The organism is Cupriavidus pauculus, assembly GCF_003854935.1.
Taxonomy (GTDB): domain Bacteria; phylum Pseudomonadota; class Gammaproteobacteria; order Burkholderiales; family Burkholderiaceae; genus Cupriavidus; species Cupriavidus pauculus_C.
Genome location: NZ_CP033970.1, coordinates 571,170 through 685,196, shown reverse-complemented (window position 1 = coordinate 685,196; position 114,027 = coordinate 571,170). Strand labels below are relative to the sequence as shown.

The 114,027-nt window shown below is 69.1% G+C and carries 95 protein-coding genes and 1 tRNA gene (2 of these 96 running past the window's edge); 41 read left to right on the top strand and 55 right to left on the bottom strand.

The genetic code is table 11. The features are described from left to right. From EHF44_RS21140 to EHF44_RS21120, 5 genes are all read right to left on the bottom strand, one after another. Positions 1-533, bottom strand: the 5' portion of a protein-coding gene (locus tag EHF44_RS21140; RefSeq protein WP_124685665.1) for a hypothetical protein. Its footprint begins 193 nt before the window's first position; only the first 533 of its 726 coding nucleotides appear in the window; its start codon is at positions 531-533; its stop codon lies off the left edge, out of view. A gap of 212 nt (positions 534-745) precedes the next feature. Next, a complete protein-coding gene (locus EHF44_RS21135; protein WP_124685664.1) occupies positions 746-2,425 on the bottom strand; it encodes an amidohydrolase in 1,680 nt (559 codons plus the stop codon). An 82-nt stretch (positions 2,426-2,507) separates the two neighbouring features. Next, positions 2,508-4,037, bottom strand: coding sequence for an amino acid permease (locus tag EHF44_RS21130; protein ID WP_124685663.1), 1,530 nt, complete (start codon positions 4,035-4,037; stop codon positions 2,508-2,510). A 140-nt stretch (positions 4,038-4,177) separates the two neighbouring features. Beyond that, on the bottom strand, positions 4,178-5,227 hold the full coding sequence (locus EHF44_RS21125; RefSeq protein ID WP_124685662.1) for a phytoene/squalene synthase family protein: 1,050 nt from the start codon (positions 5,225-5,227) through the stop codon (positions 4,178-4,180). Between the two features lie 194 nt (positions 5,228-5,421). Continuing rightward, positions 5,422-6,126 (bottom strand): DUF899 family protein, encoded by a 705-nt coding sequence (locus tag EHF44_RS21120; RefSeq protein ID WP_124685661.1) that lies wholly within the window; start codon positions 6,124-6,126, stop codon positions 5,422-5,424. Between the two features lie 208 nt (positions 6,127-6,334). On the opposite strand from EHF44_RS21120, the gene EHF44_RS21115 reads away from it, so the two are divergent. From EHF44_RS21115 to EHF44_RS21100, 4 genes are all read left to right on the top strand, one after another. Then, complete coding sequence (locus tag EHF44_RS21115) at positions 6,335-6,568, top strand: CDP-diacylglycerol pyrophosphatase (RefSeq protein ID WP_124685660.1); 234 nt, start codon at positions 6,335-6,337, stop codon at positions 6,566-6,568. 22 nt (positions 6,569-6,590) lie between these two features. Then, complete coding sequence (locus EHF44_RS21110) at positions 6,591-7,373, top strand: CDP-diacylglycerol diphosphatase (protein ID WP_124685659.1); 783 nt, start codon at positions 6,591-6,593, stop codon at positions 7,371-7,373. A 150-nt stretch (positions 7,374-7,523) separates the two neighbouring features. After that, positions 7,524-8,795 carry an MFS transporter gene (locus EHF44_RS21105; RefSeq protein WP_124685658.1) on the top strand — a complete coding sequence of 424 codons (1,272 nt, stop codon included), beginning with the start codon at positions 7,524-7,526 and terminating at the stop codon, positions 8,793-8,795. A 212-nt stretch (positions 8,796-9,007) separates the two neighbouring features. Further along, a complete protein-coding gene (locus EHF44_RS21100; RefSeq protein ID WP_124685657.1) occupies positions 9,008-10,549 on the top strand; it encodes a methyl-accepting chemotaxis protein in 1,542 nt (513 codons plus the stop codon). 9 nt (positions 10,550-10,558) lie between these two features. On the opposite strand, the gene cyoD is transcribed toward EHF44_RS21100, so the two are convergent. From cyoD to cyoA, 4 genes are all read right to left on the bottom strand, one after another. Continuing rightward, entirely contained in the window at positions 10,559-10,993 is a 435-nt protein-coding gene (gene cyoD / locus EHF44_RS21095; protein WP_124685656.1) for a cytochrome o ubiquinol oxidase subunit IV, read from the bottom strand. Further along, positions 10,990-11,646: a cytochrome o ubiquinol oxidase subunit III gene (gene cyoC, locus EHF44_RS21090; protein WP_124685655.1), complete on the bottom strand. Its 657-nt coding sequence runs from the start codon at positions 11,644-11,646 to the stop codon at positions 10,990-10,992. Before cyoC ends, cyoD begins: the two co-directional genes overlap by 4 nt. After that, positions 11,639-13,642 (bottom strand): cytochrome o ubiquinol oxidase subunit I, encoded by a 2,004-nt coding sequence (gene cyoB / locus EHF44_RS21085; protein WP_124685654.1) that lies wholly within the window; start codon positions 13,640-13,642, stop codon positions 11,639-11,641. Before cyoB ends, cyoC begins: the two co-directional genes overlap by 8 nt. Positions 13,643-13,754: 112 nt before the next feature. Further along, on the bottom strand, positions 13,755-14,813 hold the full coding sequence (cyoA, locus tag EHF44_RS21080; protein WP_124685653.1) for a ubiquinol oxidase subunit II: 1,059 nt from the start codon (positions 14,811-14,813) through the stop codon (positions 13,755-13,757). Positions 14,814-14,960: 147 nt separating this feature from the next. Here cyoA and EHF44_RS21075 point away from each other — a divergent pair, with 147 nt between their 5' ends. The 3 genes from EHF44_RS21075 (at position 14,961) to EHF44_RS21065 (ending at position 18,153) form a co-directional block, all read left to right on the top strand. Next, positions 14,961-16,283 (top strand): MFS transporter, encoded by a 1,323-nt coding sequence (locus EHF44_RS21075; protein WP_124685652.1) that lies wholly within the window; start codon positions 14,961-14,963, stop codon positions 16,281-16,283. Positions 16,284-16,418: 135 nt separating this feature from the next. Continuing rightward, positions 16,419-17,066, top strand: a complete 648-nt coding sequence (locus tag EHF44_RS21070; protein ID WP_124685651.1) for a carbonic anhydrase — start codon at positions 16,419-16,421, stop codon at positions 17,064-17,066. A gap of 115 nt (positions 17,067-17,181) precedes the next feature. Further along, a complete protein-coding gene (locus tag EHF44_RS21065; RefSeq protein WP_124685650.1) occupies positions 17,182-18,153 on the top strand; it encodes a GGDEF domain-containing protein in 972 nt (323 codons plus the stop codon). A gap of 9 nt (positions 18,154-18,162) precedes the next feature. On the opposite strand, the gene EHF44_RS21060 is transcribed toward EHF44_RS21065, so the two are convergent. From EHF44_RS21060 to EHF44_RS21050, 3 genes are all read right to left on the bottom strand, one after another. Further along, positions 18,163-19,596, bottom strand: a complete 1,434-nt coding sequence (locus EHF44_RS21060) for an HDOD domain-containing protein (protein ID WP_124685649.1) — start codon at positions 19,594-19,596, stop codon at positions 18,163-18,165. Further along, positions 19,596-21,368 carry a putative bifunctional diguanylate cyclase/phosphodiesterase gene (locus EHF44_RS21055; protein ID WP_124685648.1) on the bottom strand — a complete coding sequence of 591 codons (1,773 nt, stop codon included), beginning with the start codon at positions 21,366-21,368 and terminating at the stop codon, positions 19,596-19,598. The genes EHF44_RS21060 and EHF44_RS21055 overlap by 1 nt, the downstream gene beginning before the upstream one ends. Before the next feature lie 511 nt (positions 21,369-21,879). Continuing rightward, positions 21,880-23,355 (bottom strand): MFS transporter, encoded by a 1,476-nt coding sequence (locus EHF44_RS21050; protein WP_124685647.1) that lies wholly within the window; start codon positions 23,353-23,355, stop codon positions 21,880-21,882. A 239-nt stretch (positions 23,356-23,594) separates the two neighbouring features. On the opposite strand from EHF44_RS21050, the gene EHF44_RS21045 reads away from it, so the two are divergent. Further along, positions 23,595-24,353: an SDR family oxidoreductase gene (locus EHF44_RS21045; protein WP_124685646.1), complete on the top strand. Its 759-nt coding sequence runs from the start codon at positions 23,595-23,597 to the stop codon at positions 24,351-24,353. An 83-nt stretch (positions 24,354-24,436) separates the two neighbouring features. Here EHF44_RS21045 and EHF44_RS21040 read toward each other — a convergent pair whose 3' ends face one another. The 3 genes from EHF44_RS21040 to EHF44_RS21030 form a co-directional block, all read right to left on the bottom strand. After that, positions 24,437-24,922, bottom strand: coding sequence for an ankyrin repeat domain-containing protein (locus tag EHF44_RS21040; RefSeq protein WP_124686715.1), 486 nt, complete (start codon positions 24,920-24,922; stop codon positions 24,437-24,439). A gap of 93 nt (positions 24,923-25,015) precedes the next feature. Next, positions 25,016-26,461 (bottom strand): catalase, encoded by a 1,446-nt coding sequence (locus EHF44_RS21035; protein ID WP_124685645.1) that lies wholly within the window; start codon positions 26,459-26,461, stop codon positions 25,016-25,018. Positions 26,462-26,694: 233 nt separating this feature from the next. After that, positions 26,695-27,867: a GGDEF domain-containing protein gene (locus EHF44_RS21030; protein ID WP_253700310.1), complete on the bottom strand. Its 1,173-nt coding sequence runs from the start codon at positions 27,865-27,867 to the stop codon at positions 26,695-26,697. A gap of 307 nt (positions 27,868-28,174) precedes the next feature. Between EHF44_RS21030 and EHF44_RS21025 the strand changes: the two genes are divergently transcribed. From EHF44_RS21025 to EHF44_RS21015, 3 genes are all read left to right on the top strand, one after another. Continuing rightward, positions 28,175-31,930 carry an autotransporter outer membrane beta-barrel domain-containing protein gene (locus tag EHF44_RS21025; protein WP_124685644.1) on the top strand — a complete coding sequence of 1,252 codons (3,756 nt, stop codon included), beginning with the start codon at positions 28,175-28,177 and terminating at the stop codon, positions 31,928-31,930. Between the two features lie 122 nt (positions 31,931-32,052). Continuing rightward, positions 32,053-32,364 carry a hypothetical protein gene (locus EHF44_RS21020; RefSeq protein ID WP_124685643.1) on the top strand — a complete coding sequence of 104 codons (312 nt, stop codon included), beginning with the start codon at positions 32,053-32,055 and terminating at the stop codon, positions 32,362-32,364. A 127-nt stretch (positions 32,365-32,491) separates the two neighbouring features. Next, the gene (locus EHF44_RS21015) at positions 32,492-33,157 is read left to right on the top strand and encodes an alpha/beta hydrolase (protein WP_124685642.1); all 666 of its coding nucleotides are present in this window, start codon (positions 32,492-32,494) and stop codon (positions 33,155-33,157) included. Positions 33,158-33,180: 23 nt separating this feature from the next. Here EHF44_RS21015 and EHF44_RS21010 read toward each other — a convergent pair whose 3' ends face one another. Continuing rightward, positions 33,181-34,053, bottom strand: coding sequence for a MipA/OmpV family protein (locus EHF44_RS21010; RefSeq protein ID WP_124686713.1), 873 nt, complete (start codon positions 34,051-34,053; stop codon positions 33,181-33,183). Between the two features lie 256 nt (positions 34,054-34,309). Further along, positions 34,310-34,768 carry an ion channel gene (locus tag EHF44_RS21005; protein ID WP_124685641.1) on the bottom strand — a complete coding sequence of 153 codons (459 nt, stop codon included), beginning with the start codon at positions 34,766-34,768 and terminating at the stop codon, positions 34,310-34,312. A gap of 165 nt (positions 34,769-34,933) precedes the next feature. Here EHF44_RS21005 and EHF44_RS21000 point away from each other — a divergent pair, with 165 nt between their 5' ends. Beyond that, complete coding sequence (locus EHF44_RS21000; RefSeq protein ID WP_253700308.1) at positions 34,934-39,262, top strand: response regulator; 4,329 nt, start codon at positions 34,934-34,936, stop codon at positions 39,260-39,262. A gap of 247 nt (positions 39,263-39,509) precedes the next feature. Here the strand turns inward: EHF44_RS21000 and EHF44_RS20995 are convergent, their stop codons facing one another. After that, positions 39,510-39,929, bottom strand: coding sequence for a copper resistance protein CopQ (locus EHF44_RS20995; RefSeq protein WP_124685640.1), 420 nt, complete (start codon positions 39,927-39,929; stop codon positions 39,510-39,512). 402 nt (positions 39,930-40,331) lie between these two features. Further along, positions 40,332-41,048, bottom strand: a complete 717-nt coding sequence (locus EHF44_RS20990; RefSeq protein WP_124685639.1) for a CerR family C-terminal domain-containing protein — start codon at positions 41,046-41,048, stop codon at positions 40,332-40,334. Positions 41,049-41,150: 102 nt separating this feature from the next. On the opposite strand from EHF44_RS20990, the gene EHF44_RS20985 reads away from it, so the two are divergent. The 4 genes from EHF44_RS20985 (at position 41,151) to EHF44_RS20970 (ending at position 47,273) form a co-directional block, all read left to right on the top strand. Beyond that, a complete protein-coding gene (locus tag EHF44_RS20985) occupies positions 41,151-42,293 on the top strand; it encodes an HlyD family secretion protein (protein WP_124685638.1) in 1,143 nt (380 codons plus the stop codon). Continuing rightward, positions 42,286-43,881, top strand: coding sequence for an MDR family MFS transporter (locus EHF44_RS20980; protein WP_124685637.1), 1,596 nt, complete (start codon positions 42,286-42,288; stop codon positions 43,879-43,881). The genes EHF44_RS20985 and EHF44_RS20980 overlap by 8 nt, the downstream gene beginning before the upstream one ends. Before the next feature lie 2 nt (positions 43,882-43,883). Continuing rightward, on the top strand, positions 43,884-45,350 hold the full coding sequence (locus EHF44_RS20975; RefSeq protein WP_124686711.1) for an efflux transporter outer membrane subunit: 1,467 nt from the start codon (positions 43,884-43,886) through the stop codon (positions 45,348-45,350). 279 nt (positions 45,351-45,629) lie between these two features. Further along, positions 45,630-47,273, top strand: coding sequence for a phospholipase D family protein (locus EHF44_RS20970; RefSeq protein WP_124685636.1), 1,644 nt, complete (start codon positions 45,630-45,632; stop codon positions 47,271-47,273). An 8-nt stretch (positions 47,274-47,281) separates the two neighbouring features. Here EHF44_RS20970 and EHF44_RS20965 read toward each other — a convergent pair whose 3' ends face one another. Continuing rightward, on the bottom strand, positions 47,282-47,680 hold the full coding sequence (locus EHF44_RS20965) for a hypothetical protein (protein ID WP_124685635.1): 399 nt from the start codon (positions 47,678-47,680) through the stop codon (positions 47,282-47,284). A 180-nt stretch (positions 47,681-47,860) separates the two neighbouring features. Here EHF44_RS20965 and EHF44_RS20960 point away from each other — a divergent pair, with 180 nt between their 5' ends. After that, positions 47,861-48,145 carry a DUF2917 domain-containing protein gene (locus EHF44_RS20960; protein WP_124685634.1) on the top strand — a complete coding sequence of 95 codons (285 nt, stop codon included), beginning with the start codon at positions 47,861-47,863 and terminating at the stop codon, positions 48,143-48,145. Here the strand turns inward: EHF44_RS20960 and EHF44_RS20955 are convergent. After that, on the bottom strand, positions 48,102-49,043 hold the full coding sequence (locus EHF44_RS20955) for a LysR substrate-binding domain-containing protein (protein ID WP_124685633.1): 942 nt from the start codon (positions 49,041-49,043) through the stop codon (positions 48,102-48,104). The two genes, EHF44_RS20960 and EHF44_RS20955, sit on opposite strands and share 44 nt — an antisense overlap. A gap of 165 nt (positions 49,044-49,208) precedes the next feature. On the opposite strand from EHF44_RS20955, the gene EHF44_RS20950 reads away from it, so the two are divergent. The 4 genes from EHF44_RS20950 to EHF44_RS20935 all read left to right on the top strand — a co-directional run bounded on the left by EHF44_RS20950 (position 49,209) and on the right by EHF44_RS20935 (position 52,913). After that, complete coding sequence (locus EHF44_RS20950; RefSeq protein WP_124685632.1) at positions 49,209-50,471, top strand: MFS transporter; 1,263 nt, start codon at positions 49,209-49,211, stop codon at positions 50,469-50,471. An 85-nt stretch (positions 50,472-50,556) separates the two neighbouring features. Next, on the top strand, positions 50,557-51,072 hold the full coding sequence (locus EHF44_RS20945) for a hypothetical protein (RefSeq protein WP_124685631.1): 516 nt from the start codon (positions 50,557-50,559) through the stop codon (positions 51,070-51,072). A gap of 86 nt (positions 51,073-51,158) precedes the next feature. Beyond that, positions 51,159-52,736 (top strand): diguanylate cyclase domain-containing protein, encoded by a 1,578-nt coding sequence (locus EHF44_RS20940; RefSeq protein ID WP_124685630.1) that lies wholly within the window; start codon positions 51,159-51,161, stop codon positions 52,734-52,736. Between the two features lie 90 nt (positions 52,737-52,826). Further along, positions 52,827-52,913 (top strand) — tRNA-Leu (locus tag EHF44_RS20935). 419 nt (positions 52,914-53,332) lie between these two features. Here EHF44_RS20935 and EHF44_RS20930 read toward each other — a convergent pair. Together EHF44_RS20930 and EHF44_RS20925 are read right to left on the bottom strand one after the other, a co-directional pair. After that, positions 53,333-53,884 (bottom strand): cytochrome b/b6 domain-containing protein, encoded by a 552-nt coding sequence (locus EHF44_RS20930; protein ID WP_124685629.1) that lies wholly within the window; start codon positions 53,882-53,884, stop codon positions 53,333-53,335. Between the two features lie 2 nt (positions 53,885-53,886). Further along, positions 53,887-54,156, bottom strand: a complete 270-nt coding sequence (locus tag EHF44_RS20925) for a PepSY domain-containing protein (RefSeq protein ID WP_124685628.1) — start codon at positions 54,154-54,156, stop codon at positions 53,887-53,889. A 260-nt stretch (positions 54,157-54,416) separates the two neighbouring features. Between EHF44_RS20925 and EHF44_RS20920 the strand changes: the two genes are divergently transcribed. Then, positions 54,417-55,436 carry a LysR family transcriptional regulator gene (locus EHF44_RS20920; protein WP_253700306.1) on the top strand — a complete coding sequence of 340 codons (1,020 nt, stop codon included), beginning with the start codon at positions 54,417-54,419 and terminating at the stop codon, positions 55,434-55,436. Between the two features lie 24 nt (positions 55,437-55,460). On the opposite strand, the gene EHF44_RS20915 is transcribed toward EHF44_RS20920, so the two are convergent. Together EHF44_RS20915 and EHF44_RS20910 are read right to left on the bottom strand one after the other, a co-directional pair. Then, complete coding sequence (locus tag EHF44_RS20915) at positions 55,461-55,967, bottom strand: DUF6630 family protein (RefSeq protein ID WP_124685627.1); 507 nt, start codon at positions 55,965-55,967, stop codon at positions 55,461-55,463. 31 nt (positions 55,968-55,998) lie between these two features. Then, the gene (locus EHF44_RS20910) at positions 55,999-56,688 is read right to left on the bottom strand and encodes an ArsR/SmtB family transcription factor (RefSeq protein WP_124685626.1); all 690 of its coding nucleotides are present in this window, start codon (positions 56,686-56,688) and stop codon (positions 55,999-56,001) included. A 406-nt stretch (positions 56,689-57,094) separates the two neighbouring features. Between EHF44_RS20910 and EHF44_RS28890 the strand changes: the two genes are divergently transcribed. Together EHF44_RS28890 and EHF44_RS20895 are read left to right on the top strand one after the other, a co-directional pair. Continuing rightward, the gene (locus EHF44_RS28890) at positions 57,095-60,976 is read left to right on the top strand and encodes an autotransporter domain-containing protein (RefSeq protein WP_172966148.1); all 3,882 of its coding nucleotides are present in this window, start codon (positions 57,095-57,097) and stop codon (positions 60,974-60,976) included. Between the two features lie 158 nt (positions 60,977-61,134). Then, positions 61,135-64,038, top strand: coding sequence for an autotransporter family protein (locus tag EHF44_RS20895; protein ID WP_124685624.1), 2,904 nt, complete (start codon positions 61,135-61,137; stop codon positions 64,036-64,038). A 78-nt stretch (positions 64,039-64,116) separates the two neighbouring features. Here the strand turns inward: EHF44_RS20895 and EHF44_RS20890 are convergent, their stop codons facing one another. The 3 genes from EHF44_RS20890 to EHF44_RS20880 form a co-directional block, all read right to left on the bottom strand. Further along, the gene (locus EHF44_RS20890; RefSeq protein ID WP_253700304.1) at positions 64,117-64,473 is read right to left on the bottom strand and encodes a hypothetical protein; all 357 of its coding nucleotides are present in this window, start codon (positions 64,471-64,473) and stop codon (positions 64,117-64,119) included. A 135-nt stretch (positions 64,474-64,608) separates the two neighbouring features. After that, positions 64,609-65,232, bottom strand: a complete 624-nt coding sequence (locus EHF44_RS20885; protein WP_253700302.1) for a hypothetical protein — start codon at positions 65,230-65,232, stop codon at positions 64,609-64,611. Positions 65,233-65,251: 19 nt separating this feature from the next. Continuing rightward, positions 65,252-65,929, bottom strand: coding sequence for a VIT1/CCC1 transporter family protein (locus tag EHF44_RS20880; protein WP_124685622.1), 678 nt, complete (start codon positions 65,927-65,929; stop codon positions 65,252-65,254). 200 nt (positions 65,930-66,129) lie between these two features. Between EHF44_RS20880 and EHF44_RS20875 the strand changes: the two genes are divergently transcribed. From EHF44_RS20875 to EHF44_RS20865, 3 genes are read left to right on the top strand one after another with little or no spacing between them, the layout of a single operon-like run. Continuing rightward, entirely contained in the window at positions 66,130-67,113 is a 984-nt protein-coding gene (locus tag EHF44_RS20875) for a Bug family tripartite tricarboxylate transporter substrate binding protein (protein ID WP_437340355.1), read from the top strand. Positions 67,114-67,120: 7 nt separating this feature from the next. Further along, positions 67,121-67,966 (top strand): PhzF family phenazine biosynthesis protein, encoded by an 846-nt coding sequence (locus EHF44_RS20870; protein WP_124686709.1) that lies wholly within the window; start codon positions 67,121-67,123, stop codon positions 67,964-67,966. Positions 67,967-68,016: 50 nt separating this feature from the next. Then, positions 68,017-68,469 (top strand): RidA family protein, encoded by a 453-nt coding sequence (locus tag EHF44_RS20865; protein ID WP_253700299.1) that lies wholly within the window; start codon positions 68,017-68,019, stop codon positions 68,467-68,469. A gap of 18 nt (positions 68,470-68,487) precedes the next feature. Here EHF44_RS20865 and EHF44_RS20860 read toward each other — a convergent pair whose 3' ends face one another. Beyond that, positions 68,488-69,258 carry an AraC family transcriptional regulator gene (locus EHF44_RS20860; protein ID WP_124685620.1) on the bottom strand — a complete coding sequence of 257 codons (771 nt, stop codon included), beginning with the start codon at positions 69,256-69,258 and terminating at the stop codon, positions 68,488-68,490. A 200-nt stretch (positions 69,259-69,458) separates the two neighbouring features. Between EHF44_RS20860 and EHF44_RS20855 the strand changes: the two genes are divergently transcribed. Continuing rightward, a complete protein-coding gene (locus EHF44_RS20855) occupies positions 69,459-71,003 on the top strand; it encodes a serine hydrolase (protein WP_124686708.1) in 1,545 nt (514 codons plus the stop codon). A 58-nt stretch (positions 71,004-71,061) separates the two neighbouring features. Here EHF44_RS20855 and EHF44_RS20850 read toward each other — a convergent pair whose 3' ends face one another. Further along, positions 71,062-71,985: a LysR family transcriptional regulator gene (locus EHF44_RS20850; RefSeq protein ID WP_124685619.1), complete on the bottom strand. Its 924-nt coding sequence runs from the start codon at positions 71,983-71,985 to the stop codon at positions 71,062-71,064. A 101-nt stretch (positions 71,986-72,086) separates the two neighbouring features. Here EHF44_RS20850 and EHF44_RS20845 point away from each other — a divergent pair, with 101 nt between their 5' ends. Genes EHF44_RS20845 through leuD form a run of 3 tightly spaced genes read left to right on the top strand, consistent with a single transcriptional unit; the run spans position 72,087 to position 75,123 of the window. Then, entirely contained in the window at positions 72,087-73,049 is a 963-nt protein-coding gene (locus EHF44_RS20845; protein ID WP_253700297.1) for a tripartite tricarboxylate transporter substrate binding protein, read from the top strand. A gap of 18 nt (positions 73,050-73,067) precedes the next feature. Continuing rightward, a complete protein-coding gene (gene leuC / locus EHF44_RS20840; protein ID WP_124685617.1) occupies positions 73,068-74,486 on the top strand; it encodes a 3-isopropylmalate dehydratase large subunit in 1,419 nt (472 codons plus the stop codon). Beyond that, complete coding sequence (leuD, locus tag EHF44_RS20835; RefSeq protein WP_124685616.1) at positions 74,479-75,123, top strand: 3-isopropylmalate dehydratase small subunit; 645 nt, start codon at positions 74,479-74,481, stop codon at positions 75,121-75,123. Before leuC ends, leuD begins: the two co-directional genes overlap by 8 nt. A 54-nt stretch (positions 75,124-75,177) precedes the next feature. Here the strand turns inward: leuD and EHF44_RS20830 are convergent, their stop codons facing one another. The 8 genes from EHF44_RS20830 to EHF44_RS20795 all read right to left on the bottom strand — a co-directional run bounded on the left by EHF44_RS20830 (position 75,178) and on the right by EHF44_RS20795 (position 86,336). Beyond that, positions 75,178-77,349, bottom strand: coding sequence for an alpha/beta hydrolase domain-containing protein (locus tag EHF44_RS20830; protein WP_124685615.1), 2,172 nt, complete (start codon positions 77,347-77,349; stop codon positions 75,178-75,180). 175 nt (positions 77,350-77,524) lie between these two features. After that, entirely contained in the window at positions 77,525-79,741 is a 2,217-nt protein-coding gene (locus EHF44_RS20825) for a DUF6351 family protein (RefSeq protein ID WP_124685614.1), read from the bottom strand. A 317-nt stretch (positions 79,742-80,058) separates the two neighbouring features. Continuing rightward, positions 80,059-80,376, bottom strand: coding sequence for an NIPSNAP family protein (locus EHF44_RS20820; protein WP_124685613.1), 318 nt, complete (start codon positions 80,374-80,376; stop codon positions 80,059-80,061). Positions 80,377-80,413: 37 nt separating this feature from the next. Next, complete coding sequence (locus EHF44_RS20815; protein WP_124685612.1) at positions 80,414-81,388, bottom strand: Bug family tripartite tricarboxylate transporter substrate binding protein; 975 nt, start codon at positions 81,386-81,388, stop codon at positions 80,414-80,416. 98 nt (positions 81,389-81,486) lie between these two features. Continuing rightward, positions 81,487-82,386, bottom strand: a complete 900-nt coding sequence (locus EHF44_RS20810; RefSeq protein WP_253700296.1) for a helix-turn-helix domain-containing protein — start codon at positions 82,384-82,386, stop codon at positions 81,487-81,489. 166 nt (positions 82,387-82,552) lie between these two features. After that, positions 82,553-83,542, bottom strand: coding sequence for a tripartite tricarboxylate transporter substrate-binding protein (locus EHF44_RS20805; protein ID WP_124685611.1), 990 nt, complete (start codon positions 83,540-83,542; stop codon positions 82,553-82,555). 58 nt (positions 83,543-83,600) lie between these two features. Continuing rightward, on the bottom strand, positions 83,601-84,773 hold the full coding sequence (locus tag EHF44_RS20800) for an acyl-CoA dehydrogenase family protein (protein ID WP_124685610.1): 1,173 nt from the start codon (positions 84,771-84,773) through the stop codon (positions 83,601-83,603). A gap of 9 nt (positions 84,774-84,782) precedes the next feature. Beyond that, complete coding sequence (locus tag EHF44_RS20795) at positions 84,783-86,336, bottom strand: AMP-binding protein (protein ID WP_124685609.1); 1,554 nt, start codon at positions 86,334-86,336, stop codon at positions 84,783-84,785. A 105-nt stretch (positions 86,337-86,441) separates the two neighbouring features. On the opposite strand from EHF44_RS20795, the gene EHF44_RS20790 reads away from it, so the two are divergent. Further along, the gene (locus EHF44_RS20790; protein ID WP_124685608.1) at positions 86,442-87,332 is read left to right on the top strand and encodes a LysR family transcriptional regulator; all 891 of its coding nucleotides are present in this window, start codon (positions 86,442-86,444) and stop codon (positions 87,330-87,332) included. Between the two features lie 22 nt (positions 87,333-87,354). On the opposite strand, the gene EHF44_RS20785 is transcribed toward EHF44_RS20790, so the two are convergent. After that, positions 87,355-88,836, bottom strand: coding sequence for a PQQ-dependent sugar dehydrogenase (locus EHF44_RS20785; RefSeq protein WP_124685607.1), 1,482 nt, complete (start codon positions 88,834-88,836; stop codon positions 87,355-87,357). Between the two features lie 170 nt (positions 88,837-89,006). Then, on the bottom strand, positions 89,007-89,231 hold the full coding sequence (locus EHF44_RS20780) for a hypothetical protein (protein ID WP_124685606.1): 225 nt from the start codon (positions 89,229-89,231) through the stop codon (positions 89,007-89,009). 216 nt (positions 89,232-89,447) lie between these two features. Between EHF44_RS20780 and EHF44_RS20775 the strand changes: the two genes are divergently transcribed. Then, a complete protein-coding gene (locus EHF44_RS20775; protein WP_172966147.1) occupies positions 89,448-90,005 on the top strand; it encodes a cupin domain-containing protein in 558 nt (185 codons plus the stop codon). A 9-nt stretch (positions 90,006-90,014) separates the two neighbouring features. On the opposite strand, the gene EHF44_RS20770 is transcribed toward EHF44_RS20775, so the two are convergent. Beyond that, positions 90,015-90,737, bottom strand: coding sequence for a type II secretion system protein N (locus tag EHF44_RS20770; protein WP_253700295.1), 723 nt, complete (start codon positions 90,735-90,737; stop codon positions 90,015-90,017). 254 nt (positions 90,738-90,991) lie between these two features. Here EHF44_RS20770 and EHF44_RS20765 point away from each other — a divergent pair, with 254 nt between their 5' ends. Next, entirely contained in the window at positions 90,992-93,004 is a 2,013-nt protein-coding gene (locus EHF44_RS20765; RefSeq protein ID WP_124685604.1) for an alkaline phosphatase D family protein, read from the top strand. A 57-nt stretch (positions 93,005-93,061) separates the two neighbouring features. Here the strand turns inward: EHF44_RS20765 and EHF44_RS20760 are convergent, their stop codons facing one another. Beyond that, positions 93,062-93,208, bottom strand: a complete 147-nt coding sequence (locus tag EHF44_RS20760) for a MarR family transcriptional regulator (protein WP_253700294.1) — start codon at positions 93,206-93,208, stop codon at positions 93,062-93,064. A gap of 9 nt (positions 93,209-93,217) precedes the next feature. Beyond that, positions 93,218-94,270, bottom strand: coding sequence for an alpha/beta fold hydrolase (locus EHF44_RS20755; protein ID WP_124685603.1), 1,053 nt, complete (start codon positions 94,268-94,270; stop codon positions 93,218-93,220). A 497-nt stretch (positions 94,271-94,767) separates the two neighbouring features. On the opposite strand from EHF44_RS20755, the gene EHF44_RS20750 reads away from it, so the two are divergent. Next, positions 94,768-95,007 (top strand): hypothetical protein, encoded by a 240-nt coding sequence (locus EHF44_RS20750; RefSeq protein WP_124685602.1) that lies wholly within the window; start codon positions 94,768-94,770, stop codon positions 95,005-95,007. Positions 95,008-95,208: 201 nt separating this feature from the next. Next, complete coding sequence (locus EHF44_RS20745; RefSeq protein ID WP_124685601.1) at positions 95,209-95,901, top strand: response regulator transcription factor; 693 nt, start codon at positions 95,209-95,211, stop codon at positions 95,899-95,901. Between the two features lie 15 nt (positions 95,902-95,916). Here EHF44_RS20745 and poxB read toward each other — a convergent pair whose 3' ends face one another. The 8 genes from poxB to EHF44_RS20705 form a co-directional block, all read right to left on the bottom strand. Continuing rightward, on the bottom strand, positions 95,917-97,647 hold the full coding sequence (gene poxB / locus EHF44_RS20740; protein ID WP_124685600.1) for a ubiquinone-dependent pyruvate dehydrogenase: 1,731 nt from the start codon (positions 97,645-97,647) through the stop codon (positions 95,917-95,919). A gap of 129 nt (positions 97,648-97,776) precedes the next feature. Next, entirely contained in the window at positions 97,777-98,151 is a 375-nt protein-coding gene (locus EHF44_RS20735; protein WP_124685599.1) for a response regulator transcription factor, read from the bottom strand. 160 nt (positions 98,152-98,311) lie between these two features. Then, positions 98,312-99,433 carry a porin gene (locus EHF44_RS20730; RefSeq protein ID WP_124685598.1) on the bottom strand — a complete coding sequence of 374 codons (1,122 nt, stop codon included), beginning with the start codon at positions 99,431-99,433 and terminating at the stop codon, positions 98,312-98,314. Further along, complete coding sequence (locus EHF44_RS20725) at positions 99,417-99,695, bottom strand: XapX domain-containing protein (RefSeq protein WP_124685597.1); 279 nt, start codon at positions 99,693-99,695, stop codon at positions 99,417-99,419. The genes EHF44_RS20730 and EHF44_RS20725 overlap by 17 nt, the downstream gene beginning before the upstream one ends. A 28-nt stretch (positions 99,696-99,723) precedes the next feature. Beyond that, positions 99,724-101,334: an MFS transporter gene (locus EHF44_RS20720; RefSeq protein WP_124685596.1), complete on the bottom strand. Its 1,611-nt coding sequence runs from the start codon at positions 101,332-101,334 to the stop codon at positions 99,724-99,726. Continuing rightward, the gene (locus EHF44_RS20715) at positions 101,331-101,747 is read right to left on the bottom strand and encodes a DoxX family protein (RefSeq protein ID WP_124685595.1); all 417 of its coding nucleotides are present in this window, start codon (positions 101,745-101,747) and stop codon (positions 101,331-101,333) included. Before EHF44_RS20715 ends, EHF44_RS20720 begins: the two co-directional genes overlap by 4 nt. 1,019 nt (positions 101,748-102,766) lie before the next feature. Continuing rightward, positions 102,767-104,638, bottom strand: coding sequence for an amidohydrolase (locus tag EHF44_RS20710; RefSeq protein ID WP_216644005.1), 1,872 nt, complete (start codon positions 104,636-104,638; stop codon positions 102,767-102,769). A gap of 86 nt (positions 104,639-104,724) precedes the next feature. Continuing rightward, positions 104,725-105,714 carry an alpha/beta fold hydrolase gene (locus EHF44_RS20705; RefSeq protein ID WP_124685593.1) on the bottom strand — a complete coding sequence of 330 codons (990 nt, stop codon included), beginning with the start codon at positions 105,712-105,714 and terminating at the stop codon, positions 104,725-104,727. Here EHF44_RS20705 and EHF44_RS20700 point away from each other — a divergent pair. The 3 genes from EHF44_RS20700 (at position 105,713) to EHF44_RS20690 (ending at position 107,456) form a co-directional block, all read left to right on the top strand. Continuing rightward, positions 105,713-105,940, top strand: coding sequence for a hypothetical protein (locus tag EHF44_RS20700; protein ID WP_124685592.1), 228 nt, complete (start codon positions 105,713-105,715; stop codon positions 105,938-105,940). The two genes, EHF44_RS20705 and EHF44_RS20700, sit on opposite strands and share 2 nt — an antisense overlap. Before the next feature lie 392 nt (positions 105,941-106,332). Beyond that, positions 106,333-106,914: a response regulator transcription factor gene (locus tag EHF44_RS20695; protein ID WP_437340354.1), complete on the top strand. Its 582-nt coding sequence runs from the start codon at positions 106,333-106,335 to the stop codon at positions 106,912-106,914. A 140-nt stretch (positions 106,915-107,054) separates the two neighbouring features. Continuing rightward, the gene (locus tag EHF44_RS20690; protein ID WP_124685590.1) at positions 107,055-107,456 is read left to right on the top strand and encodes a cupin domain-containing protein; all 402 of its coding nucleotides are present in this window, start codon (positions 107,055-107,057) and stop codon (positions 107,454-107,456) included. 21 nt (positions 107,457-107,477) lie between these two features. Here the strand turns inward: EHF44_RS20690 and EHF44_RS20685 are convergent, their stop codons facing one another. Beyond that, positions 107,478-108,731 carry an Hsp70 family protein gene (locus tag EHF44_RS20685; protein WP_124686705.1) on the bottom strand — a complete coding sequence of 418 codons (1,254 nt, stop codon included), beginning with the start codon at positions 108,729-108,731 and terminating at the stop codon, positions 107,478-107,480. Between the two features lie 244 nt (positions 108,732-108,975). Here EHF44_RS20685 and EHF44_RS28885 point away from each other — a divergent pair, with 244 nt between their 5' ends. Continuing rightward, a complete protein-coding gene (locus EHF44_RS28885; protein ID WP_301337493.1) occupies positions 108,976-109,104 on the top strand; it encodes a hypothetical protein in 129 nt (42 codons plus the stop codon). Between the two features lie 63 nt (positions 109,105-109,167). Here the strand turns inward: EHF44_RS28885 and EHF44_RS20680 are convergent, their stop codons facing one another. From EHF44_RS20680 to EHF44_RS20670, 3 genes are all read right to left on the bottom strand, one after another. Beyond that, on the bottom strand, positions 109,168-111,222 hold the full coding sequence (locus tag EHF44_RS20680; RefSeq protein WP_253700292.1) for a putative bifunctional diguanylate cyclase/phosphodiesterase: 2,055 nt from the start codon (positions 111,220-111,222) through the stop codon (positions 109,168-109,170). Positions 111,223-111,532: 310 nt separating this feature from the next. Beyond that, the gene (locus EHF44_RS20675) at positions 111,533-113,110 is read right to left on the bottom strand and encodes an EAL domain-containing protein (protein WP_124685589.1); all 1,578 of its coding nucleotides are present in this window, start codon (positions 113,108-113,110) and stop codon (positions 111,533-111,535) included. Positions 113,111-113,213: 103 nt separating this feature from the next. Beyond that, positions 113,214-113,777 (bottom strand): redoxin domain-containing protein, encoded by a 564-nt coding sequence (locus EHF44_RS20670; protein WP_124685588.1) that lies wholly within the window; start codon positions 113,775-113,777, stop codon positions 113,214-113,216. Positions 113,778-113,972: 195 nt separating this feature from the next. Between EHF44_RS20670 and EHF44_RS20665 the strand changes: the two genes are divergently transcribed. Next, positions 113,973-114,027: the beginning of a cytochrome P450 gene (locus EHF44_RS20665; protein ID WP_124685587.1), read on the top strand. 1,094 nt of this gene lie beyond the right edge of the window; only the first 55 of its 1,149 coding nucleotides appear in the window; its start codon is at positions 113,973-113,975; its stop codon lies off the right edge, out of view.

Here is a 114,027-nt window from a genome sequence, read left to right as displayed (position 1 = left end):
ATATAGACGGCGAGGTCATAGGGGTCGAGGCAGTATTTCTTCGGTGAGATTTCCAGGCGGATGTAGACGTAGTCGCCAAGCGCAGAACTTGGCCGGTACCGGTTTGCCTGACCTGAAAACGACGCCCCCGATGCCTGGTAGTTGGCTAGCCAGCCTGAGATGCCGTAGGGTGTGGCGCCGATGTGAGAGGTCAGTTTCGTATCGCCGTGCAATTTCACATCGAGCAGTTTCTCTATGGCGGCATTGTCGAAGGTGTGGATCCGCTGGCCCCTGGCCGCATCCAGGAACATGACGACCCGCTCGATGCCCTCGCGCACTTCGACGGGCCAGTGTCTGCCGGCTGCGGTGGTCTGCGCCGGGAGCGGATCTCCGGGATTCCCGGGCCGCAGGACAAAGTCAGTCGCCGAAGGAGCCGCACCTAGCGTTTGATCCGAGGTGCTGGCGCAGCCCGACTGCAGTGCCGCGCAGAGTGCCGCAATCAAGGCGACTACACCTCGCGGCGCGGATCGGGAGGATCCGATCGTCAAAATCATGGTTGTCTGCCGTCCAAAGTTGGGAGCCACTTGCCCCGTCCCAACCGGCGACAGTATTGCGATCGGTCAGTTTGTGGAATCGCAGTACCCTTGAATTGAGGAAGACTTCGCAAGCGGTGTCGGCAGGCACGAAAAAAGCCCCGTTGAACCTTGGTTCAACGGGGCTTTCTGCTTTGGTACCGCTATCGTCGCCGGGCGACCTCAAGCAAGCATCAACGCTTGGCCGACTGATCCCCCCGTGCGAACACGCGCTCGCCGGCCACCCAGGTTTCCAGCACCTGGATCTTCCAGATGTCGGCTGCGGGCACCTTGAACAGGTCGCGGTCCACCACGATGAAGTCGGCCCACTTGCCGGCTTCCAGCGATCCCAGCGTCTTTTCCTGGTGCTCGGCGTAGGCGGCGTCCAGCGTGAACGCGCGGAATGCCTGGGGCAGCGTCATCGCTTCCTCGGGATGCCAGCCCTTGATCGGGCGGCCTTCGTGGTCGGTGCGGGTCACGGCGGCGTGCAGGCCGTAGAACGGGTTGGCCGATTCCACCGGGAAGTCGGACCCGCCGGCAATGACGGTGCCCTGCTTCAGGAACGTCTGCCAGGCATAGGCGCCCTTGATGCGGTCCTTGCCGATGCGGTCCTCGGCCATGTTCATGTCGCTGGTGGCGTGCGTGGGCTGCATCGACGCGATCAGGTCCAGCTTCTTGAAGCGCGGGATGTCCGGCATCGACACCACCTGGGCGTGCTCGATGCGGTTGCGCAGCTGGCGGCCGCCCACGTCCTTGTAGGCCGCTTCCATGGCGTCCAGCACCTGGTGGTTGGTCTTGTCGCCGATGGCGTGGACGTTGACCTGGTAGCCGGCCTTGATGGCCGTCTTCACGGCCGCCTGCATGGCGGCGTCGCTCATGAACAGCAGGCCGCTGTGCGCGTGGTCGTCGGTGTACGGCTCCATCAGGGCCGCGCCCCGGCTGCCCAGCGCGCCGTCGCCATAGAGCTTCACCGCGCGCAGGTAGTAGCGGTCGTTGCCGTAGCCGATGACCGGGCCCTTGGCGGACAGCGCCTTGAAGTCGTCGCCGGTGTCGCGGATCATCGCGTAGATGCGCGTGGTCAGCTTGCCCTGGTCGGCGAACTCGCGGTAGATGCGGTCGTCGGTCACGGTCACGCCGGCGTCGCCCACGGCGGTCAGGCCCAGCGCGTTCATGTGCGCCAGCGCGGCCGCCAGTGCGGCGCGGCGGTCGTCGTCGGTGTACGGCGGGATGACGTCGTTGACCAGCGCCATCGCCTTGTCCACCAGCACGCCGGTCGGGTTGCCGTTGGCGTCGCGCTCGATGCGGCCGCCGGCCGGGTCCTTGGTATCGCGCGTGATGCCGGCCGCCTGCAGCGCCTTGGTGTTCAGCCACGCGGCGTGGCCGTCCACGCGCACCAGGCGGGCCGGACGGTCGGACACGGCGGCGTCCAGCTCGGCGGCGGTGGGAAAGCGGCCCAGCTTCCAGTTCACCTGGTTCCAGCCATAGCCCAGCAGCCACTGGCGCTGCGGGTTCTTCTGGCCGTAGGCGCGGATGATGCCCTGCGCCTCCTGCAGGTCATGGGTGCCCGAGAGCGAAATCTCCGTGGTCTTGAAGCCCAGGCGGAACACGTGGCCGTGGGCGTCGATCAGGCCCGGCAGCAGCGTCTTGCCCTGCCCGTCGATGCGCCGGGCATCGGGATACTTTGCGCGCAGCGCGGCGGCGTCGCCGGTGGCCAGCACCTTACCCTGGTCGAACACCAGGCCGCTGAAGCTGGCGATCTTGTCGTTCTGCAGCGTGTAGCCCTGGACGGACTCCACCAGCGTGGGTGCCGCGTGGGCCTGCACCGCCGCCATGGCGGCCAGCGCCAGCAGGCGCGTGCGAATGGACTTCTTCACGGATGACTCCTTGTCGTTGTGCTTGTTGTGCTTGTTATGGGTGTTGCCAGGGCGCGCCCGGGAATGGCGCGCCGCTTTGCTGCTATTCACCGGCTGCCGGGGCCAGGCCGCGCCCGGAGGCGTCGGCGCTGGCCGGGGGCAGCGCGGGGAATTCCATCTCGGCATACCGCACGAAGCGCGACTTGCGCGCGATGCGATAGCCCATCCAGATCGCCAGGAAGATCGGAATGCCGACGTACGTGGCGGCCACGGCCACCCAGTCGATGTTGCCCGACGTGAACGCCTGGTAGTTCTGGCCCAGCGTCACGATCATGCAGAGCGCGAACGCGAAGATCGGCCCGTACGGGAAGAACGGCGAGCGGTACGGCAGCCGGTTCAGGTCCAGGCCCTGGGCCACGAAGCCCTTGCGAAAGCGGTAGTGGCTCACGGCGATGCCGAGCCACGCGATGAAGCCGGTCATGCCCGACAGGTTCAGCAGCCACAGGTACACCGACTTGCTTTCGAACAGCGACGTCAGGAAGCACAGCGCGCCCACGGCCGTGGTGGCCAGCAGCGCCATCAGCGGCACGCCATTGCGCGTGAGCCGGGCGAAGATGCGCGGCGCGCGGCCCTCGGTGGCCAGGTTGTAGAGCATGCGCGTGGACGCATACATGCCCGAGTTGCCCGCCGACAGCACGGCGGTCAGGATCACCGCGTTCATCACGCCGGCCGCAAAGGCCAGGCCCGCGTGCCGGAACACCAGCGTGAACGGGCTGACGCCCACGGTTTCCACATCGGTCTTGAGCAGGCTCGGATCGGTGTACGGGATCAGGATGCCGATGATCAGGATGGCCAGCACGTAGAACAGCAGGATGCGCCAGAACACCTGCCGCACCGCGCGCGGGATGTTCCTGGCCGGGTCCGCCGATTCCCCGGCGGCCACGCCGATCAGCTCGGTGCCCTGGAACGAGAAGCCCGCGATCATCGCCACGCCGATCAGCGCGGGCAGGCCGCCCACGAACGGCGCGTCGCCGGTGGTCAGGTTGGCTAGGCCGTTCACGTGCGCAAAGTCGCCGCGCATGATGCCGAAGATCATCAGCGTGCCGATGCCGATGAACGCGATGACCGTGACGACCTTGATCAGCGCGCACCAGTACTCGGCCTCGCCGAAGCCGCGCACCGAGATGGCGTTGAGCGCGAACATCAGGCCCAGGAACAATGCGCTCCAGAGCACGCCGGGCGTGTCCGGGAACCAGTACTGCATCACAAGCTGCGCGGCGGCCAGTTCCACGGCGATGGTCACCGCCCAGTTGTACCAGTAGTTCCAGCCCAGCGCGAAGCCAAAGCCTTCGTCCACGTAGCGCGCGCCGTACGTGGCGAACGAGCCGGAGACCGGCATGTAGGCCGCCAGTTCGCCCAGGCTCGTCATCAGGAAGTACACCATCGCGCCGATCAGGATGTAGGCGGCCAGCGCGCCGCCCGGGCCGGCCTGGGCGATGGTGGCGCCCGAGGCCACGAACAGGCCGGTACCGATGGAGCCGCCGATGGCGATCATGGTGAGATGGCGCGCGCGCAGCGTGCGGCGCAGCCCGGGCGCGTGCGCGCCTTCTGTTGTATGCGATTGAGTGGACATATGAGACATGCGTCCGGCCCTTGTGAGGCCGGGCGGGGTTTACCGGCCCGCGGTCTCCTCTCCGCCGGCCGGCATGGTGGGCGGCATCATAAGAGAAAACAGCGGGCCCGCAAAGGCGGGAAATGCCGGACGCTAATGCCTTAGCGCAACCTTGTGTCGATGCGCGCGACGAAGCCGTCCATCCAGTTGCGCAGGGCAGAATCGGACATGACCAGCGCCGTGCTGCGCCAGAGCACGCGATAGACGTGCCGGCGATCGACCTTGCTGATGCGCGCCGGGTCGAGCCATGCATCGTTTTCCACCAGCAGGGCCAGCGTCTCCAGCCCGATCAGGATCGGCCACAGGCAGGCCAGCCGCAGGCGCACGGCCGTGCGCGGCAGCGCGAACGTGTACGCCATCGCGTCGCGGAAATGATCGAGCGCAACCCGCACCAGCGCGTGCAGCACCGGCCGGGCCTGGGCCGAGCTTTGCGGATCGAGCAGATCCTGCACGGTCAGGCCATGCCGGGCCAGCATCTCCGTGGGCAGGTAGCAGCGGCCGATGCGCAGGTCCTTGCCGCAGTCGCGCAGCACGTTCACCAGTTGCAGTGCCTTGCCGAAGCGCACGCCGCGCGCCAGCATCGTGCCCACCGGCGCGCGGAACGTGCCGGGCAGGTGGGCGTCGGTCATCGTCGTCCAGAACTCGCCGACGCAGCCGGCCACGAGGTAGGTGTAGCGATCCAGTTCCGCCAGCGTGCCGAGCGCGGCCACCTGGCCCGAGCGCTCGTCGGGGAAGGTGCGCAGGTCCAACTCCATGCCTTCGGTCAGCGTGGTGACGATGCCCTGCACGGCGGCGCGATCGGCCGCGGAAAGCTGCGCCAGCACCGCCAGCGCGGGACCGACAGACTCCAGCAGCAGCTTCTCGTTCGAATCGGTCTGCTGGCCGGCAACTTCCACGGCAAGGCGCTGCGCCAGCGCGCCACCATCGTCATCGCCATGGATGCGCGCGCGCAGGGCCAGCAGCAGGTCCAGCCGCTGCGCGGGCGGGATCAGCGACGTATCGGCGATGGTGTCCGCCGCACGCGCCAGCAGATAGGCCAGCCCCACGGGGTCGCGCATGCCGGCGGGCAGGATGCGCAGGGTCAGGTAGAACGAACGGGAAACGCCCTTCAGCAACGGGCCGAGCAGGAAGGCCCGGTTGGGGTTTGGCATGACGCAGGTGGCAGACGGATGGGACGCGGCATTGTACCTATTGCGTCATCCTGCACCGCCGTTGGGGCTTAGGGTGAGGGCCGGCAGATCAAGGACGATTGCCGCAGTTTGAACCGCTTGCCCTCACCCCCGGCCGCTCTCCCGCATGGCGGGAAAGGGAAGCCACCCAGGTTATTGGTCAGCCATCCCCCCACCTACCCCCGCCCGTACTCCAGCTTCGGGTACCAGTTGCCGCGGCCCTCGGGTGTCGTGTCCAGCAGGGTCCAGAGCGGGTCGGGGTCGGGCGCGCTGCGGGGGTCCTCGCCGGGGTCGGCCATCTCGCTGCTCATTTCCACGCTGTAGAAATGCCGCAGCTTGCCGTCGCGCCGGGTGAAGACCGTGTAGGCCGGCATGTCGGCGTCCTCGGCGCTGACGTAGTCGCGCGTGAAATCGCCGTCGGTGTCGGCGTAGACCTTCAGTTGCGTCCAGCCACGCGCGGCCTTGGCGGCCTTCAGGCGGTCGATGGGCGAGCGCGCCACCATCGCCAGCGCCACGCGCTGCTCGATGTCGGGCACCTTGCCTTCCCACGACGCCATCAGCGACGTGCACATCGGGCACGGTTTCTCGCGCTGCGGCCCGAACATGTAGCTGTAGACCACCAGCGTGTCCTTGTCGCCGAACAGGTCGGCCAGCGTGACGGGGCCGTTCTCGCCCGTGAAACGATAGGTCTTCGTCACTTCTCCGCCGGGCGGCAGCGCGCGGCGCATGGCGGCCACGCGCTCGATGTGGCGGCGCAGCTCGATTTCCTCGGCCAGCAGCGCGTTGCGCGCCTGCCGGTACGCATCGCTCTCGTTCGGAAAATGCACGCGGTTGGTGTCGGCCAGGGCACGGGCCGGGGTCAATGTGGACGATTGCGTCATCGTCTTGCCTCCTCAACCAGGGTTTTCGTGGCGTGCGCGCCACGATAGGGAACACCCGCATCCGCCCGGAAAGCCCGGGCCGGCGCGGCCGTCTGACCAGCATAGGCAAGGAACTGTCCACATACGCACCCCGGGCCGCGCGCGGTCATTCCCATGTCATCCCGGGATATGCATAATCTGTAGCATCTGGGCTTCAAGACATGATCTGATGCGCGTGACGATTCGAACCACGACGATTCCCGGATCCCTTGACCGGGGCCCACTGCATCGTGCGGCGGTCTACCTCAATACCGAGGAAGATGCTTCGCCGCTGATGGTCAGTGCATGGAGTCAGCGTGAACCCGACGCCTTTCTGGCGGCCCAGCGCTGGGCCCGCAACCACCACTACATGGTGTCGAATCCCCGCAACGGCACGTACTACGGCGGACGCACCGCCCGCTGAGCTACCCCACCCGCCTGCTTCCATGAAACGATGGCTGCTGTACGCCCTCGCGCTTGCCGCGTCGGGGCCCGCCTTTGCCGATGCCGGCCTGCTCGAACGCCTGGTCGGCGGCTTTTCGCGCGATTCGCTGTGGAAGAACGTGCAGCAGCGCTGCCTGGTGCCGCCCAGCCCGGCCCATGCCGACTGCGTGATCGTGGACCGCGCGCAGGGCTTTGTGCTCTACAAGGACATGATCGGCGCGTCGCACTACCTGGTGATTCCCGACCACGCAATGGCCGGCGTGGATGACCCGCGCGTCTGGCAGGACGGCCCGCGCAACGCGTGGTCGTTCGGCTGGCAGGCGCGCGACATCGTCGGCAAGGCGGTGGGGCGACCGCTGCCGGACACGCTGCTGGGGCTGGCGATCAACGCGCGCACGTCGCGCAGCCAGGACCAGCTCCATATCCACCTGGACTGCATCAGCGACCGCGCGCGCGAATTCCTGCTCAACGGCAATATCGGCACGCAGTGGCAGGACCTGAGCTTCAACGGCAAGCCGATGCGCGCGATGCTGGTGCCGGCCGAGCCGGCGGCGCTGCCGGTCAACCCGTTCTCGCTGGTGCGGCAGGACGTGCTGGGCAAGGCCGCCGACGGCACCATTGCCGACCGGGGCGTGTTCGTGGCCTATGTGAAGCCCGCGGCCGGGCCGGCCGGGTTTGTGGTGGTCGACGAGCCCGTGGACAAGGCGCGCGGCAGCAACGGCCATGCGAGCGACTTCCTGGACCGGGGCTGCAAGCTGGGCCGGGCGGACCCGACCGACCGCTAGCCCTGGGTTTCGCCAGGCGGAACCCGGCGCCGGCTGCGCGGTGATCGACCGGTTTAATTGCCGCCACGCGCGCGCAGGCACGGCACGGGCGCGCGGCCCGCGTAGAATCGACGCGAAACACGGGCGGCAAGCCCTCCACGACGCGCATCGATGAATACCCCGGCAGCAGAACCGGCAGCAGACCGGCGCCCCCATCCTTCCCCCGCCATTGACGACAGCACGGCCGCGCGCGGCATTGCGCTGCTGACGTTCGCCTTTATCCTGAGCCAGTTCTACCGGAGCTGCCTGGCCGTGATCGCGCCCGAGCTGCAGCACGATTTCGGGCTGTCGCCGGCCGGGTTTGGCGCGCTGTCGTCGTGCTTCTTCCTGGCGTTCGCGGTGGCGCAGATCCCGGTGGGCATCGCGTTCGACCGCTACGGCGTGGGCCGGCCCACGGCGTGGCTGCTCGGCGTGGGCGCGGCATCGGCCATCGGCTTCGTGCTGGCTCCCAGCGGGGCGCTGGCGATGGTGGCGCAGATGGGGCTCGGGCTGGCCTGCGCGCCGGTTTTCATGGGGCTGCTGCACTACGCTTCGGAGCAATTGTCCGAGCGCCAGTACATGCGCGTGGTGAGCCGGTCGAACGCCATGGGCATGATTGGCGCGCTCTGCGCCACGGCGCCGCTGGGCTGGTTCTCGCAGCATTTCGGCTGGCGGCCCGCGCTGGCGATCTCGGCGCTGTGCATGGTGGGCGCGTGCTGGGGCGTGTGGCGCCATGTGCGCGATGGCGGGCATGCGCAGGCGCGCCAGGCGCCGATGGGCGCGATGCTGGCCGAGAGCGCGCGGCTGCTCGGCATGTGGCCGCTCTGGACGCTGATTCCGCTGTGCGTGGCGATGGCCGCCGGCACGGGCTTTCGCAACGCGTGGAGCGGGCCGTACCTGGCCGACGTGTTCGGCCTGCAGGCGGGCCCGCGCGGCGTGGCGCTGACGCTGCTGAGCCTGGCCGGCTTTGCCACGGCGTTCCTGCTGCCGGTGCTGGTCCGGCGCAGCACGATCAAGGCGACCATCGGCGGCTGGGCCGGCCTGTCGATGGCGGGCGGCATCGTGCTGGCGGCGTGGCCCGATGCCGGCGTGGTGCAGGGCGTGGGCATGATGGCGCTGCTGTCGACCATCGGCATGCTGCATCCGCTGGTCATGGCGCAGGGCCGCGCGCTGATTCCGCCGGCCAAGCGCGGGCGCGGCCTGGGGCTGCTGAACACGTTCGTGTTCCTGGGCTCGGCGCTGACGTCATGGGGCTTCGGGCTGATCGCCAACGCCGGGCACCTGCGCGACTGGCCCGTCGCCCATACCTATTCGGCGATCTTCCTGTCCGCCGTGGCCGTGGTGGCGCTGTCGCTGCTGCCGTACTGGTTCAGCCCCACGCGGGCCGGCCAGGCGTCGCGCTAGCCGCCAACTTTACAAAAAGCTTTCAGCGCGGCGCTGCCGCCGCAATTCGCGTTTTCCCTGAGTTTTCGCTCAAGTTCCGCTCCGCTCGTCCGTTAGGTCTTCCAATGTCTGTTCTTGCGTACATGGAGATGTGCGGGGACGCAGGCGGAGCGGCCGGACGCGCAGCGCGCGGTCTTCCGGCGGCCACGAACCCAATCGATCAGGTAGAAGACATGAAGAATCTTGGTATTGGTGTGCGCCTTGGCATTGGCTTTGGCGTGGTGCTGGTGTTGTCGCTGCTCATGACCGTCGTGGGCGTGCTGCGCCTGCAGGAGGTTGCGGGCCGCACGCACGCGATGATGCAGGAGCCGCTGGCCAAGGAACGCGTGGTCAGCGACTGGTACCGGCTGATGTATGCCAGCGTGCGCCGTACCACGGCCGTGGCCCGCAGCAGCGACCCCACGCTGGGCGCCTTCTTTGCCAAGGAGACGAAGTATTCGACCGATGCCATCGCGGCGCTGCGCGACAAGATGCAGCCGATGCTGACGTCCGATGCCGAAAAGGCCGCGTTCCAGCGCATCCTGGTGGTGCGCAACCCGTACAACGAATCGCGCGACAAGATCACCAAGCTCAAGGCCGAGGGCCTGACCGACGAGGCCAACAAGGTGCTGGATACCGAGTTCGTGCCCGCCGGCGACGCCTACCTGGGCGAAATCCAGAAGCTGCTGGACATCCAGCGCGCGGCCATCGACGCCACCGCGCTGGAGATCAACGGCATCTACGAAAGCGCGCGCAACGGCCTGATCGCCCTGGGCGTGATCGCGCTGGCCATCGGCGTGGCGTTTGCGTGGTGGCTGACCATCGGCATCACGCGCCCGCTGCACCGCGCCGTGGGCTTTGCCCGCACCGTGGCCGCCGGCGACCTGAGCAGCCGCATCGAGGTGGACAGCACCGACGAGACCGGCCAGTTGCTGGAAGCGCTGCGCGAGATGAACGACAACATCCTGGGCATCGTGCGTGAGGTGCGCAATGGCACCGAGGCCATCGCCACGGGCACCAGCCAGATCGCGGCCGGCAATACCGACCTGTCGCAGCGCACCGAGGAACAGGCGTCGTCGCTGCAGGAAACGGCGTCGAGCATGGAGGAACTGACCAGCATCGTCCGCCAGAACGCCGACAGCGCCAAGCAGGCCAGCGCGCTGGCCGTGAACGCGTCCGAGGTGGCCACCCAGGGCGGCGAGGTGGTGGGGCAGGTCGTCAACACGATGGACGAGATCAACACGTCGTCGCGCAAGGTCGTCGACATCATCTCGGTGATCGAGGGCATCGCGTTCCAGACCAACATCCTGGCGCTGAACGCGGCGGTGGAAGCGGCCCGGGCCGGCGAGCAGGGCCGCGGCTTCGCGGTGGTGGCGGGCGAGGTGCGCAGCCTGGCGCAGCGCAGCGCCACGGCGGCCAAGGAAATCAAGTCGCTGATCGGGGATTCGGCGGATCGCGTCGAGCGCGGCTCGCAACTCGTGGCGCAGGCCGGCCAGACCATGGAGGAAATCGTCAGCGCGGTGAAGCGCGTGACCGACATCATGGGCGAGATCAGCGCGGCGTCGGCCGAGCAGAGCGCCGGCATCGAGCAGGTGAACCAGGCGGTGACGCAGATGGACACCGTGACGCAGCAGAACGCCGCGCTGGTGGAACAGGCCGCGGCGGCCGCGGGTTCGCTGGAAGAGCAGGCCCAGCGGCTCAAGGAGGCCGTGGCGACGTTCCGCCTGGCCGCCTGAGCGCCGCTGCTACTGGGTCTTGGGCGGCACGATCTTGCCGCCCGTCTCGCCGGCCGGTGCCTTGTGCTGCATCGACGGCATCATGTTGCTGTTCAGGTGGAACATCACCCAGAGCGACCCCGTGAGGGTGATGACCACCAGCGTGAGCGTGAACATCAGCGACAGCATGTTCCAGCCGCCTTCCGACTTCGCGTTCATATGCAGGAAGAAGATCATATGGACGACGATCTGCACCGCGCCGATCAGCAGGATCACGATCGCCGTGGTCGACGACTTCTCGAACACCTCGCCCATCACGAGCCAGAACGGTATGGCTGTCAGGAACACCGACAGCACGAAGCCGGTCAGGTAGCCGCCCAGCGTGGCGTGCGGCCCGATGTCCTCGTCATGATGGCCGTGGCCGTCGTGGCCGTGCCCGTCCAGGGCATGGTCTTGTGCGCTCATGGCAGGGTCCCCATCAGGTAGACGAACGTAAAGACGCCGATCCAGACGACGTCCAGGAAGTGCCAGAACATCGACAGGCACATCAGCCGCCGCTTGTTGGCCGTGATCAGGCCGTGCCGGCCCACCTGCACCATCAGCACGATCAGCCACACCATGCCGAACGTCACGTGCAGCCCGTGCGTGCCGACCAGCGCGAAGAACGACGTCAGGAACGCGCTGCGCGTGGGGCCGGCGCCCTCGTGGATCAGGTGCGCGAATTCATAAAGCTCCACGGCCAGGAAGGCCGCGCCGAACACGCCGGTGATGGCCAGCCAGATCTGCGTGCCGGCCACGCGGTTCTGCTGGAGCTGGAGCATCGCAAAGCCGTACGTGATCGACGACAGCAACAGGAACGACGTGTTCAGCGCCACCAGCGGCAGCTCGAACAGCTCCGCGCCGGTGGGGCCGCCCGCGTACTCGCGGCCCAGCACGCCGTAGGCGGCGAACAGGCACGCGAAGATCAGGCAGTCGCTCATCAGGTAGAGCCAGAACCCCAGCAGCGTGCCGTTCTGGGGGTGATGCTCCTCGGTCAGGTAGAACTGGTAGCCGCCGGGCGGCACGTCGTCTGCCGCGGCGGTGTCGTTCACATGGAGGGGGAGGGTGGTATCAGCCATGGCCTGCCATCAGTTGGGTGCGCGCCGCCTCCGTCCGGACCACGTCCTCGGTCGGGATGTAGTAGTCGCGCTTGTAGTTGAAGGTATGGATGATTGCCGCGATGACCGTGGCCGCGAACGACGCGATCACCAGCCACCAGATGTGCCAGATCAGCGCGAAGCCCATCAGCGTGGACAGCCCCGCCAGCACGATGCCGGCCGCCGTGTTCTTGGGCATGTGGATCGGGATGAAGCCCTCCAGCGGCCGCACATAGCCGTGCTGCTTCATCTGCCACCAGGCGTCGGTGTCGTGCACCACCGGCGTGAACGCGAAGTTGTACTGCGGCGGCGGCGACGACGTGGACCATTCCAGCGTGCGGCCGTTCCAGGGGTCGCCCGTGGTGTCGCGCAGTTCCTCGCGGCGCCGGAAGCTGACTACCAGCTGGATGATGAAGCAGGCAATGCCGCACGCGATCAGGAACGCGCCGAACGCGGCGGTGACAAACCAGGGCTGCAGCGTCGGGTCGTCGAAATGGTTCACGCGGCGCGTGACGCCGAGCATGCCCAGCCAGTACAGCGGCATGAACGCAAAGTAGAAGCCGACCAGCCAGAACCAGAACGACGCCTTGCCCCACGACGCCACCAGCCGGTAGCCGAACGCCTTGGGGAACCAGTAGTAGATGCCGGCCATTAGCCCGAACAGCACGCCGCCGATGATCACGTTGTGGAAGTGGGCGATCAGGAACAGGCTGTTGTGCAGCACGAAGTCCGCCGGCGGCACCGCCAGCAGCACCCCGGTCATGCCGCCGATCACGAAGGTGACCATGAAGCCCACCGTCCACAGCATCGGCGCCTCGAACTTGATCTTGCCGTGGTACATCGTGAACAGCCAGTTGAAGATCTTGGCCCCGGTCGGGATCGAGATGATCATCGTCGTGATCCCGAAGAACGAGTTCACGCTGGCGCCGGATCCCATGGTGAAGAAGTGGTGCAGCCACACCAGGTACGACAGCACGGTAATCACCACCGTGGCGTAGACCATCGACGCGTAGCCGAACAGGCGCTTGCGGCAGAACGTGGCGGTGACCTCCGAGAAGATGCCGAACACGGGCAGCACCAGGATGTAGACCTCGGGGTGGCCCCAGATCCAGATCAGGTTCACGTACAGCATGGCGCTGCCGCCCTGGTCGGCCGTGAAGAAGTTGGTGCCGACGTAGCGGTCCAGCGACAGCAGCGCCAGCGCGGCCGTCAGCACCGGGAACGCGGCGATGATCAGCACGTTGGTGCACAGCGACGTCCACGTGAAGATCGGCATGCGCATCAGCGTCATGCCCGGCGCGCGCATCTTGACGATCGTCACCAGCAGGTTGATCCCCGATAGCAACGTCCCCACGCCCGCCACCTGCAGCGCCCATATGTAGTAGTCGACGCCCACGTCCGGACTGTGCAGGATGCCCGACAGCGGTGGATAGGCCAGCCAGCCCGTGCGCGCAAATTCACCGACGAACAGCGACATCATCACCAGGATGGCGCCGCCCGTGGTCATCCAGAAGCTGAAGTTGTTGAGGAACGGGAACGCCACGTCGCGCGCGCCAATCTGCAGCGGCACCACGAAGTTCATCAGCCCCGTGACCAGCGGCATCGCCACGAAGAAGATCATGATCACGCCGTGCGCCGTGAAGATCTGGTCGTAGTGGTGCGGCGGCAGGTAGCCCAGGTTGTCGCCAAAGGCGATGGCTTGCTGGATCCGCATCATGATCGCGTCGGCAAAGCCGCGCAGCAGCATGACGATGCCCAGCACCATGTACATGATGCCGATCTTCTTGTGGTCGATGCTGGTGAACCACTCGCGCCACAGGTACCCCCAGACGCGGTAGTAGGTCAGCAGCGCCACCAGGGCCAGGCCGCCCAGCACCACGACGGCGAAGGTGCCGATCAGGATCGGCTCGTGCAGCGGGATGGCCTCCCAGGTCAGGCGGCCAAAGATCGTATTGGCGAGTTCGGAACGCTCGGGCATGGTTGTCACCTGGGCCGGTACCGGCCCGCGAGGGCCGATGGAGACGGCGAATGTTGAAACGGGGTTGTCCTGCCGGCAGTACGGGCGGGGGCGGCAATGCGGGCGCCGCGCATCAGCGCAACAGCCGGTTGCCCTCGCCGGACGACGCGGTATCTGGCGCGAACGCCGGCGCGGCGGCCGGGGTGTTGCTCGCGGTGCAGATGGCCGATGACGGATCGAACCTCAGCCGGCCGGGATTCCGGTTCTGGGCCATGGTGTCCGCCAGGCAGGCGCCGCCGTCTACACAGCGGTTCAGGATCAGGTGATAAAGGTCGGGCGCCACGCTGGCGTAGCGCTGCACGGGCTCGCGCTCGCTGGGCTGGGCCAGCTTCAGGTAGGCGTCCTTCGACAACTGCGTGCCAGACGCCTTGGCCTGCGCCACCCAGCGGTCGAAATCGGCGTCGGCCAGGCCGTGGAACTTGAACGTCATGTGCGAGAAGCCGGCCCCGCTGTAGTTGGCGGACAGCCCCTCGTAGACGCCGGCCTTATTGATCACGGCGTGGAGCTTGGTCTCCATGCCGGGCATCGCGTAGACCATGCCGGCCAGCGACGGCACGAAGAACGTGTTCATGACCGACGTGGCGGTGATCTTGAAGGCAATCGGGCGATCCACCGGCGCGGCCAGTTCGTTGACGGTCGCGATCCCCTGTTCGGGGTAGAGGAACAGCCATTTCCAGTCCATCGCCACCACTTCCACGGTCAGCGGCTTGACGTCGGCCGGCACGGGGCGTCCTTCGTCGATGCGGGTCAGCGGGCGGTAGGGGTCGAGCTGGTGGGTGCTGACCCAGGTGACCGCGCCCAGCGCGATGATGATCAGCAGCGGGGCGGCCCAGATGGCCAGTTCCAGCACCGTGGAGTGGTCCCACTCGGGGTTGTACGGCGCGTCGCCCTTCTCGCGGTAACGCCACGCAAAGAGCAGCGTGAGGCATATGACCGGCACGATGATCAGCAGCATCAGGCAGGTGGCGATGATGATCAGGTCGCGCTGCCGGACGGCCATGTCGCCCTGGGGCGACAGCAGGACCGCGTTGCTGCATCCCGCAAGCGCCAGCAGTAGGGCGATTGCGGCACTTCTCGCAAGTAATTTTCCCGTCACACTTAACTTCGGCACTACAGCTTCGGAGCGTGGCATGGTCTTGGAAGTGGCGTTTGATTCACGTCGATCTCGGACTGCCGTAGCAATCTTCTGATTTCCAATGGCAGTTTAGGCGCTATTCTTGTGACTGCGGGACTTTAAGTGCAGTACGACATTCCTTCCGCACTCGATGGAGACTTTCAGATGGCAAGTCTGACTCACCAGCATCGCGCGTCGCCGACTGCACCTCCGGCGCCCGGCCACCATGAGGTGGCACCTGCCGAAATCGCCACTGGCGTGGTGATTGGCCGCGCTTCCGAGTACTTCGATTTCTTCGTCTACGGCATCGCGTCGGTGCTGGTCTTTCCGTCGGTCTACTTCCCGTTCGCAAGCGAATTGGCGGGATTGCTATTCAGCTTCGCGATCTTCTCGTTCGCGTTTATCGGACGCCCGTTTGGAACGGCCCTGTTCATGCGCGTGCAGCGCCGCTGGGGGCGCGGCACCAAGCTCACGGCGTCGCTGTTCCTGCTGGGCACGGCCACGGTGGGCATCGCGTTCCTGCCGTCCTACGCCTCCATCGGCAGCGCGGCCATCTACCTGCTGTCGCTGTTCCGCTTCCTGCAGGGCATTGCGTTCGGCGGGTCGTGGGACGGGCTGCCGTCGCTGCTGGCCCTGAACGCGCCGGAGAACAAGCGCGGCTGGTACGCGATGGTGGGCCAGCTGGGCGCCCCGACCGGCTTCATCGTCGCCGGCGCGCTGTTCCTGTTTCTGAGCGTGAGCCTGACGCCGGCCGAGTTCATCGACTGGGGCTGGCGCTATCCGTTCTTCGTGGCGTTCGCGATCAACGTGGTGGCGCTGTTCGCGCGGCTGCGGCTGGTGGTGACGCACGAATACACGCGGCTGCTGGAAGAGGACGAACTGGAGCCGATCAGCACGCTGCAGATGGTGAACGCGCAGGGCTTCAACATCTTCCTGGGCGCGTTTGCGTCGCTGGCCAGCTATGCGCTGTTCCACCTCGTGACCGTGTTTCCGCTGTCGTGGGTGAGCCTGCACAAGACGCAGGCGATCAGCGACGTGCTGGCCGTGCAGATCGTCGGCGCCGGCATCGCGTTCATCGGCACGCTGATCTCCGGCTGGCTGGCCGACCGTATCGGCCGCCGCACCACGCTGGCGACGATGGCGGTGCTGATCGGCCTGTTCAGCCTGGCCGCGCCGTGGCTGCTCGATGGCGGGGCGACCGGGCAGGACATCTTCATCCTGGTGGGATTCGGGCTGCTCGGCCTGTCCTACGGGCAGGCGGCCGGCGTGGTGACGTCGAACTTCGACACCAAGTTCCGGTACACGGGTGCCGCGCTGACCACGGACTTCGGCTGGCTGTTCGGCGCCGCGTTCGCGCCGCTGGTGGCGCTGGGGCTGTCGTCGCTGTTCGGGCTGGCCGCGGTGAGCCTGTACCTGCTCTCCGGCGTGGTGGCCACGCTGATCGCGCTGCGGATCAACCGCGCACTGGGCACGCCCGACAACGACTGAACCGGCCACCGTTCGGACCCTGGCCAGGCGCGTGCCGCAGCAATGCGGCGCGCGCCTTTGCATTGGGGCGCCCGGCCGCCCCTTTGACTATTGGCGCGGGCTTCGACATGCTCACGGTTCGAATTGGGAGATACCGTGAAAGACCTGATCCAGGGCATTCTGAAGTTCCAGCGCGAGGAATTCCCCAAGCGGTCCGCGCTGTTCCAGGAACTGGCCACGCAGCAAAGCCCCACCACGCTGTTCATCGCGTGCTCGGACAGCCGCGTTGAGCCGGCGCTGTTGACGCAGAGCGAGCCCGGCAAGCTGTTCGTGATCCGCAACGCCGGCAACATCGTGCCGGCCTACGCGGTGCAGCCCGGCGGCGTGTCGGCCAGCGTCGAATATGCGGTGGCCGGGCTCAAGGTGCGCGACATCGTGATCTGCGGCCACTCCAACTGCGGCGCGATGACGGCGGTGGCCATGTGCCAGTGCCTGGACCACATGCCGTCGGTGGCGCAGTGGCTGGAACATGCCGCCGGCGCCCGGCGCGTGAGCCTGGCGCGGCCGCATGCGTCGGACCGCGAGCGCGTGGACGACATGGTCCGCCAGAACGTGATCGAGCAGCTTGCACACCTGCGCACCCACCCGTGCGTGGCCCAGGCGCTGGCCGCGCGCCAGATCGAACTGCACGGCTGGTTCTACGACATCGGCACCGGCGCCATCGACGCGCTGGACGGCAAGACCGGCCAGTTCGTGCCGCTGGCCGATTTTCCGGCGGTCACCGCCACGGACATGGCCCCCTGAGCGCGCCGCGCGGCAGGTCCGGCGGAAAGTGAAACAAACCGTACATGGTGCACCATCGGCCGGATTTGCCGTTATTGTTGTCATTCAACGAGGACAAAAAACGGCCAATCCGCCCATGCAGTTGCCCCCGATTCCTTCCAACGAAGCCGCGCGCCTGGCCACGCTCCGCTCGCTGAGCGTGCTCGACACCCCGCCCGAGGAGCGGTTCGACCGCCTGACCCGTCTGGCCAAACGCCTGTTTGGCGTGCCCATCGCCGTCGTCAGCCTGATCGATGCCAACCGGCAGTGGTTCAAGTCCTGCCAGGGGCTGGACGTCACCGAAACCTCGCGCGGCACGTCGTTCTGCGGCCACGCCATCTGCGGCGACGACATCCTGCTGATTCCCGATGCCACGCAGGACGCCCGCTTCCATGACAACCCGCTGGTCACCGGCGAGCCCCATATCCGCTTCTACGCCGGCCGGCCGCTTTCCGCGCCCAACGGCGCCAAGCTGGGCACGCTCTGCCTGATCGACCGCAAGCCGCGGTCGTTCGACGACGAGGACCGCGCGCTGCTGCACGACCTGGCGCGCATGGCCGAGCAGGAGCTGGCGGCCGTGCATCTGGCGACGATGGACGAGCTGACGTCGCTGTCCAACCGGCGCGGCTTTGCCGTGCTCGGCCAGCACGCCATCGAGCTGTGCCGTCGCCTGAACCGCCCGGCGACGCTGGTCTTCTTCGACATGGATGGCTTCAAGCCGATCAACGACCGCTTTGGCCACGCCGAGGGCGACCGCGCGCTGATGGCGTTCGGCGCGGAGCTGCGCGCCGCGTTCCGGGAATCCGATGTGGTGGGCCGCCTGGGCGGCGATGAATTTGCGGCGCTGCTGACCAATACCGACGCCACCGGCTGCCAGGACGCGCTGGCGCGCCTGCACCTGCAGGTCGATGCCTGGAACACGCGCAACCCGGCCGGCTACGCGCTGCGCTTCAGCGCGGGGGTCATCGCCTTCGACCCCCAGCGGCACGGCAACGTGCACGACCTGCTGGCCGAGGCGGACGCGGCGATGTACCGCAACAAGGCCGCGCGCAAGGCCGGCCGGCACTAGCCGCGCGGGCTAGCGGCCGGCGGGGGCGGCGCGCATGACGCCGGCGGCAATCTCGCTGGTCAGCGCGTCCACCGCTTCCAGCTCGGCCTCGCCGATCATCACCGGCGCGCGGGCGGCGCCCCAATCGCCGTAGATCATGGCGATGCAGCGGTTGCGGATCTTGACCGGCGCCAGCAGCACCGTGCGGGCGTCCGGAATCGCGTCCCGATACCAGCGCGGCATGCGGTGGGCCACTTCGGCGTCGAACGTATCCTCGATCAGCAGCGGGCGGGCCGCCAGGCCGGCAAAGTGGAATACGTCGGGCACGAAGCCTTCCTCGAACGACAGCGCGGGCAGTACCTCGCGCATGCCGTCCCCGAAGCCCAGCCGCGCGTGAAAGCGGCGCGTGGTCGGGTTCAGCATCATCAGGAAGCAGCGCGAGAAATCCAGCGCCCGCATGGTGGTTTCCAGCACCATCGGCGCCAGTTGCGAGACGGTCAGGTTGGCCCCCTCGCGCTGGACTTCGTCCAGCCCCTGGCGCAGGCGCTCCAGCACGTTGACGGGCACCGGGCCGTGCGGCGCGGCGCCATCCGCCGGGGCGGCGGCTTCCGAGGCCGAGATCGACGTGTTCAGCACCTCGGCCTGCCGCACCGCCACGCTGACATCGCTCGGATTGAGCCCCAGCACCTTGGCATGGGTGCTCAGCAGCGCCTCCACGGACGCCTCGGTGCCTTCGCGGACCATCGTCACGGCGGCCTCGGCCGACACATGGGCGATGGCGGACAGCCAGTCGGCATGGGTTTCCAGCACGGTCTCGTTGGACAGCGTGCGCGGCTTCATCGCATGGGCGATCAGCCCCGGCAGCCGCCACTTGCGCGCGGCGGCCTCGGCAATCTCTTCCAGCGAGACGCCCAGCACTTCCTTGGCCGCCTCGTCCTCGGTCATCGGGTGCGCGGCGCACATGGCCTCCACGCGCTCCCATTCCTCGGGGAAGTAGAACACCAGCAGCAGGCGGCTCATGTGGTGCATCAGCGTGCAGACCACCGCCTCCTCGCCCTCGTTGATGCCGCGCGCCTGGGTCAGCGCGCGCGTGATCTCGCCCGCCACCAGCGCGCGCTGCAGCGCCTTGAGCGCCTGCGGCCGCTTGGGCGCCACGCCGTGGAAGTAGTCCAGCAACTGGATGCCGAGCGTGAGGTGGCTGATCGCCTCCACCCCCAGCACCAGGATGGCCCGCGACACGGTGGTGACCTCGCCGCCGAAGGACCGGTACATCGCCGAATTGGCCAGCCGGATCACCTTCTGCGACAGGCTGAAGTCGGACAGCACGCTCGTGGCCATCTCGCCCACGGTCAGGTCGGCGTTAAGCGTCTTGAAGATGTTGTCGACGCAGTACTGCAGCGTCGGAAAGTCGCCTTGCTGGGCCATGCGGGCCCACAAGGTCTCGAAGAATTCGGACTTGGACATCAGGCGCCCACCCGCTGCGTGAACACTTCGTCGTCGCCCATGATGAGCCTGCCGTCGAGCACCGCGTTCTCGAAGTCCGCCGGACTCAGCGCCCGCGCGTAGCGCCAACCCTGCACGAGGTCGCAGCCCTGCGCGGCCAGCAGCGCGCCCTGCGCGTCGGTCTCCACGCCCTCGGCGATGGCCACCAGCCCCAGCTCGCGGGCCAGCGACAGCACGGCGGACACGATGGTGCGCGCGTGCGGGGAATCGATCATGTCGGCCACGAAGCTGCGGTCCACCTTCAGCGCCGACAGCGGGAAGCGCCGCAGGTACGACAGGCTCGAATAGCCGGTGCCGAAGTCGTCCACGGCAAAGCGGATGCCCAGCGCGCGCAGCGACAGCAGCAGCCGCTCGGCGGCCTTCGGGTCGGTCATCAGCACGCTTTCGGTGATTTCCAGCACCAGGCGGTCCGCGGCGATGCCGGCGTCCTGGATGGCGCTGCGCACGCTGTCGTAGAAGTTGGGATGCAGGAACTGCACCGCCGACACGTTGACCGACATATGGCCCACGTGGATGCCCTGGGCATCCCACGCGGCCAGCTGCGCGCAGGCGCAGCGCAGCGCCCACGAGCCCAGATGCTTGATCAGCCCGTTTTTCTCGGCCACCGGGATGAAGATGTCCGGGCGGATGTCCTCGCCGGCGTGTTCCCAGCGCATCAGCGCCTCGACGGCGCAGATCTCGCCCGTGCCGGGCCAGACGATCGGCTGGTAGTGCAGCAGGAATTCGCCGCTCTGCACCGCCTCGAACATGCTCTGCTCGATGCGGAACTGCTCGTCCAGCCGGCGTTCCAGCTCGGGCGAATAGATGCAGTAGCGGTTCTTGCCCAGCGCCTTGGCCTCGTACATCGCCAGGTCCGCGCGGCGCAGCCATTGCGATTCGGATTGCGCGGCACCGGTGGAAAACGACAGCCCGATGCTGGTGGTGATCCGCACGTGGCAGCCGCCCAGCAGGAACGGCTGGCGGCAGACGTGGATCACGCGCTCCAGCAGGCGGTGCGCGTCGGCCTCGGTTTCCAGCCCGTCCAGCAGCAGCACGAACTCGTCGCCGCCCAGCCGCGCCACGCTGTGGTGGCTGCGCACGGTGTCCTGCAGCCGGGCGCCCACTTCCTTGAGCAGCGCGTCGCCGTATTCGTGGCCCAGCGAGTCGTTGATGTTCTTGAACCCGTCCAGGTCCATCAGCGCCAGCGCGAACGGCTGGCTGGCCAGCGGGCCGGATGTGTATTCCTCGATCCGCTTGCGGATATAGGCGCGGTTGCCCACGCCGGTCAGCGGATCCAGGAAGGCACGCTCGGTCAACTGGCGCTCGGATTCGATCCAGTCGGAAATGTCGTGGCCGAACAGCAGCAGGCTGGCGCCGCCGCCGGCGCCACGGTGATGGCTCACGCGCAGGTCGATCCAGCCGGGGCCGCCGCTGCCGCCGGCCACCCGCACGCGCTCGCGCCGGGGGGCATGGTCGTGGGCGCAGCCCTGGAGCATGCGCGCCACGCGCTCGCGCGATTCCAGCGCGATCAGGTCCAGCACGGACGTATGGAGCAGGTAGTCGAGCGGATAGACCAGCAGGTCGGCCGTGGTCTCGGTGGCTTCGAGGATGCGGCCCTGGACGTCGACCCGCATGGCCAGCGCGCCGGAAGCTTCCAGCAACGCCCAGGCCTCGCCCCCGGCAGGGGTGGCACCGGCCAGCCGGCGGTCGGCAGGCTCGGGTGCCAGGGCTACATCGAATGCAAGCGCGGTCATGTATCGGTTATGCCCGAAGTCCTGTGGACGCAGGACGGATATCGGATGGAATTCTATGAATCTGAAGCGCCGTGACCCCGGGAGATGACACCAGTCCGCGGCAAACCTTGGCACGGAACATGACCACTGGCATTGGCGGGGCGGTTTGACGCGACAGCGGCGATTCTAATACGACCTGGCGTCCGCCTGAACACCGCATGGACAAACGGATTGCGGGAATCGGCGCGCCCGCAACACGCGCCCCCGGCCGCCGGGGGGCGCGGCGCGGGCGGGATTGACTCCCCCGGCGAAATCCGTGACACTCGCCGGCATGACCTGCCTGGGCGGCCAATGGCCGCGGACAGTCATCGACAACCCGCCCATCGAGGCGGGTTTTTTTGTGGCCGTCGTCCGGGAGGGGGGCTGGGGAAAGAGGGAAAACCCTGAGCGGGCTGGCGAAGCGATGGCCGGCGCGTCGGCCGGCCAGCTTCCCGCTCCCATGTGGCGGGAGCGGCGGGAGCGGTGGAGTGCGTCAGGCCTTCTCGGGCCCGAAATCCTCGGCGTCCACGTCGTAGTTCGCCGGTTCCCAGCGGATTGCCAGCAGCGCCAGCAGGCCGGCCAGCGGGGCCAGCGCGATGACCCAGAACACCTTGGTCGACAGCGCGGCGGCCAGCACCGGGAACAGGAACAGCGACGCCGTGGAACTGGCGCGCATCAGCGTCTGGTTGAAGCCGACGCCCACGCCGCGCAGCGACGTCGGGTAGCTCAGCGACGCGTAGGTCATGGTATGCGCGCCCGGGCCAAAGCCCTGGCCCAGCAGGAACAGCGCCAGGAAGGCAATGGCGGTGGCCACCTGCGCGCCGCCGTCGGGCTTGCCGACCAGCGCCAGGCCCACCAGCGCGGCAAGCTGGCAGGCGTAGCCGGTGACGGTCAGCTTCCAGGCGCCCGTTTTGGGCACCAGATGCACGCCAATCAGCCCGCCGACGAACGCGAACAGCAGGTTCAGCGCCAGCGACACCAGGATGGTCGTCAGCATGGTCTGGGCCAGGAAGCTGGCGATGATGACCGGCAGGCCGAACGCCACGGCGTTGTAGGCGAACGACGACGCAATCGACATGATCGTGGCCAGCGTGGTGCGGCGCGCGTAGACCCCCTTGAGCAGCAGGCCGTAGTTGCGCCACGACGCCGGGCGCTTGGGCGGCTCGGCCACGGCGTCGGGCGCCACCACGGCGTCGATGCCGTACGACGTGCGCAGGATCTTGGCCGCGCCTTCCAGGTCGCCCTGGTTGGCGGCCCACACCGGCGATTCGCTCATGTAGCGGCTGCGCACGGCGATGATGATCAGCGCCGGCACCGCGCCAAAGCCCAGGATGATGCGCCAGAGCAGCCCGCTGTGCGATTCGGGCAGGATCGCGTAGCATCCCAGCACCAGCAGGTACGACACGCAGATGGCCGCGTACCACGTGGGGCACCACATCGCCACGCGCGCGGCCTTGTTGCCGTGCCCCTTCAGTTTCGAGAATTCGGCCAGGAACGCCATGGCCACGGGCAGGTCGATGCCGACGCCCAGGCCCATCACGAACCGGGCGCCGGCCAGCACGTACTCGTTCGGGGCCAGCGCGCAGGCAATGGCGGCGATCACGAAGCAGAGCATGTCGGCCATGAACACGCGGTAGCGGCCGATGCGGTCGGTGAAATAGCCACCCAGGAAGGCGCCGACGATGGCGCCGAACGTGATGGCCGACGCCACCATGCCGGTACCGGCCGGCGTCAGGCCGAATTCCTTCGAAACGTCCTTGAGGCCGAAGGCGAGCGCGCCAAGGTCATAGGCATCGAGGAAAATGCCGCCCAGCGCAATGGCCACGACGATCCGGGCATTGCTGACGGCGGCACCGCCTTCGTTGACGAGCCGCGCCACGTCGGCGGCGGAACGGATGACGGCGCGCGCGGGCGGCGCCTGGGTGGCAGCCTGTGCGCCAGCGGGCGACAGGGCGAGATCGACTGACATTTGTAGTTTTCGAGGGCGCTTGAAAAGGAAGGCGGACGCCTCCCAGCACCCGCCCGTCAGCGGTGGATCGTACGACAACCGGCCCGGCGCGGCCAAATGCATTGTTGTTATATCTTTAGAACCGCACCTTGGCGGGGCCTTGCCGGGCCTGGCATTGCAAGCTGGCTGAAAGGCAGCCGGCCGGACCCTGATGTACGATGACTGCCGTTGACCACAGCAAGTACCAACGGAGACAAGGGATGACAGGACAGAGCAAGGTGGCGCTGGTCACCGGCGCGGCGCGGGGCATCGGCAAGGCCGTGGCCCAGGCCATGCTGGCGGACGGCTATCGGGTCGTGCTGGCGGGCCGGACCGCCGAGACGCTGGAAGCGCTGGCCGCGCAGGCCCGCGCCGCGGGACAGACCGCGCTGGCCGTGCAATGCGACGTCAGCCGCCCGGAATCGGTCGATGCGCTGTACGCGACCGTGCGCGAGCACTTCGGCCGGCTCGACGTGCTGTTCAACAACGCCGGCATCAACGCGCCGGCCGTGCCCATCGACGAACTGTCGGTCGAACAGTGGAAGGCCGTGGTCGATACCAACCTGACCGGCGCCTTCCTGTGCGCGCGCGGCGCGTTTGCGCTGATGAAGTCGCAGGACCCGCGCGGCGGCCGGATCATCAACAACGGCTCGATCTCGGCCCACGCGCCGCGCCCGAACACCGTGCCCTACACGGCCACCAAGCACGCCATCACCGGCCTGACCAAGAGCCTGTCGCTCGATGGCCGTGCCCACGACATCGCCTGCGGCCAGATCGACATCGGCAACGCCGGCACCGACATGGCCAACCGCATGGCGCGCGGCGTGCCGCAGGCCAACGGCGACATCCGCCCCGAACCGCTGATGGACGTCGCCCATATCGCCAGCTCGGTGCTGCATATGGCCAACCTGCCGCTGGACGCCAACGTCCAGTTCATGACGGTGATGGCGACGAAGATGCCGTTCGTGGGACGGGGGTAAGGAGAGCGTCTGGGGACGGGGGAGAGGGCAAGCGGCTTAAAGCGATTCAGATTGCGACGATCGCCGGCCCTTGAGGCTGCAAGCTACCGCCCGCCCTGCCGCCCCGCCATGAACGCCGCGGCGTCGGCCGCCGTCATGCCGCGCTCGTCGCGGGCTTCGGGGTCGGCGCCGTGGGCTTTCAGCAGTTCCACGATGTCGGTGCGCTGGAACATGGCGGCCGTCATCAGCGCCGTGCGGCCGTCGGGCGATGCGCCTTCGACGTCCGCGCCGTGTTCCAGCAGGATTTCGATGATGGCCTGGTAGCCCTTGTAGGCCGCGCCGGCAATCGGCGTCTGGCCCATGGCGTTGCGCGTGTCTGGCGATGCGCCGGCCTGCAGCAGCGTGCGCAGGGCGTCGGCGTGGCCGTGGTAGGCGGCCAGCATCACCAGCGTGTCGCCTTTTTCGTTGCGCAGGTTTGGCGGCATGCCGCGTTCGATCAAGGCGGCCAGTGCCGCAGCGTCGCCATTGCGCGCGAGATCGAAGACCTGGCCAAGCGCGGCGATCATGCGGGCTTCTTCGTCCGCGGTCATGGTGGGGGCCCGGTTTTCGTCCATTGCCGATTCCTTTCTCATTCGCCCTCTCCCGGGCAGGGCGGGAGAGGGCGTACTGCCTGAACTACGTGATTACCTGGCCTCGATCTTCTCGATCGCGGCCGCCACGCCGGCGCCGTAGGCCGGGTCGGCCTTGGTGCAGTGCTCGATGTGGCGTTGCTGGATGGGCTTGGACACCCCCTTGATGGCGCGCGCCGTATTGTCGAACAGCGCCTGCTGCTGCGCCGGAGACATCAGGCGGAACAGCGCGCCCGGCTGCGAGAAGTAGTCGTCGTCCACACGGTGGTTCCAGTGGTCGGCGCTGCCTTCCAGCGTCAGCGGCGGCTCGCGGAAGTCCGGCTGCTCGGCCCACTCGCCCTTGGTGTTCGGCTCGTAGGCGATGGTGCCGCCCTGGTTGCCGTCGGTCCGGCCGCGGCCGTCGCGGTGGTAGCTGTTGACGTAGCGCGCGGCCTTGGGCGAGTTCACCGGGATCAGGTGATGGTTCACGCCCAGGCGGTAGCGCTCGGCGTCGCCGTACGAGAACAGGCGGCCTTGCAGCATCTTGTCGGGCGAGAAGCCGACGCCCGGCACGATCGTCGACGGCGCGAAAGCGGACTGCTCCACCTCGGCGAAATGGTTCTCGGGGTTGCGGTTCAGCTCCAGCGTGCCCACTTCGATCAGCGGGTAGTCCTTGTGCGGCCAGACCTTGGTCAGGTCGAACGGGTTGTACGGCACCTTGCTGGCGTCGGCCTCGGGCATGATCTGCACGCAGAACTTCCAGCGCGGGAAGTCGCCGCGCTCGATGGCTTCATACAGGTCGCGCTGGTGGTATTCGCGGTCCTGGCCCGTCACCTCGGCGGCCTCGGCGTCGGTCAGGTTCTGGATGCCCTGCTGGGTGACGAAGTGGAACTTGACCCAGTAGCGCTCCATGTCCTTGTTGATGAAGCTGTAGGTGTGGCTGCCGAAGCCGTGCATGTTGCGCCAGCTGCGCGGGATGCCGCGGTCGCTCATCACGATGGTGACCTGGTGGAACGCCTCGGGCAGGCTGGTCCAGAAGTCCCAGTTGTTCTCGGCGCTGCGCATGCCGGTGCGCGGGTCGCGCTTCACGGCGTGGTTCAGGTCGGGGAACTTGAGCGGGTCGCGCAGGAAGAAGACCGGGGTGTTGTTGCCCACGAGGTCCCAGTTGCCTTCCTCGGTATAGAACTTGATGGCGAAGCCGCGGATGTCGCGCTCGGCGTCGGCCGCGCCGCGCTCGCCGGCCACCGACGAGAAGCGCATGAACAGCTCGGTCTTCTTGCCGACCTGCGAGAACAGGTCGGCGCGGGTGTACTTGGTGATGTCGTTCGTGACGGTGAACGTGCCGTAGGCGCCCGAGCCCTTGGCGTGCATGCGGCGCTCGGGGATGACCTCGCGGTCGAAGTGGGCCAGCTTTTCCAGGAACCAGACATCCTGCAGCAGTGCCGGGCCGCGCGGGCCCGCGGTCTGGATATTGTTGTTGTCGACGACAGGCGCGCCGAAAGCGGTCGTGAGCTTTTTCATGGGACTGGACTCCTTGGTGCATGGCGCGCGACGGGCGGGTCATGCGTGGACGTTTGTGGGTCTGCTTCCAGGCTGCCACCGGCGCTGCGGTGCGACCGGCGGGAGACAGGTGGAACTATCGCAGATGGAATGCGACAAGTCATATCGTATTGATCAATGCCTCTGATAGGCATCAGACTTTTGTGTTACAGAATTAAATCTTTTACTAGGTTGGCAGTATCGGGGCCGCCAGGTCAGTCGTCGGAGGTGGCGAACTGGAACTGGCCCTTGCCGCGCGCCTTGGCGCGGTACAGCGCCCGGTCGGCCAGGTGCAGGATGTCGTCGGCGGTCAGACCCTCGGGCCGCACATGGGCGATGCCGATGCTGACGCCGAGCCGGGCCTGGTGGCCGGAGGAGAGCAGATAGGGGGCGCTTACCTCGCGCAGCAGGTCCTGCGCCAGCGCCTGCACGCTCTGGGTGCTTTCGTTGCGCAGCACGATCACGAATTCGTCGCCGCCGATGCGGTAGACCAGCCCGCGCCCCGGCACGGCGCCGCGCAGCCGCTCGCCCACGCGCACCAGCAACTCGTCGCCGCTGCCATGGCCGAACGAGTCGTTGACGGGCTTGAAGCCGTCCAGATCCATATAGAGCAGCGTCAGGTAGCGGCCGGCGGCCATGCGCAGCGCGCTGGCCTCGCGGATTTCCGCCAGCAGGCTCGACCGGTTCAGCAGCCCGGTCAGCGAGTCGTGCCGGGCGCGGTAGGCGTTTTCCCGCTCGGAACGCATCGTCGCCACCACCATCGCGTTCATCCGGAACGACGCGCTGGTCATGCTGAAGACATACACGGGCAGTTGCAGCAGCGTGAGCAGGAACAGCGGCTCGTGGGCCTGCAGCGCGCCCGCGCAGATCGGGCCCAGGCTCAGCAGAATCATCAGCGCCGTCAGGCGCGGCGCGCCGTAATTGCGAAAACAGATACCGCCGCACATGGCCGCGGCCGACAGGCACGCCATGGCCGCGCTGAGCCAGTCGCCGCTGATGACGCTCAGGTAGGCGCCCAGCCCGACGCTGGCCGCCCAGGCCAGGGTCAGCAGGATATGGAGGTCGGTGGGCGTGGCGCGGCCCTGCCGGGCGGCGGCGCGGGCGCGGAACAGAACGACCACGCGCGCCAGGCAGATGACCGCTTCCAGCCCCAGCCAGACCAGGAATTCGGGCCGGCGCAGATGCAGCGTGATGACGGTGGCCACCATCAGCGTGTTCAGGATGCCGCCAAAGAAGATCGACAGCGTGCCGAACAGGCTGCCCACCAGCGCCTCGCGGATTTCGGCCGGCACGTCCCGGCCAGGTTCGGCAACCCAGCGCGTGAAGGGCCAGCGCGGGGCACTGTAGACCTGGCCCGACAGGAACATGGGGGAGTAGCGTTGGGTCATCGCCCATGCATTCTGCCAGAGGCACGTTACGCCGCGTGCACCGATTCGGTGGGGTGGACGCGCCGGCGGCGCGTCTGCAACACCGCCGCATCACGCCGTGGCCGGGCGGCGATTTTCCACATTTTCCGGTGACCCATTTGATTGATACGGATGGTTGATATAAAAATGATCCGATAAATGCATCCGGATTATCGGCGGCATTTCCATTCAAAGTCAGTCTTTGCGATATGAATAATCGCGGATGGATTATCTTGATAATCCATTGCGGTGGCGTGGAATATCGCTTTTCCGGAGATGGGTGCGGCCTATGAGAAAACGGATCCATGGCAGGCGCGGTGTCTGTGCGACGGTACTGGTCGGCGTGGCCACGTCCGCGCAGTCGGCAACGGTGGTGGGGCCCAGCACCACGGGCGTGACGCTATCCACCGACACCGCCTACCAGCTCGACGCGGGCACCACCGTATCCGCCCAGCATGGCGATGCGGTGGCGGTGGCCGGCATCGCCCCGGTCACGTTCACCAGCGCAGGCACCATCCAGTCGTCGCTGGACGGCAGGGCGTCGGCGGTGCGGTTCAACGTGCCGGGCACCTTCGTCAACCAGGCCAGCGGGCTTGTGCACGGCAATACCTTTGGCGTGCTGATGACCGGCGGGGGCGTGGGCAGCAATGTCGTCAACTATGGCGATATCAGCGTGCAGGCCAGCCATGCGATTTATTACGATACCGATACCAGCGGCACCATCGACAATTACGGCACGATCAATGCCGGCACCTCCGGCGCCGTCCGCTCCACCGCCGACGGCATTTATATCGATTCCACCGGCACGGTCGCCATCAATAATCACGCCGGCGCGTCGATCCGCAGCGGCGTCGGCAACCGCGATTATGCGTACGGCATCATCGTCGAGCGCGGCACCGTGGACATCCGCAACGAAGGCAGCATCGAAGGCTATATCGGGGGCATCCGCAGCACGACGCCCAATGCGGTGCGGATCGTGAACACCGCGGGCGGGTCGATCGTGGCCAACGTGGGGACGGCCGTGCAGCTGGGCCAGGGCGGCACGCTGACCAACAACGGCGTGATTGCCGGCGGGGGCGGGCCGGCCATCTTGCTGACCGGGGCGAACAACCGCGTGGAACTGGGCACCGGGTCGGTGCTGCAAGGCACCGGCAACGTCGTGGTGGCCAGCCAGGGCACCGGCAACGCCATCGCGCTGTCCGGCACCGGCACCGAGGCCGGCGACTTCACGGCCACCGAAGGCAACGGGTTTGCCTCGCTGGCGGCCGGCGCGGGCGCCGACTGGACGCTCACCGGCAATGTCAGCATGCAGGGCAGCGGTGCGGCGACGGTATCGGTCGACGGCAACCTGGCGCTCGGCGGCACGGTCGCCATCGCGGGCACGGGCGGCACGACGATTGGCAGCACCGGCCGGCTGACGCTGGGAACGGGCGGCGCGGGCGGCTTCGTCAATGGCAATTTCTCCAACGATGGCGAGCTGGTCTTGCGGCGCAGCGACAACTTCCAGATCGCCGGCGTGCTGGGCGGCGCCGGCACGCTGATCCAGGCCGGCTCCGGCATCACGGCGCTGACCGGCGCGGGATCGACGCAGGGCGCGGTGTCGGTGCGCAGCGGCGCGCTGCTGCTGGGCCAGGACGGCACGTTCACGACCACGGGCGATTTCACGACCGAAGCCGGCGCAACCACGGCCATCGCGGGCCGCTCGTCGCTGACCGTCGGCAACAGTTTCACAATGAACGGCACGCTCGACGTGGCCGTGGGCCGCAACAAGCGCGACATCACGGCCAGCACCGCCACCATCGGCCCGGGCGCCACGTTCAACCTGGTCGGCTATTCGGCCGACGACGCCGCCAGCGTGTCCGAACTGGCGTCGAGCGCGTTCACCGTGATCCACGCCAATACGCCGAACGGGCTCACCGGCACGTTCGACGCGGTGCGGCTGGGCGGCAAGTCGAGCGCGGCCGATTACCTGACGCTGACCTCCAGCTACGGCCCGCAGAGCTTTGTCGTCGGCCTGGGCCTGACCTGGTACGCGGCCCACAGCACGAGGCCCGACCTTGCCGCCGGCACGTTCACGCTGGCCGATCCCGACGACAAGTTCGAGCTCGACGCGCGGCTGATCGACCAGGCGCCCAACCCGGCCACGGGCTGGGACGGCCGCACGCTGACCAAGCTCGGGCCCGGCACGCTGCAACTGTCGAAGGCCAACCGCTATACCGGCCCGACCCGGGTGGAAGCCGGCACGCTGCTGGCCGGCGCGGCGAACGTAGTGGCCGCCAGCGAGCGTGTCAGCCTGGGCCCGACCGCGACGTTCGATCTGGGCGGCTTCGACCAGACGGTCAACAACCTGTCCGGCAGCGGCGCGGTGGCGCTCGGGACGGCAACGCTGACGCTCAATCAGGCGGCGGACGGCGCGTTCGATGGCGTCGTGAGCGGCCCCGGCGGGCTTGGCAAGACCGGCGCCGGCGCGCTGACGCTGACGCGCGACCAGACCTACGGCGGCAATACCACCGTCGATGCCGGCGCGCTGATCCTGGACAACGGCGCGCGGCTGGCCGGCACCGGGCAGGTCACCGTGGCGCCCGGCGCGCTGCTGGGCGGCTATGGCGGCGTGGGCGGTTCGGTGGTCAACCACGGCGTGCTGGCCGTGGCCGATGCCGCGCCGGGGTTCGACGGCCGGCCGGCCGGGGTGTTCGCCATCGCCGGCTCGCTGGTCAACCAGGGCGAAATCCGCATGGGCAGCCCGGTGCCGGCCAGCACGCTGACCGTCGGCGGCGACTACACCGGCAACGGCGGCCGGCTGACGCTCTACACCGCGCTTGGCGACGACAATTCGGCCACCGACCGGCTGGTCATCAACGGCAACACGTCGGGCCAGACGCTGGTGGGCATCCGCAATGCCGGCGGCGCGGGCGCGCGGACCGTCAACGGCATCCGCATCGTCCAGGTCGACGGGCGCTCGGACGGCGTGTTCACGCTCGATGGCCGGGTCGTGGCCGGCGCCTACGAATACGCGCTGCAGCAGGGAGGCGTGGCATCGCCCGACGATGGTGACTGGTACCTGCGCTCGCTGTCGGCGGCGCCCACGCCGGTACCGCGGCCGGAGACCGGCGCCTACCTGGCCAACCAGATGGTGGCGCAGGCGATGTTCCAGCACACGTACCACGACCGCGCCGGGCTGCCCGATTCGGACGGGCCGGGCCAGGGGCGGCCGGCACGGTCGACGGGCTGGGCCAGGCTGGCGGGCGGCCATGCCGACGGCAACGCGGACGGCGGCCGCCTTGCCGCGTCGGCCGATACCTTCGTGATGCAGGCCGGCATCGACGTGCTGCACCGCGTGACCGCCAGTGGGCGCTGGCAGGCAGGGGTGATTGCCGGCTACGGCACGTCCACCACGCACGCCAGCGCGCGCGACAACCCGGCCATCGCGCGCGGCACCGTGAACGGCGTGGCCGCCGGGATCTACGGCACGTGGCACCGCGACGCCGAGGGCCCCGCCGGCCCCTATGTCGACAGCTGGGTCCAGTACGGCAACTTCCGGCACACGGTCAAGGGCGGCGGGCTGGCCGGCGAGGACTACACAAGCCAGCTCTGGTCAGGGTCGGTGGAGGCGGGCTGGGCGCTGCCGGTGGGGCACACGGGCGCCGGCGTGGTGCACGTCGAGCCGCAGGTGCAACTGGTCTACACGGACTACCACGCCGGCAGCCATACCGAGCGCACCGGCACGGTGGTCCGCAGCGACCGCAGCGGCGGCGTGGCCACGCGCGTTGGCACGCGGCTGTTCCACGCGCCGGCTGGCGAGGGCGTGCCGACGTGGATGCCGTACCTGGAGCTGAACTGGTGGCACAACAGCCATGGCAACGCGATGGCGTTCGACGGCGTGGTGGTGACGCAGGACGGCCCGCGCAACCGCGTGGAGACGAAGGTCGGCGCGCAGGCGCGCATCGGCCAGCGCTGGCGGCTCTGGGGCAACCTTGGCTACCAGTACGGCAACGGCGGATACGAAAGCATCACAGGGCTGCTGGGCGTGCGCTACGCGTGGTGAGCCGGCCGCGCCGGCCGCCGGGTGATGCCGCCGCCGGTTCGGCCGGGCGGGCCGAGGTTTACCGTGCCTTTTCGGACGGCGCCTATATCCTTACAAGGTAAAACAACGCGCAGGAGACAACGATGCAAGCGAGGTTTGCGCGCGGCATTGCGCAGACGCCACTGACGGTGGCGGCCCGGGAATATCCGCTGGCGGAGGAGGCCGCCAAGCCCGAGGTCGGCGACCTGGTGACCGTCTTCAGCCAGGACATGGAGACCGAGTTCAGCGTCCGGCTGAACGCCGTGGCCGGGCCCGATCTCTGGTACGGCGTGATCTACGGCATCAATCGCGGCGCCGAGATGCTGGTCGTGGCCGAGGGGCTGGAACTCGACGACGTGGTCAGCGTGCGGCGCCAGGAGATCGCCTCGGTCATCAAGGCCGACCACCCCCACTGAACCACGCCTCGCCCTGCGGGCGCGGAGATTGCCGCGCGGGTCCGGCTGGCGGTATGCTGCGGCTGCACAATGCCTGCCAGGGCAGGCATCGCCTTTTCCCGTCCAGCCACCGAGCCCGCGCCGTTCCATGTCCTCGTCCTTCACCCCCGCCACCACCGTACGCCAGTTCATTGCCGGACCCGCCGGCCAGCTCGAAGTCTTGATCGACCCGCCCGATGGCGCGCCCCGTGGCGTGGCCGTGGTCGCGCATCCGCACCCGAGCCAGGGCGGCACCGCCGAGCACAAGATTCCGCAACTGCTGGCGCGCGTGCTGCAGGCGCATGGCTTTCTGGCGCTGCGGCCGAACTACCGGGGCGTGGGCCAGAGCGAGGGCCAGTATGACGACGGGGATGGCGAGACCGACGACGTGCTGGCCGTGATCCGCCACGTGCGGGCAGCGCATCCGGCGCTGCCGCTGGCGCTGGCCGGCTTCTCGTTCGGCGGATTCATCCAGGCCCGCGCCGCGGAGCGGCTGGCCGCCGACGGCGAGGCCGTGGCGCACCTGATCCTGACCGGCATGCCGGCCGGCGCGCTGTCCGCGCACCTGTCGTACGACACGCCGGCGGTGCCGGCCCACAGCCTGGTGGTACACGGCGAGCACGACGAGCGCGTGCCGCTGGCCAACGTCTTCAACTGGGCACGGCCGCAGGAACTGCCCGTGTTCGTGCTGCCCGGCGCGGGGCATTTCTTCACGGGCAAGCTGCCGGGATTGAAGCGGGTGGTGGAGGGATACCTGGCGCGGCGCGAGGACTGACGCCCCCGGGGCCGCCGCGCCGGTCAGAACTGGTAGTTGATCGAGATGTCGCCGGTCCAGCTTGTGGAGCGCGACGTGACCGGGCTGCTGCGCGCGTCGCCGACCAGCGCCGACATGCCCACGTCGGCCGTCGAGAACCAGTGCTTGTTGAAGATCCAGATGGCCGACACGCCGCCGCCGTACGACTTGATGCCGGCGCCGGCGCGGTGCTGCGCCAGCCCCGAGCGGGCCGACTGCTCGGCCGTCACGCCGTACCAGCGGCTCATGTAGGCCGAATCGGCAAAGGTCATGGTCGGGCCCGCAAACCAGAAGAACTTGTCGCTGCTGCCCGGCAGCGGCATGTAGGCGCCGATGTCGCCGATCACGCCGTTGGCGCCGCCGAACTGGCGCCGGATGTTGGCGCGGATGACCAGCGGGAATTCCTTCGACACCACGTACTCGGCGAACACCTTCGTTTCCGCCGCCATGCCGATGTTGCCCAGGCCGCCCAGGTGCTCGTGGTCCTTTTTCTCGCGGCGGCCCAGGTCGTACGTCAACGCCACGCCGGCGCGGACGTTAGGGGTGTGGATGATGTTCCAGCCCAGCCCCTCGCCGGTGGAAAAGAACGCGCGGTCGCGGTAGCGGATGTCGATGACCGGCCCGCCCAGCAGGTAGTAGTTGGTGGTGCCTTCGTAGCGCGGCCGGGCGCTCAGGGCGGCGCCCACGCGCACGTCCCAGTCGTGGTCGGGCTCGCCCACGAACATCTTCTTGAGCGGCACCCCCACCGAGTACTGCCACTCGGCCAGCGGCGCGGGCGTCTGGGCGTGGGCGCGCGGCGCCAGCAGCAGCGCCAGGGCGGCCAGCAGCGCCAGGGCCAGCCATCGTGCGGCGTGGCGGCGCGCCGCACGGGATGGCAGGGGGTGGGAAGGGACGCGCCAGGGCTGGCTATCCAGGATGGTCGACACGTGGTTCTCCGGTGTTCTTGTTGCCCCGGCGGGCCGGGGCGGAATCGACTTGAGGCGGGATGCGGGGCCGCCGGGATGACGGCAACTTATCTTTTCACCGAAGCCGGCGCCCGGCAACTTCCCTGTCTCCCACAACCGTGTAGGAAGGACGCCGATTCCGAGGTCAGCCGGCCCTGCCTACCATCGAAACTGGTACGTATCCCGGCCCCTAGCCGTGGCCTTCCTCCTCGCCGCGCCAGTCGCGCCGCATGATCAGGAAGGTGAACGACGTGGACCAGCCGATCAGGATCAGGCCCACCAGCGGCTGCACCGAGGCCAGCAGCCGCAGGGGCCCGATCGGGAAGATATCGCCGATGCTCTGGGTCGTGAACGTTTCCAGCGAGAAATAGATGTAGGCCACCGGGCCGTGCTCGCGCATGCCGGTAAGCTGGCCGATGGCCAGCACGTCGGCGCCCAGCCAGTAGCCGGCGCTGAAGACGATGGCCTCGATGCAGTGGGTCACGATGATCAGCACGATCACTGCACCAATATTGAGCTTGCCGCTGAGCCGCCGCGGATGGAATTCGGAAATCAGCCGCAGCGCCTCGTAGTGGATGGCCACCGCCAGCAGCGTCAGCGTGGCGGTCAGGGCCACGGCAAGCAGGTAGTTGAGCGGGGTGTCGACCATTGGCGGCGGGCAAGGGACGCGGAGATGGCCAGACTATACGGCGGCCCCGGCCATGTAAATGCACAAGGGTGTGAGCAAACGGACACAATGCGGGGTTGCCAGCGCGGCGCCGCGCCCGGAGAATCGTCTCGCCCCGCCAGCGCGGGCGCGACGGGGAGAACAGCAATGACGACAGCGGACGGCTTCCTGCCGCCGACCGACCACGATGGCACCGCCCCGGCATTCCTGGCCGGCGCGGGCGAAATGGCGGCCCTGATCCGCCAGCATGACTGGACCGCCACGTCGCTGGGCCCGCCCGCGCAGTGGCCGCAGAGCCTGAAGACGGCCATCCGGATCATGCTCACGTCGCGCCAGCCGATCTGGATCGGCTGGGGCCCGGAGCTGTACTTCTTCTACAACGACCCGTACAAGGCGATCATCGGCGGCAAGCACCCGGTGGCGCTGGGCCAGCCGACGGCGCGCGTCTGGCGCGAGATCTGGCCGGAGATCGGCCCGCTGCTGGCCACGGCCATGAACGGCGTGGAAGGCACGTTCGTCGAGCAGAAGCTGCTGATCATGGAGCGCAACGGCTACCCGGAGGAGACGTACTACACGTTCTCGTACAGCCCGGTGCCGGATGACAACGGCGGCACCGGCGGCATTATCTGCGCCAACAGCGACGACACCGAGCGCGTGGTGGCCGAGCGGCAGCTGAACCTGCTGCGCGAGCTGGCGTCGTCGACCAACAACGCGCGCAGCGGCGCCGAGGCGTGCCGGCTCGGCGTGGCCGCGCTGCGGACCAACCCGTACGACATCCCCTTCGCGCTGCTCTACCTGGCCGGGCGGGGCGCCACCACGCTGACGCTGGCCGGCACCACGGGGCTGGCCGCCGATCATCCGGCCGCGCCCGCGCAACTGGATGCCGACGACCCGGCCGCCCCCTGGCCCGCGGGCGACGCCATGCGCGCCGGCCAGCCGGTCCACGTCGGCGACCTGTCCGCCCGCTTTGCCACGCCGCTGCCCGGTGGCGCCTGGCAGATGCCGCCGCGCGCGGCCGTGGTGCTGCCCGTGCAGCTGTCGGGCGACAGCGCGCCCAGCGGCGTGCTGGTGGTCGGCCTGAACCCGTGCCGGCTGTTCGGCGACCGCTACCGCGCGTTCCTGGACCTCGTGGCCGGCCAGATCGGCCAGGCCATCAGCTACGCGCACGCCTACGAGGAGGAACGGCGCCGGGCCGAGGCGCTGGCCGAGCTGGATCGCGCCAAGACCACGTTCTTCTCGAACATCAGCCATGAATTCCGCACGCCGCTGACGCTGATGCTGGGCCCGCTGGAGGAAATGTTGGGCCGCGACGGCGTGCCCGAGCCAGACCGCGCGCTGGCCGAGATCGCCCATCGCAACGGGCAGCGGCTGCTGAAGCTGGTGAACGCGCTGCTGGATTTCTCGCGCATCGAGGCCGGGCGCGTGCAGATGCACGCCCAGCCCACGGACTTGCCGGCGTTCACGGCCGACCTGGCGTCGCTGTTCCGCTCGGCGATCGAATCGGCCGGCATGACGCTGCGCGTGGACTGCCCGCCGCTGCCGGTGGCCGTGGCGGTGGACCGCGACATGTGGGAGACGGTGGTCCTGAACCTGCTGTCCAACGCGTTCAAGTTCACGTACGCGGGCACCATCGGCGTGTCCGTGCGGATGCGCCAGACGGGCGAGGTGGAACTGAGCGTGACCGACACCGGCATCGGCATCGCGCCCGAGGAGCTACCCCGGCTGTTCGAACGTTTCCACCGCGTGGCCGGCGCGGTTGGCCGGTCCATCGAAGGCAGCGGCATCGGGCTGGCCCTGGTGCAGGAACTGGTGCGGCTGCACGGCGGCACGATCGAGGTGGACAGCACGCCGGGCGAGGGGTCGCGCTTCCGCGTGACGCTGCCGCGCACGGTGGGCGTGGCCGAGCCCGCGGCCCCGGCGCCGGCCGCCAGCGCCCGCGCGCTGGCCTTTGCCGATGCGGCGCGGCGCTGGATGCCCGAGGCCGACGAGACTCCGGCGACGCCGCTGCCCGCCATCGCCACCGACGATGCGCAGGCCGACGTGCGCGGCCGGCTGCTGGTGGCCGACGACAACGCCGACCTGCGCGACTACATGCGCCGCATCCTGGCATCGGCCGGCCATGACGTACTGGTGGCGGCCGACGGCCAGGAGGCGCTGGAACTGGCGCAGCGCCACCTGCCGGACCTGATCGTCTCTGACGTGATGATGCCGCGGCTGGACGGCTTCGGCCTGCTGCGCGAAGTCCGCGCGTCCGACGCGCTGCGCCAGACGCCGGTGCTGCTGCTGTCGGCCCGCGCCGGCGAGGAAGCGCGCGTGAGCGGCCTGGCCTCGGGCGCCGACGACTACCTGATCAAGCCGTTCAACGCCCGCGAGCTGCTGGCGCGCGTGGCGGCCAACCTGCGGCTGTCGCGGCTGCGCGGACAGGCCCAGCGCGAACTGCGCGCGATGAACGATTCGCTGGAGCGCCGCGTGATCGAGACCGTGGCCGACCGTGACCGCCTGTGGGACCTGAGCGAGGACCTGCTGATGGTGACCAGCGTCGACGGCATGCTCGAACGCGTGAGCCCGTCGTGGCATCGCACGCTCGGGCACGACGCCGCGGCGCTGGCCGGGCGCTCCTGCCTGGCGTTCGTGCATCCCGAGGACCTCGTGGCCGTCACCGAGCAACTGATCGCGCTGCGCCAGCACGGCGCGCCGGTGCGCTACGAATGCCGGATGCTGTGCGCCAGCACGGCGGTGCGCTGGATGGCGTGGACGCTGTCGATCGATCCGGCCAGCGGGCGCATCCATGGCGTGGGCCGCGACGTGACCAGCGACAAGGACGCGGCCGAGGCGCTGCGGCACGCCGACGAGGCGCTGCGCATGGCGCAGAAGATGGAGTCCATCGGCAAGCTGACCGGCGGCGTGGCGCACGATTTCAACAACCTGCTGCAGGTGATTGGCGGCAACCTGCAGTTGCTGACCCGCGACGTGGCCGGCGACGACCGCGCCGAGACCCGCGTGCGTAACGCGCTGGCCGGCGTGGCGCGCGGCGCCAAGCTGGCGTCGCAGCTGCTGGCCTTCGGCCGCCGCCAGCCGCTGGCGCCGAAGGTGGTCAACCTGGGCCGCTTCGTGCGCGGGCTCGACGACATGCTGCGGCGGGCGCTTGGCGACGGCGTGGAGATCGAAACAGTCATCGCGGCCGGGCTCTGGAACACGCTGGTGGACCCGTTCCAGGTGGAAAACGCGCTGCTGAACCTGGCCATCAACGCGCGCGACGCGATGAACGGCCACGGCCGGCTGACGGTGGAAGCCGGCAACGCGGTGATCGACGACGTCTACGCGCGCCGCAACGCCGACGTGGAGCCGGGCCAGTACGTGATGCTGGCCGTGACCGACACCGGCGCCGGGATGCCGCCCGATATCCAGGAACAGGTCTTCGAGCCGTTTTTCACGACCAAGCCCGAGGGACAGGGCACGGGGCTGGGCCTGAGCATGGTCTACGGCTTCGTGCGGCAGTCGGGCGGGCACGTGAAGATCTACAGCGAGGTGGGCGTCGGCACCACGGTGCGGCTGTACCTGCCGCGCGCGCACGAGGCGGAGGACCTGGAGACCGAGGTGGACGTGGGCCCGGCCGGCGGCGGCACCGAGACGGTGCTGGTGGTGGAGGACGACGAGGACGTGCGGGCGACGGTGGTGGAGATGCTCGGCAGCCTGGGCTACCGCGTGCTCAAGGCGCGTGACGCCACGAGCGCGCTGGCCATCGTCGAGAGCGGCGTGCCGATCGACCTGCTGTTCAGCGACGTGGTCATGCCGGGGCCGCTGCGCAGCACCGAGATGGCGCGCAAGGTGCGCGAGAGGCTGCCGGGCATCGCGGTGCTGTTCACGTCGGGCTATACGGACAACGCCATCGTCCACACGGGACGGCTCGATCCCGGCGTGGAGCTGCTGAGCAAGCCGTACACGCACGACGCGCTGGCGCGCAAGGTCCGGCATGTGCTGGCGGGCGGCGCGCGGCTGTCAGCGGTGCCGATGGAGCCCGCGCACACCCGGCTCGTCGATGGGGCGCCGCCGCAGCCGGTGGCCGACGTGCCCGATGGCAGGCCGGGCGAGGCGGGCGTGGTGCCGCCGCGCAGCCAGCGCGTGGTCTTTGTCGAGGACGACGACCTGCTGCGCGCCAGCACGGCCGAGCTGATGCGGATGTTCGGCATCGACGTGGTCGAGGCGCGCAACGACGTGGAGGCGATGGCCGCGCTGCGCGCCGATGGCGTGGACGTGCTGCTGACGGACGTGGGGCTGGGCGGGGTATCGGGCGTGGACTTGGCCATCGACGCCTGCCGGCTGCGGCCGGGGCTGCGCGTGATCTTCGTAAGCGGCTACGACGTGGTGCTGACGCCGGCGCAGCGCGCCGCGCTGCCGCACGCGGTGTCGCTGCGCAAGCCGTACGCGCTGGCGGATTTCATCAACCTGCTGCAGGCACGGCCGGCGGGGGAATGACAAAGGCCGCCAGATGGCGGCCGGGGATGCAACGAAGAAGGCCGCCAGATGGCGGCCTTCGGTGTTTTCAGACGGGCAGTGCGGTGGCGACGAGGGCGGCTGCGGCGCCGCTGGCGGCGGTCAGTGCCAGCCATCCGCCAACGATCAGGGCGCTGTTGCGGAAAGTCATGATGGGCTCCGTGGAGAGGGTCCGGAGCCCGTCATGGACTCCGGCTACTGCGTTTGGGCCGCCTGCATCGGGCGGGGCTCAGGCGTTGGCGCCGTCGGTGTAGATGTCGCGGGTGCGGGCACCGTCATAGAACGGGTTGCGCGGCTGGTTCACGCTGCGGGCGCCGTCGTAGTACGGGTCGGCGCTGCGGGCCGGGCTGGCGGACACGCCCACGCGGTCCAGGCCGGCGACGATGCGCGCACCGTCGGTGTACGGATCGGCCTTGCCGACCTTGGCGCCATCGGTGAACGGGTCAGCCTTGCCGACGCGGGCACCTTCAGAGAACGCGTCGAACTGGCCCTGGCGGGCGCCGTCGGTGAAGCTGCTGCGCGCGTCCTGCACGCGGAAGCTGTAGCCGTAGACTTCGCCGGCCTTCTGCACGGCGGGGGCGGCCTGCACGGCACCGGTCACGAAAGCTGCGGCAAGGGCGGCGGCGGAAAGGATGGTCTTGGCGGTCATGATGGCTCTCCTGTCTGGTTGGCCGGGCGATCACGCTGTGGATCGCGGGGCCGGATACTGTTCGATGTCCGGTTCTTCCTGCTTGCTATCTACTGATAGGTAGATTCGCTGCGCCAAAAAAAGAACCGTTTCCGGTACTGCTGACTGCGGGTGTTGCGTGGAATCTGCCGGGCTGCGTCTTGCTTCTTGCTGCTGCCTTGCCGCTCGGCGTCGTCCATGGCTCGAATAGTATCTACTACTAGATAGACAAGCAAGGAGTTTTTGCGGAGCACAATCGTAGAAACGCCAAATTGCGGGTTTGGACGGGTTGCTATGGGCCAGGCGATGGCCGCTACGTGACTGATTTAAAACGAAAAGTTGGCGGTGCCTATCGAGGGATCGCCCCCGATTAGAGTGTTTGCTCTAGTTCGTGGAACCTTGGCGGTCACGCAACGCCACCAACCCGAGCAGCAGGATCCGCGTGTGTTCCTGTAGCACTTCCTGCACACGGCGGGTCTCGTCCTCGCCATAGCGTTCCCATTGCAGCGCGCGCAGCACGTGACGCCGCATCACCTTGAAGGCGGCAATCTGGCTGTCGATGGCGACGGTCCGGATGCGCGTGGTTTCGTCAGAGGCCGGCCGGCCGGTCAGCCGCCCGATCAGTGCCGATGTCAGCGCGAACAGGCGGCGGTTGATGCCCGCGTCGATGCGCTCGAACGCGGTGGGCGGCCCCAGCCCGGCGCGCTCGCGGGCCATGAACTGGCGCCAGTGGTCGGTTTCGGGGCATTCATAGAGGAAGTTGGCAAAGCGGGCCTGCAGCGCCAGGTAGATGTCGACCAGCTCGGCATCCGACAGGTCGGCACGCGCCAGTTGGGCCTCGGCGGCGGCCACCACGTCCTGCAACGTCGCCCAGGCGCGCTCGACAAAGTAGTCGATGCAGGCCAGGTAGACCCCTTCCTTGTTGTCGAAGTAGTACTGCAAGGCCGGGGCGTTGACGCTGGCCTCGCGGGCGATGTCGCGCGTGGACGCGCCGTCGAAGCCGTGGGCGGCAAACAGCCGCATCGCCGCCTCGATGATGCGCGCCCGGGTCTCTTCCCCACGCTGGTAGCCGCCTTCGGCCGCTGGCCTGTGTCGCGCCATGTCGCCCCATCCCCTGTGTGAACAGGCTGAAATATATCAGTTGACAGATTTATTCCAAGTGGAATAATTGCGCGGCACTCCACACATAAGCCCCCACGCCCCATGTCCGCCCCCGACTCGGTTGCCGCACCCGCCGGCGCCGCTCCGCAATCCGTTTCCGCTTCCCGATCCACCCGCCGCCGCACCATCCTGTTCGGCATCGGCGGCGCGCTGCTGCTCGTTGCGCTGGTGTTCGGCGTTCGCTGGTGGCTGTACGGCCGGTTCATCGAAAGCACCGACGACGCCTATATCCAGGCCGACAGCGTGACCGTGGCCCCCAAGGTCAGCGGCTACGTGGCCGAGGTGTATGTCCGCGACAACCAGCAAGTCACCGCCGGCCAGCAGCTCGTGCGGCTGGACAACCGCCAGTACCAGGCGGCGCTGGACGAGGCCACGGCCACGGTGGCGTCGCGCCAGGCCGACGTGGCCCGCGCCGATGCCGACCTGCAGCAGCAGAAGGCCCGCATCGCGCAGGCCGCCGCCGAGGTGGGCGGCGCCCGTGCCAACGCGCGCTACGCCGCGTCGCAGGTGGAACGCTACGCGCCGCTGGTCCGGACCGGCGCCGAGACCGAGGAACGCACGGCCGAGCTGCGCAACGCCCAGACCCGCGCCGCCACCACGCTCGCCGCCAACGAGGCGGCGCTCAAGGTCGAGCAGAGCCAGGTGGTGACGCTGCAGACGCGGCTGCAGCAGGCCCAGGCCCAGCTGGAAGTGGCCGAAGCCAGCGCCCGCAAGGCGCGGCTGGACCTGGACGACACCGTGGTGCGCGCCAGCAAGGCGGGCCGCGTGGCCGACAAGGGTGTGCGCGTGGGCCAGTTCGCCCAGCCCGGCACGCGGCTGCTGACCGTGGTGCCGGTGCAGGACCTGTACCTGACCGCCAATTTCAAGGAAACACAGGTCGGCCGCATGCGCGCCGGCCAGCCGGTGACGCTGCATGTCGATGCGCTGTCCGGCGAGCCGCTGCATGGCGTGGTGGAAAGCCTGTCGCCGGGCACCGGCTCGCAGTTCGCGCTGCTGCCCGCGCAGAACGCCACCGGCAACTTCACCAAGATCGTCCAGCGCGTGCCGGTACGCATCCACGTGGACGTGCCGAACGATGCCCGCCCGGTGCTGGTGCCGGGGCTGTCCGTCGTGGTCGACGTCGATACGCGCGAGCTGCATCCGGCCCGCGCACAGGCGCCGGCGGCCGGAGCCAGCCATGGCTGAGGCGGCCGCCGCCGGCCAGCCGGCCGCGGGCGCGGCGCCACAGCCCAACGCGACGGCCGCCGACTGGATCGCCGTGGCCGCCGGCTCGCTGGGCGCGCTGCTGGCCACGCTGGACATCTCGATCACGAACTCCGCGCTGCCGCAGATCCAGGGCCAGATTGGCGCGGCCGGCACCGAGGGCACCTGGGTGTCCACCGGCTACCTGATGGCCGAGATCGTCATCATCCCGCTCACGGCGTGGCTGACGCGCGTGTTCGGGCTGCGCCGCTTCCTGATGTGGAACGCGCTGCTGTTCACGGCGTTCTCGGTCATGTGCGGGCTGTCGCATAGCCTGACCGCGATGGTGATCGGCCGCATCGGGCAGGGGTTTGCCGGCGGGGCGATGATCCCGACCGCCCAGACCATCGTGCGCACCCGGCTGCCGCGTCACCAGATGCCCATCGGCATGTCGATGTTCGGCCTGATCGTGCTGCTGGGGCCGCTGCTGGGCCCCGTGGTGGGCGGCTGGCTGGCCGAGAACATCAACTGGCGCTGGTGCTTCTTCCTCAACGTGCCGATCACGGCCGTGCTGGTGCCGCTGCTGTACTTCGGGCTCAAGCCCGAGCGGGCCGACGTGGAGGCGTTCTTCAAGGCCGACTGGCTGGGCATCGTCGGCCTGGCCATCGGGCTCAGCTCGCTGACCGTGGTGCTGGAGGAAGGCCAGCGCGAGCAGTGGTTCGAGTCGCGGTTCATCATCTACCTGTCGGTGCTGTCGGCCATCGGGCTGACGATGATGTTCATCGGCCAGTTCACGGCGCAGCGGCCCATCGTGCGGCTGCGGCTGCTGCTGAACCGCAGCTACGCAAGCGTGATCGTCATCGTCACGACGGTCGGCGCTGGGCTGTACGGCGTGTCGTACCTGCTGCCGCAGTTCCTGTCGCTGATCGCCGGGTACAACGCCGAGCAGGCCGGCGGCATCATGCTGCTGTCCGGGCTGCCCGCGTTCCTGCTGATGCCGGTGCTGCCGCGCATGCTGGGCAAGTTCGACAGCCGCTGGCTCGTCATCACCGGGCTGGTCTGCTTCTTTGCGAGCTGCATGCTCGACATCGGCCTGACCGTGGACAGCGTGGGCCACGACTTCACGGCGTCGCAGATCCTGCGCGGCTTTGGCCAGATCCTGGCCATGATGCCGCTGAACCAGGCGTCGATGGCGGCCGTGGCCACCCACGAGGCCGGCGACGCGGCGGGGCTCTACAACATGGCGCGCAACCTGGGCGGGTCGATCGGGCTGGCGCTGCTGGGCACGCTGATCGACCGCCGCAACGCCTACCACGACGCGGTGATCCGCGAATCGGTCACGGCCAATGGCGCGATCGGCCAGGAGCACATGGCGTCTAGCATCGCGAGCTTCGTGGCGCAGGGCGGCGACTACGCCCACGCGCAGTTGCAGGCGGTGGCCCAGCTCAGCGGCGAGATCGCCCGGCAGGCGGCCGTCATGACGTTTTCCGAAACCTTCTATGCGCTGGGCATCGCGCTGCTGTGCTGCGTGCCGCTGGCGCTGCTGCTCAAGCCGCCCCGTCCGGGCGCCCCCGTTTCCACCGGTCACTGATGATGATTGTCTTTTCCCGTGCCAGGCTGCCCCGCCTGCTGGCGATGGCCGCGGCGCTGCTGGCCGCCGGCTGCACCGTCGGCCCCGACTACCGTAGCGCGCCGCAGGTGGCTGCCAACGCCATCGACGCGGGCCGCTTTCCGCACGCGCCGGCCGGCGCCGAGCCGGCCGCGCCGCGTGCGGCTGACTGGTGGCATGCGCTGGGCGACAGCCAGCTGGACGCGCTGATCGAGACCGCGCTGCGCGACAGCCCCGACATCGACGCCGCCCGCGCCCGCGTGCGCCAGGCGCGTGCCGGGCTGGCCAGCAACAAGGCCAACCTGCTGCCGAAGGTGGGGTTCGACGCCGCCATGCTGCGTACGCGGTCGCCGGACCTGTCGGCGCTGTCGGGCGGCGAATCGTCCGGTGGCGGCAGGGGCCCGCTGTCGCTCTACGTCGCTGCGTTCGACGCAAGCTGGGAGATCGACCTGTTCGGCGGCACGCGCCGCTCGATCGAGGCCGCGTCGGCGGAATCCGACGCCGCGTCGGCGCAGCTGGCCGACGCGCACGTGCAGCTTGCCGCCGAGGTGGCGCAGGCGTACATCACGCTGCGCGAGCAGCAGGCCAGCCTGGCGCACTTGCAGGCGTCCGAGACGCTGGAGGCCGACATGCTGGACCTGACCCGGCAGCGGCGTGCCCGTGGCGTGGCGTCGCAACTGGAGGTCGAGCGGCTGCTGACCCAGCTCGACAACACCCGCGCGCAGATGTCGCCGGTGCAGGCCGGCATTGCCGAATCGTTCGACCAGCTCGCGCTGCTGACCGGCCGCGCGCCGGGCACGCTCGACGCAGAACTGGCCGCCCCGCGCCCGCTGCCGACCGTGCCGGAGACCGTGGCCGTGGGCGACCCCGCCACGCTGCTCAGGGCGCGCCCGGACATCCGCGCGGCGGAGCGCCGGCTGGCATCGAGCACGGCGCAGATCGGCGTGCGCAAGGCCGACTGGTTTCCGAAGCTGTCGCTGCTGGGCTCGCTGGGTTTCAGCGCGATGGACCCCGGCCACCTTGCGCGCAAGGACAACGGCACCTGGCTGACGCTGCCGCGCCTGCAATGGAACATCCTAGACTTCGGCCGGGTGGCGGCCGGCGTGGACAGCGCCGAGGCCGGCCGCGACGAGGCCGACGCCAACTATCGCGGCACGGTGCTCAAGGCGCTGCGCGACGCCGACGTGGCGCTGTCGCGCTACGGCCACCAGCGCGAGCACGTGGTGGTGCTGCGGCGTGTGGAACAGTCGGCCGACCGCGCGTCGATGCTGCAGCAGCAGCGCTACCGCGCCGGCACGGCCAGCATGCTCGAATGGCTGGACGTGGAACGCACGCGCGTGGTGGCGCAGCAGAACCGCATCTCGGGCGACGCCGACCTGCTCAAGGACTTTGTCTCGCTGCAGAAATCGCTCGGCCTGGGCTGGCAGACGCCCGCTGACCCGGCGTCGTAGGCCGGCCCGGCCGCTCCGTCGCCGCCGCCGCGTGGCGCCCGTGCCGCGTGCGGGTGCAGCAATTGCCAGAAAAACGCCGACAGCCGAACCGGACGGCGCCGACTACCCCGCCAGCGGGGTGCGCCGCACACTGGCAAGCGGATGGGAATGGATAGAATCGTCGTGGGCAGGCTGTCCCAACGGCGCGGTCGACAACAACCAGGCGGTGGGGAGCATGCGGGACACGGTAGCGCCGGCAGCGGCCGAACGGATACCGGCTGAACCATCGGGGAGAACACCATGGCGCAGGCGCTGATTCGATGGAATGCCGCGGCGGCGGCCCCGGCTGCGGCGCGCCGCTGGGGGCAGGCCCGCTCGCTGGTGTGGGTGATGGTCCTGTCGCTCTGCCTGGGCCTGCTGGCCGGGTGCGCCAGCCTGCCGGCCAACGCCGGGCGCACGCCCAGCTACGCGGCCACCGACACCGGCAACACGCTGCTGGCCCGCTCGCTGGCGCCACGGCTGGCAAAGAATCCCGGCCAGTCGATCTTCTACCCGCTGGGCGCCGGCCCGGACGCGCTGACGGCGCGCATGGCGCTGGCACGGGCCGCGCAGAAGACGCTCGACATCCAGTACTACATCTACGACATCGACACCACCGGCAGTGCGCTGCTGGGCGAGATCATCGACGCCGCCGACCGTGGCGTGCGCGTGCGCATCCTGATGGACGACATCCACACGGCCAAGCAGGACAAGGTCTGGGCCGCGCTGGACTCCCATCCCAACATCGAGGTCCGCATCTTCAACCCGTTCGCCAACCGCAAGGCGCGCTGGCTGGAGATGGTCTGGGACTTCGGCCGGCTGAACCGGCGCATGCACAACAAGCAGATGACGGTCGACAACCTGGTGTCGATCATGGGCGGGCGCAACATCGGCGATGCGTATTTCTCGGCCAAGCCGGACATGGCGTTCAGCGACCTCGACGTGATGGTGGCCGGGCCGGTCGTGCCGGCCGCCAGCAAGGTCTTCGACGAATACTGGAACAGCGAGATGGCCTACCCGGTGGCCACGCTGACGCCCGAGGGCAAGGAGGCGCCCGAGGAGCTCAAGGCGTTCCGCAAGCGGATCGAGGCGCGCGGCGACCTGGCGCGGGCCAGCCCGTTCGTGCAGGAACTGCTCGATTCCGGTCTGGCCAAGGGGATCGAGGTGGGCCACCTGCCCGGCTTCATGGGCGGCGCGCGGGTCATCGCGGACAAGGCGGACAAGATCGAGGAAGACGAGGACGACCCGTCCACGCATGCCATTCCGCAACTGCGCGCGATGCTGGAAAAGGCGCAGACCGAGCTGGTGCTGGTGTCGCCGTACTTCGTGCCCGACGACGAGAACGAGAAGTGGCTGGCCGGCATTGCCCGGCGCGGCGTCAAGGTGCGCGTGCTGACCAATTCCTTTGCGGCCACCGACGTGTCGGCCGTGCATGCCGGCTACGCGCCGCGCCGCAAGGCGCTGCTGCGGGCCGGCGTGGAGCTGTGGGAGCTGAAGGCCACGGCGGCCAATGCCGAACTGGCGCGCAGCCGGTCGACCAAGCACCGCATGTTCGCGTCCAGCCGGGCCAGCCTGCATGCCAAGGCGTATGCGGTGGACCGCCACCTGCTGTTCATCGGCTCGATGAACCTGGACCCGCGCTCGATCAAGCTCAATACCGAGATGGGCGTGGTGCTGGACAGCCCGGCGCTGTCCCGGCAGCTCGTGGAGGACATGGACCGGCGGCTGATCGACATCGCCTACCGGGTGGAACTGAAGAAGGATGCCAACGGCGCCGAATCGCTGACGTGGACCACGCGCAACAACGGCAAGGAGGAAACGTTCGATTCCGAGCCGGACATGAACGTCTGGCAGCGGATGGGGATCGGCGTGCTGCAGTGGCTGCCGGTGGAAGACCAGCTCTAGGCCGCGCGCTATGCCGCCGGCAGGTCGGCCCCGCCGCCGGGCTGCAGCAGTTGCAGCAGGAAGTCCTGCAGCCGGGTCAGTTCGCCGGCGATGCCGCCCGGAAAGCCCTGCCGGCCGCCCCGGTCGTCGATCAGCAGCCCGGCCAGGAACGCCGATACGGCCGCCGCGTTGCCCAGCGCCCCAAGCTGGTTGCCGATGCGCGGGTAGGCATAGAACAGCTCCAGCGGGCGCACCTCGCGCGGCAACTGGGCCAGCCAGCGCAGCGCGGTGGGCGTGAGCGACAGGTTGACCGGGTTGTCGGGCTGGCGCAGCTCGCTCCAGTCGACGGCCGGCATGGCGGGCGGGCCGTCGTCCAGCACCTTCCGGGCTTCTTCGACCGTGACGAATTCGAACGAGATGGGGTCCATGGTGTGTGGCCCGCTGGGGGCCGATAGATTGCGCGCCGACGCCCATCTTAACGGACAGCCCGCCCCGTTTCTGTAGCCCCTTCGTAGGTCCCGTGGCGCCAAAGTCATGGCTGGGCGCCCGATTGGTCATGGCAGGCCGGCGCCGCTTTGCCACACTCCAGGCATGCAAACGGAGCTGCCATGACCTGGGACTTGCTGATCGAAGCGGATTGCGTACCGGTGACACTGCGCGCGGGCGCCGAAGTGGCGTGCCGTGCCGGCCGGCTGTGGATGACCGCCGAAGTCCGCCACGCCGGGCGCCCGGCGCGGCCATCGGCCGACGTCGTCCTGCTGGCCGGCCAGCGCTGCCGCGTGGACGCGGACGGCATCTACTTCCTGAGCGCGCTGCGCACGGCGGCAGGCAGCACCGCGCAATGCCAGATCATCCCGGGCGGCCAGCAGCGGCTGGTGCTGCGCCCGACCTGACGGCCGCGGCCTCCTCGGCGATCCAGTCGGCCACGTGGCGCACGTCGTCGCGCGGCGTCTCGGTGGCGTGGATCAGCCAGAACGCGTTGGGGCTGGGCATGGCCGCGCCGGCCGACGCAATCACGCTGAGCTGGCCGCCGTCGATTAGCGCCCGGATCAGTTCCAGCCGGCCCAGCGCCACGCCCTGGCCGGCCAGCGCGGCATGGATCATCTGGTCGTACTGGTTGAAGCGCAGCATGCCGCGCCGGCTGGCGTGGCGGTAGCCCTGAGCGCCCAGCCAGTTGCGCCAGTGCAGCCACGGGCGCGGATCGTCGAATTCCAGCAGCGGCAGGTCGGCCAGTGCCTCGGCGGACGCCAGCCGCCCCACACCAAGCGACGGATTGGCCACGGGCGCGATGGTTTCGTCGAACAGCCGGATCGCGTGCGACGGGGCGGCCGACGCCGGGCAGTAGCGGATGGCAAGGTCGATGCCGTCGGCGCGCAGGTCGCTGATCTGGTTGCTGGCCGACAGCCGCACGTCGAGCTGCGGATGGCGGCGCTGCAGGCTGCCCAGCCGGGGCAGCAGCCACAACCCCGCCACGCCGATGCTGGCCGTCACCGTGACCGGCTGGCGGCCGTCGCGCTTGCGCAGTTCGGCGGCCACGTCCTGCAACTGCTGCACGGCGCCGTCGGCACTCCGGAACAGCCGCTCGCCCTCGGGCGTAAAGGCCACGCCGCGATGCTGGCGCACGAACAGCCGCACCTGCAACTGGTCTTCGAGCGCGCGGATCTGCCGGCTCACGGCGGACTGGGTCAGGCACAGGTCATCGGCCGCCTGCGTGATGCTCATGCGCCGGCCCACGGCCACGAAGCCCTTGAGCAGGTCGAGCGGGAACAGCCGGACGAGGGGGACGGACATGGCGGGCGACTCGGGCAGGGCGGGGACGGGCACCCATTACAGCACGGAATGCCGACCGTCTGCCATGCGCCGTGGGAATGCCTGGCGACCCGAAAAGTCGTTTGCGCGGCGCGCCCCGATCGCATGAAATCGCAGGGATCAACCACCCCGTTCCGGGAGCACGCCATGATCCGCACCCCTGCCACGCATGATGCCCGCGCATTGCAGCCCGCCGCCGCGCCGTGGTGGCGCGGGCCAGCCTTCCTGCTGCTGGCGGCCGGGCTGGTGATGGGGCTGGCGCTGGGCGTGCGCCACGTGCAGGGCCTGTTCCTGCTGCCCGTGGTGGCGGAGCGCGGCTGGACGCGCGAGACCTTCGGCTTCGCCATGGCCGTGCAGAACCTGGTGTGGGGCATCGCCCAGCCGTTCACGGGCATGGTGGCGGACCGCTTCGGGTCGTGGAAGGTGATGCTGGGCGGGCTGGCGCTGTACGCGGCCGGGCTGTGGGGCATGTCGATGGCGCCGTCGTCCACCGCGTTCGTGCTGACGGCGGGCATCCTCGTCGGCATCGCGCAGTCGGGGACGACGTTCGGCGTGGTCTACGGCGCGCTGAGCCGCATGGTGCCGCCCGCGGCGCGCAGCCGGACGCTCGGCATTGCCGGGGCGGCGGGCGGCATCGGCCAGTTCCTGATGGTGCCGGCGGCGCAGGCGCTGCTGTCGGTGGCGGGCTGGCAGCTCGCGCTGATGGTGTTCTCGGTGGCGGCGCTGGTGCTGCTGCCGCTGGCGCTGCCGTTCCAGGACCGCGCGGCCGGCACGGATGCGGGCGGCAGCCACCCGCCAATGGGCGCGGCCATTGCCGAGGCGTTCCGGCATTCGGGCTTCTGGCTGCTGAACCTGGGCTTCCTGGCGTGCGGCTTCCAGCTCGCGTTCATCGCCAACCACCTGCCGGCCTACCTGCGCGACAAGGGCATGGCGCCGTCCAGCGCGATGATTGCGCTGGCCATCATCGCGCTGGCCAATATCGGCGGCACCTACGCGTTTGGCTGGCTGGGCGGCCGGCATGTGAAGAAGTACCTGCTGGCGGGCATCTACCTGGCGCGCACATCGGCCATGGCGCTGTTCGTGCTGCTGCCGCTGAGCCCGGTGACGCTGTACGGGTTTGCGGCGGTGATGGGGTTCCTTTGGCTGGGCACCGTGCCGCTGACCAGCGGGATCGTGTCGCAGGTGTTCGGCGTGCGCTACATCACCACGCTGTTCGGCTTCGTGTTCTTCGGCCACCAGCTGGGGTCGTTCCTGGGGGTGTGGCTGGGCGGGCTGGTATTCGAGCTGACGCGTTCCTATGATCTGGTGTGGATGGGGGCCATGGCGCTGGGCGTGGTGGCCGCGGCGCTGCACTGGCCCATCGACGACCGTGAGATCGTGCGCGTGCCGTGGCGGCAGGCGCGGCCCTGATCCGGCGGCCGGCGGGCAGTGCGCGGCGCGGCAGGTGGAGTATGCTTGGCACGTCCGTCCCCGCACAGATTCTCCGGAGCCCGCCATGCCGATTCGATTCCCTGTCTGGATGGCCGCCATCGCCGCGGCCGTTGCGTTGAGCGCCTGCGCATCGTTGCAACCGGTGGACACGGGGCAGAAGCTGATCGGCAGCCCGCAGTCGGCCGTGCGCGACACGTTTGGCGCGCCCACCGACACGTTCCAGCTCGCCAACGGCACGCAGCGCTGGATCTATTCCAAGCAGCCATACGGCTACGAGATCTACGTGGCCGACTTTGACGCCAGCGGCCGGCTGACCGGCTTCCGCCAGACGCTGACCGAGGCGGAGATCTACACGGCCCGGCCCGGCGTCTGGACCAAGCAGGACGTGCTGGAGCGCTGGGGCCGCCCGCGCGAGCCGGTGCAGTACTACTCGCTGATGAAGCGCGAGGCGTGGTCCTATCGCATGTACCTGCCGGGCTACGTGCCGGCGCACTTCAGCGCCTACTTTGACGACAACGGCGTGCTGGACCGGACGATGATCATCCAGGACGCGCGCGGCGGCGAGCGCAGCCGGAAGTAGCCGCCGGGCCGGCCCGGCGCCGGCCTATAATGGCTCGCCCCCCGCACCGCCACACGGGGCGGCCTTCCGGTTCGGCCCCATCGTCAATGCCCTCGTATCCTCTCGTCCTTTGCCTGACCATTGCCGTGGTGTGTAGTGCGGGCATGGCCGTTGCCGCCTGGCCGCGCCGTGACGATCCCACCGTGCGCGCATTCCTGGTCCTGGCCGGCGGGGCGGCCATCTGGAGCGGCGGCCGGCTGCTGGAAATCAGCGAGACCGAGCTGGCGGGGCGCATCTTCTGGGCCAAGTTTCAGTACGCGGGCATCGTGGCGGTGCCCATCGGCTGGCTGGTGGCGATGGTCCACCTGAGCCGTCCGCGCTACGTCGTGCCGTGGTCGATGCTGTGGGTGCCGGTGCTGGCCGCGCTGCTGAGCCTGGTGCTGGTCTTCACCAACGAGCGCCACCACCTGATCTGGACGTCCATCGAGCTGATGCCGCCCGGCGTGGCACCGGGCGCGGTATTCCATCACGGCATCGGGTACACGGCCGTGGCGGCGTGGACCTACGCGATGCTCGGCCTGAGCCTGTTCTTCCTGGCCACGGCCGAGGTGCCCAACGACGCGCTGTCGGTACGCGGCCGCAACGTGCTGATGGCCGGCCTGATGCTACCGCTGGCGGCGCACATCGCCTATCTCTACCGCTGGACGGGCCCGCTCGGCGGCGACCTGACACCCGCGACCTTCTCGCTGATGACGCTGCTGGTCTGGTTCTGCGCGCTGCGCACGCACCTGGACGACACCGGCCATTACGCCCGGCTGCGCGTGTTCGACACGATCCGCGAGGGCTGCGTGATCCTGGGCGGCGACGGCCGGGTGGTCGAGTTCAACCCGGCCGCCGCGCGGCTGGTGCCGGAGCTGCGGCGCGGGCAGATGCCGCCGGCGCTCTGGCATCGCGCGCTCGGCGAGCCGGGCAGTGGCGCATCGGCAATTCCCGAGGGCGCCGGCTACGAGGTGGCGGTGGAGCCGGTATGCCGCATGGACGGCCGGCAGATCGGCCTGCTGGTGTTCATGCGCGACGTCAGCCGCTACCAGTCGCGCGAACTGGCGCTGGCCACGCAGCTTGGCGAGACGGCGGAGCAGTTGTCGCGCGTGCAGGCCGACCTGGACATCGACGCGCTGACCGGCATTCCGAACCGGCGCTACTTCCAGCGCGAATCGCACGCGGCCGTGTCGCGCGCGTGGGAGCGGGGCACCGAGCTGGGGCTGCTGATCCTGGATGTCGACCTGTTCAAGCAGTACAACGACCTGTACGGCCACCCGCGCGGCGACGAATGCCTGCGGCAGGTGGCGGCGGCGCTGGTCGGCGTGCTGCGCGGCGCCCAGTTCTGCGCGCGCCTGGGCGGCGAGGAATTCGCCGTGGTGCTGCCCGAATCGTCGATGGAAGAAACCCGCGCCGTCGCCCGCGCCATGGTGGCCGCCGTGCGCGAACTGGGCATCGCGCACAACGGCACGCCGGTGCAGCCGTACGTGACGATCAGCGTCGGCGCCGTATGCGCGGTGCCGGACGCCGCCCGGCTGGAGCCGCTGCTGCACCGCGCCGACAGCGCGATGTACCGCGCCAAGCGCGCCGGCCGCAACCGCTACGTGCTCGACGGCAGCCTGTACCTGGGCGTGCAGAACAGCTGATTTCACGCCCTTGCCACAAAGGGCTTGCAAATTCCCAAACCTTCTGTAGAATTCGCGGCTCGCGTCGCAGCAGCAATGCAGCGAAACGAAGCCCAGATGGCGGAATTGGTAGACGCACTAGGTTCAGGTCCTAGCGGTGGCAACACTGTGGAGGTTCGAGTCCTCTTCTGGGCACCAATTCGAAAGCCCTGCTCATCGAGCAGGGCTTTTTCTTTTGTAGGCCCAGAAAGGGCAGTCCCTGCGGACTGCCCGCGAGGACTCGAATGGGTTGCGCTTGCAAGCGCAACCCCGGGGTCGCGCATGGGTGACCGAGTCCTCTTCTGGGCACCAATTCAAAAGCCCTGCTCATCGAGCAGGGCTTTTTCTTTTTCTGCTGGCAGTGGCGGCTGTTGGGCGGCCGGCCCTCACCCCCGGCCCCTCTCCCGCAGGCGGGAGAGGGGAGAACCCAAACGGCATATCGAGCGCGGCGGGTTTGCTCCCCTCTCCCGCGCGCGGGAGAGGGGTTGGGGGAGAGGGCCAGCCGTCCAACCGGCGACACCCACAGCCCTAACAACCGCGCCGCCGCAGGCCACCGCCACGCCATGGCCAACGCGCGGCTAGTCGCGCCCCCGGCGCTTGTATCCGGTGAGCATCGCGCCGATCAGGTTCTCCCGGCCCTTGATGCTCATCGCAATGGCCGCCGCCACATGCAGCACGACCAGCCCGAGCAGCGTGTTGGATAGCCAGCGGTGGATGTCGATCGGCCAGTCCTCGCCCCAGAACGGATCGAGCCGGGACATCCAGCCCGTGACGGCCAGCGCCAGGATCAGCGCCCACATCGCCAGCATCGTCACGGCGCCCAGCGGCGTATGGCTGATGAACCGGGGTGCCCGCCCGCGCAGCAGCGCGCGGCTGTACGCCAGCACCCCGGCAGGGCGCGGCAGCCACGCGCGAAAACGCGCGTGCTCGGTGCCGATGAAACCCCACAGGATGCGGAACAGCACCAGCCCGGCCGCCACGTAGCCCAGCACGCGGTGCACCTGGTCGCCGGAGTCGTCGATCACGTCATAGAGGACGATGGCCGCCACGCTCCAGTGCGTGAAGCGAACGGCCAGGTCCCAGACGCGAACCGAGTCGGACGTCCGGACCCGATCCGCCGGGGTGGCCATGTCTACTTCTCGATTTCGGATTTGACGATGTCGAGCGTCTTGGTATCGAAGTAGATCTCGGCCTTCTTGCCGTCCTTGGTGGTGCCGTAGATCTCGTAGCAGTTGCCGTCGATCTTGAACTTCTTGATGTTGTAGCCCTGCGCGGCAATCTTGGCCTTGGCATCGGCCTCGGGCATCCATTCGGACTTCGGATGCTTGGCGCAGTTGGCGCCGGCCAGCGCGGCGGTGGAGAACAGTCCGGCGACGGCTACGGCGGCGATCTTCTTGTACATGGCTCGACTCCTCGCAAAAAAGCCCATCGGGCAATGCCAAGCATCCTAGGCCCGGATGCAATTGATTCTCAATGTAGGTTTTCCCGGTCAACCGTCAAGGAAGGTGCGAATAAATCGCTCTAAAGGGCGGTATGTCATCGTGATGTCACCGTCCCGTAATGTCCCTACCGGGCACGTGGACTTCACGATTGTTCGCGTTGTGGGACAATCGCGGCCCATCGGGTAAGGGTTTTCCCGGTATTTCGCTTCGAAGGGCCTGCATGAAAACGATCGACTGGAAGGACTGGGAAATCTTCTGCCGCGTGGTGGAAGGCGGCGGCTTCACGCAGGGGGCGGAACTGGCGGAAGTGCCAAAGTCGTCGGCCAGCGCGGCGGTGGCGCGGCTGGAGGGCCAGCTCGGCGTGCGGCTGTTCGAACGCACCACGCGCCGCGTGCGCGTGACGCAACGCGGCCAGCAGTTGTACGACCGCGTGGCGCCGCTGTTTGGCGCGCTGCGCGAGATCAGCGCCGAAGCGGCGTCGGTCAGCGCCGAGGTCAGCGGCACGCTGCGCATCGCCACGCCGTACGAGGTGGGGTCGCAGCACCTGGCGCCGACCGTGAACCGGCTGCTGAAGCTGCATCCGTCGCTGCGGGTGCAGCTCGACATGGCCTGGGACCAGCCCGACCTGATCCGCCACGGGTACGACCTGGCCTTCGTCATGACCGATACCGGCCTGCACGACAGCTCGTTCGCCAGCAAGCGCGTGGTGCTGATCGAGCGGGCATTCTACGCGGCGCCGTCGCTGATCCGCGAACGCGGGCTGCCGCACGCGCCGCAGGACCTGCAGGGCTGGCCGACCGTCGGCAACCTGGACGACTCGCACTGGGAATTCGAGCGCGACGGCGTGCAGACGTATTCGCTCGATGTGCAGCCGCGCATCTGTACGCACAACGCCGAGGTGCGGCTGCAGGCGGCCGTCGACGGGCTGGGCGTGACGCGGCTGTCGCCGCGCTTCGTCCACGAGCAACTGGTGCAGGGCCAGCTTGTGCGCGTGCTGCCCGGTTATTCGTCGTCGCCGCTCAAGGTCTACGTGCTGATGCCCGCGCGCAAGCTGATGCCGGCCAGCGTGCGCGCGTTCCTGAACGCGCTGGAGGAAACGCTGGGCGTGCCGGAGACGCGCCGCCCGGTCACGCGCCTGGCGGCGACCCTGCAGCCGGATGCGTCCGCGCTGGTGCCGCAGGCACTGGCCGCGTCGCTGCAAGACCCCGACGGCGCGCCCGCCATCGCCACGCTCGGCTGAGCAGGGCCCGCGCGGCGGCCCGGGTCAGTAGGGCTGGTCGCCGCTGCGCAGGTCGAAGGCCAGCGTGTCGGCGATCTCCAGCATCTCGTCGTCGTCCTCGCTGCGCGTGATCCAGCCCGCGTAGGCGTCGCCACCGGTATCCCAGTTCCAGAGTGTGTAGCCGGCCACGCGTAGCTGGTCGGTCGCCAGTTCCATCAGTTCGGGCACGCTCGTGCCTTCCAGGAAGTCCTCGTCCTCGGGGTCGTCGGTGCCCCAGTCGATCTCCAGGTCGATCCGCTCGCACAGCTGGTTCAGGCAGCCGATGAAGGACTCGGCATCCTTCCAGTCGACATAGAAGCCGGCCTCCCAGTCGATGATCTCCTTGATCTGGAAGAGCAGCATGTCGGCGTCGGCCTCGTCCTCCTCGGCGTCTTCCAGCGCTTCTTCGAACAGCGCGAAGTGCCGCGTGGTCTGCTGGGTGTCTCCCAGGTTGATCAGCGCGAACAGCCGGCTCACGGCGTCCTGCGCGTCGTCGTCCAGTTCTATTGCCATCCGTGGCTCCTTGGTGGCCAGTGGTCTCCGTTCATGCGGCCACTTTTACGATTTCACGATGCCCGCGCGGCGTCACGCGCAACGCGCGCGACGTGCGGGTCGGTTCGATCCAGCCTTTGTCGAGCATGGTCTCCAGCAGGGCGGCACCGAGCGCGCCGCCCAGATGCGGCTTGCGCTCGCTCCAGTCCGGGCACGTGCACGCAAACTGCCGCCGCTTGCGCCGCGCGGCGGCCAGGTCGATGCCCAGCAGCGCCAGCGCCTGCGAGCCATCGGCCGTCAGATCCACGCGCGTGCCCGCCACGGCCAGCCACCCTGCCTGCGACATTCGTTCGAACAGCCCCACCGCAAGTTCCCCGGCAAGATGGTCGTAGCAGGTGCGCGCCTGCCGCAACGCGGGCGGCGTGGCGCGCGACACCGGCACAGCCCGCAGACGCGGCGGCTGGCTGGCCAGCGACGCCGTCGCAAGTGCCTCGATCGCCACCCCGATCTCCGGCGCCGCCAGCCGGTAATACCGGTTGCGACCGCGCGATTCCACGGCCAGCAACCCGCCTTCCGACAACCGCGCCAGATGGCCGCTGGTGGACGACGCCGACAACCCGGCAATCGCCGCCAGCTCCCCCGCCGGCCGCGCACTACCGTCCATCAGCGCCCAGAGCATCGCCGCCCGGCCGGGATCGGCAAGCAGGCCAGCAAGCTGGCTGATGGCAGGAGCGTATTCCATAGTTCATCAAGGGGTGAAGGGACGATGGGAGTATAGGCGGTTGGCGGGGGAGTTGAGGGCGAGCGGTAGCGCGTTACAGCACCAGTGAGGCGACGCGGCTGACCGACTGTCGCAACCCATCTGCCGCGCGTCTGAACCACTGAAGCGGAGTCGTTCAAAAGCGACAACCAGGGCAGGCATCAGGGTGACAGGTCGGCAAAGCGTATCTTTCCACCGTCGGAGTTGAGAAAATCCCGCTTCGAGGATGGCCTCCTTGTGCATGGCTCGGGTTGATGCCCAAGCCACGACCGTTCGCACGGGAGTCCGACCGCAAAAACTAAAACGACGATGGCGCGTGCATAGCTGGCAACCAGCTGGCGGCCGCGCAGGGAAAAAGGGTCGCCGGCCTGGCCGGCCACAAATCTGCATGACAAAACGCTTACGCCTCGCCGCCGGTGAACAGCCGTGCTTGCGCGCCATTGCTAGCGCCGTTTCCATTCTCTCGATGTCCCTCGCCGCGACGCCGGTGCAAGCCGCCGGTGGCAATGGCGGTGCCGGCGGGTATAGCGCTCCAACACCAGGCGGATTGGGCGGCTTCGCCCAGGGCGCGTCTGGCCAGAACGGACCGACCGTCCTGGACGGGGATGGCACGGGTGGCGGCGGTGGCGCGCGCAATGCAGCCGGCGGCCAAGGCGGCATCAGCCAGTACATGACAGTGCCCGGCAATACAGCCGGCGCAGCAGGGACCGCACCGGGGCAAAGCGGCGGCAATGGCGGCGACGGTGCCTTCGACAACCTCGCGTTTGCGGCCAGTGGCGGTGGTGGCGGCGGCGGTGGCGCGGACGGCTTGATCGTCGGCTCTGCACCGCTTGCCATTTCTACCGCGATCCTGGGCGGGAGCGGCGGCACGGGCGGCAACGGCGGTAGCGATGCGTCGTCGCCGCCTGCGGCCTACCTGGGCGCGGGGGGCGGTGGCGGCGAGGGCGGGTATGGCGTGGTCCACGCTGGCGGTGCGGAAATCGCGGTCAAGGCGGGCGCCGTGGTGTCCGCCGGCCGAGGCGGCAATGGTGGCAATGGCGGCGGTTCCAAGCCGACGGCAAACTTCCAGGGCGCGGGCAACGGCGGCGACGGCGGCGTCGGCATGTCGGTGACCAGTGCGGCCACCGTCCATATCGAAGCAAGTGCGGTCGTGTTCGGGGGCGGCGGCGGGGCAGGGGGATCGGGCGGAGACGGTGTCTACGACCTGTACGCCAGCCAAGGCGGCAGCGGCGGCAAGGGCGGCACCGGCATGGAGCTCGCCAGCGGCTCAACGCTGCTCAACGAGGGCACGATCGCAGGGGGCTCCGGGGGCGCCGGTGGCCTGGGCGGCATGAACAACGATGGTTCGCGTGCCAACTTCGGCACCGCAGGCGCGTCTGGCGTGGGCGTGCGCGGCAGCAACCTGACCATCGTCAACAAGGGGACCATCCTGTCAGGCGGCTTCGGCGCGGCCGCTGTCCAGTTCACGAACGGTAGAAACCGTTTCGAGTTCTGGACCAACAGCGCCGTGGGAACAATCGAGGCCAACGGCACAGACGACACATTCGTGCTGGCCGGCGACACTGGCACTTCCACGCTTGCCGGCGGCATTGGCAACGCTGGCCTTTACCGCGGTTTCGAGCATTTCGAGAAGATTGGTGCGTCGGTCTGGACGCTTGCCGGGACCAATACCGACGTCACGAACTGGAAAATCCTGGGCGGCACCCTGGCGGTTGCCTCGGACGCCAACCTCGGCGACGCAGCCGGCACGCTGGCGCTGAACGGCGGCACGCTGCGGACCACGGCAACCATGACGACCGCGCGGGCCACCACGCTGGGCGCGGATGGCGGCACCTTCGAGGTCGCGAACGGCACGCTGACCCACAGCGGTGCGATCGACGGTGCAGGCAGCCTCGCCAAGACCGGGGGCGGTACGCTGGATCTGAACGCCGTGAACACCTATTCGGGCGGCACGCAGGTCAATGCCGGCATGCTAAGCGCCAATGTCAACGGTGCGCTCGGCACAGGGGCGGTGAGTGTGGACGGGGGCGCCACGCTGCGCCTGTACGGCAACTTTGACCTCGGCGGACGTCAGGTCACCAATCGGTCCGGCTACATCCAGCTTTTCGGCGCCGGGACGCTCGGCAACGCGCAGGTGACGAACCTCGGCGGCTTCACCTATCTGCTGGGCAGCAGCACGGCGGCCAATGCCACCATCGTCAACGACGGCGGCACGATGTCGTTCCAGGAAGGCAGCAATGGCGGCAGCAGCCGGGTCACCACCCGTAGCGGCAGCCTGACCGAATTCTGGGGCTGGAGTACCGGCGGCAACGCCTCGCTCGTCGCGGAGGCAGGTGGCCGGGTCGATTTCTCAGGCACGTTCGGTCCGACGCTTGACCACCGGATCAGTGCCGGCGCCATTGCAGGGGCAGGCCGCTTCCAGCTTGGTCGGAACATGCTCACGGTGGGTGGTGACAATGCCTCGACGACAGTGAGCGGCACGATCGAGGATGGCGGTGCGGGGGGCGGCAGCGGCGGGGGGCTCATCAAGGTGGGCACTGGCACGCTGACCTTGAGCGGTGCCAACACCTATACCGGTGCGACGACGGTCAACGCGGGCACGCTGGCGGTGAATGGCAGTGTGATGGGCGCGGTCACGGTCAACAACGGTGCGACGCTCGGCGGGGTGGGCAGCGTGGGCAATACCGTGATTGCGTCGGGCGGCACGCTGGCCCCAGGCAACTCCATCGGCACGCTGACCGTGCATGGCGACCTGACGCTGGCCGCCGGCTCGACCTATCGCATCGAGGCCGATCCAGCTTCGTCGGCAAGTGATCGCGTGGCGGTCAGCGGCACGGCGACGCTCGCGGGTGCGGCGGTCCATGTGGGCCCTGACGGCAACTTTGCGTCCACCCGTCGCTACACCATCCTGACTGCCGGGGCGCTGCAGGGGCGTTTTGCCTCGACGGCCTCCAACTACGCGTTCCTTGAACCGACCCTGACCTATGGCGCCAACGAGGTCACGCTGGCGCTCACGCGCAAAGATGTCACGGCGCCGGAACCGGGTTCGCCGGTCGATCCGGCCCCGGGCGCCGGCACGGGCGGCACGGGCGGCACGGGCGGTGCCACCCCGCGTCCGATGCGCTTTGCCGATGCGGCCGTGACGGGCAACCAGCGTGCCGTGGCCAACGCACTGGAGACCTTGCCGGACAGCAACCCCGTGCACGAAGCCGTGGTGACGTTGCCTGCGGGTGCGCCGCCTGCCGTCTTCGACAGTCTCTCCGGCGAAGCGCACGCCAGCGTGGCGACGGGCTTGATGACCCTGGCGGGTGGGGCACGGGCGGTGCCGGTCGCGCATCTGAACGACAGCCTGTCTGCCGGCATGCTGCCCGGCGCGCCGATTGCGCAGCTGGGCGGCGCCGTGCCGGCCGCTGCGATGCCTATCTCCGCTGCCCAGCCGCTGTGGGTGGAGGTACTGGGCAACTGGCAACGCTTCCACGGGAGCGCTGATGCAGCGTCCGCAAGCCAGCAGACCGGCGGATTCTATCTCGGTGGCGATGGCGCAGTGGGGCAGGGCTGGCGAGTGGGCGGAGCGTTCGGTTACGCCAATAGCACGCTGCGCGTGAGCGAGCGATCCTCGCGCGCGATCACGGATTCGTTCAGCGCCACGCTGTATGGGGGCCGCGCGTTCACGCTCGGCGGCGGCAAGCTCAAGTGGCTGTTCGGCACCGCCTATAGCTGGCACGACGCCGACACGGACCGGCAGGCGAATCTGGGCGGCAGCACGGTACAGTCCCTGACGGCCAGCTATCACGCCAGCACGGCGCAAGTCTTTACGGAAGCTGGCTTCGCCATGCCGCTATCGGCGGCCACCCAGCTCGAACCGTACGCCGGCGTGGCCTGGAGCGACACACGCACGCGCAGCTTTGCGGAAACGGGCGGCTCGGCGGCGCTGCACAGCCCCGGCGACAGCAACACGCTGACCACGACCACGCTTGGCTTGCGTACCAGCGCGCGTGGCCGGGTGGCTGGTACTGACGCGGCAGTCTACGTCGGAGCGGGCTGGCGCCATGCTTTCGGCGATATCCGCCCGGCTACCACGCTCGCCTTCGACGGTAGCCAACCGTTCACAGTGACTGGCGCGCCGATCGCGCAGAACGCGGCGTTGGCCGAACTACGCGCCGACTTCGCCATCTCGCCCATGGCCACGCTTGCCTTGCGCTATACCGGCCAGTTCGGCGGCGGCAACCAGGACCACACTGGCACGGTGGGTTTGCGCTGGAGGTTCTAGCGTTGCAACAGGCGGGACGTGAGCGGTTCGGCCACGCTGATAACCGTAGCCGTTCCGCGACATCTTCCGCTTGCAGCCGTTACATAACGTCATGGCGTGATCTACCATCACCCCCGCTACGTCTTTGTAGCAAAAACAATACATATAAGGGTAGATCCATGCAGTCCAACATTTGTCGTGGAATGCGACGCGCCGGGGTGTGCGCGCCGCAAGCTTCTGCTATCGCGCTCGGCGTCGCACTGCTATTTCCGATAGGGGCGTCCGCCGGCGAGTACTTCGCCTCAAACCTGGCCGAATTGCAGACCGCCATGGCGGCGGCCAATGCTGACGGGGACCAGAGCGCGGTCATTCGCCTGACTGCGAGCTTTACAGTGTCCGGTGTCCTGGCAGTTCCGGCCCCCACCAAGCCGATCACGATCGACACGAACGGCTTTGTACTCTCCAAGAATGATGCCGCCGTGGGCAACTTTGTCACGTCGACCGCGGCGCCGCTTATCTTTAACGGGAACTATGCCGGCACGGCCGGCGCCACGGCGAACACCGCGCTCGTTCTCAACGGCGGCGGCCAGGCTGTCATCAATGGCACCGTGACTGGCGGCGACTCCACGGTGGCCGGCAGCGGTGGCGGCGCAGCCGTGTCGGTGCTGGCCAACACCAGCCTGGTGAACAATGGCTCGATCAAGGGAGGCAGTGCGACCGGCGCCGATCTGAGCGTGAGCGGCTTGGGTTCCGGCGTGTCGCTGTCGACCGGGGCAAATCTCGTCAATTCGGCGACGGGTCTGATTGTGGGAGGCGATGGTACTGGCGGGGTGGCGGGAGTCGGCGTCAACGTGAACGTGACCACGGGCAGCAGCCTCGTCAACCAAGGCACCATTCGAGGCGGTGCCGACCTGAGCGGCGGCGCGGGCGGTGGCCGCGGCATCCGCTTCACGGGCGGTGTCAGGGCCTCGCTCGACAACTCCGGTCTTGTCGAGGGCGGGGTCGGCAACGTGGCGGTCTATGTTCAATCGGGCACGCCTTCCATTACGATCTTGAACTCCGGCACCATCCGCGCCGGCACCGGCTACGCGAATGCCATCGAATTTGCCACCGGCACAGGCGTCTCTGCGCTCGAACTGCAGGCCGGCTCCAACATCATCGGCAACGTGGTCGCCAGCGCCACCGATACCAACGACGCCTTCCGCCTTGGCGGCGCCACCAACAGCGTGTTCGACGTGTCCACCATCGGCGACGCGGCACAGTACCGCTATTTCGATACCTTCACCAAGACCGGCACCAGCACGTGGGCGCTGATCGGGACCGGCACGATGACCACGCCGTGGACGGTGGCACAAGGCACGCTGCAGATCGGCAACGGCGGCAACAGCGGCAGCCTGGCCAGCAATGTCGTCGTCAATGACGGCGCCACGCTGGCCTTCAACCGCTCGGACAGCTACACCTACGGCGGCATCGTCTCCGGTGCCGGCGGCCTGGCCCAGAACGGCACCGGCACCACGGTGCTGACGGCGGCCAGCTCCTACACCGGCCCGACCACCGTCAACCTCGGCACGCTGGGCATCGATGGCTCGATCGCCAGCCCCGTGACGGTCAACGCTGCCGGTACGCTGTCCGGCAGCGGCACGATCTTCGGCAATGTCACCAACAGCGGCACGGTCACGCCGGGCGGCGGCGCGGGCGTGCTGACCATCGCCGGCAACTACATCGGCAATGGCGGCACCGTGCGCGTGAATACGGTATTTGGCGGCGATAGCTCGGCCACCGGACGCATGGTGGTCACCGGCGACACGTCTGGCACCAGCCAGATCCGCGCCGTCAAGGTCGGCGGCACCGGCGCCCCAACCGTCGAGGGGATCAAGATCATCGACGTGCAAGGCGCATCGCATGGCACCTTCACACTGGCCGGCGACTATACCTATCAGGGCGAGCAGGCGGTGTTGGCGGGTGCATATGCGTATCGCCTGGCCAAGAACGGCGTATCGACGCCCAACGATGGCGACTGGTATCTGCGTTCGACGCTGGCCGAAACAGCCCCGACAGGCAACTCGGGCACGGCCACCGCTGCGGCCCCGCTGCTGGCCCCGACCGTGCCGCTGTATGAAGCCTATTCCAGCGTATTGCAGCGCTTCAACGAACTTGGCACGCTGCAGCAGCGCGTGGGCAATCGCTCGTGGTCCCCGAACGCCTCGGTGCAGGCCGAGCAGGACGCCGGCAAGCCGATCATCGGCCGCGGCGCGTGGGCGCGTGTGGAGGGCTCCACCACCCATGTCGACCCGTCGACCAGCACCACCAGCGCCAGCTACAACGTCCGCATGTGGAAGTTCGAGGGCGGTGTTGACGCCCCGGTCATCCAGAACGACGCCGGCACGCTGGTGGTAGGCCCCACCTTCCACTACGGCATCGCCAACTCCAACGTATCGTCGATGCTGGGCAACGGTTCGGTCGATGCGACTGGCTATGGCTTTGGCGGAACGGCCACGTGGTACGGCAACAATGGTTCTTATGTCGATGCCCGCGCAACGGTGACGTGGTACGACACCGATATCCGTTCGTCGACGCTGGCGACCAAGCTGGCGAATGGCAACCGGGGCAGCGGCGTGGCCACCAGCCTGGAAGCCGGCCACCAGCTCGCGCTGGGCGGCAACTGGTCGATCACGCCGCAGGCACAGCTCGCCTGGTCGCAGGTGCGGTTCGACGCCTTCACCGACCAATACGGCGCCAACGTGTCGCGCGACAACGGCAACAGCCTGGTCTCGCGCCTGGGCGTGTCGCTCAACCACGAGGCAAGGTGGGCGGCCGGCAACGGCAAGACGAGCCGCTCGCACGTCTATGGCATCACGAACCTGTACTACGACTTCCTGCACGGCACGTCGGCACGCGTGGCCGACCTCAGCGTCGTCAGCAAGGAACAGGCGCTGTGGGCTGGCCTGGGCATCGGCGCTTCGCTGAACTGGGATGACGACCGCTACACGGTCTATGGCGAACTGCTGGCGCGCACCAGCGTGCAGGACTTCGGCGACAGCAATGCAATCGGCGCCAAACTCGGCGTACGTTATCGCTGGTAACGGCGAATGGGGGGAGGGCCGGGCCCGTCTGGCGCCCTCCCTCCGCCTGAGAAAAACGGACCTGTCCCGCTGGTAACCCTACGCCGCAACCCCCTCCGCAATCTCCCCCAGCCCAATGACGACCGTGATATTCGGCGTCCAGTTCAAACGGTCCGTGTTCACTTCGGCAAACGTGCTCACCGTGGCGGCATAGCCCTGTGCGCGAAGGTCGTCGGCGAGCCGTTGAGCGCGGGGTTCCAGTGCCGATTGGGGGTTGTCTTCGTTGATTTCCAGCACCAGCGTGGTCTCGAACTCTTCCTTGCCCTTCTGGATCGCGCTGTGCATCGCCTTGAGCTGCTTGTTCGCGAGTGCGACGAGGCGGCTGTACCGGGATTCTTCCTGGCTGGCGCGCAGGGCTTTGGCGGCGTTGATGATTTCGGTGCGATCCACGAACATGATGGCCTTTTCGATGTGGGGTGAGGACGCGCAGCGCCAGAAACGGCAGCCACGAGATACTGTATAAATATACAGTATTCGTCATTTGTCCCGCAAGGTCGAAAAGCGGACGTCCCTTGCACCGTGCCGAATCCGCTAGAACGCCACGGTCACCGCGGCAATCACCACCTGCTCCTGCGACTTCGGGTTGAACCAGTACACGCTGCCGGTGACCTTGCCGTACGTGAGCTGCAGCATGCCGCCGCGCTGGAACTCGCGGTCGCCGCCGTAGATGCGGGTGCGCTGCGCGACCAGCCCCAGCCGCAGCCATTGCACCGGCCGGAAGCCCAGTTCGCTCCAGGCATAGGTATAGGGCGTGGTGGACCCCGTTCCCGGCAGGTATTCGGCTTCGATGTAGTAGTCGAACTTGCCGACCGCCAGGCTGGCCTCCACGCCGGCAATGGGGCCGTGGGCGCTGCCCGCCACGAATCCGACGATGGGCGTCACCTTGTACTGGATCTTCTCGCCGCCCGAGAACGACCAGCCGATAAAGCCGGACTTGGCGTCCAGCGCCTCGTAGTTGATGCGCGCTTCCAGGTGAAGCGCGCCACGGTCGGCGGCGAAGATGCCCGAGCCGTAGTTGCCTTCCTGCCGGGGCATGTTCCAGAAGCCGGTCGCCAGGAAGCTCCAGGCCGCCGGCGCGTCGCCGCTGGCGTCGGGCGGGTCGACGGCCACTTGCTGGGCCTGGACCCCGCCGCAGGCCAGTGCAAGGCCGACCAAGGCCCACCCCGCCCGCATCTCAGCCCCCCAGCGCGATGACCGCCGCGGTCACCGCCACGCCCAGCGCCATCATGCCGAACCCGGCGCGCCACGGGTTCATGCCGCCGTAGTGGCCCAGCGCGGCGCCGCCGACGAACAGCATGATCAGCGTCAGCACCCTCGACACGACGAGCGCCGTACCCACGTCGTGCAACAGCACGAACGGCAGGGCCACAGGAAACGTCGACAACACGACGATGCAGAAGATGCGGATCGCCGCCAGGCCATCGCGAAGGTTCAGCGAAGGCCGCGCCGCCACGGTGGCGCCCGCTGCCAGCCGCGCCCGCATTGGCTCCAGGTCGTCGTCGGCGATGTGCGGGTTCATGGCCGGAGGCAGCGCGTCGCGGATCGCCGCGATGCCGGTGGCCGGGTTGCCGTCCTGCACGGTGGCCGCCAGCTTCTGCAGCATGCCGCGCCCGGCGAGCGTGCGCACCAGGTACATGATGGCGTCGACCAGTCCCCAGGCGAGGTTGCAGCCCAGCGCCGCGCGCAGCATGGTCTCGGGCGTGTCAGACCCGCCCGAGGCCGAGGCGACGGCGCCCACGAACGTCAGCGCCATGTAGAGCCCGAAACACATTTCGGACACCCGGTCCACCACATCCAGGCCCGGCGCGGGCGCGGCGGCGGTGACGACTTGGGGCGGATGGACAGTCGGCATGCTCGTGCCTCCCCCAGGGTTCGGGAATCGACTCCGCACACGGTAGGCCGTTCGCCGCCGTCCATCCATTGGACCAAAGTCCCAGCGCATCCCGCCGCCCCTGTCGCATTCCGGATCGCGCGCCGTCGTGTTCCGGTTCGATAGCCCCGCACCCCGTGCCTAGACTGCTTGCACGTCAAACAAGGAGCCAACCCGTGTCGATCCTGTCCCTTCCCGCCAGCGCCGTGCGCCACGCCGCGCTGGCGCTCGGCCTGACCCTTGCGGCCAGCACCGGCGCCGCGCACGCCGAAACGTGGCCGGCGCGGCCCGTCGTCATGGTGGTGCCGTTTCCTGCGGGCGGCGGCACCGATCTCGTGGTCCGGTCGATCCAGCCGCAACTGCAACGCGAACTGGGCCAGCCCGTGGTCATCGACAACCGCAGCGGCGCGGGCGGCACGCTGGGCTCGGGGTACGTGGCGCGCGCCACGGCCGACGGCTACACGGCCGGCGTGGTGACCACCAGCACGCACGCGGTCAGCGTGGCGCTCTATCCCAAGCTGCCCTACCACCCCGCAAAGGATTTCAGCTATGCGGGCTTCATCGGCACGTCGCCGTACGTGCTGGCTGTCAACAACACGCTGCAGGCGCGCGATGCCAAGGCGCTGATCGCGCGGCTCAAGGCCGACAAGTCGCAGCACAGCTTTGGCTCGGTGGGCGTGGGCACCGTGTCGCACCTGATGGGCGAGCAGTTCCAGAAGCTGGCGGGCGTGCCGCTGGTGCACGTGCCGTATCGCGGTGCCGCGCCGGCCTATACGGACCTGATCGGCGGGCAGGTGCAGATCATGTTCGACAACCCCGTGGGCCTGGCGCCGTACATCAAGGCCGGCAAGATCACGGCGATTGCCACGACGGCGCCCACGCCGCTGCTGGCCGATGTGCCGACGTTCGCCAGCCAGGGCGTGCGCGACTTCGAGCAGCAGCTCTGGTACGGCATCGCGTTCCCGAAGGGCACCCCGGCGGCCATCGTCGAGCGCTTCAACGCGGCGCTGAACAAGGTGCTGGCCGACAAGGCCGTGGCCGACGACCTGGCCGGCAAGGGCGTGACGGCGCGTCCCGGTACGCCGGCCGCGCTGCAGGCGGCGGTCCAGAAGGACATTCCGTACTGGGGCGCGATTGCGAAGTCGGTGGGAGCCACGGGTGAATAAGGTGGACATGGTGCGCGTGTTCGTGCGCGACGGACAGGGCGGCAACCCGGTGCCGCTGGTGGCTGACGCGCAAGGCATGAGCGCGGACGCCATGCAGGCCGTGGCGGCCCGGCACGGGCACGAGTCGGCGTTTGTGCTGCCCGGCGCCAACGGTTGCGACTGGCGCTTTCGCTTCTTCGTGCCGCAGCACGAAATGGAAATGTGCGGCCACGCCACCGTCGGCACGCTCTGGGCGTTGCGGCAGTGGGGCGACTGGACCACGCCGACCGCGCGCATCGACACCCTGAGCGGGGTGGTCGAGGCGCGCTGGGACGAGGCGGGGCAGCGCGCATGGGTCTCGCAGCCCGCGGTGCGGACGCAAGCGCTGGCACCGGACCAGTGCGATCGCGTGGCGGCGCAGATGGGCCTGCCCGCCGGATCGTGGCCCGCCACCAACGCGGCCACCAGCCGGGTGAAGACGCTGGTGGAGCTGCCATCGGTTGCCGCGCTCGATGCCTTGCGTCCCGACTTCGCCACCATGGAAACGCTGTGCGCATCGATCGGTTCCACGGGCCTCTATCCCTATGCCTGGGGCGACACGCTGCCGGACGGCCGGCGCGTGGTGCATGCCCGCCAGTTCCCGAAGTCGTCGGGCTATCCCGAGGATGCGGCCACCGGCATCGCGGCCGCCGCGCTCTGGGGCTATCTGGCCGGCCAGGGCCTGCTGGGCAGCGCCGCCATCGCGTCGATTGCGGTATGGCAGGGCGACGCGATGGGCAGCCCGTCGGAGATTCTGGTGGCACCCCGGCTCGATGCACAGGGCAACACGGTGGGCTGCTGGCTCAGCGGTGCGTCGACGTGGGGCGGGCAATGAGCGGGCCCGCATCGGTTCGACCAGAATCGCCCGAATCCCGCCTGGCGGCAGTGGGTTTGGCCTTGCCGCCGGTGTCGGCGCCCCGGGGTCACTATGCGCCGTTCTGCGCGATACCGGCCGGCGCCGACGCGCAATGGGTGTCGATCTCGGGTCAGGTCTGCCGCCGCGATGGCGTGGCCATGGCGGGCGAGTGCCGGACCGATGATGACGTGCCTGCAGCCCGCCAGGCCGTGGAAGTCGCGGTGCTGAATGCGCTGGCCGCGTTGCGGCAGGCGTGCGACGGCGATCTGTCGCGCGTGATCCAGGTGGTGCGGCTGCGCGGCTTCATCCGCGCGGCGCCAAGTTTCACGCGGCATCCGGCGGTGCTGGACGCCGCATCGGCGGTGCTGCGCGTGGCGTTTCCGCACCAGCCCTTGCCGGCGCGCAGCGCGCTGGGCGTGGCCAGCCTGCCCGACTGCGCGTGGACCGAGATCGAGATCGACGCGCTGGTCGCGCGCGCCTGATCGATTGCAACGGGTTGGCTAGCCCGGCCCCGCCGTGTCGCGCAGCAGCCGGTGCAGGTGGCCGCTCGATGCAAAACCAAGCTGCACGCTGACGCTGGCCGCAGACCGGCCGGCAGCCATCATCGCCCGCGCATGCGCGGCCAGCACACGGCGGCGCAGGGCCACGGGGCTGGCGCCGCATTCGGTCTGGCACGCACGCTGCAACTGGCGGATCGAAACGCCCAGTTCGGCGGCCACCGCGTCGATGGTGGGCAGCGGCAGGTCGCGCTCCAGCGCCTGGCTGAAGCGCCGCAGCATGCGGCGGGCCAGCGATGCCGGCTCGCCGGGCATCGCCAGCGGGCGGCTTGTCACCAGCTGCTCGACGATGGCACGCACCAGCCACGCGGCGCTCGACGGCGTCACCGTCGGCGCCAGCAACGCTTCGAGCATCGCAATGGTCGGCGCGTCAAGGTGCATGGCGCCCATCCGGTGGCCGCCCGGCATGCGGTCTGGCGGCAGGTAGAGCTCGCCGTGATGCTGGCGCGCGTGTTCGGAGGCGGTGAGATGGGACGTCGATGCCGGCAGCAGCACAGCCGTGCCACGCACCAGCGCGGCGGCGTGCCGCGTATCGGGATCGTCCGGCGCCGCGTCCCACACGGCCTTGAGCCGGCCCATGCGCGGCCAGAGCAGCATGCCGCAGTCATGCGTATGCCATTCGCGCCGGAACGACGGCTGCCGGCTGTCGTGCAGCGCAAAACCATGCGTCGCGGTCAGGTGAAGCTTGGGAGACAGATGGGGGCGAGGAGTCATCGCGGCGATCCGGCGGGCGAGGGCGCTACGTGGCCGATCATACGCCGGTTGGCCTGGGCCGTCGCGGTTGCCCTGTCTGTGCGCTGCCCCACGCTGACGGGCCGGTGCGCCGCACGGCGTGGAAGCCATCGGCCAGCGCTTACAGTAAATTCCAAGCATCCGCGCTTGCCGCGCCTTGCCGGGAGACCACCGTGGGCAACATGCATGATCGCCGCCGCTTCCTGGGTGCCGCACTGGGCGGCCTGCTGATTCCCACCCTGCCGGCCTGTGGCGGCGATGACGATCCCGCGCCCGCGCCGGGTCCGGCACCGGTGCCGGACGCGCAGGTCTCGCAGGCCATCGCCCAGCTCGATACGCTGGCCAGCAACCTGATGACCCGCTCCGGCGTGCCCGGCATGGCCGTGGCCGTGGTGCGCAACGGCCAGACCGTCTATGCGAAGGGGTTTGGCCGCCGGCTGGTCAGCGATCCCGCGCCCGTCGATGCCGACACGGTTTTCCAGCTTGCCTCGGTCTCCAAGCCCATCGGGGCTACCGTGGTGGCGCGGCAGGTGGGCCGGGGCAGCATCCAGTGGGACACGCCGGTGGTCCGGCAACTGCCATGGTTCCAGCTATCGGACCCCGATTCCACCGCCGCGGTCACTGTCGGCGACCTCTATGCGCATCGCTCCGGCCTGCCCGACCACGCCGGAGACCGGCTCGAAGACATGGGCTATGACCGGCGCGAAGTGCTCACGCGCCTGCGCTACCTGCCGGTGCATCCGCTGCGCGCGGTCTACGAGTACACGAACTTCGGCATGACCGCGGCGGCCGAGGCCGTGGCCACGGCGGCCGGCATCGACTGGGCCACGCTGTCCGCGCAGGCAATCTACCAGCCGCTGGGCATGACCCGCACCAGTTCGCGCTACGCGGATTTCGCCGCGCGCGACAACCGCGCGCTCGGCCACGTGAAGGTCAATGGCGCCTGGGTGCAGGGCATGGGCACGATGCCGGACGCGCAATCGCCCGCGGGCGGCGTCAGCTCGTCGGTCAACGACATGGCGAAATGGCTGATCATGCTGCTGGCACGCGGCGAGTACGGCGGCCAGCGCATCGTCGATGCCGCTGCGCTGGCGCCCGCGCTGACGCAGCAGATGCAAAGCAGCCCGCCCGTCGATGGTCGGCCCGCCGGCTACTACGGCTACGGCTTCAACGTCGGCACGACCGAGCTGGGCCTTACCGCCTACAACCACTCGGGCGCCTTCGCGGTGGGGGCGGCCACCAGTTTCACCGCGGTGCCGTCGCTGAACCTGGCCATCGTCACGCTGACCAACGGCTATCCGATCGGTATCCCGGAAACGCTCAACGCCCAGTTCCTCGACCTGGTCCAGTACGGCGCTTTCCGCCGCGACTGGAACGCGATCTTCACTGAAGCCTTCGCGCCGCTGCTCGTCCCCGAGGGCCGGCTGGTGGGCCAGTCGCCGCCGGCCAACCCGCTGCCGGCGCGCGCGCTGTCCACGTACACCGGCACCTATCGCAACGACTACTACGGCCCGCTGACCGTGGCCGAGCAGGGCGGCGCGCTGGTCATGACGCTGGGCGCCCGGCCGCTGGTGCTGCCGCTGACCCACTGGGACGGCGACGTTTTCACCTTCACGCTCCACAACGAGAACGCCACGCCGGGGACGATCTCGCGCGCGACGTTCTCCAGCGACCAGGTCTGGCTGGAGTACTACGATCACGAGGGACTGGGGGTGTTTGTGCGGTAGGCGGGACGCTTGCCGGGGGACAGGCACTGGCCGGTTGCGGCTGCGAACGTCCCGATCCTCACCACCGCCCCTCACCCCCCGGCCTGCCCTGGCGGTGGGCCTCGAACCGTTCCAGCAGAAAGTCGACCAGTACCCGGATCCTGTCGGACCGGGAGCTGCTGCCGCTGTAGACCAGGTGGATGTCGGCCGGCGCGAAGTGCCATTGCGGCAGCACGCGGCACAGGCTGCCGTTGCGCAGATGGTCGGCGATGTCCCATTCCGAACGCACCACCAGCCCCTGGCCTTCCAGCGCCCAGATCACGGCCGATTCGCCGTCGTTGGTACTCATCGTGCCGCGCACCTTGACGGTCTCCTGCTGGGTGCCGTTGCGCAGGTGCCAGGTGCCGAAGGTCTCGTCCGCCTCGCGGATGAAGATGCAGCTATGCCGGCTCAGGTCGCGCGGCGTGGCCGGCAGGCCGGCGCGTGCCAGGTACGACGGCGCGGCCACCAGCAGGCGCCGGTTGTTGGCCAGCAGCCGGGCCGTGAGCCGCACGTCGGGCAGGTCGCCAAAGTGGATCACGGCGTCGAGCCCCAGTTCGGTCAGGTTCAGCGGCCGTTCGCTCAGGTAGAGCTGGATTTCGATCTTGGGGAACGCCTGCGCGAACGCGGCCAGCGCCGGGGCGATGTGCCGCCGGCCAAAGCCCAGCGTCGCGCCGATCTTGAGCAGGCCGTGCGGCGTGCTGCTGTTGCCGGCCACCGCCCGTTCCAGCGTTTCCAGTTCGGCCAGGATGCGGCCGCCTTCCACCAGGTACGACTCGCCTTCGGGCGTCAGGCTGATGCGCCGCGTGGTGCGATTGAGCAGCCGCACGCCCAGCCGCGACTCCAGCGCCAGCAGCCGCTTGCTGACGGCGGACGGCGTCACGCCCAGTTCCTGCGCGGCGGCAGCCATGCTGCCGAACCTGTTGATCGCCATGAAAAAGGCGACGTCCGAGAACGCGTCCATTGGTGAATTGCAGGCAAGAAAGATGTGATTCTGCCTAAATTATGTTTCTGGGGGCAAGTGCTACGATGCTTTCCACAACAACGACCCGGACGGAGACCCCCATGACATTCCATCGACTTGCGGCTGGCATCGCGTGTGCCGCCGCCATGAGCAGCGCGTTTGCGCAGTCCTTTCCCCAGCGCCCGGTGCGCCTCGTGGTGCCCTACGCCCCGGGCGGCAGCGCCGATATCGCCGCCCGCCTGATCTCGGATGCATGGGCCAAGAACCTGGGCGGCACGATCGTCGTCGACAACCGCGCGGGCGCGGGCGGCAACATCGGCGTGGACGCCGTGGCCAAGTCGCCGGCCGATGGCTACACCATCGGGCTGCAAACCGTGTCGCTGGCAATCAACCCGGGCCTGTTCCCGCGCATGCCGTACGACACGCTCAAGGATCTGGCGCCCATCGGCATGGTGGCCGGGTCGCAGCACGTGCTGGTGGTCAACAACAAGATCCCGGCCAAGAACCTGCAGGAGCTGATCGCGCTGGCCAAAGCCAGGCCGGACAAGCTGACCTATGGCTCGGCCGGCAACGGCAGCACGTTCCATATGTCGGCCGAGCTGTTCAAGTCGGTGGCCAATGTGTCGATCGTCCACGTGCCGTATCGCGGCGGCGGCCCGGCCCTCGTCGACACCATCGCCGGGCAGGTCGACATGAGCTTCCCGGTCATCTCGGCCGCCCAGCAGCATGTGCAGGCCGGCAAGCTGACCGCGCTGGCGGTGACCGGGTCCCGGCGCTCGCCGCTGCTGCCCAATGTGCCGACGGCCGCCGAGGCCGGCCTGCCGGGCTACAACTTCGAGACGTGGTTCATGGTGTTCGCGCCGGCGGGCACGCCCAAGCCGGTCATCGACAAGCTGAACGCCACCCTCAACGCCGCCCTGACGGCCGACGCCACCCGCGACCGCATGACCAAGGAGGGCTTCGATCCGATGCCCACCACGCCGGAAGCGGCACGCAAGCGGCTGGAGCAGGAACTGCCGGTATGGGCCCAGCTGATCCGGCAACGCGGCATTACCGCCGAATGATTGTGAAACAGGCCAAATATGTCTCCACGTACCCTATATAACAAGCTGGTCGATTCCCACACGGTCGCCAGGATCGACGACGACAACGTGCTGTTGTTCTGCGACCTGCACCTGATGAACGAGTACACCAGCCCGCAGGCATTCGCCGGGCTGCACGAGCAGGGGCGCGACGTGCTGATGCCGGGACAGAACGTCTCGGTGGTCAGCCACATCATCCCCACGCACCCGACGAAGATCCGCGTGATTGCCGACCCGGCATCGTCGCTGCAGGCGACAAACCTGCGCGCGAACTGCGAAAAGCACCAGATCCCGCTGTTCGATACCAATGACACGCTGCAGGGTATCGAGCACGTGGTGGCGCCCGAGCACGGCATGATCCGCCCCGGCATGGTCGTCATGTGTGGCGACAGCCATACGACCACCTATGGCGCGCTGGGCGCGCTGGGCTTCGGCATCGGCACGTCGGAGGTGGAGCATGTGCTGGCCACGCAGACGCTGGTCTACCGCATGGCCCGGACGATGCGCATCCGCGTGGACGGCACGCTGTCGGCCGGCACCACCGCGAAGGACCTGATCCTGATGATCATCGGCCGGATCGGCGCGCAGGGCGCGCGCGGCTACGTGGTCGAATATTGCGGCTCGGCCATCCAGGCGCTCAGCGTCGAAGCGCGCTTCACGCTGTGCAACATGACGGTGGAAGCCGCCGCGCGCGGCGCGCTGATCGCGCCGGATGCCGTGTCGATCGACTACGTGCTGCGCCGCGCCGCCGACATGGATGCGCACCAGCGCACCGCCGCGCAGGCGCATTGGGCTTCGCTCCAGACCGATGCCGGCGCGGTGTTCGACCTCGACTTCACGTTCGATGCGCGCGACGTGGAGCCCCACGTGACCTGGGGCACCAGCCCCGACCAGGTGGTGCCGGTGTCCGGCCAGATTCCGTTCCCCGAGGACCAGATCGACGAGGCGGGCCAGCGCTCGGTGGAACGGGCGCTGTCGTACACGCACCTGCGGCCGGGCACAGCGCTCGAAGGCACGGCCATCCAGCACGTGTTCATCGGCTCCTGTACCAATGGGCGCATCGAGGACCTGCGCGCCGTGGCCGGCGTGGTGCGTGGCCGGCGCGTGGCCGACGGCGTGCGCGCGATGGTGGTGCCGGGGTCTGGCGCGGTCAAGGCGCAGGCCGAGCGCGAAGGCATTGCCGACATCCTGACGGCCGCCGGCTTCGAATGGCGGCAGCCCGGCTGCTCGATGTGCCTGGCGATGAATGACGACGTGCTGGCCGATGGCGTGCGCTGCGCGTCGACCACCAACCGCAACTTCGAGGGCCGGCAGGGACGCGGCGCGATTACCCACCTGATGAGCCCGGCCATGGCGGCCGCGGCGGCCATCACCGGCAAGATCACCGACGTCCGCAAACTGGAGACCGCACATGTCTGAACAGGCCCGCATCACCGGCAAGGCGGCCGCCATCCGCTTCGAGAACCTTGATACCGACCAGATCATGCCCAAGCAGTTCTTGCGCGGCATCGACAAGGCAGGGCTCGACAAGGGCGTGCTGTACGACCAGCGCTTCGACGGCCAGGGCAAGCCGCGCCCGGACTTCGTGCTGAACCGCCCCGCGTATGCCGACACGCGCATTCTTGTCGGCGGGGCCAACTTCGGCTGTGGATCCAGCCGCGAGCACGCGGTCTGGGGCTTGCAGCAATTCGGCATCCGGGCCGTCATCGCCCCGAGCTTCGGCGAGATCTTCTACTCGAACGCGATGAACAACCGGCTGCTGCTGGTCATGCTGCCGCGCGAGGTCATCGAGGCGCTGATGGACGCCGTCGATGCGGACGCGGGCAACACGGTGTCGGTCGACGTCGAGACGATGCAGGTCACCACGCCGGTCGGCACGCACGGTTTCGCGCTGTCCGAGCGGCACCGCCGCATGTTCATTGAGGGGCTCGACATGATCGGCCTGTCACTGAAGTACCGCGCCGAGATCGAGCAGTTCGCCGCGCGGTACTGGGCCGCTTCGCCGTGGACCCGCGACGTTGCCCGCCGCACGCGCGAACGGCTGGGCACGACCTGAGCCAGCAATTCGTTATCCAGCGGGAGCCGGCAAGCCGGCCCCCCTTTCACCCGATCACGGCAGCACCGGGTTTGCCACGGCCCGCGCCACGATGGCGTCGGCGTCGCGTTGCAGCAGCATCCGCTGCGCGACGAGGTCGTTGGCCGCGGCGGTCACCGCCGCCACGTAGCCGGCCTGGTTGGTGTAGAGCGATTCCAGCGAGGGGCGTCCGTCGCCGGCGGCAATGCGGGCCGCCTCGGTCTTGTGGAACGGGATGAACGCGCCGGTCAGGTTCGACAGGTCCACGATGCCCGGCGTGGCGACGTAGTTGAACTCGATGCTGGTGCCGAGCGGCGCCCGTGCCTCCACCGAGCGGATGCCGGCGCGCGGAATGCCCGTGGTGGCGTCCACCTGCGGCACCAGGATCGCGTAGTCGCGGTTCAGGTTCGCGGGCGGCAGGATGGTCGCGATGCCCGACTCGTCCTCGCGCCGGTACTGCGGCCCGAAATCGAGCAGCGCGTAGCCGTTGTAGCGCGCCAGGTACTGGAAGTCCGGGATCGGCGTCGAGACACCGCCCACGGGCCAGGACAGCCCCTTCATCGCCGGGAAGACCAGGCTGGCCGGCCGCACCAGCGTGCCGTCGGCCAGCGTCGGCACCTGGCTCGGCGGCGGCGCGGTGCCCTTGACCACCCAGTCCTCCAGGTCCAGGAACAGCGCGCGGAACGTGTCGTTGAAGTGGATCACGGTACCGGCCGGATAGACGTTGCGCGTGGGCGCGTAGTTGATGCTGGCCGTGCCGCCGGCGCCGCCGTGCTGCGTGCCGGTGTAGTAGTAGATGCGCGCGTTGTCCGGTTGCTTGAGGTCGGCGAAGCCGTTGGCGTCGGTCAGCACCGGCGAGCCCTGCAACTGCCAGAACTCGGTGCCGGACAGGCCCAGGAAGAACTTCGGGCACGTGCTGGTGGCCGCGCAGCGGGTCATCACGCCGCCGGCCTTGCCGGCCACGTCGTCCACATAGTCCTTGTCTAGCCCGCGCGGCGCGGTCTGCCCGAATGCGGTGTGGTCGGTGCGCAGCCCGCCGCCGCCGCCCGGCACCGCAAAGCGCGTGTTGATGTTGGTCTGGCGCGCGGCCACGTGGGCGTACATGCCATCGAACACCTTCGACCCGTCCAGCGCCTGGTTGAAGCCCAGGTGCAGGAACGTCTTCATCGCATTGCCCGACTGCGACGTGCCCTGGCCGATGGTGTAGCGGATGCGGCCGGCCAGCGGATTCGGCGTGCCGGCGCTGTCGGCGGCCTTGGCGCGGAAGAACGTCACCGTGTCGCGCAGCGCGGCCAGGCCCACGCCCATCACCTTCGGGTCCTTGGCCACGTAGACGAGTTCGTAGAGGTACTGCGGGTCAAAGCCGCCGCGCAGGCAGATGCTGGCCGGATCGGCCGTGCCGGGGAATGGCGCGCTGGCGTCGCACTTGGCAAACTTCCAGTCGGCGGCCGGGATGGCCACGCGCGCGTCGGTCTCGTTCTGGCGGCGCGTCAGCGAATAACCGGGCTGGGTGTTATCCAGGCTGGCCGGCGCGTACGGGATCATCGTGCCGTTGAACACGCCGCCCGGCAGCGACATCGCGGGCGTGGCCGTGCTGGGGACCAGTTCGGTGCGATAGGTGCCCGTGATCGACGTGCCGTCGGCGTTCTTGGCCACCGGCACCGACACAGTCAGGCGGGCCGGGCTGGACTTCGGCACATCGCCCTGCCACGCCGAGTAGAGCATCACGTAGCCGCGTTCGAAGTACACGGCGTCGCTGGGCGTCGCGGCCGGGTTGGGCATCGTCAGGATGTTGCCGCGGTTCGGCGCGTCGTAGCGCAGCACGCCGCTGGCCTTGCTCATGTCCTTGGGCTTGAGCATCGTGAAGTCGGCGGTGTACTCGACCATGCCGTTGGCATTGACCGGCGCCAGCGCCAGGTCCTGGATGATCGCGTTCTTCGGGTCCTTCGGGTCCACCTCGCCGCGCAGCGTGCCGGTCACCTGCTCGTACTGGCCCACGTCGCCGTAGGTGCCGGCAAAGTCCTGCCGGCCCGTGATCGTCAGCGTCTGCGCCGGGGTGCGCACCTGCGGCGTGCCGCCCGTGCCCCCGCCGGTGCCACCGGTGTTGCCGCCGCCATTGTCGTCGTCGCTGCCGCCGCAGCCCGCCACCGCCAGCATTGCCGCCAGCGCGAGCGCCGCCGCGTGCCGGCCCTGTGCACGTCCATCCATCGGGTGTCTCCTCAGTCTTTTATCTGTCGAAGCCGTCCGTTCATGCGACGGAGGGCGCCTCGACTATAGGTGCTGGGCATTGTGCTGATAAATTGATTGTTTGGATCGATTTATCGGCTGCCCAGAAAAAAGGCCGGGCGGGTGCCCGGCCTGCATGCGCCAGCTTTTGCGGCGGCTATGACTTCGTGATGTCGAACACCAGGTTCACCGGCGACGGCCCGAACGATCCGTTCGGCACCACGCCAGACTGGTTGATGCCGGGGCGCGACCAGTCGCAGACACCGTTCGGGAAGATGGCCTGCAGCCGCGTCATTTCGGCGCCCGTGAACATCACCGCGTAGTCGGTGGCGGCAATCGGCTTGAGCGCGCACTTGATGACGTCGGCCGCCACCGGGCCGCCCGCCACGATGCGCGGCGCCGTCCACGACGGGAACAGGCCGTTGCACGTGGTGTTGGCGATCTGGCTCAGCGTCTGCACCTCCTGCGTGAACGTCGTCGTGTTGCTCCAGCAGCCGTCCACCGCGTTGGCAGGCTTGTACGTCACCACCTTGTCCTTCTGCGCCGTGGTCGTGACGTCGGCCTTGTACGCGGCCACCCAGGTGATGAACGTGTTCCAGGCCGTGTCGGCGGGCACCGGGTTGCCGCGCCACATGACGTGGTTGTTGCTGTCGCCGTTGGCCCGCACCATCCGCTCGCGCAGCGCAAAGTGGAACCACTGGTAGTGGTAGGCGGTGTCCTCGTTGTAGATGCCGGTGACGTCGAACACGGGGATGCTGGCCAGCCCGCCATTGGTGCCGAGCTGCAGGCCGCTCTGGTACGCGCGCAGGATGGCGCCGGGGTCGCCGGCCACGCGGTTCGGCACGTAGTTGGCATCCTGGTCGTAGCCGCCCACCTTCTCGTTGAGGTCCAGGAACTGCGTGGTCGTGATCGCGCCGCTGTTCAGCGCGGCCAGGCCGTACTGCACGCCGACGTTGTCGAACGGCCGCAGCGCGAAGCCGGTGGCCTTGTCCACGCCGTAGATGTTCCGCGCGGCGTCATAGACCGTCGGCCGGACCCCGGTGGGGTTGTTCACCGGGTGATACCGCAGCGATGCCGGCACCGCCGCGTTGAACACGCCCGAGTTGTAGCCCGCGTAGTCCACGCGTCCCGGCACGGGGTCGGTCCGCTGGGCCTGGTTGGCGGCATCCTCGAACGCCTTGCGGCTCTTGTACCCGGTCACGGCCGCGATCTGCGTGTCGGTCAGCGCCGATGGATTGAGCGTGATGTAGTGCGTGATGAGGTGGCCGTCGGACCCCGAGAATGCAATCGACAGCGGGTCGGGGAACGTGCACGAGATCAGCACGCCATCGAACAGGCCGGGAATGCGGTCGGCCGGCTGGGCGCTGCCGTACGAGCCGCCCGAGCAGCCCGCGCTCACGGTAAAAAGCGGCACGCCAAAGCGTTCGATGGTAGCCTCCTTCGACATCATCGCGGCCTCGCTGGCCAGCACTGCATTGCAGTTGTTCGACGCATGCTGCAGCGTGTTGGCGAACATCGCATAGCCTTCGGCCAGCCGCTGCGTGTTGAGCAGGCTGAAGTCAAAGCCGGCCGACTGGATGTTGCCCTGCGCGCTGCCCTGGATGTACCAGCCGCCGGGGCAGCCAAAGCCCTCGATCGCGATCATCCGCCGGTTCCATGCCTTGGGCGGCGACGTGGGCGTGGGCGCCGGTTCGCTGGTCGGGTCGTGGATCACGGCGTTCTGGTAGATGCCGCGGTCGACGGTGCCCGTTTCCACGCGCACGATGAACGGCACCTGCGCGCCGCCTAGCGTGGTGACCGTGGCCACGTCCGCCGGGCGTGCCGACGTATCGCTCATCACCTTCAGCGCGCCGCCCTGCGTGGGCATGTACAGGTAATTCACGCGCGTGGCGACGCTGCAGTTTTCGTCCAGCGGGGCGCCGAGCGTGCTGCCGTCGGGCAGCTGGAACGAACTGGTCTGGCATACGAACGGCGTCTGCCACGGGCCGGAGATCACCGGGCCGGTGATCGGATAGTTGGTCATCGTCAGCGTGTTCGATGCCTTGCCGACGCTGGCCACCACGGCATTGGCACCGTTGGCCAGCCCGCTCAGCACGGCCTGGCGGTGCGACGGGTCGGTGGGGCTGGGCCGGAACTGCGCGGTGACGTCGTTGCCGTTCAGCAGCACCCTGAGCGGACGGTCGTTGTTGACCGACGTGGGCACGCCGATGTCGATCAGCGCGGTGCCGCCGGTGACGTATTCGGGTTGCGACGAAAGCAACTGGACCGTTGGCGCGATGCCGGGGTCGTCGTCACCGCCTCCGCCGCACGCGGCAAGGCCAAGGGCCATCAGCCCGGCGAGCGTGACGCCGAGCCATCTCTTCAGCGATTTCATGGGGAGTCTCCAATCGTTGTCTTGAGGCTCCCGTCAACATGGGCGCCTGAGGCGAGCTTAGGCCGCCGTTCTGCATTGTCCAAGGCTCCCGGACCCTGAACGAAAACGGTTGCAACGGCGTAACGGTAGAAATTGCCCGCGCTGAACAGCGCGCCATATCGCGATTACAAAATGGCTGGCGATGGAGACGGGTGGATGCCTGACGCCGCTTCGGGCCGCACAGCGCTGCGGGTGCGAGGCCAAAAATAAAAAAGGGAAGCAAGGCGCGCGCCCTGCTTCCCTCAGTCCATCTGGCGGCCGCGTGGCCGCTCACTGCTTTACGGCTGGAAGAACGCTACCGGCGTCATCAGCCGGTTCTCCTGGCGGATCAGGTAGCCCGCGTCGGCGCTGCGCTTGAGGTAGTCGGACCAGGCCGGGTCCTTCTGCAGCGCCTGACGGCGGGCCTCGCGGTCGGCCGCGTTCTCGTAGACCCAGATGTGCATGTAGCTGTTCACGTCGCCGGTCTCCGTCTGCATGTAGGCCAGCGGCTTGCCCAGGTGGCGGCTCTGCGTGTCGAAGCCGTGCTCGGCGTAGAGCGCCAGATGCTTCTTGATGGTGCCCGGGCGGCAGGTGTAGGTGCGGACGTCGTACAGCATGAGGTTTCCTTTCGGTCTCGAATGGCGGAGGGTTGGATCAGTCGACGCTGGCGCCGGACTGCTTGACCAGGACGGCCCAGCGCGCCACTTCCTGGTTCACGTACTTCTGGAACGCGGGCTGCTCGTCGCCCACGGGATCGGCGCCCAGGCCCTTCAGGCGTTCCTTGACGGCCGCATCGGCCACGCTCTGGACGATGGTGTGCGACAGCTTTTCCACGACGGCGGGCGGCGTGCCGGCCGGCACGAACAGGCCGAACCACGACCGCATGGTCATCGACGGGTAGGCCGTCTCGCCAAACGCGGGCACGTCGGGCAGCGCGGCGTGGCGCCGGGTGCCGGTCACGGCCAGCGCGCGCAGCTTGCCGCTCTGCACCTGCGCCAGCACTTCGGGCAGGTTGGCGAACATGGCCTGCACCTGGCCGCCCATCAGGTCGTTCAGCGCCTGCGAGCCGCCCTTGTAGGCCACGTGCTGCATCTTTGCGCCGGTCAGCGTGCTGAACTGCTCGCCGGCCAGGTGCGATGCGGTGCCCGTGCCGCCCGAGCCGTAGTTGACCTTGCCCGGATTGGCCTTGGCATAGGTCGCCAGCTCGCTGGCCGACTTGGCCGGCACCGATGGATTGACCACCAGCAGCAGCGGCACCGACGCCAGGTTCGACAGCGCGACGAAATCGCGCGTCAGGCTGTAGTTGAGCTTCTGGTACAGCGACGCGTTGATGGCATGGCTCGACGTGGCCATCAGCAGCGTGTAGCCGTCGGGGTCCGAGCGTGCGGCGGTGACGGCGCCGATATTGCCGTTGGCGCCGGCCTTGTTCTCGACCACGACCGACTGGCCGAGCCGGGCCGACATGGCCTGGGCCACCGTGCGGGCAATCACGTCCGTGGCGCCGCCCGGGGCGAACGGCACGATCACGCGCAGCGGACGGTCGGGATACTCGGCCATGGCATGGAAGGTGGTGAAGGCAAGTGCGGCGGCCACGACAAGGCGCCGCAGCCGGGCGGCTGCGCTGAACATCGTTGTCTCCTCTGGTTTTCTTGTCGGGACACTTTAGGCAGGCCCGCGCCAGCGGCGTTAGGACAGTTCAGACGTTGTATTGCACTTTTTCGCGCCGCTCAGGTGAGCGGGCGGCAGTGCTTGCGCCGGAAGTCGCCCGGCGTCAGGCCGGTCTGCTTTTTGAAAAAGCGCGCGAAGTAGGCCGGATCCTCGATATTGAGCCGGAAAGCGATCTCGGCGATGCCGGTCTCGGTGTTCGACAGCCACCGCTTGGCCTCCAGCACCACCCGCTCCTGAATCACCTGATTGGCCGTGCGGCCGATGGTCTGCTTCACCGCGTCGTTGAGCTGCCGCTCGCTCACGCAGAGCGCCTCGGCGTACTGGCCCACCGCGCCAAAGCGCAGGTAGTGGGTTTCCACCAGCATCGTGAAGCGCCGCGCCAGCGCCTGGCGCGGGCCCGCCTCGCCGGCCTGCTCGCCCTCGGGGCACAGCCGGCGCAGCCGCGTCAGCAGCACCAGCAGGCACGCCTGCACCACGTCGGCAAAGCCGGCTTGCCGGTCGCGTGCCTCGCGCTCCATCTCGGCCAGCAGCGGCAGCATGGCGTCGTGCTGGCCGGATGTCAGGTAGAGCGCGCTGTGGCCGCGCGTGGGCTGGTAGAACGGAAACCTGGCCGCGTCGTCGGCGCGCGGGAACATCCGGGCAAAGAAGTCGGTGCTGAAGTTCAGCACATAGCCGTAGGGCTTGACCGTGGACGTCCACGCATGCACCTGCCCCGGCGAGAGGAAGAACACCGAATGGTCGCGCACGTCGAAATGCGCAAAGTCGAGCATGTGAGTGCCGCTGGCGCGGGTCATCCACAGCAGGTGGTAGTAGTTGTGCCGATGCAGGAAGCCGCGCGGAATGTCGTCGCGGTCTTCGAGCCGGACGATATCGAAGTAGAACGTCCCTTCCACCGCGAAATCGGACGTCTCGAACGTGGGAAACGCGTCGGCGGGAGCGGGGCGGAGGACTTCTGACAAGCGGCGGTTCCTTGCGAGGGCGGCTGCGGGATCGGTCGACATCGTATCCCAGCCGGCGTGAAAGCGCAGCCTGCGCTTGCGCGGCGCCGTCGGCCCGCTGCTGGCGCTGGTGGCCGTCATCGTGCTGGGCACGCTGGTCGGGTCGTTCTGATCCCGGCCGCGCCGCTCAGCCCGCCTCGCCGCGCATGCCGATCTCGGCAATCAGCTTGCCGTACCGCGCGTTCTCGGCCGCCACCATCTGCGCGAACTGGGCCGGCGACGCGCTCTTGCGCAGCTCGCCCGAGTTGGCCTTGGTCGATGCGTCGAGCTTGCCGCTGGCCTGCAGCGTGGCGATGGCGTCGAACAGCCGCCTGGTGAGCGCCGGCGGCAGGCCGGCCGGCGCAAAGACGCCGCTCCAGTTGTCGAGCACGAAGCCCGGTGGCAGCGCCTCGGCCAGCGTCGGCACGTCCGGGAAGTAGACCGAGCGCGCCGCCGACGACACGGCTAGCGGCCGGATCTGCCCGTTGCGCAGGAACGGCGCGGCCGTCGACAGCACGGGCATGCCGAACTGGGTCTGGCCGCTGACCATCGCCGTGACGATCTCGCTGGCCCCCTTGTACGGGATGTGCACGGCCTCGGTGCGCGTCTGGTGCAGCAGGCTTTCCACGGCCAGGTGCGCCACCGAACCCTTGCCGCCCGAGCCGTAGTTCAGCGCGCCGGGCTGGCGCTTCATCGCGTCCACCAGCTCGCGCGCGGTCCGGTACGGCGACGTGGCCGGCACGGCCAGTACCACCGGGCCGCCGGACACCGTGGTGATGGGCGTGAAGTCCCGCGTCGCGTCGTACGGCGGATCGCGGTACAGGTGCACGTTGATGACGTGCTGGTTGGCCAGCACGCCCAGCGTGTAGCCGTCCGGCTCGGCGCGCTTGAGCGCCCGGGCGCCGATGATGCCGCCGGCGCCGCCGATGTTCTCGACGACCACCGACTGGCCCAGCAGCGGCCCGAGTTCGGCCGCCAGGCTGCGCGCGGACGCATCGGGCGCGGTGCCGGCAATGAACGGCACGATCAGGCGGATCGGCCGCGAGGGGTAGGCGGGGGCGGCAGCCAGGCCGGTGCGGCAGGCCATGCCGCCCAGTGCGGCGGCGCCCGCCGTGGCAAGCCACTGACGACGGTTCATGCTTGTCTCCTGTTCTGGCCGGCGCGCGGTCTGCAGCCGCGTCGCCGTGGGTCGGCATTCAGGCTGCCGGGTCGAGGATGGCCTTGGCGATGGTATTGCGCTGGATCTCGCTGGTGCCCGTGAAAATGCGGAACATGCGCAGCTTGCGCCAGATCTGCTCCACCGGGTGCCCGCGCGTCACGCCAAGGTTGCCGTGGATCTGCACAGCCTTGTCCGCCACTTCGAAGCAGCGCTCTGACACGAACAGCTTGCACGCGGCCGCCTTCATGCGCAGGTCCGCGCCGGCATCGGCCAGCAGCGCGGTCTGCGCGATCATGCTCTCGCAGGCCCACAGCGCGGCGGCCATGTCGGCCAGCATATGCTGGATGGCCTGGAAGCGCGCGATCGGCCCGCCGAACTGGCGGCGCTGCCCGGCATACGCCACCGACGCCGCGTAGGCGTGCGTGGCCAGCCCAAGCATCGACGGGCAGTGCAGCAGCCGGTTCACGTTGATGCGCGACATGCCCAGCCGGAAGCCCTGGCCCTCGCCGCCGAAGATGTTGGCGCGCGGCACGCGCACGTTGTCGAAGTGGATGTCGGCGTCGATGTGCTGGCCCGACATCGGCACGTACTCGGTGCTGACCGTCACGCCCGGCAGGTCCAGGTCCACCAGCACGGCGGTGATGGCCGGCGGCGTGGTGGCGGGGTCCGTCACGCACATCACGATGGCAAAGTCCGCGAACGGGGCGCCGCTGATGTAGTGCTTGGTGCCGTTGATGAGCAGGTCGTCGCCATCGGCCACGGCGCTGGTGCGGATGCTCTGCGCGTCGGAGCCCGAATGCGGCTCGGTCAGCGCGAAGCAGGTGGACTTGCGGCCCCGGATCACCGGCTCGAAGTAGCGCGCAAGCTGGTCCGGCGTGGCGTACTTGAGCATGTTGCCCACGCGCGGCGGGCCGCCCAGGTCGCCCAGCACATGCGATGCCAGCGCCGCGCCGCTGGCGGCCAGGTCGGCCTTCAGCGCGCATTGCTCGGCGATATTGAGCCCGCGGCCGCCCAGTTCCACGGGCAGGCAGGCCGCGTACAGGCCCAGTTCGCTGGAACGGCGCCAGACGCCGCGCAGCACGTCGCGCGGCCAGGGGTCCTCGGTGCCCAGGCCCAGCTCGCGTTCGAGCGGGCGCAGTTCCTCGTCGATGTAGCGGCGCACGGCGGCGCGCGTCTCGATCAGCACCGGGTTGGTCAGATGGTCGAACATGGCGGCCCCTCAGTTGACGCGGCGGGCGGCGCCCACCCAGTATTGCTCGCGCACGAGCTTGCGGGCCAGCTTGCCGCTGGCGTTCTTGGGCAGCTCGGCCACGAAGTCGACCGAGCGCGGCGACTTGTAGTCGGCAATGCGCGCGCGGCAATGGCCGATCAGCTCGGCCGCGCTGGCCTGCCGGCCCGGCCACAGCGCCACCACGGCCTTCACGGATTCGCCCCAGGTGTCGTCCGGCACGCTGATCACGCACGCTTCCATCACGTCCGGGTGCTGGTACAGCGTGGCCTCCACCTCGGTCGGGTACACGTTGAAGCCGCCCGAGATGATCATGTCCTTCTTGCGGTCCACCAGGTAGATGTAGCCCTCGGCGTCCACGCGCGCCAGGTCGCCGGTGTGCAGCCAGCCGTCGACCAGCACCTCGCGCGTCAGATCGGGCTCGCCCCAGTAGCCCTGGAACACATCGGCGCCACGGATCACCAGTTCGCCGATCGCGTCGCCGCTGACCTCCTGGCCGCGTTCGTCCACCACACGTACCTCGGTCTCGCTCATCGCGCGCCCGCACGACGCCAGCCGCTCGGGGTGGTCGGCCAGTGCCTTGGCGTGGTCGGCGGTGGACAGCCGCGTGACGCCCGACGTCGATTCGCTGGCCCCGTACCCCTGCGACAGGATCGGGCCGATGCGCTCCCATGCCTCGCGGATGCGGGCCGGTGCCATTGGCGCGGCGCCGTAGGCCAGCGTCTTGAGGCTGCGCAGGTCCGCCGTGGCCAGCGTGGGCTCGGCCAGCAGCATGTTGATCATCGCCGGCACCATGAACACGTGCGTGAGCTGCAGGCGCGGCACGTCGGCCAGGAACTGCGCGGTGTCGAATTTCTCGAACAGCACCAGCGTGGCGCCCAGGAAGAGGTAGGGCTGCATCAGCATGCCGGACGCATGCGTGATCGGGCCGATCAGCGCCAGGCGGTCGCCGGGGCGGGCCGGGCGGTCCATCGTCAGGATCAGCTTGCGCATCGACGCCAGCCGGTTGCCGTAGCTCTGCATCGCGGCCTTGATCTTGCCCGTGGAGCCGGACGAGAAGTGCAGCACGGCGAGGTCGTCGGGCTGCGGCACGTAGTCGATGGCGGTGGTGGCGCCGTGGGCGATCAGGTTCTCGTAGGCGCCGTAGCCGTCGGTGGCGCCCGCGATGGCAAAGAAATGCTCGACGCTGCCAAAGCCGGGCGTGGCGCGGGAATAGCCCGTGTAGCCGGGGCCGGCGATCAGCACGCGCGGGCTGCAGTTCTCGGCCACGTCGGACGCCTCGGCGGCCGTGAAGCGCGGGTTCAGCGCCGCCTTGACCAGCCCGGCCTTGTACAGCGCACATTCGATCTCGACCACTTCCGGGCAGTTGCGTGACTGGATCGCCACGCGGTCGCCCTTGCGCAGGCCCAGCGCCAGCAGCGCGTTGGCCAGCCGCGTGGAGCGATCGTCGAGCTGGCGGAACGTCAGCACCCGGTCGCGGTACAGCACGGCTGGGTTGTCGCCCCAGTAGCGCGCCGCGCGCCGCAGGAAATAGGCGAACGTCATCGTGTCTCCTTGCATTTCTGATCTTGTGTGCGACCAGTCTCGGCCATGCCGGACATGACTACAATGCTGCGTCGGGAATCAAGTCATAACCAACGGGAATGGACGATGGAGACGCGGGATCTGGAGTACGTGCTGGCGGTGGGCACCCATGGCGGCATCGGGCGCGCGGCGGAGGCGCTGGGCATGACGCAGCCGGCCGTCACCAAGGCCATCCAGCGCGTGGAGGCACAACTGGGCGTGCCGCTGTTCGAGCGGACCACGCTGGGCATGCGCGTCACGCAGGCCGGCGCCGTGTTCCTGGAGCGCGCGCGGCGGATCCGGCTGGAATACGAGGACGCGATCAAGGAGATGCGTGGCATCCAGACCGGCGAGCAAGGGCTGCTGCGGCTGGGCTATTCGCCGTCGATGCCGGCCGGGCTGGTGCTGGGCGCCTGCCGGCAACTGATCCGCGAGCGGCCCGTGGCGCGGCTGCGGCTGACGATGCGCGTGGCGCGCGAGCTGATGGATCTGGTGCAGGCCGGCGACCTGGACCTGGCCGTGGCGCCGCTGCCGCGCCAGCCCAATCCGGGCCTGGCGTCGCAGGAGCTGTTCACCGACCGGCTGGCCGTGGTGGCCGACGAGGACCATCCGCTGCACCGGCGGCGCAACCTCGGGCTGGCCGATCTGGTCGACCAGCACTGGCTGCTGCCCAGCGCCCACGTGCTGGTGCGCCAGCAGCTCGAAGTGGCATTCGCCGACCTGGGGCTGCCCGCGCCGATCCTGCGCGTGGAAACGGATTTCGGCAGCGCCACGCTGTTCGATCTGGTGCGCGGCACCGAACTGCTGTGCATCGCCGGCGCTACCGGCAACAGCGAGCGCGCCAGCCTGCGGCCCATCGCGCTGCGCGCCGACGCGCTGGACCTGGGCCGGCGCGTCGGCGTGATGTCGCGCGCGGGCGCCTACCTGTCGCCGCTGGCGCAGCGGATGATCGACCTGCTGGCCGCGCGCGTGGCCTGAGCGATGGCGCGCATGGCGGCGCTCACGGCGCGCGTTGCAGGCGCAGCACCTGGCCGCCCGCGCTGGTCTCGGCCAGCACGTACAGCTCGCCGGCGGCGTCCTTGCCAAACGAGTACACCGTGCCCGGCAGCGGCAGCGACCAGTCGATCGACTCGCTGACCGTGCCGCCGCGGTAGGCAAAGCTCTTCAGCGCGCCCTTGCAGAGGTCGGTGTAGAAGTAGCGGCCCTTGAGCTCCGGCACGGCGCTGCCGGCGTAGACAAAGCCCCCCAGGATCGCGCAGCTGCCGTCGTCGTGGCTGTACTCGAATGCGGGCGGCGTGAGCCCGGTGGTGTCGCAGTTGGTGCCGTTGACGCAGACGGTGCCTTCCAGCCGCACCCAGCCGTAGTTCAGGCCCGGGGCCGAGGCGGGGACGATGTTGACCTCCTCGCGCGCGTCCTGGCCCACGTCGGCAATGTAGACAAGCCCGGCGCTGTCGAACGAGAAGCGCCACGGGTTGCGCAGGCCGCGCGCCCAGACTTCGCCCCGGCCGCCGCCGCCGCTGGCGAACGGGTTGTCCGGCGGCACCGCGTAGCCGTTGCCGCGCACGTCGATGCGCAGCATCTTGCCCAGCAGCGAGCCGTTGTTCTGCGCGTTGCCGGGCGGGTCGTTGGCGCCCCCGCCGTCGCCGGTGCCCAGGTAGAGCATGCCGTCCGGCCCGAACGCAAGCTGGCCGCCGTTGTGGTTCGACTGCCCTGGGTGGGGGATCGACAGCAGCACCGTGCCATTGGCGTCGGCCACGTCGGCGCCCGGCGTGGTCACCCGGTAGCGGGCCACGGTGATGGCGCCGCCGGTATCGGTGTAGTAGACGAAGAAGCGCCCGTTGGTGGCGAAGTCCGGGTCGAACGCCATCGACAGCAGGCCGCGCTCGCCGTCGGTGGTGGTCAGCGACGAGATGTCCAGGAACGGCGTGCCAAGCAGCGCCCCATTGCGGATCACGCGGATGCGGCCGGGCCGCTCGACCACGAACAGCCGCGGGTCATTGGCCGGCGCGGTCAGGTAGATCGGCGCGTCCAGCCCACCCGCCACCGCAGCCAGGCTCAGCCGCATCGTCTCGGGCGCGTTATAGGCCACGGTGACGGTCGGCGAGAGATTGCCGGCATCGACCGTGACCGACTGCGTGGCCTGCGCGGCGTTGTAGAGCGAGGTGCCGTTGAGGACGTTGCCGGCCGTGATGGTGTAGGTGCCGGCCGCCAGGTTCGGCAGCGTGGCCGAGCGCGTCACGGTTTGCTGGAAGTTGCCCGGACCTGCAACCGACACGTTGGCGTCGGTGCCGGCGGGCAGGCCGGCGACAGCCAGCGACAGCGTGACCGGGCCGGCGGCCGTGCCCGAGCCGGGCGCCGATCCCGAGCCCGCCCCGGCGTCGGCCGTGGTGCCGCTGCCCGACCCGTCGCCGCCGCAGGCGGCCAGTACGCATATGCATCCGCCGAGCAGAACGCTGGCGACCCACCGAAAACTGCTGGTCATGGCTGGCTCCTGGAACCTGCTGTCCGCACGCTTGTAATGCCGGGTAGCAGTGCCTACACGTTCCTGCTGAAACCGCATCGGGAACGTGGGAGCCGGGCCGCTGCACGATGGCGATGCGCGCGTTGCCGCCGTCGTGCTGACGCGACACAGCAAGGAACCTGCCAGCGCGGCTAGCGCTTGGCGCGCCGCGACGCCTTGCGCTTCTTGCGTGGCTTTGGCGGCGTCAGGGCCGCCGTCCAGGCGTCGATGGCGGCGTTGGTGAACGCCGTGCTGGCCAGCGCCGTCTGCCGCCGGGCCTCGCTGGTTGCCCGGCCACGTGCGGCGCCCGCCACGGCGTTGGCGCCGCTGAGCCACAGGCTCAGCATCGGGTTCTTCTTCAGCCACGGGTTCTTCATGGGGACCTCCGTCTGGTGCGTGCGGCGCCGCGATGGTGCGCCACGGGAAAGACCACCGGGCAAGCAAGGATCGTACGTGGCGCGCGGGCGGCGCGTGACGTGTTCGGCAATGCTGGCAATGCGGGTGTTATGTGCGTTGGCGCATATTGCGGCCGATTTCGAGCAGGGACCATGGCGATGGCCCTGAGCCGACAGAATCCGACACGAGGAACCTCAATGCTCGATACCCCCGCAGCCCCGCCCCGGCAGCATCCCCAGGCAGGCGTCTTCGGCAACATCGGCAACCTGCCGGACCAGCCCTGTCCGATCGAACCGGACTGGATCCGCACCGGTGCGCCTGTCACCCGCTGCCGCGACCATTCGTCCACGCAGGACGGCTCGGCATGGACGACGATGTGGGATTGCACGCGCAGCACGTTCGAATGGCATTACCAGTTCGACGAAGTCGTGGTGATCCTGGAAGGCAGCGTGCGCGTCACGGACAGCCAGGGCCAGTCCCGCGTGCTGGCCGAAGGCGACGTGGCGTTTTTTCCCTATGGGTCGTCGTGGCTCTGGGAAGTGGACCGCTACGTGCGCAAGGTGGCGTTCTGCCATAGCCCGGTGCCGCGCGGCCTGCGGCTGCCGGTGCGCATTGCCCGCCGGCTGGCACGCAAGCCCGGCACGCGGCACGGGCTGTTGGCCCGCATCGGCCAGCGGCTGTCGATGACGCTGCGGCGCCTGGGCGCGCTTGGCCGTACCACGGCCACCGTGCTGCTCTGCTGCCTGCCGCTGTAGCCCCGCCCGTCAGGGCTTGGGCATCTGGTTGGGCTCGCCGGGCGGCTGCACCGCCTGGAACGGCTGGCCGGGAATCTGCTGGTTGGGATCGGGCGTCGGCTGCGGCATCTGCGCCGGCTGGGCCTGCTGCGCCTGCTGTGCGGGCTGGTACTGCGGCGCGGGCCGTACCGGTGCGCTGGACACGGCTGGCGCGGTGGACTGCACCGGCGCCGGCATCGGCGTGGACAGCGGCGCGGCGGCGCCGGCAGGCGGCGCGGCGGGCACGTTGGCCCGGCCGCCGGCCGCCACGGTGTTCTGCAGCGGCAGCGCAATCTCCTGGCGCACGCCGTTGCGCTCGATCACCACGTTGCGGCCGTGAATCTCCACCAGCCGGATCTGCGACGACAGCGTCGCCCCCGCGCGCACCGCCTTGGGCGGACCGCCGTCGAGCGACACGATGGCCGCCGCCGGCCCCACGCCGTCGAGGTCCGCCACCACGCCGATCAACTGCACGTCACGCACGCCCGACTGCGCGCTGCCGCCGAACAGCGTGGCCACGGCGCCGGTTTCCACGGCCTCAGTCTGGGCGATCCGGGCCGACTTGGGCACCGGGATGGTCCGCATCGCGCTGAACGCCAGCACCCAGTGCGTGACCAGCGCGCACAGGGCGACGAACAGCAGCAGCGCCACGGCCCGGGGCAGCCAGGCGGCGGTGGGATCGAAGCGGAGCGGAAGCCGGGATGACAGGGGCACGGGGCATGCGCCTTGGGGGCGGGTTCTTTGAGGTGCGGCTAGCGTAGCAGATCGCCGCGGCGTTTTGGTGTGGCGCAGGCGGGACATGGCGGCGCTTGTCAGCGTTATTCCGATGCCGATGTCGGCGCTTCACTGACGGCAGGCGCGCGCGCCCGACACTAGTATCCAGATGCGACCTGCCGGCGAGACAGCCCGATGCTTGCCCGGCATCCCGTCTCCGGCTGTTTGTTTCCCCACATCAAGGAAGAACAGCCATGGACCGTCGTCACTTTCTCAGGCTCGGAGGATTTCTCACCGTCACCGTTGCCGCAGGCGGCCTTGCCGCGTGCGGCGGAGGGGGCGGCGACGATCCACCCCCCGACACCGGCAATCCCGAAAACTTCAACTTCGTCCATGGCGTGGCCTCCGGCGACCCGCGCGCCGACAGCGTGGTGGTCTGGACGCGCGTCGAGGGCAGCAACGGCAAGCGGCCCGTGGTGGTGCGGCTGCAGGTCTCCACGCAGGCAGACTTCCCGCCGCAGGGGCTGATCGTCAACGAACCGCTGATGGCGCGGCCCGAATGGGACTACACGCTGCGCAACAAGGTCACCGGGCTCACGGCCGGCACACGCTACTACTACCGCTTCCTGCTGGGCAACCGGGCCAGCACGGTTGGCCGCACCCGCACCGCCGCGGCGGCCGGCACCGCGCTGTCGCAGCTTCGCTTCGCGTTCGTGAGCTGCCAGGACTGGAACGCCAACCACTGGGGCGGCATGGAGGAACTGGCGCAGCAGGACCTGGACTTCATCGTCCACGTGGGCGACTACATCTACGAGGCCGTGCCGGGCGGCTCGCGCGCGGGCAATGTGGAAGACCGCCACGGCGCGCTGACCCTGCCCAACGGCACCGCGCTGCCCGACGGCAGCGTCTATGCGACCACGATCGACGACTACCGCTACCTGTACCGCAGCTATCGCGCCGACGCGCGGCTGCAGGCGCTGCATGCGTCCGCGCCGATGATCGCGATCTGGGACGACCACGAGTTCTCCGACAACTGCTGGCAGGACCGCCAGACCTACGACGCCGACGACGACCTGACACCCCGCACGGCCCGCCGGCGCGCGGCCAGCCAGGCGTGGTTCGAATACATGCCGGCCGATGTCAGCTTCGACGCCGCCAATCCGTCGTTCCAGAACATCCAGATCTATCGCGCGTTCACGTTCGGCAACCTGGCCACGCTGCTGATGACCGACGAGCGGCTGTACCGGGCCGACCACGTGATTCCGGAACCGACGGCCGGCGGCTCGGTGGGCAGCCTGTACCTGGTGCCGTTCGACACGCTGGCGACGGCCGAGGCGGCCAAGATCGCCACGGCAGGCGGCGCGTTGACGCCGGTGTCGATGCTGGGCGATGCGCAGCGCGCGTGGTGGCAGGACCGCGTGGGCGGGGCGGGAACGACGTGGAAGCTCTGGGGCAACCAGCTTGCCGCGCTGCGCATGCAGGTGGACATCACGCAGGCCGTCTCGCGGCTGGTGGCGCGGGCGCTGGTGCTGGCGAACAGCGCGCTGGCGGCCGTGGAGGACGCGATTGCCACGGCGCTGGCCAGCGACCTTGCCGCGGCGCGGGCGGCTGGCAGCTACGCCAACCTGGCCTATACGGCGCTGCGCAACGTGCTGTCGCAGGCCGGCATCGACGCGGCCAGCTTCGACGCCAATGTCCGCCCGTTCGTCGAGGCGCGGCTGCCGCCGGCGTCGCTGCTGGGCAAGTTCATCCTCAATGCGGACCAATGGGACGGCTTCAACGCCGAGCGCAAGAACCTGATGGCCTTCCTGAAGGACAACGGCGTCAAGAACGTGGTGGCGCTGAGCGGGGACATCCACGCGTTCTTCGGCGGGCAGGTCATGGACGACTACGATGCCGCCAGCCCGGTCCCGGTGATGGTGGATCTGGTCACGGCGGGGCTATCGAGCAACACGCTGCTCAGTTCGTTCCGTACCGTGGTGGACAGCGACGCGGCGTTTGCCGCGCTGCGGGACCTGATCTACAGCGACGTGGGCGGCACGCTGGTCAACACGTTCGACGCCACGCTGCGCACGTTCAACCCGTGGCTGCGCCATGTCGACACCAACGCCGAGGGCTACGCGCTGGTCACGCTGACGCCGGGCAAGCTCAGCTGCACGTTCCACACGATGCAGCGGCTCAACGGCGGCACGGCGCCATCGCCGGCCACGGCCAGCACGCGGCTGCTGGAGGTGGCGGCCAACACGGCCGACGTCAGCGTGTCGTAGCGGCCCAGGGCGCGCGGCAGGCGGGGGGAGGACGCCTGCCGCGCCGGGGCGGGCCGCCTACGGCTTGCGGCGCCGGCCCGGTGGCGGGTCCACGCGGTACTGGCCCGGCGTGCCCTTCCACGCGCAGCGGTCGGCGCCGCCGCCTATCTCGCAGGCCAGCGCGGACAGCGCCATCGTCGCCAGGATCAGCAGCCGGTGCAGCATGGCGGCGCCTTACTTGCGGTCGATGTCGAGCACGGCCTGCGCGAAGGCGGTGGGCGCCTCCTGCGGCAGGTTGTGGCCGATGCCGCCCGTGATGTCGCGGTGCTCGTAGCGGCCCGTGAACTTGCTCTTGTAGGCGCTGGGCGACGGGTGCGGCGCGCCGTTGGCGTCGCCTTCCATCGTGATGGTCGGCACGCTGATCGTCGGCGCCGTGGCCAGCTTCTTCTCGATGTCGTCGAACTTCGCCTCGCCCTCGACCAGGCCCAGGCGCCAGCGGTAGTTGTGGATCGTGATGGCCACGTGGTCGGGGTTGTCCAGCGACGCGGCGCTGCGCGCGAACGTGGCGTCGTCGAACTTCCACTGCGGCGACGCCAGCTTCCAGATCAGCTTCGAGAATTCGTGCGTGTACTTCTGGTAGCCCGCCACGCCGCGGTCGGTGGCGAAGTAGAACTGGTACCACCACTGCAGCTCGGCCTCGGGCGGCAGCGGCTGCTTGCCCGCGGCCTGGCTGCCGATCAGGTAGCCGCTGACCGACACCAGCCCGCGGAAGCGGTCCGGCCACAGCGCGGCCATGATGTCGGCGGTGCGCGCGCCCCAGTCGAAGCCGGCCACCACGGCGCTGCGGATCTTCAGCGCGTCCAGCAGCGCCATCATGTCCACGGCCATGGCTGACGGCTGGCCGTTGCGCATCGTGTCGGCCGACAGGAACCGCGTGGTGCCGTAGCCGCGCAGGTGCGGAATGATCACGCGGTAGCCGCGCTGGGCCAGCAGCGGCGCCACGTCGACGAACGCGTGGATGTCGTACGGCCAGCCGTGCAGCAGCAGCGCCACCGGGCCGTCGGCCGGGCCCACTTCGGCGTAGCCGATGTTCAGCACGCCGGCGTTGATCTGCTTGATCGTGCCGAACGAGGTGTGCGTGCCGGGCGTGACCGGCGTCAGCGGCGCGGCCTTGGACACGGCCGACTGGGCGTTGGCCGAGCCGATCATGCCAAGCTGGGCGGCGGCCAGGGCCAGGCCGGCGGTGCCCAGGAAGTTACGGCGGGGCAGGTCGATGTTCTTCTTCATGATTTCTCCTTTTTGCGTCCAGACGCAGGCGTTGTACTGCGATGCGGCGCCACGGCGCCGGGTACGTGAAACATTCGGGTCACGGCCGATGCAAGACCGACCTATGCTGTGTAGCGCCCCGGCGGCCACGGCGATATAGACCCGGGACCACTGCTTTCCGAATGGCACGCCAGGGCGCCGATCCGGGCGGCGCGCCCGGCAGCGGGCGGCTTGTTGGCAGTGAGTCTAGGGGCCCCCCGCAGGCGGCATGTGTCGGACTGGCCCGGTTTTGTATCGCAATGTATTTGGCCGCCCCGCTGGGGCACGCCGATACAAAAAGGGCGGCCCGGGCGGGGTGGCGGGCGGGCCCCGGCGCCGCCGCCGCGATACGACTTTGGTATGACACTGCCACGCCGACGCGCTACGGCGGTCGAACCAACGGGCGATGCACACATGCGCCCCGCCTGCCTACCATGTGCTCACGGGGCACGCGGGCGTTGGCTCCGGGGAGAAAGCACATGAACCAATCGAATGGCCTCGAAATGGTCCGGCTGCGCGCGGCGGCGTCCGCGTCGAGCCAGGACGCGCGGTTGTGGCGCTGGTTTTCGGACCAGATGGAGGAGCACCGCCTGAGCTGCGAGCGCACCCGAGACTGGTGGCACATCACCGTGGCCGGGCGCGAGCTGGCCTGCGACCGGTCGTTCGACGTGGCGGTGCGCACCGCCTACACGCTGAGCCGGGCGCTGGAGGCCGTCTAGGGCGGCCTGACCGGCCCGCCGTCGTTGGCAATCTCGCGGAAAGCGCCGATAATCCCGCTTCGCATCGGGCGGAACGATGCCGGTTTGCGGCCGTTGCCGGCAAATCCAGCGCATCCTCGTGCAATGTCGGCCATCGGGTCGTGCATGGTCCGTCCCGACCGCGCCCCGGCGCGGTGCCCCTGAATGCAGAGTGAGAGCCAGATGACCAGCAGTGCCGCCATGTTGCGCGAACCGGCCGAAGACGCCGCCGACGGGCTCGTGCTCGTCGTGGACGATGACGACGACGTGCGGCGTGCGCTGTCGGGCCTGTTCCGCTCGGTGGGGCTGGCCAGCCTGGCGTTCGCCTCGGGCGAGGAACTGCTGGCCCACGGCTTTCCGGACCAGCCCACCTGCATCGTGCTGGATGTGCGGCTGCGTGGCGCCAGCGGGCTGGACCTGCAGAGCCACCTGAACCTGGCCGGCCGCACCGCTTCCATCGTGTTCATCACCGGCTACGGCGACGTGGCGATGACCGTGGCGGCCATGAAGGCCGGCGCCGTCAACTTCATCGCCAAGCCCTTCCGCGAGCAGGACCTGCTGGACGCCGTGAACGAGGCGCTGCAGCGCGACCGCCTGCGCCGCCAGGCGCGTTCCCAGACCCAGCAGCTCCGCGAGCGCTTTGGCGCGCTGACCGGCCGCGAGCAGGAGGTCATGAAGCTGCTGGTGCACGGCCTGATGAACAAGGAAGTGGCCGATGAACTCGGCATCAGCCAGGCCACGGTCAAGATCTACCGGGGGCAGGCCATGCGCAAGATGGCCGCGCGCACGTTTGCCGACCTGATCCTGATGGCCCAGGCGCTGGGGCTGGTGACGCCCCGCGCCCGGCGCGCCGGCGCGACCGCCGCCGGCGACTGACCCGGCGGCTCCCGCCTATCGCAGCAGGTTGGTCTTCGCCAGTTCCACCAGTTCGTCCGCGCGGCCGTTCATGACCGCCTTCAGCGCCCACAGGCTGAAACCCTTGACCTGCTCGGCCTTCAGCGCGGGCGGCATCGCCAGTTCCTGCGTGTTGGTCACCACGTCGAGCAGCGCGGGGCCGTCGTGCGCCAGCATCATCGCCACGGCCTCGGGCAGCAGCAGCGGGTCTTCCACGCGCTGGGCGTGCACGCCGACGGCGCGCGCCATGGCCGCGAAATCGGGGTTCTGCAGCGACGTGCCGGTCTCCAGCAGGCCGGACGCCTTCATCTCCAGCGCCACGAAGCCCAGCACGCTGTTGTTGAAGATCACCACCTTTACCGGCAGCCCCTGCTGCACCAGCGTCAGGAAATCGCCCATCAGCATCGCAAAGCCGCCGTCGCCAGACAGGCTTATCACCTGCCGGTCCGGAAACGCGGCCTGCGCGCCGATGGCCTGCGGCAGCGCGTTGGCCATCGAGCCATGGGCCAGCGACCCGATCAGCCGCCGCCGGCCGTTCATGCGCAGGTAGCGCGCGGCCCAGATCGTCGGCGTGCCCACGTCGAACGTGAAGACGGCATCCTCGTCGGCCTGCTCGCTGAGCAGCCGCGCCAGGTATTGCGGATGGATGGGCTTGCGGCCGCTGTCGCCGGTGGCCAGGTCGTCAAGCTGCTGGCGGGCCTCGCGGTAGTGGCGCACGCTGGCGTCCAGGTGGGCGGTGTCGGCCTGCGGCGCCAGGCGCGGCTGCAGCGCGTCGAGCGTGGCGGCCACGTCACCCACCAGGCCCAGGTCCAGCCGCGTGCGGCGGCCCAGGTTCTCGGGCCGCACGTCCACCTGCACCACGCGGGCGTCGGTGGGATAGAACTGCCGGTAGGGAAAGTCGGTGCCGAGCATGACCAGCGTGTCGCAGTTCTGCATCGCGTGGTAGCCGGAGCTGAAGCCGATCAGGCCGGTCATGCCGACGTCGTACGGGTTGTCGTACTCGATGTACTCCTTGCCGCCCAGCGCGTGGACGACCGGCGCCTTCAGCGTCTCGGCCAGCCGCACCACCTGGTCGTGCGCGCCGGCGCAGCCGCGCCCGCACAGCAGCGTCGTGCGGCGGCTGTCGCGCAGCAGGTGCGCCAGCGCGTCGAGCGACGCGGCGTGGGGCACCACCACGGGCGCCGGCAGCGCCATCGACGCCGGTGCCGACAGCGCGGCCGTGGCCGCGCGCAGCGCCACGTCGCCCGGAATCACGATCACGGCCACGCCGCGGCGGCCCACGGCGGTGCGGATGGCCGTTTCCAGCACGCCCGGCAACTGCTCCACGCTGCTCACCAGTTCGCAGTAGTGGCTGCATTCGCGGAACAGTTGCTCGGGGTGGGTTTCCTGGAAGTAGTTGCGGCCGATCTCGGCGCTGGGGATGTGGGCGGCGATGGCCAGCACCGGCACGCGCGAGCGGTGGCAGTCGAACAGCCCGTTGATCAAGTGCAGGTTGCCTGGCCCGCAGCTGCCGGCGCAGACCGCCAGTTCGCCGGTCAGGTGCGCCTCGGCGCCGGCCGCGAACGCTGCCGTTTCCTCGTGCCGCGTGTGGATCCAGTCGATGTCGCCGCGCCGGCGCAGCGATTCGGTCAGCCCGTTGAGGCTGTCGCCGACGACGCCGTAGATGCGGCGGACGCCCACGCCATGTAGCACCGAGGTAATCAGGTCGGCTGCGTTCTCCGTGGCCATGCTGTGCTCCTTGTCCGGTTGGGGATGCCTGTGGGATTCGCGCGGCGGCGAAAGATTCCACAGGCTACGCCGCGCCGGCGGGCACGGGTTCCGCCCCGGCGCGCGGCGTTCCGGATTCGCACGGCGTGGCTAGCCGGGCCCGCGCAGCGCGTGCTCGATGCAGGCAATGATCTCGGTGTCGTGGAACGGCTTGGTCAGGAAGCAGGTGGCGCCGGCGTCGCGGGCGCGCTGGGCGTAGCCGTCCCACACGAACGCGGTCATGAAGATCACGGGCATGCGGTGGTCGCCAGCCCGCAGTGCGTTGCAGAGCGCAAAGCCGTTCATCGCGGGCATCTGAACGTCGGTGATCACGCAGTCGATGCCGGCCAGCGACGGGGACGCCAGCAGCCCGGGCCCGCCGTCGTACAGCTCGGCGGCCATGTCCAGCGAGCGCACCAGCCGCCCCATGGCTTGCCGGACGGAAGCGTCGTCGTCGACGATGGCGATCACGGGGGTGGCAGTCAATCAGGTTCCTCTGTAGTGGGGCGACGCGCGGCACCGCCAGCCCCGCAGCATAATCGCGCCCGGACGCGGCCCATATCATACGGTGGTATTGTCAGCGCCCCGCCGACACGGCGCGCCGCCGATACCAACGTATCAGTGACGCGCCGAGCGTGCACCGGGATCAGAAGTTGTGCCGCATGCCCAGCGCGAAGGTCTGCGGGTCGGCCCCGGCGTTCACCCCCAGCTCGTTGATGGCGAAGTCGTAGACCGCGTTGCGCCGGTTCTGGATGCGGCTGTAGTACGCAAACAGCGCCGTGCGCCGGGACAGCGGGTAGTCGTAGCCCACCGTGAACTGCGTGGCGCCGGTTTCCGCGCCGCTGCGGAAGAAGCCGACCGTATCGGTCGACGACCCCGTGCCGTTGGCCGCCAGCGCAAAGCCCACCCGCAGGCTGCCCGGCCCAAGCTGCTGCACCAGCGACGCGTAGTAGCCGTTGCGCTGCAGGTCGCCGCTGTCGGTGCGGTAGTGCAGGTGCTCGTACAGCGCCGAGATCCGCGTGCCCTTGAAGAGCTGGTACGCCACGCCCACCTTCAGCGCGTCGTCGTTGCGGCCGGCCGCCTGGTAGTGCTGGTGGATCTCGTACGCCACGGTCGCGTTTAGCGGGCCCTTGTCGTAGACCACCGCGGCCGAGTACAGCGCGGGGTTGCGCGCCACCGTGGTCTTTTCCTCGGGCAGCCCCCAGCCCAGCCACACGCTGACGCCGGCAAGCTGCGGCGAGCGGTACTGCACGATGTTCTTCTGGCGCCGGTCGAACGAACTGGTGTCCTGCACGTTGTCGGAGGTCGACGTGGACCCGTTGCCGATCAGCGCCATGTAGCCGGCCGTCGTCGGGTAGTACGGGTCGTACGCCATGGTCGACTCGGTGTACGGCGTGTGCCAGTGGCCCATGAACAGCAGCCCGTAGTCGCCCTGCAGCCCGATCCGGGAATTGCGCGTGGCAATGCCGCCCTGGCCGTTGTCGACCGACAGGTTGCTCTCGATCTGCCAGAGCGCCTTCAGCGAGCCGCCCAGTTCCTCCTCGCCGCGCAGGCCCCATACCGAGCGGTTGTTGGTCTGCCGCACCACGCTGCCCAGCGACGTGCCGTCGGTGGCCGCGCTGGCCCGCGAGTATTCGATGGCGGTGTTCAGGCGGCCGTAGACGGTGACGGTGCCGGCCAGCGCGGGCGTCGAGGCCAGGCTGGCCGCGGCCAGCGCGAGGGGTACGCCGACGCGCCCGCGCGTGGATGCTTCAGTGCGTCGACGCATCGCCCGCCTTCTTGTCGTTGGCTGCCACCAGCGGACCCGGCGTGCCGGTGATCTTCGGCACGCACTCGGCATGGAACCATGCCACGCTGACCGGCTCGCCGGCGATCATGCGCTTGATGGGCGGCACGACCTGCTCGCCGATCAGCATGCCCAGCAGGCCCAGCAGCGCCACGGCGGGCGGCGCGGGCGAGCGCACCTGCAGCAGGGCGTAGATGACGCCGACCAGCACGCCGGCGGCCAGGGAAACAAGGTAGATCTTCATGGTTGGTTCTCGCTATGTCGGAAAAGGGTCAGCGCGATGCCGGCGGCAGCCCCACGCCCAGCAGGTGGCGCACGCGTGGCGGCTCGCTGGCGACGTGGAAGCCGGCCACGTCGCGCTGCAGGTCGGCGTCGGCGTTGGGCACGCGGCGGTGCTGGCGCAGGTGTTCGGCCCACGACTCCACCAGGAACCACTCGGTCAGCAGCTCGGGGTTGGCCGGGTCCTCCATCACGCCCCAGCTGAACGCGCCATCGCGCAGCCGTTCTTCGGACAGCCGGTGCACGGCGCGCAGGAAGGCGTCGCGGTTGGCGGCCGGAATGCAGTACTCGATCAGGATCATCACCGGGCCGCGGTCGTGGCCGATGGCGTCGGCCATCTCGGGCTCGGGCCAGTGGCGGGCCGGACCCAGGTCTTCCTCGCCACGCGGCAGGCGGATGCGGTGCAGCAGCAGCGCGGCCACCACCAGCCCGCCCGCCGCGATCAGCAGCGCGTGCGGCGTGCCCATGGCCTGCGCGACAAAGCCCCACAGCAGGCTGCCGCCGGCCAGCGCGCCGTTGAAGACCATCTGGTAGACGGCCAGCGCACGGCCCCGCACCCAGTTCGGCAGGATGGCCTGCGCGGCGCCGCCCAGCGTGGTCAGCGCCAGAATCCACGCCGCACCCAGCACCAGCAGCAGCGGCAGCGCCAGCCAGACCGGCGGGGCGAACGACAGCCCGGCCATGACCGCCGCCGTGGCGATGGCCGATGCCAGCACCACGCCGTCGCCATCGAGCCGCTTCTGCAGCATCGGCATCGTCAGCGCGCCAAGGATGGCCCCGGCGCCCACGGCGCCCAGCAGCACCCCGTACAGGCCCGCGCCGCCGTGCAGCAGTTGCTTGGCCACCAGGGGCAGCAGCGCCCAGACGCTGCTGCCGAACGCGAAATGCACGGCCGCGCGCAGCAGCACGATATGGAGCTTGCCGTGCGCCCGCGTGAAGCGCAGGCCGGCACGGAAGGCGCTGAAGAAATGCTCGCGCAGCGGGTCGGTCGGCTGCGCCGGCCGCTTCCACCAGATCAGCGCGGCAATCACGAACACGTAGCTAAGCAGGTCCACGCCATAGGTGGCCGCCGCGCCGAACGCGGCCAGCAGCAGGCCGCCCGTGGCCGGCCCGATGGCACGGGCGATGTTCACGCCCAGCGCGTTCAGCGCCACGGCCTGCCGCAGCGTGCTGGGCGGCACCAGTTCGGGAACGATCGACTGCCATGTCGGGCCCATCATCGCCGCGCCGATGCCGCCGGCAAAGGCCAGCGCGATCAGGATCTCGATGGTCAGGCCGTCCTGCCATGCCAGGAACGCCAGCGTACCGCTGACGGCGGCCAGCGCCACCTGGATCACGATCAGGAAGCGGCGGCGGTCCAGGATGTCGGACAGCACGCCGGCCGGAATCGCCAGCAGAAAGACCGGCAGCGTGGCCGCGGCCTGGATGGTTGCCACGGCGGCGGGCGACGTCGACAGGTCGGTAGCCAGCCACGCGCTGGCCACGTCGCGCATGAAGCTGCCGATGTTGCCCAGGATGGTGGCCGCCCAGAGCACGGCGAAGGTCGGCTGCGCCAGCGGCGCGAACGAGCCGGCGGGTTTGGCGGAGGTAGCGGCCTGCGTCATGGCCGGCTCCGCAGGTCGTGCCAGGCCACCAGCAGGAAGCCGCCGACGAGGCCCAGGTGCTCGAAGAACGCATTCATCAGCATGAACTGCGCCTCGGGCGGCGCGCTCCAGAACCGGTTGGCCATGAACGTGGCCGCCAGCGTGAAGGCCGCCAGCGCCAGCGCGCCAAGCCAGCGATACACGCCCAGCAGGATCATGGCCGGCGCGGCCAGCTCCAGCGCAATGGTCGCCGCCGCCAGCGGCACGGCAGGCGCCAGCCCGAAGTGCTGCATCTCGGCCACGGCACCGGGGAAATCGAACAGCTTGACGAGCCCGCCCTGCAGATAGGCCGCGCAAAGCAGCAGCAGGGCAATCCAGCGCAACCAGCCCGTGCTGGCACCGGCTGCCGTCGGCGATGAGGAAGAAACTTGCATGGCGGGTCTCCGGAAAAGAAAAACGGGTTGGGGGTGGGGCGGGTTGCGGGGGTCAGCATGTGAGACGCTGGCCCTCACCCCCGGCCCCTCTCCCGCTGTGCGGGAGAGGGGAGACAACAATGGGTGATCGCAGCTTGGCGGTTTCAATACACCGCCGGGCCTGCTCCCCTCTCCCGCAAGCGGGAGAGGGGCTGGGGGAGAGGGCAAGCAGTGCAAATTGCCGATACCAGCACCGCGAACCGCCGGCCCTCTCCCCCGACCCCTCTCCCGCCATGCGGGAGAGGGGAGACAACAATCGGTTGGTCAAGCTCAGGTGTTGTCAAACACGCTGGGCCTGCTCCCCTCTCCCGCAAGCGGGAGAGGGGCTGGGGGTGAGGGCAAGCGGTGCAAATTGCCGATACCAGCACCGCGAGCCGCCGGCCCTCTCCCCCGACCCCTCTCCCGCCGTGCGGGAGAGGGGAGACAACAATGGGTAATCGCAACTTGGCGGTTTCAATACACCGCCGGGTTTGCTCCCCTCTCCCGCGCGCGGGAGAGGGGCTGGGGGAGAGGGCAAGCGGTGCAAATTGCCGATACCAGCACCGCGAGCCACCGGCCCTCTCCCCCGACCCCTCTCCCGCCGTGCGGGAGAGGGGAGACAACAATCGGCCGGTCAAGCTCAGGTGTATCAATCACGCTGGGCCTGCTCCCCTCTCCCGCGCGCGGGAGAGGGGCTGGGGGAGAGGGCAAGCGGTGCAAATTGCCGATACCAGCACCGCGAGCCGCCGGCCCTCTCCCCCGACCCCTCTCCCGCCATGCGGGAGAGGGGAGACAACAATCGGTCGGTCAAGCTCAGGTGTTGTCAAACACGCTGGGTCTGCTCCCCTCTCCCGCAAGCGGGAGAGGGGCTGGGGGAGAGGGCAAGCGGTGCAAATTGCCGATACCAGCACCGCGAGCCGCCAGCCCTCTCCCGCCATGCGGGAGAGGGGAAACAACAATCAGTCGGCCAAGCTCAGCGCTTGTCAAACCATCAGCCAGCCTCAGAACGCCCAGCAAGAACACCCGAGCGCACCCCAGAAGCTGCTTTCGTCCGATGTCGGCACGCTCGACGTCCACGCCTTGGCGTGCGCGTGGCCGTGGACGCCGCACGAGCTGGCGCAGCCGCAAGCGGTGTTCATCGCGAGCTGCCTGGCCTGGGCGGTCGGGCGCGGCTGGTACTGGCTGCCGTGGCGGGCGGGAGACCAGTCGGGCATGGCCGGCGGGATGTCGGGCGAGTGCTTGCCGAACTCGTTGTCGCCGTAGACCACCTTGCCGCCCAGCACGGTCATGACCGACGTGATGTCCTGGATGTCGTCGCCGGGCACGCTGAAGTAGTCGGCGGACAGCACGGCCAGGTCGGCCAGCTGGCCGGCCTTGATCTGGCCCTTCTTGCCTTCCTCGGACGAGAACCACGTGTTGGCCTCGGTCCACAGCCGCAGCGCGGTCTCGCGGTCCAGCAGGTTGGCTTGCGGATACATCGACATGCCGCCGACGGTCTTGCCGGTGGTCAGCCAGTACAGCGACACCCACGGGTTGTACGACGCCACGCGCGTCGCGTCGGTGCCGGCGCCTACCTTCACGCCCTTTTCCAGCATCTTCTTGATCGGCGGCGTGGCTTCGGCCGCCTTGGCGCCGTAGCGCTCGACGAAGTATTCGCCCTGGTAGGCCATGCGGTGCTGCACGGCGATGCCGCCGCCCAGTGCCGCGATGCGGTCGATGTTGCGGTCGGAGATCGTCTCGGCGTGGTCGAAGAACCAGTTCAGGCCGTTGAACGGCACGTCCTTGGCCACCTTCTCGTAGACGTTCAGCGCGCGGGTGATGGTCTCGTCGTAGGTTGCGTGCAGGCGCCACGGCCAGCGCTTTTCGGCCAGCAGGCGGATCACGGGCTCCAGGTCGGCCTCCATCGACGGCGGCATGTCCGGGCGCTCGACGCGGAAGTCCTCGAAGTCGGCGGCCGTGTAGACCAGCATCTCGCCGGCGCCGTTGTGGCGGTACAGGTCGTCGCCCTGGCCCGGCTTGACCGTGGACGTCCAGGTCTTGAAGTCGGCCAGTTCCTCCTTGGGCTTCTGCGTGAACAGGTTGTACGCCAGGCGCACCGTGAGCTGGCCGTCCTTGTGCAGCTCCTCGATGATGTTGTAGTCCTCGGGGTAGTTCTGGTAGCCGCCGCCGGCGTCGATCACGCCGGTCACGCCCAGCCGGTTCACCTCGCGCATGAAATGGCGCGTGGAGTTCTTCTGGTACTCGGGCGGCAGCTTCGGGCCCTTGGCCAGCGTGGCGTAGAGGATGGTGGCGTTGGGCTTGGCCAGCAGCAGCCCGGTGGGGTTGCCGCGGGCGTCGCGGATGATCTCGCCGCCCGGCGGATTCGGCGTGTCCTTGTTGTAGCCCACGGCGCGCAGCGCGGCGCCGTTCAGGATGGCGCGGTCGTACAGGTGCAGGATGAACACGGGCGTGTCCGGCGCCACGGCGTTCAGTTCCTCGATGGTCGGCAGGCGCTTCTCGACGAACTGGTGCTCGGTGAAGCCGCCCACCACGCGCACCCACTGCGGGGCCGGCGTGCGGGCTACCTGGTCCTTGAGCATGCGCATGGCGTCGGCCAGCGAGCGCACGCCGTCCCAGCGCAGCTCCATGTTGTAGTTCAGGCCGCCGCGGATGATGTGCATGTGGCTGTCGATCAGCCCGGGAATGGCCCGCCGGCCGTTCAGGTCGATGACCCGGGTGCCGGCCGCGGCCAGCTTCATGACCTCGTCGCGGGTGCCCACGGCGAGGAAGCGGCCGTCCTGGATGGCCACGGCGTCGGCCTGGGGGTTGGCCCGGTCCAGGGTGGCAAACTTGCCGTTGACGAGGATGAGGTCGGGTGTCGGATTTGGCGACATGGCGAAAAGCTCCGAAGAGGCGGCCGCGCCGAGGGCGGCGGCCGAGGCGATGAATTGCCGGCGGGTCACTGACATGGCTGCGGCGCTCAGGCGTTCAGGAAGGCCAGCAGGTCGGCGTTGACCTGGTCGGCGTTGATCACGCACATGCCGTGCGACGCACCCGGGTACACCTTCAGCGTGGCGTTCTTGACGATCTTGGCCGACAGCTTGCCCGCATTGTCGATCGGCACGATCTGGTCGTCGTCACCGTGCAGGATCAGCGTGGGCACGTCGATCTTCTTCAGGTCGGCCGTGTAGTCCACTTCCGAGAACTCCTTGATGCAGAGGTACTGGCCCAGGATGCCGCCGGCCATGCCCTGCGCCCAGAAGGCGTCGATGGTGCCCTGCGAGACCTTGGCGTTCGGACGGTTGAAGCCGAAGAACGGCGTGGCCAGGTCCTTGTAGAACTGCGAGCGGTTCTCGGCCACGCCCTTGCGGATGTTGTCGAACACTTCGAGCGGCAGGCCGTTCGGGTAGGCGGCGCTCTTGGCCATCGTCGGCGGCACGGCGCCGATCAGCACGGCCTTGGCAACGCGCTTCGTGCCGTGGCGGCCGATGTAGCGCGCCACTTCGCCGCCGCCGGTGGAATGGCCCACCAGCGTGGCGCCCTTGATGTCCAGCGCGTCCAGCACGGCGGCCAGGTCGTCGGCGTAGGTGTTCATGTCGTTGCCCTGCGCCGGCTGGTCCGAGCGGCCATGGCCGCGACGGTCATGGGCGATCACGCGGAAGCCCTTCTGCACCAGGAACAGCATCTGGGCGTCCCAGGCGTCGGCATCGAGCGGCCAGCCGTGCGAGAACACCACCGGGCGGCCCGAGCCCCAGTCCTTGTAGAAGATGCGCGTGCCGTCCCGGGTCGTCACGTAGCTGCCCTGCTTGCCCGGGCGGCCGGCGGCAGGCGCGGCTTCGGCGGCGGCGGGGGTCAGCGCGGCCATCGATGCCACCGACGCGGCGGCGGCACCCACGGTGCTGCCAACCAGCAGCTTGCGGCGCGAGGCGTCCGGTTGTTCGGCGGAAGGCTGGGGGGCGAGGTTCGACATGAGACTTCTCCTGGCTAAAGGTGTATTCAGTTTGTTTGATTTGGTGATCCCGCCCGCGCTGGCCGGGTTTGCCGTCTGGCGCTGCGATGGATGGAACTTTAGCGGGGTGGATGCGCTGTTCGCGGCACCCGTCCTGCACGAGTTCATCAAAAAAATTGAAGCGCCATTGGGCGGGGGATCGGCGGGGGGCCGTGCGCGCGCACGGCGCAACCCGCCGCAAGACTAGACGCGGCGTGCGCGGGCAACCATTGGCTGATCGTATTAGCCGGGGGTGGCCGTGGCCGGCGGGTGGCGGCACGGCGCTGTCCATGGCGCGCAACGGCCGCGCGGCGGCCCTACGCACTTGGTATTAGTCGGGCGGATGCGGTGCGGGCGGGCGGCGCGATGCGCGTTGTCCACTCATCAATTGGTATGGGTGGCGCAGCCGCGGGGGCTGTGCTGAAATGCGGGGCGGACCGGGGCGGCCATCGCCGGCCTGCCCGCCGCGCATCCCGCCATCCATCCTCAATCCGCCCACAGGGCACCTTGGAGAGTCCCGTCGTGACATCGCAGAACGCAGACCCGGCCGGCCCCGGCGACAACGCCGACGCGCTGGTGCTGGTGGTGGACGACGACGCCATGCTGCGGGCCGCGCTGGGCAACCTGTTCCGCTCCGTGGGCATGCGCGTGGCGCTGTTTGGCTCGGCGGCCGAGCTGCTGGACTTTCCGCTGCCGGACACGCCGTGCTGCCTGGTGCTGGACGTGCGGCTGCGCGGCCCGAGCGGGCTGGACCTGCAGGGCCGGCTGGCGCAGATGGGCGTGCGCATCCCCATCATCTTCATGACGGGCCACGGCGACATCGCGATGACGGTCACGGCGATGAAGGCCGGGGCCGAGGACTTCATGGCCAAGCCGTTGCGCGAGCAGGACCTGCTCGATGCGGTGTCCGCCGCGCTGCAGAAGGACCGGCACCGCCGCCGCGGGCTGCGCCGGCTGCAGGACATCCGCGCGCACTACGCCACGCTGACGCCGCGCGAGGCCGAGGTCATGGGCAAGGCCGTCTCGGGGCTGCTGAACAAGCAGATTGCCAGCGAGATCGGCATCAGCGAGGTCACCGTGAAGATCCATCGCGGCCAGGCCATGCGCAAGATGCACGCGCGCACGTTTGCCGACCTGGTGCTGATGGCGCAGCAGATCGGGCTGTGCCAGGCAGACCAGTAGCCCGCCCGCTTCGTATCCCAATGTATCCGCAGGCCGCCAGGCCACAGTGGCTGACAAGACCGCCGCGCGCCGGATATCCCGCCGATACACGGCGGCCCTGAAATGGGGGCTCCACCACATACCGTACCAAGGAGCCCGCCATGAAACCGATTCGCCTGATGACCGCCGCGCTGCTGATGCTGGGCGCGGGGCTGCAACTGTCCGCCGCGCATGCCCAGGCGCCCGGCATCCATCGCACCGATCTTGTTCAGCAGTCGATTTCGGTGCCCGGCCACCAGACCGTGCAGGTGCGCGTGGATTTCGACCCGGGCGCGTTTGCCCCGGCGCACACGCACCCGGGCGAGGAGATTGCCTACGTGGTCGAAGGCTCGCTGGAATACCGGCTCGAAGGCCGCCCGCCGGTCACGCTGAAGGCTGGCGAGTCGCTGTTCATTCCCGATGGCGTCGCGCATTCGGCGCGCAACGTGGGCTCCGGCAAGGCGTCGGAGCTGGCCACCTACATCGTCAAGACCGGGGCGCCGCTGGTGGTGCTGAAGAAGTAACGGGCCGGGGCGCCGCGCGCCTCAGCCGAACTTGCGGGCGGCGTCCAGCGCCAGGCCCGAGCCGATGCCGCCGAACAGGTCGCCTTCCACGCGCCGCGCGGCCGGCAGCAGCCGCGCCAGCTGCTCGCGCAGCATCGGCACGCTGCTGGAGCCGCCCGTGAACAGGATCGTGTCGACGCTGTCGGCGGCCACGCCGGCCGTCTTCAGCATGCCCTGCACGGTGCTGGCCGTCCTGGCCACGAGCTTGTCGATCGACCGGTCGAAGTCGTCGCGCGTGATGTCCAGCGTGGTGTCCGGCGCGATGCGGCCCAGGTCCAGCGTGGTGCGCGGGTCGGCCGACAGCGCGATCTTGGCCGCCTCCACCTGGATGGCCAGCCAGTGGCCGGCGCGCTCCTTGATCAGCCGGATCAGGCGGTCGAGCTTCTCGGTCTCGGCCGCGTCGCGGTAGTTGTCCATCACGATGGCCCACGCCTTGCGCGTGTAGACCAGGTTGATCGTGTGCCAGCTGGCCAGGTCGAAGTACTGGCCCGACGGCATCGCCTTGCCGTTGCGCAGCTGGCTGTTCAGCCCCAGCAGCGGCATCACGCTCGCCAGGCTCAGCGCGCGGTCGAAATCGGTGCCGCCGATGTGCACGCCGCCATTGGCCAGGATGTCCTCGCGGCGGTCCAGCTTCTTCGCGCGCTCGGGCGACAGCCGCACCAGCGAGAAGTCCGACGTGCCGCCGCCGATATCGGCCACCAGCACCAATTCCTCGTCACCGATGCCGGCCTCGTAGTCGAACGCCGCGGCAATCGGCTCGTACTGGAACGCGATGTCCCGAAAGCCCGCGTCGCGCGCGATCTCGGCCAGCGTGTCCTCGGCCAGCTGGTCGGCCTGGGCGTCCTCGTCGATGAAATGCACCGGGCGGCCCAGCACCGCCGCATGGAATTCGCGGCCGGCGGCGCGCTCGGCGCGGCCCTTCAGCTCGCCGATGAAATGCGCCAGCAGCTTGCGGAACGGCATGGCCTGGCCCATCACCTCGGTGCTGTCGTCCATCATCGACGTGCCGAGCAGGCTCTTGATGGACCGCATCATGCGGCCCTCGTAGCCGGCCAGGTAGTCGGCAAGCGCGGCGCGGCCGTAGCTGACCAGCGGGTCTTCGGCGTGGAAGAAGAGCACGGAGGGCAGCGTGGCCTTGCCGTCTTCCAGCGGCAGCAGCGTGGGCGCGCCGGGGCGCAACCAGCCGACGGTGGAATTGGACGTGCCGAAGTCGACGCCGCAAGCGTTGGAGATCATGGACATACAGGGATTCAGGGGGCAGCGGAGACGCGCGCGGCGCGGGTGTCGGGTGGCCGTGCGCGGGTGGCTATTGTAGGGGTTTTCCCCGCGGGGCGTCGGTCATCGGGGATCACCCCATGCGGGTTTGTGCCAACTGTTCGCCACCCCGGGGTTGCAGTCTACTGAAGGTGCAGGTTGCAGTGTGACCGGCCGATGCGACACCACCGGCTGGCCGTTTGGAAAACCGACTGGAGACAATACCATGGTGACCAAGCAGGACGAGACACGCATTTTCCGCGAACTGGTGGCGCTGGCCGCGCTGGAGACACTCGGCGGCGCCATCGCGCTGGGGCTGGCATTCAACGTGCTGACGTTCAACCTGCTCCGCTGACGCCACGCACGCCAAGGGGCCGCCACGACGGCCCCTTTTGCATGCCCGTCGGCGGCTCACCGCTCATGCCAGCGCGGCCGGCGGCACGGGCGTGGGCGCATCGCGCGTGCGCAGCCACGCCAGCAGGTCTGCCTCGGGCATCGGCCGCGCCAGCAGGTAGCCCTGCATCGTGTGGCAGCCGATGTCGATCAGCGCCTGGCGGTCGGCCTCGTGCTCCACGCCCTCGGCCACCACCTCGAAGCCGAACGAGCGGCCCAGGTTCAGCACCGCGCGCATCAGGTCCTGGCTGCGCGCGGAGCCCGCGATGCCGGTGATGAAGCTGCGATCCACCTTCACGCAGGCCGCGCCAAGCTTGCGCAGCGCGCCCAGCCCCGAATAGCCCACGCCAAAGTCGTCCAGCGCGATGGCCACGCCGGCGCGCGCCATGTTGGCGAGCTTGCCCTGCACGGCCACCACGTCCAGCGCCACTTCCTCGGTGATTTCCACGGTCAGCAGGCCCGGTTCGAGCTTGCATGACTCCAGCGTGGACAGCAGCAGACGGTCGACGTCCACCTGCGCCATCTCGCGCGGCGAGAGATTGATCGCGATTGGAATGCGCCGGCCGCCCCCGGCGTGCAGCGCCGTGGAGAGCCGGCAGATCTTGGACAGCGTCGCGCGCAGCAGCGCCTCGGACAGGCCCGACGCCGCCGCCACCGACACCAGTTCGGGCGGCGGCACCCAGCCGTGCCGCGCGTGCTTCCAGCGGATCAGCGCCTCCAGGCTGCGCACCTGCGTGCCGCCATCGCCAAAGATCGGCTGGAACCAGACTTCGAGCGTGTCGTCGGCCAGGGCCCGGGGCAGGTCGCGCTCGATGTCGCGCTGCATCTGCAGGTGGCGGTGCAGCTCGTCGTCGAACACGTAATGGCTGTTGCGGCCGATACGCTTGGCCGCGTAGAGCGCGGCATCGGCAAACAGCAGCATGTCGTCCAGGCTGATATCGGGGCCCCGGCAGATGCCCACGCTGACGCCGACCTGGCAGAACTCGTAGCCCTCCAGCGGGCGGCGCACCGCCGCAATCAGCCGCGCGGCCAGCGCCGACGGGCAGTCGCTGGCGTCGAACGGGTCGTAGAGCATCATGAACTCGTCGCCGCCCATGCGCCCGACCAGCATGTTCGGCCCGCCCACGGCCTCCAGCCGCCGCGCCACCTCGCGCAGCACGCCGTCGCCGGCCTTGTGGCCAAAGGCGTCGTTGATCAGCTTGAAGCCGTCCAGGTCCAGCAGCAGCAGGCAGTGGCGGCCAGACAGGCCGTTGGCAAAGCGCTTGTTGGCGCGGTCGAAGAAGCCGCTGCGGCTGAGCAGGCCGGTGAGCGGGTCCAGGCTGGCCAGCGTCCACATCTCGTCGGCGCGGTTCACGGCGTCGTCGTGGGCAATGCGCAGCGCGTCCTGCAGTGCCGTGGCCTCGTTCTTGAGCTGGATCGACTGCCGGATCTGCCGTTCGCTCTCCAGCGTGCAGCGCACCAGCGCGGCCAGGTACAGCACGGTCGTGCCGGCCAGCCAGTACTTGTCGAAGTTGCCGAACCAGACCAGGCACGCGGCGGCCGACAGCAGCGGCGGCGTGATGAAGCAGAGCGGAATCCGCGCGTAGGCAAAGCCGTGCGTGACCGCGCCGGCCGTGATGCCGCAGACCACGGTGAGATAGAACAGCGACTGGGCCGACGTGTAGCCGTCGCAGAGCAGCGGAATGGCGGCCCAGGTCAGGCCGGACAGCAGCGCCAGCGTGCAGTGCAGGCGCAGGTGGCGGTCGACGGTGCGGGGCAGCCGCGCGTCGTCGTGGCCCAGCCCGGCGGGCACGCGCGACACCGGCAACCCGCACAGCCGGATGCGCAGCGTGTTCCAGACCAGCGACACCAGGAACCAGCCCAGCGCGATGGCGCCGCGCCCCGCGTGCCACGACACGGCCAGCACGCACAGGCCCAGGATGATGTTGATCGGGATCGACAGCCGCACGGTGCGGCGCACCGCCAGCAACTGGTCGTGCCGGGTCAGCCGGGCCTGCGTGGCGTCCAGGGCCGCCACGGTGCCCGCCTCGGCGCGCATGGCGTGGAACGCCTTCCCCCGCGCGCTATGCGTTGTTTTCATCGGTTCATGCTCACCGCCACCCGTCCGGCCACGCCGGCGGGCGGTCTTCCGCGTCCTGAATAGTCCGGTTCCCGCTGCTTGTTCTGATGTGTTCGCTGTGCCGCGCGATCGGTGCCGGCGGCGCCAGGATCGGGAACCGTGGTGCAAGTCCGCCGGGCCGGCATGTCCCCGAAGGCCGGCAGGGCGGAACCGTCGTTCCGTCAGGTTGATGGCTTAACGCATGGTCGTTCGCTTCTTTCGCGCGGGGCGCAGGGGCATGGAAACGGCGAGTATAGGACCAAACCGCGCGAGCCCGCGTGGCGTGCAAGCGTCAGGCGGGCACCGCCGCGCGCGCGTGCGCCTGCCAGAAGGCCAGGAAATCGGCCACCGGCATGGCTTTGCCGAACAGCCACCCCTGGCCGTACTGCACGCCGCGCTGGCGCAGCGCCAGGCGCTGGGCGTCGGTCTCGATGCCCTCGGCCACCATGCGGATGTCCAGCGCGCGCGCCATGCCGATGATGTGCGGCCCCACCGACCGCGACGGCCCGTCGGTGGTGATCGCGCCGACGAACGCCTTGTCGATCTTGAGCCCGTCCACGTCCAGGTCTTCCAGGTAGGCCAGGCTCGAATAGCCGGTGCCGAAGTCGTCGATGTAGATCGGGTGCCCGGCGCGCCGGAACGCGGCGATGGTCTCGCGGCAGGCCGCGTCGTTGGCAAAGCCGCGCTCGGTGACCTCGATCCAGAGCTGCGCCGGGCGGATGCCGGCGCGGCGCAGCGCGGCGTCGATGGCGGGCAGCGTGTCCGGCGCGCGGAAATCGTCGGGCGACAGGTTGATCGACACGTGCAGCGCCGGGTTGGCCGCCATCTGCTCGCCCAGGTCAGCCACCACGGCGTCGATCATGCAGCGCGTGATGGCGTGGATGGCGCCCACTTCCTCGGCCATCGGGATAAAGCGGTCGGGCAGCACGATGGACCCGTCCGGCAGCCGCCAGCGCACCAGCGCCTCGGCGCCCACGCAGCGGCCGTCCTCCAGCGCCATCACGGGCTGGTAGACCGCGAAGAATTCCTTGCGGCGGATGGCGTCCTGCAGCACGTAGCGCGGGCTGCGCAGCCCGCGGCCCCAGCGCAGCATCAGCCAGGTGGCGATGGCGCTGACCGCCAGGCCCAGCGGCAGCCCTACGTAGAGCAGCCGCCGCCAGGTGCCGGCTACCTCGTTGACGGGCTCGTAGGCCACCACCGCGAACGGCAGCCCGCGCGACGCCTTGACGTCGAGGTAGTGGCCCTGCCGCACCTGGCCGTCGAGCTGGCTGGCCCAGGCGTGCGCCAGCGTGCCCGGATCGGTACCGTTCCACGACGCCAGCACGTGGCCCGTGTGCGCGTCGATCAGGCCCAGCCGGATCTGGGTGTCGAGCGGCACGATGTCGATGAAGAACTGGGCGTCGACCACGGCCACGTGGCGGCCCACGCGGAACTGGACCATGCGCGGCGGCTGGCCGGCGGCATCCACGCGGTAGGCGGCCGCCAATTGCGGCAGCGCCACCCAGGGGCGGCGCTGGCCCTCGATGCTGCGCAGGGCGCCCGGAAACGACGACGACGCGCACAGTAGCTGTTCGTCGTCGAGATAGGTGATCTGGCGGGCGTAGCGGTGCTGGAGATCGGCCTCGCGCATGGCTTCCAGGTGCGCGGGGCTGCAGGGGGCGCCGGCAAAGCGGTCGGCCTGCCGGGCGGCCAGGATGGCGTCGCGCGCCACCACTTCCACGCGCTGGAGCGCGCGCTCGGTGAAGCGGTCCACGCGCTGGCGGAAAAGCTGCTCGGCGAATTCCCGCGACAGCCACGTGGTCAGTGCCACCGGGCCGCAGACGCCCAGCGCCACCACACAGAACATGAAGAGCCAGAGGCGCCGCGTCATGGAGAAGAGCCGTGAACAGTGCGACGCAGGATAGCAGAACGATATCGCTGCCAGATCCGATACTGCCAGGGCAACCAGACGCCGGCGCGGCCGGCCGGGCTGGCTATTTCGTGTCGACCGGGCACGCGCCTGATGCGCACCCTTGCGCGGCCTGCGCGGGCCCGGCCGTGGCGGCCACCGATGCGGCCTCGCGGGCTTCCAGCACCAGCGCGGCGATCTGCGCGCCGAGCGTCAGGTCGGCCACCGACCCGAAATGCTGGTGCCGCAGGTTGCCGGCCGCGTCGATCAGCACCAGCGTCGGCGTGCCGCGCATGGCGTAGGCGCGCATCGTGTGCGGAATGCCGCCGTGGCCGTCGGGCTGGTCCACGCCCACCGGAAACGGAATGCGGTACTCGTGCAGGAATGCGGCCAGCGCCGTCGGCGTCATCGCGTCGTGATGCTCGAACACCGTGTGCAGGCCGATCACGGCCACCTCGGACGCCGCGAACGTCTGGTGGACGCGCAGCGCCTGCGGCAGCCCGTGCGACACGCAGCCGGGGCAGAGCATCTGGAAGGCTTCGAGGACCACCACCTTGCCGCGCAGCGCTTCGAGCGACAGGGGTTGGTCGGTGTTGAACCATTGCTGGATGGCCCAGGCGGGCGCGGGCTGGAGCAGGGAATCGGTCATGGCGGGAAACTCCGTTGGCATGGCGGAAAGTATGCGGCGGCCCCTGGTGCCCCGGACGGCCGTTCGTCCACGATAGTTACCGATTCGTACAGCGCCCATGGCGCAGGCGACGTATTCGACATTTCACGACGCGCCGAAGCATCGTGCTGCCGCCCGCGGCGATCATGACCATCCCGTCAGCAACGTTCCACGCCCATGCAGCCCGCCGATCCCGTCGCCGCCGTCACGCATCCGGACCCGTATCCCTACT

Excerpts from the sequence above, each read along its gene's own strand:
- EHF44_RS21065 (WP_124685650.1), top strand. The coding sequence starts at position 17,182 with ATGCAGTTGCCCCCGATTCCTTCCAACGAAGCCGCGCGCCTGGCCACG.
- EHF44_RS20895 (WP_124685624.1), top strand. The coding sequence starts at position 61,135 with ATGCAGTCCAACATTTGTCGTGGAATGCGACGCGCCGGGGTGTGCGCG.
- EHF44_RS20680 (WP_253700292.1), bottom strand. The coding sequence starts at position 111,222 with ATGAAAACAACGCATAGCGCGCGGGGGAAGGCGTTCCACGCCATGCGC.
- EHF44_RS20750 (WP_124685602.1), top strand. The coding sequence starts at position 94,768 with ATGAACCAATCGAATGGCCTCGAAATGGTCCGGCTGCGCGCGGCGGCG.
- EHF44_RS20890 (WP_253700304.1), bottom strand. The coding sequence starts at position 64,473 with ATGTTCGTGGATCGCACCGAAATCATCAACGCCGCCAAAGCCCTGCGC.
- EHF44_RS28890 (WP_172966148.1), top strand. The coding sequence starts at position 57,095 with ATGACAAAACGCTTACGCCTCGCCGCCGGTGAACAGCCGTGCTTGCGC.
- EHF44_RS21040 (WP_124686715.1), bottom strand. The coding sequence starts at position 24,922 with ATGACCGCGGACGAAGAAGCCCGCATGATCGCCGCGCTTGGCCAGGTC.
- EHF44_RS20720 (WP_124685596.1), bottom strand. The coding sequence starts at position 101,334 with ATGACGCAGGCCGCTACCTCCGCCAAACCCGCCGGCTCGTTCGCGCCG.
- EHF44_RS21125 (WP_124685662.1), bottom strand. The coding sequence starts at position 5,227 with ATGCCAAACCCCAACCGGGCCTTCCTGCTCGGCCCGTTGCTGAAGGGC.
- EHF44_RS20975 (WP_124686711.1), top strand. The coding sequence starts at position 43,884 with ATGATTGTCTTTTCCCGTGCCAGGCTGCCCCGCCTGCTGGCGATGGCC.
- EHF44_RS20715 (WP_124685595.1), bottom strand. The coding sequence starts at position 101,747 with ATGCAAGTTTCTTCCTCATCGCCGACGGCAGCCGGTGCCAGCACGGGC.
- EHF44_RS20690 (WP_124685590.1), top strand. The coding sequence starts at position 107,055 with ATGAAACCGATTCGCCTGATGACCGCCGCGCTGCTGATGCTGGGCGCG.
- EHF44_RS20800 (WP_124685610.1), bottom strand. The coding sequence starts at position 84,773 with ATGTTCGACCATCTGACCAACCCGGTGCTGATCGAGACGCGCGCCGCC.
- cyoA (WP_124685653.1), bottom strand. The coding sequence starts at position 14,813 with ATGCCACGCTCCGAAGCTGTAGTGCCGAAGTTAAGTGTGACGGGAAAA.
- EHF44_RS20965 (WP_124685635.1), bottom strand. The coding sequence starts at position 47,680 with ATGGACCCCATCTCGTTCGAATTCGTCACGGTCGAAGAAGCCCGGAAG.
- EHF44_RS20745 (WP_124685601.1), top strand. The coding sequence starts at position 95,209 with ATGACCAGCAGTGCCGCCATGTTGCGCGAACCGGCCGAAGACGCCGCC.
- EHF44_RS20785 (WP_124685607.1), bottom strand. The coding sequence starts at position 88,836 with ATGACCAGCAGTTTTCGGTGGGTCGCCAGCGTTCTGCTCGGCGGATGC.
- EHF44_RS20995 (WP_124685640.1), bottom strand. The coding sequence starts at position 39,929 with ATGACCGCCAAGACCATCCTTTCCGCCGCCGCCCTTGCCGCAGCTTTC.
- EHF44_RS21005 (WP_124685641.1), bottom strand. The coding sequence starts at position 34,768 with ATGGTCGACACCCCGCTCAACTACCTGCTTGCCGTGGCCCTGACCGCC.
- EHF44_RS20730 (WP_124685598.1), bottom strand. The coding sequence starts at position 99,433 with ATGCGTCGACGCACTGAAGCATCCACGCGCGGGCGCGTCGGCGTACCC.
- poxB (WP_124685600.1), bottom strand. The coding sequence starts at position 97,647 with ATGGCCACGGAGAACGCAGCCGACCTGATTACCTCGGTGCTACATGGC.
- EHF44_RS20945 (WP_124685631.1), top strand. The coding sequence starts at position 50,557 with ATGCCGATTCGATTCCCTGTCTGGATGGCCGCCATCGCCGCGGCCGTT.
- EHF44_RS20700 (WP_124685592.1), top strand. The coding sequence starts at position 105,713 with ATGAGACTTCTCCTGGCTAAAGGTGTATTCAGTTTGTTTGATTTGGTG.
- leuC (WP_124685617.1), top strand. The coding sequence starts at position 73,068 with ATGTCTCCACGTACCCTATATAACAAGCTGGTCGATTCCCACACGGTC.
- EHF44_RS21075 (WP_124685652.1), top strand. The coding sequence starts at position 14,961 with ATGGCAAGTCTGACTCACCAGCATCGCGCGTCGCCGACTGCACCTCCG.
- EHF44_RS20985 (WP_124685638.1), top strand. The coding sequence starts at position 41,151 with ATGTCCGCCCCCGACTCGGTTGCCGCACCCGCCGGCGCCGCTCCGCAA.
- EHF44_RS20955 (WP_124685633.1), bottom strand. The coding sequence starts at position 49,043 with ATGTCCGTCCCCCTCGTCCGGCTGTTCCCGCTCGACCTGCTCAAGGGC.
- EHF44_RS20675 (WP_124685589.1), bottom strand. The coding sequence starts at position 113,110 with ATGACGCGGCGCCTCTGGCTCTTCATGTTCTGTGTGGTGGCGCTGGGC.
- EHF44_RS20970 (WP_124685636.1), top strand. The coding sequence starts at position 45,630 with ATGGCGCAGGCGCTGATTCGATGGAATGCCGCGGCGGCGGCCCCGGCT.
- EHF44_RS21105 (WP_124685658.1), top strand. The coding sequence starts at position 7,524 with ATGAATACCCCGGCAGCAGAACCGGCAGCAGACCGGCGCCCCCATCCT.
- EHF44_RS20845 (WP_253700297.1), top strand. The coding sequence starts at position 72,087 with ATGACATTCCATCGACTTGCGGCTGGCATCGCGTGTGCCGCCGCCATG.
- EHF44_RS21060 (WP_124685649.1), bottom strand. The coding sequence starts at position 19,596 with ATGTCCAAGTCCGAATTCTTCGAGACCTTGTGGGCCCGCATGGCCCAG.
- EHF44_RS20825 (WP_124685614.1), bottom strand. The coding sequence starts at position 79,741 with ATGAAATCGCTGAAGAGATGGCTCGGCGTCACGCTCGCCGGGCTGATG.
- EHF44_RS20685 (WP_124686705.1), bottom strand. The coding sequence starts at position 108,731 with ATGATCTCCAACGCTTGCGGCGTCGACTTCGGCACGTCCAATTCCACC.
- EHF44_RS20830 (WP_124685615.1), bottom strand. The coding sequence starts at position 77,349 with ATGGATGGACGTGCACAGGGCCGGCACGCGGCGGCGCTCGCGCTGGCG.
- EHF44_RS21050 (WP_124685647.1), bottom strand. The coding sequence starts at position 23,355 with ATGTCAGTCGATCTCGCCCTGTCGCCCGCTGGCGCACAGGCTGCCACC.
- EHF44_RS20705 (WP_124685593.1), bottom strand. The coding sequence starts at position 105,714 with ATGTCGAACCTCGCCCCCCAGCCTTCCGCCGAACAACCGGACGCCTCG.
- EHF44_RS20790 (WP_124685608.1), top strand. The coding sequence starts at position 86,442 with ATGGAGACGCGGGATCTGGAGTACGTGCTGGCGGTGGGCACCCATGGC.
- EHF44_RS20855 (WP_124686708.1), top strand. The coding sequence starts at position 69,459 with ATGCATGATCGCCGCCGCTTCCTGGGTGCCGCACTGGGCGGCCTGCTG.
- EHF44_RS20870 (WP_124686709.1), top strand. The coding sequence starts at position 67,121 with ATGGTGCGCGTGTTCGTGCGCGACGGACAGGGCGGCAACCCGGTGCCG.
- EHF44_RS20990 (WP_124685639.1), bottom strand. The coding sequence starts at position 41,048 with ATGGCGCGACACAGGCCAGCGGCCGAAGGCGGCTACCAGCGTGGGGAA.
- EHF44_RS21030 (WP_253700310.1), bottom strand. The coding sequence starts at position 27,867 with ATGACCCAACGCTACTCCCCCATGTTCCTGTCGGGCCAGGTCTACAGT.
- EHF44_RS21130 (WP_124685663.1), bottom strand. The coding sequence starts at position 4,037 with ATGTCCACTCAATCGCATACAACAGAAGGCGCGCACGCGCCCGGGCTG.
- EHF44_RS20780 (WP_124685606.1), bottom strand. The coding sequence starts at position 89,231 with ATGAAGAACCCGTGGCTGAAGAAGAACCCGATGCTGAGCCTGTGGCTC.
- EHF44_RS21045 (WP_124685646.1), top strand. The coding sequence starts at position 23,595 with ATGACAGGACAGAGCAAGGTGGCGCTGGTCACCGGCGCGGCGCGGGGC.
- EHF44_RS21025 (WP_124685644.1), top strand. The coding sequence starts at position 28,175 with ATGAGAAAACGGATCCATGGCAGGCGCGGTGTCTGTGCGACGGTACTG.
- EHF44_RS20860 (WP_124685620.1), bottom strand. The coding sequence starts at position 69,258 with ATGACTCCTCGCCCCCATCTGTCTCCCAAGCTTCACCTGACCGCGACG.
- EHF44_RS20815 (WP_124685612.1), bottom strand. The coding sequence starts at position 81,388 with ATGTTCAGCGCAGCCGCCCGGCTGCGGCGCCTTGTCGTGGCCGCCGCA.
- EHF44_RS20765 (WP_124685604.1), top strand. The coding sequence starts at position 90,992 with ATGGACCGTCGTCACTTTCTCAGGCTCGGAGGATTTCTCACCGTCACC.
- EHF44_RS20920 (WP_253700306.1), top strand. The coding sequence starts at position 54,417 with ATGAAAACGATCGACTGGAAGGACTGGGAAATCTTCTGCCGCGTGGTG.
- EHF44_RS21055 (WP_124685648.1), bottom strand. The coding sequence starts at position 21,368 with ATGACCGCGCTTGCATTCGATGTAGCCCTGGCACCCGAGCCTGCCGAC.
- EHF44_RS20820 (WP_124685613.1), bottom strand. The coding sequence starts at position 80,376 with ATGCTGTACGACGTCCGCACCTACACCTGCCGCCCGGGCACCATCAAG.
- EHF44_RS20910 (WP_124685626.1), bottom strand. The coding sequence starts at position 56,688 with ATGGAATACGCTCCTGCCATCAGCCAGCTTGCTGGCCTGCTTGCCGAT.
- EHF44_RS21000 (WP_253700308.1), top strand. The coding sequence starts at position 34,934 with ATGACGACAGCGGACGGCTTCCTGCCGCCGACCGACCACGATGGCACC.
- EHF44_RS20775 (WP_172966147.1), top strand. The coding sequence starts at position 89,448 with ATGCTCGATACCCCCGCAGCCCCGCCCCGGCAGCATCCCCAGGCAGGC.
- EHF44_RS20960 (WP_124685634.1), top strand. The coding sequence starts at position 47,861 with ATGACCTGGGACTTGCTGATCGAAGCGGATTGCGTACCGGTGACACTG.
- EHF44_RS20805 (WP_124685611.1), bottom strand. The coding sequence starts at position 83,542 with ATGAACCGTCGTCAGTGGCTTGCCACGGCGGGCGCCGCCGCACTGGGC.
- cyoB (WP_124685654.1), bottom strand. The coding sequence starts at position 13,642 with ATGCCCGAGCGTTCCGAACTCGCCAATACGATCTTTGGCCGCCTGACC.
- EHF44_RS20880 (WP_124685622.1), bottom strand. The coding sequence starts at position 65,929 with ATGCCGACTGTCCATCCGCCCCAAGTCGTCACCGCCGCCGCGCCCGCG.
- EHF44_RS21115 (WP_124685660.1), top strand. The coding sequence starts at position 6,335 with ATGCGCGTGACGATTCGAACCACGACGATTCCCGGATCCCTTGACCGG.
- EHF44_RS20925 (WP_124685628.1), bottom strand. The coding sequence starts at position 54,156 with ATGTACAAGAAGATCGCCGCCGTAGCCGTCGCCGGACTGTTCTCCACC.
- EHF44_RS21110 (WP_124685659.1), top strand. The coding sequence starts at position 6,591 with ATGAAACGATGGCTGCTGTACGCCCTCGCGCTTGCCGCGTCGGGGCCC.
- EHF44_RS28885 (WP_301337493.1), top strand. The coding sequence starts at position 108,976 with ATGGTGACCAAGCAGGACGAGACACGCATTTTCCGCGAACTGGTGGCG.
- EHF44_RS21035 (WP_124685645.1), bottom strand. The coding sequence starts at position 26,461 with ATGAAAAAGCTCACGACCGCTTTCGGCGCGCCTGTCGTCGACAACAAC.
- EHF44_RS21020 (WP_124685643.1), top strand. The coding sequence starts at position 32,053 with ATGCAAGCGAGGTTTGCGCGCGGCATTGCGCAGACGCCACTGACGGTG.
- EHF44_RS20980 (WP_124685637.1), top strand. The coding sequence starts at position 42,286 with ATGGCTGAGGCGGCCGCCGCCGGCCAGCCGGCCGCGGGCGCGGCGCCA.
- EHF44_RS20725 (WP_124685597.1), bottom strand. The coding sequence starts at position 99,695 with ATGAAGATCTACCTTGTTTCCCTGGCCGCCGGCGTGCTGGTCGGCGTC.
- EHF44_RS20670 (WP_124685588.1), bottom strand. The coding sequence starts at position 113,777 with ATGACCGATTCCCTGCTCCAGCCCGCGCCCGCCTGGGCCATCCAGCAA.
- EHF44_RS20795 (WP_124685609.1), bottom strand. The coding sequence starts at position 86,336 with ATGACGTTCGCCTATTTCCTGCGGCGCGCGGCGCGCTACTGGGGCGAC.
- EHF44_RS20930 (WP_124685629.1), bottom strand. The coding sequence starts at position 53,884 with ATGGCCACCCCGGCGGATCGGGTCCGGACGTCCGACTCGGTTCGCGTC.
- EHF44_RS20760 (WP_253700294.1), bottom strand. The coding sequence starts at position 93,208 with ATGCTGCACCGGCTGCTGATCCTGGCGACGATGGCGCTGTCCGCGCTG.
- EHF44_RS20710 (WP_216644005.1), bottom strand. The coding sequence starts at position 104,638 with ATGTCGCCAAATCCGACACCCGACCTCATCCTCGTCAACGGCAAGTTT.
- EHF44_RS20915 (WP_124685627.1), bottom strand. The coding sequence starts at position 55,967 with ATGGCAATAGAACTGGACGACGACGCGCAGGACGCCGTGAGCCGGCTG.
- EHF44_RS20755 (WP_124685603.1), bottom strand. The coding sequence starts at position 94,270 with ATGAAGAAGAACATCGACCTGCCCCGCCGTAACTTCCTGGGCACCGCC.
- leuD (WP_124685616.1), top strand. The coding sequence starts at position 74,479 with ATGTCTGAACAGGCCCGCATCACCGGCAAGGCGGCCGCCATCCGCTTC.
- EHF44_RS20695 (WP_437340354.1), top strand. The coding sequence starts at position 106,333 with ATGCTGCGGGCCGCGCTGGGCAACCTGTTCCGCTCCGTGGGCATGCGC.
- EHF44_RS20950 (WP_124685632.1), top strand. The coding sequence starts at position 49,209 with ATGATCCGCACCCCTGCCACGCATGATGCCCGCGCATTGCAGCCCGCC.
- EHF44_RS20850 (WP_124685619.1), bottom strand. The coding sequence starts at position 71,985 with ATGGACGCGTTCTCGGACGTCGCCTTTTTCATGGCGATCAACAGGTTC.
- EHF44_RS21120 (WP_124685661.1), bottom strand. The coding sequence starts at position 6,126 with ATGACGCAATCGTCCACATTGACCCCGGCCCGTGCCCTGGCCGACACC.
- cyoD (WP_124685656.1), bottom strand. The coding sequence starts at position 10,993 with ATGAGCGCACAAGACCATGCCCTGGACGGGCACGGCCACGACGGCCAC.
- EHF44_RS21015 (WP_124685642.1), top strand. The coding sequence starts at position 32,492 with ATGTCCTCGTCCTTCACCCCCGCCACCACCGTACGCCAGTTCATTGCC.
- EHF44_RS20940 (WP_124685630.1), top strand. The coding sequence starts at position 51,159 with ATGCCCTCGTATCCTCTCGTCCTTTGCCTGACCATTGCCGTGGTGTGT.
- cyoC (WP_124685655.1), bottom strand. The coding sequence starts at position 11,646 with ATGGCTGATACCACCCTCCCCCTCCATGTGAACGACACCGCCGCGGCA.
- EHF44_RS21100 (WP_124685657.1), top strand. The coding sequence starts at position 9,008 with ATGAAGAATCTTGGTATTGGTGTGCGCCTTGGCATTGGCTTTGGCGTG.